This window comes from Serratia sp. NCCP-200, from assembly GCF_059697885.1.
The window spans coordinates 346,029-460,600 of sequence record NZ_BAAKUJ010000005.1 but is presented as its reverse complement, the minus strand read 5'-3'; the positions used below and the strand labels follow the sequence as shown (position 1 = coordinate 460,600).

The 114,572-nt window shown below is 53.4% G+C and carries 110 protein-coding genes and 4 tRNA genes (2 of these 114 cut by a window edge); 63 read left to right on the top strand and 51 right to left on the bottom strand.

What is annotated here, in order from left to right; translation table 11 throughout:
* The 13 genes from cutC to AC6HVW_RS18615 all read right to left on the bottom strand — a co-directional run.
* A protein-coding gene (gene cutC / locus AC6HVW_RS18675) for a choline trimethylamine-lyase (RefSeq protein ID WP_368438778.1) crosses the window boundary here: on the bottom strand, positions 1–1,849 show its 5' portion. The gene continues 1,571 nt to the left of window position 1, outside the view; only the first 1,849 of its 3,420 coding nucleotides appear in the window; it begins with the start codon at positions 1,847–1,849; its stop codon lies off the left edge, out of view.
* A gap of 70 nt (positions 1,850–1,919) precedes the next feature.
* Positions 1,920–3,074: a 1-propanol dehydrogenase PduQ gene (locus AC6HVW_RS18670; protein ID WP_497569590.1), complete on the bottom strand. Its 1,155-nt coding sequence runs from the start codon at positions 3,072–3,074 to the stop codon at positions 1,920–1,922.
* 12 nt (positions 3,075–3,086) lie between these two features.
* Positions 3,087–3,344, bottom strand: coding sequence for a EutN/CcmL family microcompartment protein (locus AC6HVW_RS18665; protein WP_021179125.1), 258 nt, complete (start codon positions 3,342–3,344; stop codon positions 3,087–3,089).
* Positions 3,345–3,366: 22 nt separating this feature from the next.
* Positions 3,367–4,983, bottom strand: coding sequence for an acetaldehyde dehydrogenase (acetylating) (locus AC6HVW_RS18660; protein ID WP_071682427.1), 1,617 nt, complete (start codon positions 4,981–4,983; stop codon positions 3,367–3,369).
* A gap of 88 nt (positions 4,984–5,071) precedes the next feature.
* Complete coding sequence (locus tag AC6HVW_RS18655; protein ID WP_021179127.1) at positions 5,072–5,350, bottom strand: BMC domain-containing protein; 279 nt, start codon at positions 5,348–5,350, stop codon at positions 5,072–5,074.
* Positions 5,351–5,364: 14 nt separating this feature from the next.
* Complete coding sequence (locus AC6HVW_RS18650) at positions 5,365–5,649, bottom strand: BMC domain-containing protein (protein ID WP_021807825.1); 285 nt, start codon at positions 5,647–5,649, stop codon at positions 5,365–5,367.
* Between the two features lie 24 nt (positions 5,650–5,673).
* Positions 5,674–5,952 carry a BMC domain-containing protein gene (locus tag AC6HVW_RS18645; protein ID WP_004249182.1) on the bottom strand — a complete coding sequence of 93 codons (279 nt, stop codon included), beginning with the start codon at positions 5,950–5,952 and terminating at the stop codon, positions 5,674–5,676.
* 577 nt (positions 5,953–6,529) lie between these two features.
* A complete protein-coding gene (locus AC6HVW_RS18640; RefSeq protein ID WP_059199589.1) occupies positions 6,530–7,051 on the bottom strand; it encodes a FidL-like protein in 522 nt (173 codons plus the stop codon).
* A 3-nt stretch (positions 7,052–7,054) separates the two neighbouring features.
* Complete coding sequence (locus tag AC6HVW_RS18635) at positions 7,055–7,849, bottom strand: winged helix-turn-helix domain-containing protein (protein WP_071682428.1); 795 nt, start codon at positions 7,847–7,849, stop codon at positions 7,055–7,057.
* 40 nt (positions 7,850–7,889) lie between these two features.
* Positions 7,890–8,456 carry a TetR/AcrR family transcriptional regulator gene (locus tag AC6HVW_RS18630; protein ID WP_021179131.1) on the bottom strand — a complete coding sequence of 189 codons (567 nt, stop codon included), beginning with the start codon at positions 8,454–8,456 and terminating at the stop codon, positions 7,890–7,892.
* 228 nt (positions 8,457–8,684) lie between these two features.
* Complete coding sequence (locus AC6HVW_RS18625; protein ID WP_497569591.1) at positions 8,685–10,073, bottom strand: GntP family permease; 1,389 nt, start codon at positions 10,071–10,073, stop codon at positions 8,685–8,687.
* The gene (gene denD / locus AC6HVW_RS18620; protein WP_071682430.1) at positions 10,073–11,035 is read right to left on the bottom strand and encodes a D-erythronate dehydrogenase; all 963 of its coding nucleotides are present in this window, start codon (positions 11,033–11,035) and stop codon (positions 10,073–10,075) included. The genes AC6HVW_RS18625 and denD overlap by 1 nt, the downstream gene beginning before the upstream one ends.
* 31 nt (positions 11,036–11,066) lie before the next feature.
* Positions 11,067–11,834, bottom strand: a complete 768-nt coding sequence (locus tag AC6HVW_RS18615) for a DeoR/GlpR family DNA-binding transcription regulator (protein ID WP_071682431.1) — start codon at positions 11,832–11,834, stop codon at positions 11,067–11,069.
* A gap of 554 nt (positions 11,835–12,388) precedes the next feature.
* Between AC6HVW_RS18615 and AC6HVW_RS18610 the strand changes: the two genes are divergently transcribed.
* Positions 12,389–12,473: transfer RNA gene (locus AC6HVW_RS18610), tRNA-Leu, on the top strand.
* A gap of 248 nt (positions 12,474–12,721) precedes the next feature.
* On the opposite strand, the gene AC6HVW_RS18605 is transcribed toward AC6HVW_RS18610, so the two are convergent.
* Both AC6HVW_RS18605 and AC6HVW_RS18600 read right to left on the bottom strand, forming a co-directional pair.
* A complete protein-coding gene (locus tag AC6HVW_RS18605) occupies positions 12,722–13,993 on the bottom strand; it encodes a type II toxin-antitoxin system HipA family toxin (protein ID WP_071682432.1) in 1,272 nt (423 codons plus the stop codon).
* Between the two features lie 2 nt (positions 13,994–13,995).
* Positions 13,996–14,508 (bottom strand): helix-turn-helix domain-containing protein, encoded by a 513-nt coding sequence (locus AC6HVW_RS18600; protein WP_071682433.1) that lies wholly within the window; start codon positions 14,506–14,508, stop codon positions 13,996–13,998.
* 373 nt (positions 14,509–14,881) lie between these two features.
* Between AC6HVW_RS18600 and AC6HVW_RS18595 the strand changes: the two genes are divergently transcribed.
* A complete protein-coding gene (locus tag AC6HVW_RS18595) occupies positions 14,882–15,517 on the top strand; it encodes a carbonic anhydrase (protein ID WP_021179138.1) in 636 nt (211 codons plus the stop codon).
* Between the two features lie 121 nt (positions 15,518–15,638).
* On the top strand, positions 15,639–16,355 hold the full coding sequence (locus AC6HVW_RS18590) for a helix-turn-helix transcriptional regulator (protein WP_021179139.1): 717 nt from the start codon (positions 15,639–15,641) through the stop codon (positions 16,353–16,355).
* Here the strand turns inward: AC6HVW_RS18590 and AC6HVW_RS18585 are convergent, their stop codons facing one another.
* Entirely contained in the window at positions 16,356–17,000 is a 645-nt protein-coding gene (locus AC6HVW_RS18585; protein ID WP_071682435.1) for an acyl-homoserine-lactone synthase, read from the bottom strand.
* Positions 17,001–17,334: 334 nt separating this feature from the next.
* Between AC6HVW_RS18585 and AC6HVW_RS18580 the strand changes: the two genes are divergently transcribed.
* The 3 genes from AC6HVW_RS18580 (at position 17,335) to AC6HVW_RS18570 (ending at position 21,061) form a co-directional block, all read left to right on the top strand.
* On the top strand, positions 17,335–18,666 hold the full coding sequence (locus AC6HVW_RS18580; protein ID WP_065684351.1) for a vWA domain-containing protein: 1,332 nt from the start codon (positions 17,335–17,337) through the stop codon (positions 18,664–18,666).
* 11 nt (positions 18,667–18,677) lie between these two features.
* On the top strand, positions 18,678–20,195 hold the full coding sequence (locus AC6HVW_RS18575) for a sensor histidine kinase (RefSeq protein WP_186486795.1): 1,518 nt from the start codon (positions 18,678–18,680) through the stop codon (positions 20,193–20,195).
* A gap of 182 nt (positions 20,196–20,377) precedes the next feature.
* Positions 20,378–21,061 carry a response regulator transcription factor gene (locus tag AC6HVW_RS18570; protein WP_071682437.1) on the top strand — a complete coding sequence of 228 codons (684 nt, stop codon included), beginning with the start codon at positions 20,378–20,380 and terminating at the stop codon, positions 21,059–21,061.
* 24 nt (positions 21,062–21,085) lie between these two features.
* Here AC6HVW_RS18570 and AC6HVW_RS18565 read toward each other — a convergent pair whose 3' ends face one another.
* Both AC6HVW_RS18565 and AC6HVW_RS18560 read right to left on the bottom strand, forming a co-directional pair.
* Complete coding sequence (locus tag AC6HVW_RS18565) at positions 21,086–21,958, bottom strand: phosphorothioated DNA-binding restriction endonuclease (RefSeq protein ID WP_497569589.1); 873 nt, start codon at positions 21,956–21,958, stop codon at positions 21,086–21,088.
* 111 nt (positions 21,959–22,069) lie between these two features.
* Entirely contained in the window at positions 22,070–22,456 is a 387-nt protein-coding gene (locus AC6HVW_RS18560; protein WP_071682445.1) for an autoinducer binding domain-containing protein, read from the bottom strand.
* A gap of 1,214 nt (positions 22,457–23,670) precedes the next feature.
* On the opposite strand from AC6HVW_RS18560, the gene AC6HVW_RS18555 reads away from it, so the two are divergent.
* From AC6HVW_RS18555 to AC6HVW_RS18530, 6 genes are all read left to right on the top strand, one after another.
* Positions 23,671–24,249, top strand: a complete 579-nt coding sequence (locus AC6HVW_RS18555) for a LuxR C-terminal-related transcriptional regulator (RefSeq protein WP_166734018.1) — start codon at positions 23,671–23,673, stop codon at positions 24,247–24,249.
* A gap of 202 nt (positions 24,250–24,451) precedes the next feature.
* Positions 24,452–25,048, top strand: a complete 597-nt coding sequence (gene ecpA, locus AC6HVW_RS18550) for a common pilus major fimbrillin subunit EcpA (RefSeq protein ID WP_071682447.1) — start codon at positions 24,452–24,454, stop codon at positions 25,046–25,048.
* Between the two features lie 65 nt (positions 25,049–25,113).
* Positions 25,114–25,797: an EcpB family pilus assembly chaperone gene (locus tag AC6HVW_RS18545; RefSeq protein ID WP_071682448.1), complete on the top strand. Its 684-nt coding sequence runs from the start codon at positions 25,114–25,116 to the stop codon at positions 25,795–25,797.
* Between the two features lie 135 nt (positions 25,798–25,932).
* Entirely contained in the window at positions 25,933–28,395 is a 2,463-nt protein-coding gene (locus AC6HVW_RS18540) for a CS1-pili formation C-terminal domain-containing protein (RefSeq protein ID WP_137751111.1), read from the top strand.
* Between the two features lie 14 nt (positions 28,396–28,409).
* Entirely contained in the window at positions 28,410–29,999 is a 1,590-nt protein-coding gene (locus AC6HVW_RS18535) for a fimbrial adhesin EcpD family protein (protein ID WP_071682503.1), read from the top strand.
* An 8-nt stretch (positions 30,000–30,007) separates the two neighbouring features.
* Positions 30,008–30,688 (top strand): fimbrial biogenesis chaperone, encoded by a 681-nt coding sequence (locus tag AC6HVW_RS18530; RefSeq protein WP_071682450.1) that lies wholly within the window; start codon positions 30,008–30,010, stop codon positions 30,686–30,688.
* A gap of 27 nt (positions 30,689–30,715) precedes the next feature.
* On the opposite strand, the gene AC6HVW_RS18525 is transcribed toward AC6HVW_RS18530, so the two are convergent.
* A complete protein-coding gene (locus AC6HVW_RS18525) occupies positions 30,716–32,029 on the bottom strand; it encodes an NAD(P)/FAD-dependent oxidoreductase (RefSeq protein WP_071682451.1) in 1,314 nt (437 codons plus the stop codon).
* Positions 32,030–32,475: 446 nt separating this feature from the next.
* On the opposite strand from AC6HVW_RS18525, the gene AC6HVW_RS18520 reads away from it, so the two are divergent.
* From AC6HVW_RS18520 to AC6HVW_RS18510, 3 genes are read left to right on the top strand one after another with little or no spacing between them, the layout of a single operon-like run.
* Positions 32,476–33,696 carry a hypothetical protein gene (locus AC6HVW_RS18520; protein WP_071682452.1) on the top strand — a complete coding sequence of 407 codons (1,221 nt, stop codon included), beginning with the start codon at positions 32,476–32,478 and terminating at the stop codon, positions 33,694–33,696.
* Positions 33,697–33,699: 3 nt separating this feature from the next.
* Entirely contained in the window at positions 33,700–34,947 is a 1,248-nt protein-coding gene (locus tag AC6HVW_RS18515) for a Zn-dependent hydrolase (protein WP_497569588.1), read from the top strand.
* Complete coding sequence (locus AC6HVW_RS18510) at positions 34,940–36,124, top strand: amidohydrolase (protein WP_497569587.1); 1,185 nt, start codon at positions 34,940–34,942, stop codon at positions 36,122–36,124. The genes AC6HVW_RS18515 and AC6HVW_RS18510 overlap by 8 nt, the downstream gene beginning before the upstream one ends.
* Before the next feature lie 239 nt (positions 36,125–36,363).
* Here AC6HVW_RS18510 and AC6HVW_RS18505 read toward each other — a convergent pair whose 3' ends face one another.
* From AC6HVW_RS18505 to rtcR, 8 genes are all read right to left on the bottom strand, one after another.
* A complete protein-coding gene (locus AC6HVW_RS18505; RefSeq protein ID WP_497569586.1) occupies positions 36,364–37,593 on the bottom strand; it encodes a lysozyme inhibitor LprI family protein in 1,230 nt (409 codons plus the stop codon).
* Between the two features lie 73 nt (positions 37,594–37,666).
* A complete protein-coding gene (locus AC6HVW_RS18500) occupies positions 37,667–37,951 on the bottom strand; it encodes a type II toxin-antitoxin system RelE/ParE family toxin (RefSeq protein WP_071682456.1) in 285 nt (94 codons plus the stop codon).
* Positions 37,951–38,214, bottom strand: coding sequence for a CopG family ribbon-helix-helix protein (locus AC6HVW_RS18495; RefSeq protein WP_021179157.1), 264 nt, complete (start codon positions 38,212–38,214; stop codon positions 37,951–37,953). The genes AC6HVW_RS18500 and AC6HVW_RS18495 overlap by 1 nt, the downstream gene beginning before the upstream one ends.
* A gap of 343 nt (positions 38,215–38,557) precedes the next feature.
* Complete coding sequence (yjiA, locus tag AC6HVW_RS18490) at positions 38,558–39,514, bottom strand: GTPase (RefSeq protein WP_186486790.1); 957 nt, start codon at positions 39,512–39,514, stop codon at positions 38,558–38,560.
* Between the two features lie 23 nt (positions 39,515–39,537).
* Positions 39,538–39,741 (bottom strand): YbdD/YjiX family protein, encoded by a 204-nt coding sequence (locus tag AC6HVW_RS18485; RefSeq protein WP_021179159.1) that lies wholly within the window; start codon positions 39,739–39,741, stop codon positions 39,538–39,540.
* Between the two features lie 69 nt (positions 39,742–39,810).
* Entirely contained in the window at positions 39,811–41,964 is a 2,154-nt protein-coding gene (locus tag AC6HVW_RS18480; RefSeq protein WP_071682458.1) for a carbon starvation CstA family protein, read from the bottom strand.
* Between the two features lie 200 nt (positions 41,965–42,164).
* Positions 42,165–42,719 carry an isopentenyl-diphosphate Delta-isomerase gene (idi, locus tag AC6HVW_RS18475; protein ID WP_186486789.1) on the bottom strand — a complete coding sequence of 185 codons (555 nt, stop codon included), beginning with the start codon at positions 42,717–42,719 and terminating at the stop codon, positions 42,165–42,167.
* Positions 42,720–42,809: 90 nt separating this feature from the next.
* Positions 42,810–44,381 carry an RNA repair transcriptional activator RtcR gene (rtcR, locus tag AC6HVW_RS18470; protein WP_071682460.1) on the bottom strand — a complete coding sequence of 524 codons (1,572 nt, stop codon included), beginning with the start codon at positions 44,379–44,381 and terminating at the stop codon, positions 42,810–42,812.
* Positions 44,382–44,570: 189 nt separating this feature from the next.
* Between rtcR and AC6HVW_RS18465 the strand changes: the two genes are divergently transcribed.
* Both AC6HVW_RS18465 and AC6HVW_RS18460 read left to right on the top strand, forming a co-directional pair.
* Positions 44,571–45,794, top strand: a complete 1,224-nt coding sequence (locus AC6HVW_RS18465) for an RtcB family protein (RefSeq protein WP_071682461.1) — start codon at positions 44,571–44,573, stop codon at positions 45,792–45,794.
* A 4-nt stretch (positions 45,795–45,798) separates the two neighbouring features.
* A complete protein-coding gene (locus tag AC6HVW_RS18460) occupies positions 45,799–46,590 on the top strand; it encodes a nucleotidyltransferase domain-containing protein (RefSeq protein WP_071682462.1) in 792 nt (263 codons plus the stop codon).
* 158 nt (positions 46,591–46,748) lie between these two features.
* Here the strand turns inward: AC6HVW_RS18460 and AC6HVW_RS18455 are convergent, their stop codons facing one another.
* From AC6HVW_RS18455 to AC6HVW_RS18435, 5 genes are all read right to left on the bottom strand, one after another.
* Positions 46,749–47,018 (bottom strand): hypothetical protein, encoded by a 270-nt coding sequence (locus AC6HVW_RS18455; protein ID WP_186486787.1) that lies wholly within the window; start codon positions 47,016–47,018, stop codon positions 46,749–46,751.
* A gap of 291 nt (positions 47,019–47,309) precedes the next feature.
* Positions 47,310–48,386 (bottom strand): 7-bladed beta-propeller protein YncE, encoded by a 1,077-nt coding sequence (gene yncE / locus AC6HVW_RS18450; protein WP_024485474.1) that lies wholly within the window; start codon positions 48,384–48,386, stop codon positions 47,310–47,312.
* 230 nt (positions 48,387–48,616) lie between these two features.
* On the bottom strand, positions 48,617–49,345 hold the full coding sequence (locus AC6HVW_RS18445) for an RES family NAD+ phosphorylase (protein WP_186486786.1): 729 nt from the start codon (positions 49,343–49,345) through the stop codon (positions 48,617–48,619).
* Positions 49,326–50,087, bottom strand: coding sequence for a hypothetical protein (locus AC6HVW_RS18440; RefSeq protein WP_497569585.1), 762 nt, complete (start codon positions 50,085–50,087; stop codon positions 49,326–49,328). The genes AC6HVW_RS18445 and AC6HVW_RS18440 overlap by 20 nt, the downstream gene beginning before the upstream one ends.
* 125 nt (positions 50,088–50,212) lie before the next feature.
* Positions 50,213–51,034: an AraC family transcriptional regulator gene (locus AC6HVW_RS18435; protein ID WP_497569584.1), complete on the bottom strand. Its 822-nt coding sequence runs from the start codon at positions 51,032–51,034 to the stop codon at positions 50,213–50,215.
* A gap of 142 nt (positions 51,035–51,176) precedes the next feature.
* Here AC6HVW_RS18435 and AC6HVW_RS18430 point away from each other — a divergent pair, with 142 nt between their 5' ends.
* Both AC6HVW_RS18430 and AC6HVW_RS18425 read left to right on the top strand, forming a co-directional pair.
* A complete protein-coding gene (locus tag AC6HVW_RS18430) occupies positions 51,177–52,055 on the top strand; it encodes a helix-turn-helix domain-containing protein (protein WP_497569583.1) in 879 nt (292 codons plus the stop codon).
* A gap of 178 nt (positions 52,056–52,233) precedes the next feature.
* Positions 52,234–53,154 (top strand): L,D-transpeptidase family protein, encoded by a 921-nt coding sequence (locus AC6HVW_RS18425; RefSeq protein ID WP_071682468.1) that lies wholly within the window; start codon positions 52,234–52,236, stop codon positions 53,152–53,154.
* A 52-nt stretch (positions 53,155–53,206) separates the two neighbouring features.
* Here the strand turns inward: AC6HVW_RS18425 and nadS are convergent, their stop codons facing one another.
* From nadS to AC6HVW_RS18410, 3 genes are all read right to left on the bottom strand, one after another.
* Positions 53,207–53,497: a NadS family protein gene (gene nadS / locus AC6HVW_RS18420; RefSeq protein ID WP_071682469.1), complete on the bottom strand. Its 291-nt coding sequence runs from the start codon at positions 53,495–53,497 to the stop codon at positions 53,207–53,209.
* A gap of 42 nt (positions 53,498–53,539) precedes the next feature.
* Positions 53,540–53,863: a type II toxin-antitoxin system RelE/ParE family toxin gene (locus tag AC6HVW_RS18415; RefSeq protein WP_071682470.1), complete on the bottom strand. Its 324-nt coding sequence runs from the start codon at positions 53,861–53,863 to the stop codon at positions 53,540–53,542.
* A gap of 218 nt (positions 53,864–54,081) precedes the next feature.
* Positions 54,082–54,798, bottom strand: a complete 717-nt coding sequence (locus AC6HVW_RS18410) for a GntR family transcriptional regulator (RefSeq protein ID WP_071682471.1) — start codon at positions 54,796–54,798, stop codon at positions 54,082–54,084.
* Positions 54,799–55,032: 234 nt separating this feature from the next.
* On the opposite strand from AC6HVW_RS18410, the gene mngA reads away from it, so the two are divergent.
* Positions 55,033–56,958 carry a PTS 2-O-a-mannosyl-D-glycerate transporter subunit IIABC gene (gene mngA, locus AC6HVW_RS18405; RefSeq protein WP_497569582.1) on the top strand — a complete coding sequence of 642 codons (1,926 nt, stop codon included), beginning with the start codon at positions 55,033–55,035 and terminating at the stop codon, positions 56,956–56,958.
* Between the two features lie 210 nt (positions 56,959–57,168).
* Positions 57,169–59,805: a mannosylglycerate hydrolase gene (gene mngB, locus AC6HVW_RS18400; RefSeq protein ID WP_071682473.1), complete on the top strand. Its 2,637-nt coding sequence runs from the start codon at positions 57,169–57,171 to the stop codon at positions 59,803–59,805.
* Positions 59,806–59,846: 41 nt separating this feature from the next.
* Here mngB and AC6HVW_RS18395 read toward each other — a convergent pair whose 3' ends face one another.
* From AC6HVW_RS18395 to AC6HVW_RS18385, 3 genes are all read right to left on the bottom strand, one after another.
* Positions 59,847–60,959: a class II histone deacetylase gene (locus AC6HVW_RS18395; RefSeq protein WP_497569581.1), complete on the bottom strand. Its 1,113-nt coding sequence runs from the start codon at positions 60,957–60,959 to the stop codon at positions 59,847–59,849.
* Positions 60,956–62,146, bottom strand: coding sequence for an MFS transporter (locus AC6HVW_RS18390; RefSeq protein ID WP_071682475.1), 1,191 nt, complete (start codon positions 62,144–62,146; stop codon positions 60,956–60,958). The genes AC6HVW_RS18395 and AC6HVW_RS18390 overlap by 4 nt, the downstream gene beginning before the upstream one ends.
* A gap of 106 nt (positions 62,147–62,252) precedes the next feature.
* A complete protein-coding gene (locus AC6HVW_RS18385; protein ID WP_021179178.1) occupies positions 62,253–62,912 on the bottom strand; it encodes a helix-turn-helix transcriptional regulator in 660 nt (219 codons plus the stop codon).
* 428 nt (positions 62,913–63,340) lie between these two features.
* On the opposite strand from AC6HVW_RS18385, the gene AC6HVW_RS18380 reads away from it, so the two are divergent.
* Genes AC6HVW_RS18380 through AC6HVW_RS18360 form a run of 5 tightly spaced genes read left to right on the top strand, consistent with a single transcriptional unit; the run spans position 63,341 to position 67,769 of the window.
* Positions 63,341–64,834, top strand: coding sequence for an APC family permease (locus tag AC6HVW_RS18380; protein WP_021179181.1), 1,494 nt, complete (start codon positions 63,341–63,343; stop codon positions 64,832–64,834).
* Entirely contained in the window at positions 64,809–65,396 is a 588-nt protein-coding gene (locus tag AC6HVW_RS18375; RefSeq protein ID WP_186486784.1) for a DUF3156 family protein, read from the top strand. Before AC6HVW_RS18380 ends, AC6HVW_RS18375 begins: the two co-directional genes overlap by 26 nt.
* Positions 65,389–66,171: an SDR family NAD(P)-dependent oxidoreductase gene (locus AC6HVW_RS18370; RefSeq protein WP_186486783.1), complete on the top strand. Its 783-nt coding sequence runs from the start codon at positions 65,389–65,391 to the stop codon at positions 66,169–66,171. Before AC6HVW_RS18375 ends, AC6HVW_RS18370 begins: the two co-directional genes overlap by 8 nt.
* Before the next feature lie 10 nt (positions 66,172–66,181).
* Positions 66,182–66,973 (top strand): MoaF C-terminal domain-containing protein, encoded by a 792-nt coding sequence (locus AC6HVW_RS18365; RefSeq protein ID WP_186486782.1) that lies wholly within the window; start codon positions 66,182–66,184, stop codon positions 66,971–66,973.
* A gap of 4 nt (positions 66,974–66,977) precedes the next feature.
* On the top strand, positions 66,978–67,769 hold the full coding sequence (locus AC6HVW_RS18360; protein WP_186486781.1) for an SDR family oxidoreductase: 792 nt from the start codon (positions 66,978–66,980) through the stop codon (positions 67,767–67,769).
* Positions 67,770–67,947: 178 nt separating this feature from the next.
* Here AC6HVW_RS18360 and hpaR read toward each other — a convergent pair whose 3' ends face one another.
* Positions 67,948–68,391 (bottom strand): homoprotocatechuate degradation operon regulator HpaR, encoded by a 444-nt coding sequence (gene hpaR / locus AC6HVW_RS18355; protein WP_021179186.1) that lies wholly within the window; start codon positions 68,389–68,391, stop codon positions 67,948–67,950.
* A 260-nt stretch (positions 68,392–68,651) separates the two neighbouring features.
* On the opposite strand from hpaR, the gene AC6HVW_RS18350 reads away from it, so the two are divergent.
* The 9 genes from AC6HVW_RS18350 to hpaA all read left to right on the top strand — a co-directional run bounded on the left by AC6HVW_RS18350 (position 68,652) and on the right by hpaA (position 76,885).
* Positions 68,652–69,278: a fumarylacetoacetate hydrolase family protein gene (locus AC6HVW_RS18350; protein ID WP_059199635.1), complete on the top strand. Its 627-nt coding sequence runs from the start codon at positions 68,652–68,654 to the stop codon at positions 69,276–69,278.
* Between the two features lie 2 nt (positions 69,279–69,280).
* Positions 69,281–70,045, top strand: coding sequence for a fumarylacetoacetate hydrolase family protein (locus AC6HVW_RS18345; RefSeq protein WP_186486780.1), 765 nt, complete (start codon positions 69,281–69,283; stop codon positions 70,043–70,045).
* A complete protein-coding gene (gene hpaE / locus AC6HVW_RS18340; RefSeq protein WP_497569580.1) occupies positions 70,042–71,496 on the top strand; it encodes a 5-carboxymethyl-2-hydroxymuconate semialdehyde dehydrogenase in 1,455 nt (484 codons plus the stop codon). Before AC6HVW_RS18345 ends, hpaE begins: the two co-directional genes overlap by 4 nt.
* 106 nt (positions 71,497–71,602) lie before the next feature.
* Positions 71,603–72,460, top strand: a complete 858-nt coding sequence (hpaD, locus tag AC6HVW_RS18335; protein ID WP_021808004.1) for a 3,4-dihydroxyphenylacetate 2,3-dioxygenase — start codon at positions 71,603–71,605, stop codon at positions 72,458–72,460.
* Between the two features lie 9 nt (positions 72,461–72,469).
* Positions 72,470–72,856, top strand: a complete 387-nt coding sequence (locus AC6HVW_RS18330) for a 5-carboxymethyl-2-hydroxymuconate Delta-isomerase (RefSeq protein WP_021179191.1) — start codon at positions 72,470–72,472, stop codon at positions 72,854–72,856.
* Between the two features lie 14 nt (positions 72,857–72,870).
* On the top strand, positions 72,871–73,674 hold the full coding sequence (gene hpaH, locus AC6HVW_RS18325; protein WP_021179192.1) for a 2-oxo-hept-4-ene-1,7-dioate hydratase: 804 nt from the start codon (positions 72,871–72,873) through the stop codon (positions 73,672–73,674).
* Between the two features lie 11 nt (positions 73,675–73,685).
* Positions 73,686–74,483, top strand: a complete 798-nt coding sequence (gene hpaI, locus AC6HVW_RS18320; RefSeq protein ID WP_021808006.1) for a 4-hydroxy-2-oxoheptanedioate aldolase — start codon at positions 73,686–73,688, stop codon at positions 74,481–74,483.
* An 11-nt stretch (positions 74,484–74,494) separates the two neighbouring features.
* Positions 74,495–75,865 (top strand): 4-hydroxyphenylacetate permease, encoded by a 1,371-nt coding sequence (hpaX, locus tag AC6HVW_RS18315; protein WP_059199638.1) that lies wholly within the window; start codon positions 74,495–74,497, stop codon positions 75,863–75,865.
* Positions 75,866–75,988: 123 nt separating this feature from the next.
* Entirely contained in the window at positions 75,989–76,885 is an 897-nt protein-coding gene (gene hpaA, locus AC6HVW_RS18310) for a 4-hydroxyphenylacetate catabolism regulatory protein HpaA (protein WP_021179195.1), read from the top strand.
* A 155-nt stretch (positions 76,886–77,040) separates the two neighbouring features.
* Here hpaA and AC6HVW_RS18305 read toward each other — a convergent pair whose 3' ends face one another.
* Positions 77,041–77,517 carry a YqeJ family protein gene (locus AC6HVW_RS18305; protein ID WP_039995469.1) on the bottom strand — a complete coding sequence of 159 codons (477 nt, stop codon included), beginning with the start codon at positions 77,515–77,517 and terminating at the stop codon, positions 77,041–77,043.
* 10 nt (positions 77,518–77,527) lie between these two features.
* Positions 77,528–78,400, bottom strand: coding sequence for a winged helix-turn-helix domain-containing protein (locus AC6HVW_RS18300; RefSeq protein WP_071682481.1), 873 nt, complete (start codon positions 78,398–78,400; stop codon positions 77,528–77,530).
* A 422-nt stretch (positions 78,401–78,822) separates the two neighbouring features.
* Between AC6HVW_RS18300 and AC6HVW_RS18295 the strand changes: the two genes are divergently transcribed.
* The 8 genes from AC6HVW_RS18295 to AC6HVW_RS18260 all read left to right on the top strand — a co-directional run bounded on the left by AC6HVW_RS18295 (position 78,823) and on the right by AC6HVW_RS18260 (position 85,670).
* The gene (locus AC6HVW_RS18295; RefSeq protein ID WP_021179197.1) at positions 78,823–79,350 is read left to right on the top strand and encodes a fimbrial protein; all 528 of its coding nucleotides are present in this window, start codon (positions 78,823–78,825) and stop codon (positions 79,348–79,350) included.
* A gap of 234 nt (positions 79,351–79,584) precedes the next feature.
* Positions 79,585–80,121 carry a fimbrial protein gene (locus AC6HVW_RS18290; RefSeq protein ID WP_071682482.1) on the top strand — a complete coding sequence of 179 codons (537 nt, stop codon included), beginning with the start codon at positions 79,585–79,587 and terminating at the stop codon, positions 80,119–80,121.
* A 17-nt stretch (positions 80,122–80,138) separates the two neighbouring features.
* Entirely contained in the window at positions 80,139–82,652 is a 2,514-nt protein-coding gene (locus AC6HVW_RS18285; RefSeq protein WP_497569579.1) for an outer membrane usher protein, read from the top strand.
* Positions 82,653–82,715: 63 nt separating this feature from the next.
* Positions 82,716–83,465, top strand: coding sequence for a fimbria/pilus periplasmic chaperone (locus AC6HVW_RS18280; RefSeq protein WP_497569578.1), 750 nt, complete (start codon positions 82,716–82,718; stop codon positions 83,463–83,465).
* A 28-nt stretch (positions 83,466–83,493) separates the two neighbouring features.
* A complete protein-coding gene (locus AC6HVW_RS18275; protein WP_497569577.1) occupies positions 83,494–84,084 on the top strand; it encodes a fimbrial protein in 591 nt (196 codons plus the stop codon).
* A 1-nt stretch (position 84,085) separates the two neighbouring features.
* Positions 84,086–84,622 (top strand): fimbrial protein, encoded by a 537-nt coding sequence (locus AC6HVW_RS18270; protein ID WP_071682505.1) that lies wholly within the window; start codon positions 84,086–84,088, stop codon positions 84,620–84,622.
* An 18-nt stretch (positions 84,623–84,640) separates the two neighbouring features.
* On the top strand, positions 84,641–85,108 hold the full coding sequence (locus AC6HVW_RS18265) for a fimbrial protein (RefSeq protein WP_497569576.1): 468 nt from the start codon (positions 84,641–84,643) through the stop codon (positions 85,106–85,108).
* A gap of 16 nt (positions 85,109–85,124) precedes the next feature.
* Positions 85,125–85,670 carry a fimbrial protein gene (locus AC6HVW_RS18260; protein WP_071682486.1) on the top strand — a complete coding sequence of 182 codons (546 nt, stop codon included), beginning with the start codon at positions 85,125–85,127 and terminating at the stop codon, positions 85,668–85,670.
* 84 nt (positions 85,671–85,754) lie between these two features.
* Here the strand turns inward: AC6HVW_RS18260 and AC6HVW_RS18255 are convergent, their stop codons facing one another.
* A complete protein-coding gene (locus tag AC6HVW_RS18255) occupies positions 85,755–86,330 on the bottom strand; it encodes a helix-turn-helix transcriptional regulator (protein ID WP_497569575.1) in 576 nt (191 codons plus the stop codon).
* A 266-nt stretch (positions 86,331–86,596) separates the two neighbouring features.
* On the opposite strand from AC6HVW_RS18255, the gene AC6HVW_RS18250 reads away from it, so the two are divergent.
* Positions 86,597–87,499, top strand: coding sequence for an MrpH family fimbial adhesin (locus AC6HVW_RS18250; protein ID WP_071682488.1), 903 nt, complete (start codon positions 86,597–86,599; stop codon positions 87,497–87,499).
* A gap of 119 nt (positions 87,500–87,618) precedes the next feature.
* On the opposite strand, the gene ampH is transcribed toward AC6HVW_RS18250, so the two are convergent.
* Together ampH and AC6HVW_RS18240 are read right to left on the bottom strand one after the other, a co-directional pair.
* A complete protein-coding gene (gene ampH, locus AC6HVW_RS18245; protein WP_071682489.1) occupies positions 87,619–88,761 on the bottom strand; it encodes a D-alanyl-D-alanine-carboxypeptidase/endopeptidase AmpH in 1,143 nt (380 codons plus the stop codon).
* A 141-nt stretch (positions 88,762–88,902) separates the two neighbouring features.
* A complete protein-coding gene (locus AC6HVW_RS18240) occupies positions 88,903–89,973 on the bottom strand; it encodes a GGDEF domain-containing protein (protein ID WP_447888116.1) in 1,071 nt (356 codons plus the stop codon).
* Between the two features lie 238 nt (positions 89,974–90,211).
* Between AC6HVW_RS18240 and AC6HVW_RS18235 the strand changes: the two genes are divergently transcribed.
* Complete coding sequence (locus AC6HVW_RS18235) at positions 90,212–90,496, top strand: DUF1435 domain-containing protein (protein WP_021808011.1); 285 nt, start codon at positions 90,212–90,214, stop codon at positions 90,494–90,496.
* A gap of 79 nt (positions 90,497–90,575) precedes the next feature.
* Here AC6HVW_RS18235 and AC6HVW_RS18230 read toward each other — a convergent pair.
* From AC6HVW_RS18230 to AC6HVW_RS18215, 4 genes are all read right to left on the bottom strand, one after another.
* Positions 90,576–90,662: transfer RNA gene (locus tag AC6HVW_RS18230), tRNA-Leu, on the bottom strand.
* A 43-nt stretch (positions 90,663–90,705) separates the two neighbouring features.
* Positions 90,706–90,792: transfer RNA gene (locus tag AC6HVW_RS18225), tRNA-Leu, on the bottom strand.
* A gap of 35 nt (positions 90,793–90,827) precedes the next feature.
* Positions 90,828–90,914, bottom strand: a tRNA-Leu gene (locus tag AC6HVW_RS18220).
* Positions 90,915–90,979: 65 nt separating this feature from the next.
* The gene (locus AC6HVW_RS18215) at positions 90,980–91,930 is read right to left on the bottom strand and encodes a LysR family transcriptional regulator (RefSeq protein WP_071682491.1); all 951 of its coding nucleotides are present in this window, start codon (positions 91,928–91,930) and stop codon (positions 90,980–90,982) included.
* Between the two features lie 117 nt (positions 91,931–92,047).
* On the opposite strand from AC6HVW_RS18215, the gene AC6HVW_RS18210 reads away from it, so the two are divergent.
* Positions 92,048–93,040, top strand: coding sequence for an aldo/keto reductase (locus tag AC6HVW_RS18210; protein ID WP_186486779.1), 993 nt, complete (start codon positions 92,048–92,050; stop codon positions 93,038–93,040).
* Between the two features lie 64 nt (positions 93,041–93,104).
* Here the strand turns inward: AC6HVW_RS18210 and rsmC are convergent, their stop codons facing one another.
* A complete protein-coding gene (gene rsmC / locus AC6HVW_RS18205; RefSeq protein WP_024527242.1) occupies positions 93,105–94,148 on the bottom strand; it encodes a 16S rRNA (guanine(1207)-N(2))-methyltransferase RsmC in 1,044 nt (347 codons plus the stop codon).
* Positions 94,149–94,291: 143 nt separating this feature from the next.
* Here rsmC and AC6HVW_RS18200 point away from each other — a divergent pair, with 143 nt between their 5' ends.
* The 14 genes from AC6HVW_RS18200 to yjjJ all read left to right on the top strand — a co-directional run bounded on the left by AC6HVW_RS18200 (position 94,292) and on the right by yjjJ (position 108,340).
* The gene (locus AC6HVW_RS18200; RefSeq protein WP_071682493.1) at positions 94,292–94,729 is read left to right on the top strand and encodes a DNA polymerase III subunit psi; all 438 of its coding nucleotides are present in this window, start codon (positions 94,292–94,294) and stop codon (positions 94,727–94,729) included.
* The gene (gene rimI, locus AC6HVW_RS18195; RefSeq protein WP_071682494.1) at positions 94,674–95,117 is read left to right on the top strand and encodes a ribosomal protein S18-alanine N-acetyltransferase; all 444 of its coding nucleotides are present in this window, start codon (positions 94,674–94,676) and stop codon (positions 95,115–95,117) included. Before AC6HVW_RS18200 ends, rimI begins: the two co-directional genes overlap by 56 nt.
* Positions 95,118–95,308: 191 nt before the next feature.
* On the top strand, positions 95,309–96,898 hold the full coding sequence (prfC, locus tag AC6HVW_RS18190) for a peptide chain release factor 3 (protein WP_021808015.1): 1,590 nt from the start codon (positions 95,309–95,311) through the stop codon (positions 96,896–96,898).
* Between the two features lie 537 nt (positions 96,899–97,435).
* The gene (gene osmY, locus AC6HVW_RS18185; RefSeq protein ID WP_021808016.1) at positions 97,436–98,050 is read left to right on the top strand and encodes a molecular chaperone OsmY; all 615 of its coding nucleotides are present in this window, start codon (positions 97,436–97,438) and stop codon (positions 98,048–98,050) included.
* Positions 98,051–98,190: 140 nt separating this feature from the next.
* On the top strand, positions 98,191–98,352 hold the full coding sequence (locus AC6HVW_RS18180) for a DUF1328 domain-containing protein (RefSeq protein ID WP_004933089.1): 162 nt from the start codon (positions 98,191–98,193) through the stop codon (positions 98,350–98,352).
* 57 nt (positions 98,353–98,409) lie between these two features.
* Complete coding sequence (locus AC6HVW_RS18175) at positions 98,410–98,604, top strand: CsbD family protein (RefSeq protein WP_071682495.1); 195 nt, start codon at positions 98,410–98,412, stop codon at positions 98,602–98,604.
* Between the two features lie 10 nt (positions 98,605–98,614).
* Positions 98,615–99,712, top strand: coding sequence for a patatin-like phospholipase family protein (locus AC6HVW_RS18170; protein ID WP_071682496.1), 1,098 nt, complete (start codon positions 98,615–98,617; stop codon positions 99,710–99,712).
* On the top strand, positions 99,709–100,503 hold the full coding sequence (locus AC6HVW_RS18165) for a TatD family hydrolase (RefSeq protein ID WP_059199643.1): 795 nt from the start codon (positions 99,709–99,711) through the stop codon (positions 100,501–100,503). The genes AC6HVW_RS18170 and AC6HVW_RS18165 overlap by 4 nt, the downstream gene beginning before the upstream one ends.
* 189 nt (positions 100,504–100,692) lie before the next feature.
* Positions 100,693–101,958, top strand: a complete 1,266-nt coding sequence (locus tag AC6HVW_RS18160) for a NupC/NupG family nucleoside CNT transporter (RefSeq protein ID WP_024485506.1) — start codon at positions 100,693–100,695, stop codon at positions 101,956–101,958.
* A 353-nt stretch (positions 101,959–102,311) separates the two neighbouring features.
* Complete coding sequence (deoC, locus tag AC6HVW_RS18155) at positions 102,312–103,091, top strand: deoxyribose-phosphate aldolase (RefSeq protein WP_037376682.1); 780 nt, start codon at positions 102,312–102,314, stop codon at positions 103,089–103,091.
* 229 nt (positions 103,092–103,320) lie between these two features.
* Positions 103,321–104,643 carry a thymidine phosphorylase gene (gene deoA, locus AC6HVW_RS18150; protein WP_071682499.1) on the top strand — a complete coding sequence of 441 codons (1,323 nt, stop codon included), beginning with the start codon at positions 103,321–103,323 and terminating at the stop codon, positions 104,641–104,643.
* 195 nt (positions 104,644–104,838) lie between these two features.
* Positions 104,839–106,062 carry a phosphopentomutase gene (gene deoB / locus AC6HVW_RS18145; RefSeq protein WP_071682500.1) on the top strand — a complete coding sequence of 408 codons (1,224 nt, stop codon included), beginning with the start codon at positions 104,839–104,841 and terminating at the stop codon, positions 106,060–106,062.
* A 66-nt stretch (positions 106,063–106,128) separates the two neighbouring features.
* The gene (deoD, locus tag AC6HVW_RS18140; RefSeq protein ID WP_021179222.1) at positions 106,129–106,860 is read left to right on the top strand and encodes a purine-nucleoside phosphorylase; all 732 of its coding nucleotides are present in this window, start codon (positions 106,129–106,131) and stop codon (positions 106,858–106,860) included.
* 136 nt (positions 106,861–106,996) lie between these two features.
* Complete coding sequence (yjjJ, locus tag AC6HVW_RS18135) at positions 106,997–108,340, top strand: type II toxin-antitoxin system HipA family toxin YjjJ (protein ID WP_059199645.1); 1,344 nt, start codon at positions 106,997–106,999, stop codon at positions 108,338–108,340.
* Here the strand turns inward: yjjJ and AC6HVW_RS18130 are convergent.
* On the bottom strand, positions 108,337–109,023 hold the full coding sequence (locus tag AC6HVW_RS18130) for a YtjB family periplasmic protein (RefSeq protein WP_021179224.1): 687 nt from the start codon (positions 109,021–109,023) through the stop codon (positions 108,337–108,339). The two genes, yjjJ and AC6HVW_RS18130, sit on opposite strands and share 4 nt — an antisense overlap.
* 200 nt (positions 109,024–109,223) lie before the next feature.
* On the opposite strand from AC6HVW_RS18130, the gene serB reads away from it, so the two are divergent.
* The 3 genes from serB to nadR are packed head-to-tail and all read left to right on the top strand — an operon-like array spanning position 109,224 to position 112,901.
* Positions 109,224–110,201, top strand: coding sequence for a phosphoserine phosphatase (serB, locus tag AC6HVW_RS18125; protein ID WP_021808022.1), 978 nt, complete (start codon positions 109,224–109,226; stop codon positions 110,199–110,201).
* A 3-nt stretch (positions 110,202–110,204) separates the two neighbouring features.
* On the top strand, positions 110,205–111,593 hold the full coding sequence (gene radA, locus AC6HVW_RS18120) for a DNA repair protein RadA (protein ID WP_021808023.1): 1,389 nt from the start codon (positions 110,205–110,207) through the stop codon (positions 111,591–111,593).
* Between the two features lie 57 nt (positions 111,594–111,650).
* Positions 111,651–112,901, top strand: coding sequence for a multifunctional transcriptional regulator/nicotinamide-nucleotide adenylyltransferase/ribosylnicotinamide kinase NadR (gene nadR / locus AC6HVW_RS18115; protein ID WP_037376678.1), 1,251 nt, complete (start codon positions 111,651–111,653; stop codon positions 112,899–112,901).
* A 704-nt stretch (positions 112,902–113,605) separates the two neighbouring features.
* On the opposite strand, the gene AC6HVW_RS18110 is transcribed toward nadR, so the two are convergent.
* Positions 113,606–114,572: the 3' portion of a zinc-binding alcohol dehydrogenase family protein gene (locus AC6HVW_RS18110; protein ID WP_071682133.1), read on the bottom strand. 35 nt of this gene lie beyond the right edge of the window; only the last 967 of its 1,002 coding nucleotides appear in the window; its start codon lies beyond the right edge, outside the window; its stop codon occupies positions 113,606–113,608.

The following is a 114,572-nucleotide window of genomic DNA, read 5'->3' as shown; positions in this document are numbered from 1 at the left end:
CCACCGTCCAGATGCTTTGCAGCGCTTCTTGCAGGGTCTTCGGTGGGTTGGCAGGGACGTTCTCGTTGGTTTCTGCGATGGTCAGCAGCTCGGCACGGCGTGCCGGGTCTTGCTCTACTGCTGCCAGTTCACGGGCCTTGTCCGCGATGCGCTTGGCATAGGCCACCACGCCGTCACAGGTTTCAATGGCCGCTTTGTAGAAGTAGATCTTGTCGATATCCGCCGGGTTTTCCATGCTCAGCGCCGCGAGGTGCTGCTGGGCATCGGCCTTGATGCCGTTCATCCCTTTGGTAAACAGCAGGATGTCGTAGCCTGGGCAGGTGTCGCCGCCGCCGTTAATCTGGTGGTAGGAAAGGTCGCTGACAAAGGTTTCGCCGCTGAAGGCCCAAACGCCCGCTTCGCGGTACTGTGCTTCACAGATCTCATCGAGCGAACGGCCTTCCCAGAACGGTACGATCTCTTCACGGATCGTCTTCTTGTCGGCCTCGGAGATAACAAATGGATCCTGCGGGCGGGTGCCCATGGTGTCCAGTTCGTCACGCACCCAGCGCCAGGCGATATCCGGTGAGAACGCCCCGGCACGCGGTTTGCCGCACGGATGGCCGACGATCAGCTCATCTTGCTGGATCAGGATTGGCGCGGTTTCACAGGCGGCGCGGAAAGACTTGGCGCGCAGCAGAATGGTTGGCAGACCCGGGTTGTTTTTCGCCATCTCGGTAAAGGTGATGGCGCGATAGATAGAGACGCTAGGGCGAGCATCGAGGTAGTTGTCACGCAGGCGTTGCAGGCGCGGCGTCAGCCCTTCCATCAGTTTGTGCGTTGCCACGTCTTGCGCGGAGGCCGCCACGAACGGGGCCGATGGCGCAGTGTACTGCGGGCGAGCACCTGCCTGGCCAGCAAACAGTTTTACCTGCAGGTTGCTGTTGAGCGTCATCAGATTGCTGCGGGCTGCCAGCAACATAGCGGACAGATCGTTGATCACCAATGCCGGGTCGTCGAGGCGCACGCCGTGCAGCATGGCGTCAAACATCGGATAGCCATCCAGCTCACGTGGTGCGCGCACTTCGGAAAGCTCGCACAGTTTCAGCCACAGGCACTCAACGATTTCATAAGCCTGCTCCGGCGTTAGTACGCCACGGGTGATGTCTTGTTGATAGAAGCTGTACAGCAGCTTGTCGAAGCCGCCTGGATAAACCGCGTAGCTGCCGTTTTCCAGATGCAGCGCCAACTGGAAGAAGTAGAACGACTGGCAAGCCTCTTTAAAGCTGCTGGCCCCGTAAGCCGGGACTTTCTTCAGCATGGCGGCTGCTTCTTGTAGCTCCGCCTTGCGGTACGGATGGTTTTCTACCGCCGCCATGTTTTCGGCCTTGCTGGCCAGTTTCTGCGCCAGATGCATCGCCGCATTGCAGGCGTAGATCATGGCGCGGCATTGGTTGACCTCGTCCAGCCCGGAACGGCTGACGGCGCTGCCGATGCTTCTGGCGCGGTCTTCCATTTCGGCCTCGATGGCGAACAGCCCTTTGGTTATCACCGCCAGATAGTCTGGTGAGGTCTGGCCAAAGGCGGTGAAGGCCGAAGGACTGCGCAGTTCGCTTTCGCTGTGGAACACGGCGGCGCGCGGTGTGGAGGATTGGCTGCCGATGATCAGCTCATCGGGGCCGATGTAGCCGGGCAGTTGCTTGACCAGCTCATTGAACAGCTTGGCATTCTTGACCAACTGCGGCATGCCGGCCACATCGCCACCCAGCGTTTCCAGAATGGCGGCACGTTCGGTGCTGATGGTGCTGTTTTGGGATAAGAGTCTTTCTGCCAGCAGTTTTACGCGTGGCGTCAGTGAATAATGGGCCATGTTCAAATCTCTCCTGATGTCCTGCGGCTTTCACACAAATTGGCAAAATCCGTTGACTGTAATGAGTGCGTTATTGAAGCTGTACCGGGCCGCCGCTGTAGGCGAGGCGGTACAGTTTCTCCAAATCTGCCGCGTTAACGTCGCGCGGGTTGGTTGGCGTGCAACTGTCGTGCAACGCCTGCGTGGCCAGTTCGCCAAGGCAAACCTGGAAGCGGTGTTCCTCCACCCCTGCCGCTTGCAGGTTGGCCGGTAGCTGCATTTCCTGTTTCAGCGTTTCGATCGCCACCAGCAGGCTATTGACGCCATCGCGTACCGAGGTGCTTGGCAGCCCCAGTAGGCGCGCCAGGGCGGCATATTTGTGCGCGGCCGGGGTGTCGCAGTTGCCGTCAACGTCGGCATTGAAGGCGACCACCGAGGTCATCAGCAGCGCATTGGCTCGGCCATGTGGGATACCAAACATGCCGCCGAGGGCGTGCGCCAGGCTGTGGGTGATACCCAACGATGCGTTGGTGAACGCCATCCCGGCCATGCATGAAGCGTTATGCATTTTCTCCCGCGCAGGCAGATTGCTGCCCTGTTGGTAGCAGGTCAGCAGGTGGCCGAATACCATCTGCACCACTTTTTCGGCCATCGCATCGCTGAAGTCACTGGCCTTGCGGGAGACGTAGGCCTCCAGGGCATGACACAGCACATCCATCCCGGTATCGGCGGTAATGCTGGCTGGCACCGACTTCACTAACTGAGGATCGAGGATGGCGATATCGGGCAGCATGAACTCGTCCACCAACACCAGCTTTTGGCTGCGGGACTTGATCACCGAGAAGCTGGTGACTTCGGAACCGGTGCCGCTGGTGGTGGGGATGGCGACAAAACAAGGCTTGCTACGGCCGCTGTCTTTACGGCAATGCCACAGCGCAAACATCACCGCCTTGGCGGCATCGATGACCGAGCCGCCGCCCAAAGCAATCATCAGGTCCGGGTAGTCGTCATCCATCAGCTTCATGCCGCTGACGATGGCGGAAATATCCGGGTCTGAGGCCACCTCGTCATACTGACGGCAGCGGATCTGTTGCTGTTGGAGCAGGCTGGTTACCCGCTCGGCCAAGCCAAACTTCACCATCGCCTGATCGGTGACCAAAAACGCCGAGCGTCCAGGCAAGCTGCTCAGCGCGAGCAGCGCATCCTCACCGAAATGGATTTTTGGCTTAATCAGAAACTCATTCATGCCTACTTCCTCTTAACGCTCCCGGTGAACCTTCTCGACAATGGCAACGATCGACATGGCCTTGTAGCGGTCTTTACTCAGTGCGAAATACTCTTCCACCAACACCAGATCGTTTTCACCGGCCCCGACGCTGTCGACGGCGACGTAGGTACGATCTTTGATGGCTTCCAGGTCGTCACCCAGCGCAGTGACCAGCAGCAGGTTACTGCCGCGTAGTTCGTCACTTTTCTGTGTGGCCACCACATGGCCGGTTACCTTTGCGAGGATCATGTTTTCACCCTTGTTTGATGTGTTACCGGGACAGGCGTCCAAGCACTTCAGTAATGATCCGTTCGACGTTTTCTTCGGTGATGTCATTGGCTGCGGCGTTAACCACTGCGCGGGTGACCGCCCCGAAACGATCGTCGCCCTGGGCATACAGCGGTGCCGGTGCGGCCTGCGGGATTACCGCCGCCGTTGGAGCTGCAAAGCGGTTATCGTCGAAGATGCTGGTGCTATGGTTGGTTGGCGCGCTGCACGGCTGAGCTGCGGGTTGTGGTTGGCGCAGATCCTCGATGCTACGAACGCCATAGCCGACTTTACGTACGTTCAGCAGGTTCATCGGGCCGACGTTGTCCGAGCTGGAGCCGCCACCAACGGCACCGCAACCGAGCGTTAACGCAGGTATAAGATTCGTGGTTGCGCCAATGCCTCCAAGCGCGGCGGGCGTATTGATCAGGATGCGGTGCACCGGTTTCTGTAGCGCAAACTCGCGGATCACCTGCTGGTTCTGGGTGTGGATGACCAGCGTATGCCCCAGGCCTTCGTTGGTGAGTAACTCCACCACGCGGTCACAGGCGCTCATCCAGTCTTCTTCGATGTACAGCCCCAGCACCGGGCAGAGTTTTTCACGGGCGTAAGGGTTTTTACGCGAGACGCTGTTTTGCAATGAAATCAGCACTCTGGTGGTTGCAGGTACGCAGAATCCGGCGCGTTCACTGAGGTAGATGGCGGTTTTGCCCACCACTTCAGGATTAATCATGCCGTTCGGGCGTAACAGGATATTGGCCAGGCGGGCAGATTCATCGTCGTTCATGAAGTAGCAGCCCTGAGCCAGCAACTCGCGGTGTACATCCTGATAGATGCACTTTTCCACGATGATCGACTGCTCAGAGGCGCAGATCACGCCATTATCGAAGGTCTTGCTGGTGATGATGTCTTTCACCGCCTGCTGGATATTGGCGCTGCGTTCGATAAATGCCGGGCCGTTGCCTGGGCCACCGCTGATGGTTGGCGTGCCGGAGCTATAGGCCGCACGAACCATGCCTTCGCCGCCAGTAGCCAGGATCAGCGCGACGTCTTTGCTGTGCATCAGAGCTTTGGTGGCTTCCAGCGTCAGCTGGGTCAGGCCGTCAACGATACCCGCAGGGGCACCGGCCTGGAGCGCGGCCTGCTTGACGATCTCAATCGCCCGCTGGCTGCACTGGCGCGCATTAGGGTGCGGGGAGAAAATAATGGCGTTCCCGGCCTTCAGCGCGATCAGCGTTTTATAGAAAATGGTTGAGGTTGGGTTGGTGGACGGTACCAGGGCGGTAATAACCCCTAACGGGACGCCCACGTCCATCACTTTATTCTGCTGGTCGTCACGAATAATACCGACGGTTTTTAAATCCTTAATATGCTCAAAAACTTTTTCAGAGGCGAAAATGTTTTTTAACACCTTGTCCTGCCAATTGCCGAAGCCGGTTTCTTCATGGGCCATCTTCGCCAATTCTTCGGCATGCCTGGCCGCCTCGCTAGCAATATGTTTAATAATGCCGTCGATCTTTTCCTGTGAATATTTGGCAAACAGCAACTGTGCCTGTTTGGCATTTTTAATCAGCGTGCGAGCTTGCTGAATGGATTGTAAATCCGGATCTAATGTGGTCATTAGTCTATTCCCCTGAATAGGAGTTTAATTTTTTACTTGCTGCAATCGGGTAGAGTACTTATCTGCCACCGCCGGTAATCAGGCTGAATTACGCCTTATGCTGTGAGGCGATTTTCTCAATATCATTATGTGGGCGTGCAATAACCCGGGATGAAATCACTTCGCCAATTCGGCTGGCGGCTTCAATACCGGATTCCACCGCAGCGTTAACGGCACCCACATCGCCTTTCACCATCACGGTGACCAGGCCGGAGCCGACGTTTTCATAGCCAATCAGTTCAATATTGGCGGCCTTACACATGGCATCGGCGGCTTCGATGGCGGGCACCAACCCTTTGGTTTCGATCAATCCGAGTGCATCTTTCATCAGTGAATTCCTTGTTATTCGGTGATTTTGTACTGCGAGATGATTTTCTGGATATCGTTATGCGGGCGGGCAATGACCAGTGAGGTAACCACTTCACCCACGCGTTTGGCCGATTCGATACCGGAATCCACCGCCGCCTTGACCGCGCCCACGTCGCCTTTCACCATCGCGGTAACCAGGCCGGAACCGACGTTCTCATAGCCGATCAGCTCCACGTTGGCCGCTTTGCACATCGCATCGGCGGCTTCAATACAGGCCACCAGCCCTTTGGTTTCAATCAATCCTAATGCGTCACCCATGATCCGTTCTCCTTGATGCGTTGTTTACGCTTTATGCTTAATCACGATTTTGTTGATGTCGTTGTGTGGGCGGGCGATAACCAGTGAAGTCACTACTTCACCCACGCGTTGTGCGGATTCCACGCCGGAATCGACGGCGGCTTTTACCGCACCGACGTCACCTTTCACCATGGCGGTGACCAGGCCGGAACCGACGTTTTCATAGCCGATCAGTTCGACGTTGGCCGCCTTGCACATGGCATCCGCCGCTTCAATACAGGCCACCAACCCTTTGGTTTCGATTAAGCCTAATGCATCACCCATTGTTGTTTCCTCCACAAAGCCGGTTTATGAGTTGTCATCTGCTGTGCCGTTCGGCCATGAGGGGATCAAGGTTTCCGACGGCTAAGGGCACTATACCCCTCCGGTGGTTATTCAAAATATAAATTCATTAATCGATATCTATTTAGTTTTTTGTTCTGATGATAAGCCTCTATTTATCCTCTGTTTATCTGTTTGCTCTGATAATCAGCCCGAGAATAGTTCTGCTCCCTGGCAAGAAATGGCGGGTTTTGGCATTCACTTAAGAGCGGAAAATAATGTTAAATCTATGGTGTCCAAATGGGTTTTTTAGGTAGCGGAGGGGCTTGTAGACTGTGGAGTAGCGCAGGTTTTTGCCGTGGCTATTTGAGTAGCTTCACGTGCTACATATTGACCGCCGTTGTTACTGATATCACCGTACTAGCTCCCTCTCCTTTTTGGGGAGAGGGTTGGGGTGAGGGGGAAATAGCGATCGCCGAATAACCGGTAGGCATTATGACTATCAGGGGGGTTTTAGGGGTAATGAGAGGCAGGCCAGAGGCTTATGACAAGGCGGAACAGCTTTGCTGGGAAACGGGCGCTACTCTAACTGGCTGCCGGGTTTCAACGCGCAGATAAACAGTGGGGAGTTGATCGAACTGAGCAGCACGGTGTCGGCATTGATTTTCCCCATTGCCAATTGCAGGCCGTCGTGGCTGTCTGACATTTCCCGCATAAAGTAATCGAAGATCACATCGGGTGATTGATCGATAGAGGACTTGCTGGAAACCCAGCGGTTGATCTGATAATAGCGGGCGCCGGGGGAAACGCGCTTGCTGGTATAATCAAACTGTACGTAGCGTTGCAAATAAAGCCAGCCTGCCTCCGAGTCTGAATATCCTTCCACCACGATGGAACCTTTACCTTTGGCATTAAAGTTAAAGTGAATATTGACGTTAACGGATTCAGTGATGGTGTCTTCAAAATGCATAATGGCTTTGGTTGAGCAGTTTAAAACATCATCGCGCCGGATAACATTCTGCTTAACGGTGATAAATAGCGAGACCAGTAACAATATGATAGAGACGGCAAACAGCCTTCTCCCCCAGCCCATTGTTTTCATAATTTATTTCCATGAATAATAAAAATAGTTATCGCAGTAGCTGAATGTATTATCTTGATGTTTGGCACAGTGTGCGAGAAACGTCCGTCCTAAACCGTTGGATTGCAGCTTATCACCATAAAAGAACAGAAAACGTTCGTCTTTATCATACTTGATGTTCTTTTTTTCTTTGACGGCAATAAAGTTTTTCAGGTAATTCTCGCGCATTCTTGGATTTATCATGGTGTCGGTGGATAACACCTCAATGGGGTCCTGCGCGACGGGGGTGAAGGTGAGAGGGGTCAGGCTACCGTTGTTACTCCACGACCAGCCGATCAGCGCGATGGCCAACAGCGATATCATCGCCCCGGCATAACCCCAGTAGCGATCGTTGCTGGTGATGACCGCCGCTACCGGCGTTGGTTCTGGAGCCATCTCGGCAGAGGATTCATGTTCGCTGGCATGTATCACCGGATGCACCAAGGAATCATCGATCACCTCGATCGTCAACTCTGGGTTGATTTCCAGCCGGCCCCGGGCCACGGTGACGATCACGTTCTCAATGCCATAACGGCGGAAGGCTTTGCGCAGGATGCTCAGGTACTGGTTCAGGTTGCTGTTGGAGGACATCAGCCCGTTGTCGTCCCAGACCCGCTGCATCACCGTATCGCGGCTGATCACGCCAGGATGCTGGATCATGAAGAACAGCAGGGCGTTGGCAGTGATGGTGAGCTGGCTATCTGACTTGCCGCCGTCGTCCAGCTTTAGCGAGCCTTCGGTGGCGTCATAAATAAGAAAGGCATTAATTTTGTATTTCATTATCGCCCCTGGGTGATTGGCTGCCCGCGAACCGCGGAGGTTAAAGCTCCTCGAAGGTCATTGCCGCCAGCCTCGTCACCAGTGCAAGTCGCTCTTCCGGCGTCATAGTGACTCCTTCCGTGAGTTCAGATAGCCATAGGCCGTCTGCACCATAGCGCACCAGGTTACCTACGTAGCTGCGATCCAGTTCATCGGCGTTGGCCAGATGTTGCAGCACCCAGTCCCGCCAGCATTTACGCAACACCATTTCATGCGGCATGGCCAGCGACAGCAGGGCCAATTGACGGCTGGTGTCGCTTTCACTGATACCTGCCAGGTACATCAGATAGGCCCGGGAGAAGCGCCCGCGTGGGTTATCGTCCTCGGCCATTAGCGCCATAATGCCACGATCCATCACGGCCAGCAGGCGAATAAACAGCGCGTGGATTAGCTCCTGCCTGCCGGGAAAGTGGTGCAGCAGCCCGCCTTTGCTGACCCCTGCCTGTTTGGCGACGGCGTTTAACGACAGCGCGGCAATCCCATCTTTGGCTGCGATGATACTAGCGGCTTCCAGCAGCTGCTCTTGCAGCCGTTCCGGGTCTTTTTTGCGATGCACGTGGGTATTCATGCGGCGATCATACCGACCAGTCGGTATGTCATTTTTGATCGAGGTCAATCCGCTTCCCCTAAAGGTCAGACCAATCTTGAATAATGATAGGTAGGTCAAACTATTTTATTTATCAAGTAATTAGGAAAGTTTTTGCTAGCTTAATTGAAACGTGGGATAGGCGTGGAAGTTAATTTATGGCACGTGCGGTTCCCTCTCCTTGTGGGAGAGGGCCAGGGAGAGGGGCGTTTACAACAACCAATCCAGTATCAGGACACCGACCAGACTGATCGCCCAGGCTAGGGTGGTGGGTACTGACCAGACCATCATCTGCTGCTTCACGTCCTTAATCCCCATCATCCGGTTGACGACCCAAAACATGCTGTCGTTAAAGTAGCTGAAGAACAGTGCGCCCATGGTGGCGGCCTGCGCGGCAGCGAGCATATTGACGCCGGGCAACTGGCTAACAATGGGAGCTGAGATGGACGCTGCGGTGATCATGGCAACGGTGCCCGACCCCTGTATCAAGCGCACCAGCGTAGCGATAAAGAATGGGATCAATACCGGGGACAGCGGCAGATTGGCGACGTGCTGCGCCAGCAAGGTGCCGGTGCCACTTTCACGTAATACCGCCCCTAGCGCGCCACCGGCACCGGTCACCAGCAAGATAATCCCGGCGGCCTGCAAGCCTTCCTCCAGCCGCTCCAGCGTCTCGTGCTTGTCGACCTTGGGCATCAGGGTGTAAACCGCCAGCAGGACGCTGATGGCCAACGCAATCACCGGTGCACCGAGGAAGGCAAAGGCTTGTCCCCACAGGCTTTCCCCCAGCCAGGACATTCCTTCAGCCTTGGCCAGCATAGTGTTCACCGCATTGATAAAGATCAGCACGATGGGGGTGATGATTGGCAGCAGCGATAGCGTTAAGCTCGGCAGCACCTTGGCTTCTTTCTCAGCCAGATAGCGCTGGTGGGCGGCCCGTAGGTCTTCCGGCTCATCTTCCTGGTCTTCTGGTGTAAAATCCGGGTAATAGGTGCCGAGCCAGCGCGCATAGATCACAATGCCGATCACGCAGGGAATGGCTAACACCAGCCCGGCCAGCATCATAGCGCCGATATCCACGCCGAAAATCCCCGCCACCCCTAATGGACCCGGTGTTGGGGGCACTGCGTGATGGGTAATGATCAGGCCACCTGCCAAGGCTACGCCGAGTGTCAGAAGATTGCGTTTACCCTTCTTGGCCAGTGCCTTGACCAACGGATAAAGGATGACGAAGGCCGAATCGACAAAAATCGGGATGCTGACGATATAGCCGGTGATCGCCAACGCCCACTCCTCGCGCTTTTTACCCAGCCACTTGATAAAGCTGAAGGCGATCTGCTCCGCCGCGCCGGAAACCTCCAGCACGCGGCCCATCATCACCCCCAGGCCAATAACAATCCCGATACTGTCGAGCGTGCTGCCAAACCCTTTGGAGATGGTATCCACCGTCTGCATGGCGCTCAGCCCGCCGCTGATCCCGGCGATGGAGGCCGCTGCCAGCATGGCGATCAGCGCATGAACCCGCGTGCGTAACACCAGCCACACCAGCACGAACACGGCCACTGCCAAACCAATGATGGGAGTATAAAGTGCCATAATCATTTCCCGGCCTGTGGCATCTCATCACGCATAAAGGCGCGGATGATCTGCTGGAAGTTCTCATCGGCATAGAACCCCAATGCCAATGCACGTTGTACATCGAAGTTGCCCGGCCAACTGGCGACAATGCGATTGATGGCTTCGTCCGGCACAAAGCTCACCTTGGCACGAGCCTGCTCACCGGCTACCTCCTCCAGTGCGGCTAGCATCTGCTCTACTGTGACGCTGATGCCGGGAAGATTGACGATGCGTGAGGTGCCGAACCGCGCAGCGGGCAGCGTGGCGGCATGGATAAAGTTGCGTACCACGGTGCCAGGGCTGGACAACCACAGTGCTAACTCTGGGGAGACCGGGCATACCGAAGGCTCCCCGTGCAGTGGTTCACGGATGATGCCGCTGGCAAAGGAGGATGCTGCCTTATTTGGTTTGCCGGGACGTACGCAGATGGTGGGGAGGCGCAACACCCGCGCATCAACAAATCCTTTGCGGGCGTAATCATTGATCAACAGTTCACACAGAGCCTTTTGCGCACCGTAGGAGGATTGTGGCTGCACGGCGCACTCATCGGTGACGGTGGCCGGAAGCTGGCCGCCAAACACCGCCAGCGAGCTGGTGAAGATAAACGTCATTGCCGGGGCATTGCGGCGGGCGGCTTCCAACAGTTGGCGAGTGGCGTCAAAGTTCACCTGCATCCCGAGATCGAAGTCGCTTTCCGCATGGCTGCTGACGATGGCGGCCAGGTGATAGAGCACGCTGCAATCGCTGTCGATCAGCCGATCGGCGGCATCGGGTTGAGTGAGATCGAGCGCCAGGCAGCGAACTCGCGGATCGGCTAGCGGGGCGTTAGGTTGTTGGATATCTGCCAGCACCAGTTCGTCAAAAGGTAGCGTATTGTCTTGCAGCAGCGCGGCAGCCAAGCGTTGACCCAAAAAACCTGCTCCGCCAGTAATGATGACCTTCATGGTTATATTCCTTTTTTTGTAGGGGTTGTTATCAGAGGTTGATGCTGTGCAGCCGCACGCCACGCTCTTGGAGTTGTTGCTGCGTTTCTGGCGGCAGGGCGGTATCGCAGATGATGTCGTCGAGCGCCGTCAGTGGGCAGACGCGAAACATGCCGTACTTGCCGTATTTACTGCTGTCGGAGACCAGCACCTTGCGCCGGGCCACGTCTAGCAGCGCCTGTTTCACCAGCACTTTCTCCTCGTGAGGGGTAGATAGGCCATGTTCTAAATCCCAGGAGCTGGTGCTGATAAAGGCCACGTCAATATTCAAGGTGCGCAATAGCATGGCGGCGCAGCTGCCGACGCAGGAATAGTTGCGCTGATCGACCCGCCCACCGGTGTGAAACAGGTTGAGCTGGGGGCGATTCATCAGGTGCTGGATAATGGAAAAATCGTTGGTGACTACGGTCAGGTTGAAGCGCTCGGCCAGTTGGCGGGCGATCTCGAAGCTGGTTGTGCCCGCGTCCAGATAGACCACCTGGCCATCTTCGACCAACCCGGCGGCATATTTGCCGATTGCTCGCTTCTGCCGGTGATGCAGTTGGGCCTTCTCTTTGTAGGCCAGTTCCTGGCGTAGCGCGTCACTCAGGCGCACGCCGCCACTGACGCTGATCACCTTGCCTTCTTCTTCCAGTTGATGGATGTCGCGCCTGACGGTCATATGTGAAACGCTCATCAACTCGGCCAGGGCCACGATGGTGACCAACTGATACTCATGTACATAGCGATAGATAAAATCGCGGCGTTCCGATGGGATCATCCTCAACTCCTGGTCGGTAGCGATGGTGCCGCTGGGTGGCTGTTATTTTTTGTTATGTTATTAATATTCAATCATTGGATTTAACAAATAAACGAGGGTTGTCACAGAAGGGTGGGTGGGGAGTTGTCGCGTTTATTGGTGTAAAATTATTTATATTCAATGTTTTGTGATTTTATTTCTCGCAAATGGGAGTCACAGAAGGTTGTGATGAAAAGTGTGAGGTGTAACAAAAAAGTGCAGGATGGTGGTGGGGCAGCAGAGTAGATTGGTTGATGACAGCCTACCTGCCCACAGCATAAAGTCTGCTTCTTGAAAAATTATCCAGCCACTCACAAATCGGCTCGGACGGCTCCCTCTCCCTGTGGGAGAGGGTTGGGGTGAGGGGCGTTCGCGTTCGCTGATGAACTCAATTTAGAGTAAGAAATGAGCAAGGTAAGCCGAAAAAATCGACGGGTGACGTTTTTTTCAACATTCAACTCGTTGAATGCTTGATAAGTGTTGCGCGAGGCAAGTGGGAAGGTATAATGCCCACGTTTTCCGCATACTACTTCAGTGCCGAAGTGGCGAAATCGGTAGACGCAGTTGATTCAAAATCAACCGTAGAGATACGTGCCGGTTCGAGTCCGGCCTTCGGCACCATTAGTCAGTACGCAAATCAAGTCGCCTTCGAGCGGCTTTTTTTGTGCCTGAAATTCAGTATTCGCAAGGCTTCTTGAGGTTTTTCAGACAACCTGATTCAATCAACATCAACTTAGGGTTTACGTACGAACGTCTGCAATTTGCTTTGCCACCGGATTGATTGAACGGAAAAACTCAGTGATTTCATTGCTAACCAGTGCTCAGTACTCTAGTAGAACAGTAGGCTAGGTGTCGTATGTTTGCTAGGGTTATCCATTCGCAACTCTAAATGCTTCAGACATTCGTTCCTGCTCCCGAAGAGATAGTCCCAAACCATCAGCAATTGTCCTCCATTGAGCCACGATCCCCATAAAGTTTTCAATAATTTCATCGGCCTGCGTCAAGCTCAAACGGAAATATTCAGCGACTTCACGTGCCAGTTCGAGATCTAGTGCATTATCTGCTTCGGTGATATTAAGCTTTAGGCCGTCAGACCAGGGAACGGGGTTCATATCGTAGGCTTCAGAAAGCCGCCAGCCTTTACCAGGGACCAAAATGAAGCCATGATTGCGTAGGTGATCATCGGTGTTAGAGACAAGAATATTGAAAACAATCCTTGACCAGAGTTCTTGCAGGTCGGTTTTTGTTTGTGCGCCATGTCTTATCAGGACGTCTGCAAGTTCAAGATAACTGACACCTGTAGAGGCATCATCACCATCTTGATGTCTGGTCATTGTCATGGCAGAAGCAAAATGAAGGCGCTGGCCGGATCCTGTACGGTCGAACCGACGGACCATAAAGCAGTGGTAATCGCTGGCATATTTATGCGCTTGAGCTGTTGCGACGTTCAGCCCACAACCCACGGCGAGAGCATTGGCCACCATCTCCCAGCCGCCAACATCGTAATCATCTTTGGTGCTGGGAAATTTTGCGATATAGAGATGGCCATGCTTGTCCACGACACTTGCTTTGGGCCTTGCGCCACCTAGAGAACCACCCGGAGCAATGAGCATCCGCAGCCATTCCTGACCCTGTAGGGATGTATTGTCTGGATCATCTTCTAGTGCGCGGCTTGCCCTTTCTAAAGCGTGAATTTCGGTAAAGGGAGGAGCCGCTTCGTCAGCTCGGTTATCAAGAAATTCACCTTCATCATTAAGCTTGTAGCGTAGGGCCCCTACTCGATAAAGATCATGTACACCCAAGAGATAATTTGATTCGTATAGCCTGGTTCCTTCAGTTTGGATACCGGCACGAATATCCCGTTCAAGGCGACGCTTCATCAGTATTCGGCCCCAGCGATCGGGACTGGAGTCGCCAAATATGCCGAATTTATCCCGTGGGTGAGTGGGGTACTGGGCACCTTCGAATAAAAGAATTTCTGGATCAAGTTGCAAACGATTGAGGTCGGGATCGGCCAATGCTAGAGGGTCATACTGAAATTCAAATAACTCTCGCGTACGAGTTTGTCGGCTATGCAGGAAGCCAACTCGCTTTGGCCCGTGCATTCCATCCCAGTCTGCATATACCCCAATCATCGCCATCGTTAGCTCCCTTTGATTGACTTCTTCAATGGTTTTAGCAGAGCAACCAGATCGGCCGACGTTGTGCCTGTCGTTTTGCGGGCCGTATTGTTTGCTACGGAGCCAGCTTTTGTTGTTGCAGCTGCCTGTTTGTCTGATCTTTCGTACCTGTAGGCAACCTCAGGGCGCGGTTTTTTGTCTGCCGGTGATTTACTTGGTTTTGCCTTGGAAGTGAAAACGATCCCGCTCTTTATCAGCCGGGAATCCTGAAGTTGGCGACCTAGTTGATCTTCGGCGGCCAACTGATTCAGATCGTTTTCAAGCCCTAACACCTGCATGACAGATAAATATGCACCTATAGTAACGCCTGCTCCTCCTGCCTCAAGCGAACGCAGTGTCATTGGCGACATACCTGCCCGTTCTGCCACCTGTTTGGCCGTTAGTTTGCGCCGAAGACGCGCAAGTTTCAGCCGCTCACCAAAATCAGTCAGCAATTGGTTAGTTGTAGGAAGTAATGGTGCTGTTTTTTTCGCCATGATGTCAATATTTTATCTTTTTAGTACAGATTGCGCCATAATATTAGCATAATTTCGACATGAAGCAGCAAGGGGATGACGTGTGATACTAATATTTTTACTAAAAATGGTTTAAAACGCCAGAATATTAGCACTTTTGAAACTGCTTCGAAGGAGGGAAGGGGATTTGTACGTATTCACTGCCCCGTATCTGCATCGTCTATTTATGCAACGTCTGTGTTACCTGGGCTCTTATGTTCCTTGCAGATAGTCAACTCGTACTAAACGCACCCCGCTGAACCTCTGGGATGTCTAGCTTAAGGTTTGGCCCGCTTTCCAGCTTAGCCAGCAAGGATTATCATACTATCGAGACTACAGATCTAGAGAGTGTGCTATGCAACATATTATTGAAGGTTTCCTCAGTTTCCAGAAAGAGATTTTCCCGCAGCGTAAGGAGCTCTTTCGCAGCCTTGCCTCCAGCCAGAATCCTAAAGCGCTTTTTATTTCGTGTTCTGACAGCCGCCTGGTACCCGAGCTGGTAACCCAGCAAGATCCAGGGCAGCTTTTCGTTATCCGTAACGCAGGCAACATCGTCCCTTCCTTTGGCCCGGAGCCGGGTGGGGTGTCGGCGACCATCGAATACGCGGTTGTGGCGCTAGGCGTTACAGATATCGTGATTTGCGGCCACTCGAACTGTGGTGCTATGAAGGCTATCGCTTCTTGCCAGTGCCTTGACCCAATGCCTGCTGTTGCCCACTGGCTGCACTATGCGGACGCGGCCAAAGCGGTGGTAGAGAAGAAAACCTGGAATAGCGAAATCGACAAAGTTAACGCTATGGTTGAAGAGAACGTGATAGCCCAGCTAAATAATATTAAGACTCACCCGTCCGTTGCCGTTGGGCTGCGCGACAATGCACTACGCCTGCACGGCTGGGTGTACGACATCGAAAGTGGTGAGATCCGCACGCTGGATAAAAATACCAAGAATTTCATTTCGCTGGCAGATAACCCCGAGGTGTACTTCGAATAACAGATGCTTGGCTATGAGTGGGACCGCTCCTGGGCAGAAAACCAGGAGCCTTCTGCCTGGCGTCCTTATCTGCTATATTCGCCAGGTGGAAATTATTTAAGCAATCGGGGGTAGGTCGTTAATGGAAAACGAAGAACATATCAGTAACATTATAAAAACGCACCTCGAAGCGACATTAAACGATCTCGGGGAATTTATCTGGGCATATGTGGTGTTATCGAAAAAAGATATGTCCTGCATCTTTGGGGTAACCAACTATCCTGGTGAGTGGGTAGAGCATTATAAAGCCAACGGTTTACAGTATACCGATCCGGTGGTGATCACTGCGCTCAACCGCCTAACGCCTTTTTCCTGGGATGAAAATCTGATGACGGGGGGAGGGTTTCATTTTTCCGAACTCTTCGAGCGGGCCAGGAAATTTGGGCTGAATAACGGTTATACGTTTGTATTGCATGATTATAATAATAACCTGGTCACGTTATCTTTTATTCTTGCCCCTGAAACCAGAGCGGAATTAACCCAAACGCTGATCAAGAATAAAGGTGACATCTCTGTTTTACTGGCGTCAGTGCATGAGATCTATCTAACCCTGAATTCGCTGTCAGAAAAAAACGCCTCTCGCTCGGAAAAAAGCGCCCAATTTACCGAACGGGAAAACGAAATCCTCTACTGGGCCAGCGTGGGCAAAACCTATCAGGAGACGGGGATGATCCTGGGGATCACTACGCGTACGGTCAAGTTTCATATGTCCAACATCGTCAAAAAGCTGGGAGTCGCAAATGCCCGGCATGCAATACGTCTAGGTGTGGAACTTCAACTGATTAAACCGGTTAGTTGATTACAAAGAAGGCTCAGCCGCCAGCGGCCAGTCGTTCAGCCTGGTTTCGTCCGCCGTGCTGTACTTGCTGAATATCTTGGCTTTTAGCTTCCTCTGGCTCTCAGAGTCGACATGGCCGAGCAACAGATAGACCGGCTCATCTTTCTCGGAAACACCGGTTTCCAACACGGTGACATTCCAGCCGGAGGTTCTGATGATGTGCATCATCGGATGGCTGGCGACGGCAAGAATGCCATCATAGTGATGTTGCCGCGCGTAGTTAATCAGTGAGAGAAACAAAGCCATAGTGACAGGAAACTTACGGCCTAACAGCGAGTGGGTTCTTTCTTTATCCACGAAGAAACGCGTGGATTCAATGTAGTTGCCTTCTGGAATGTTGACATTGTTAAAGAATGAGGAGAATGTACTGTTCAACATATTTTGGTATTTCATATCTATCATCCTGGTTCCGCATATAATCATGCCGTTCTCCACGCCGAAAATATAATTGGTCTTGTCATTATCAAACTGATCGACCTCCTTGCCGTCAGAGCAGTCAACAGCCCATTGCAGTCTGTCTTTAAAGGTATTTTTTCTTAACATAAAGAGATCTTCAGATTTCTCATTGCTCATTGAAGCATAGTTAACGCTGTAAATATTAAACATAATGTCACCTGTGAATGAATATATAGAGATAAGTTCATCCGGTAACATCAGTGAAGTTTCATTAAGAGCATGCCGGTACAAAGGAATGATAATGCTTTTTAATAGATTTACGCTAACCTTATTATAGGAATAAACGGGGTTTTAGCCGGTGTTGGGTGGGGCGTTTTAGGCGACACTCTGGGCTTAAAAGTGATATGTTTCTTACCACGTGCGGACCCGAGGGAGCGGCAACGGTAACTTTTACCCATTTTTTACAACTTTATACAGATAACAGACAACTCGCCGGCCGAGACGGGCAAGAATGGATGCGATACTTTTGACAAGGAGCTTCACCATGGATCTGAAATGTATTTTTGCGCTATTCACCCTGTCTGTACTGCCATGGAGTGCCAGTGCCGCTCCGGCTGCCCCCAAGGTCGTCGTAAAGTCTGAAGTTGCCTCGCCAGTGGTGTTGGAAAATACCCAAGATAAAAACTACCTGAAAATCTCGTTGGTGGGCTATCCGCTGCCGCAGGAAAAACGCAGCCCGATTAATCTGGCGTTGGTCATCGATCGCTCCACCTCAATGAGTGGCGATCGTATCGAAAACGCCAGAAAGGCGGCGATCGCCGCTGTTAACATGCTCAACGGTAATGACACGCTTTCGGTCGTTGCCTATGACTCGGGGGTTGAGGTGGTGATCCCGGCTACCAAGGTCAAAGATACCAAAGAACTGATTAATAAAATTAACAAAAGTATTGAACCTCGTGGGATGACGGCGCTGTTTGCCGGGGTGAGCAAGGGCATCGATCAGGTGAGCAAGCATCTGGATAAAGAGCAGGTTAACCGCATTGTTCTGCTTTCCGACGGGCAGGCCAACGTTGGGCCAACCTCCAACAGCGAACTGGCCGAGCTGGCCAAACTGGCGGCCAAGAAAGGTATCGCCATTACCACCATTGGCATTGGTGATGGTTACAACGAAGATCTGATGACCACCATTGCGGGCTATAGCGATGGCAACCATGCCTTTGTTGAGCAATCCAGCGATCTGGAAAAGACCTTCGCCCACGAGTTTAACGACGCCATGTCCGTGGTGGCGCAGGACGTGGTGGTAGTGATCAAAACCGCCGATAAGGTTACGCCGGTTCGTCTGTTGGGGCGTGATGGCAGCATCAGCGGCAATACGGTCACCGTAAAACTGAACCAGCTGTATTCCAATCAGGAAAAATATGTTCTGCTGGAAGTGATCCCGGCCAAGGGCAGCAACGCCCAGAGCAAACCGCTGGCCGATGTGAACGTGCGTTATGCCAACCTGAGCACCAAACAGGTCGATACCTTCAATGAGAAGGTGGCGGTGCGTTATAGCCAATCCGCTAAGGACGTGAGTGCCGCTCAGGTTGATGAGGTGCTGGTGGACTCGGCCATTCAGAAGGCGGCAATTGAAAATGAGCGCGCGGTAGAGCTGATGGATGCAGGCAAAATGGAAGAAGCCAAACAGGTATTTAGCGCTAACGCGGCAGCCTTGGAAAGTTTGCCTGTCAGCGCCGCGCCAGCCAGACAAAAAGCCGAAGCCAGCGCGCAGAAGAACAAAGACCTGATGGGTAAAATGGAGAGCGACAGCAAGGAATCGACCCGTAAGGCCGTGAAAGAACAGAACTACAACATCAAAACCCAGAAGAACCAGTAGCAGGGAGCCTAATGAGCCAGCGTACTTCCAGAAGTTTGACGGTATTTATCATCATCACCGTGGCGGTCTTCAGCCTGATCGCCTATCTGGGAGTGCGCACCCTTGAGCACGAAGTGTTGCTACGCCATTACCAATCCCAAACCATGGCGCAGACGCGCGTCACGCAAGCCAGCGACAGCGTTATGGATATTCTGCGGCAGAAAGCGACGCGGCTGGACGCGATCACCGACTACATTCAACCCAACGAACAGGCGCTCAAGGAGCTGGTCGAGAAGGATCACGACATTGATGGCGTGTTTGTCCTGCAGAAAAATCGGTTGTTGTACCCCAACGAAAACGGCCCGCTGAGCCAAAAAGAACTCGCCTGGGTTCAGGCCATTACACCGCTGGTGAACGATCCTTCCTTGCTGTATGGCCACAACGTAAAAAGCGAAATGGCTATCCCACAATCCGGCTGGTATATCACCGGCGAGGTGCAGGAGCCGCTGTTGATCTACTGGCGCACTATCGGCAGCGAGACCATCGGATTTCGGGTCCCTTATATCAAACTGCTATCGGACGTGATTAATGCGGTCAACTTCGAATTTGGCAGCGATACGTTGGTGCTGGTAGAGAACGGACGCCTGCTGTACCAAAGCAATCCTTATATCGAGCTGGGAAACCTGCAGCCGTTGGCCGAACAGAGCCTGCCTTATCCGCTTACTGGCTGGCAGGTGAGCTATTACGGTAAAGCGGCCAGTACTACGGTGGTCTACCTGTGGGGCGGGGCATTTATTCTGTTAATGCTGGCCATCATGGGCTTGATCATTTTCCGCCTTTACCGGGAATATACCCAGACAGCACGGCTGGCGCGCCAGCAGGTGAGTTTTGTCAGCCAGGTGTCCCACGAGCTGAAAACGCCGCTGACCAATATCACGCTGTATGCCGAGTTGCTGAAAGAGGAGCTGGACGAACAGCACGATGAAGGGTTGCGCTATCTAGATGTGATTATCGGCGAGAGCCAGCGCTTATCGCGCCTGATCCAGAACATTTTGAGTTTTACCCGTGAGCCGAAGCTGCACATTCAGCCCATCGATCTCAACCCGTTGCTGACTAATATCGCGCAGACTTTCATGCCGTCATATCAGGCAAAGGGGATGACGATTTCCCTCTCGTTAGGCGAAAATGTGGTGGTGCAGAGTGATATCGATCGCCTGACGCAGATCATCAATAACCTGCTGAGCAATGCGGATAAGTATGCCACGGCCGGGAAACAGGTCGATGTGCAGGTGGAGTGCAGTGCGGACAATGTGGATATCCACGTGCGGGATTATGGTGCCGGTATCGCCGAGAAAGAGCTCAGGATGATTTTCCTGCCCTTTTACCGGGTCAAGTCAGGTATTACCGAGGGTGTTTCGGGCACCGGCATTGGCCTGACGATTGCCCAGCAGCTGGCGCACAGCCTGGGCGGGGAGATCCTGGTGGCTCCGCAGTCGCCTGGGGTACGCTTCACCTTACGGCTGGCGCGTAACCTGATTACAGCACCGTAGCCGTTGTTTTTGGATAAGTGCCGCAGAGTGACTTCTATACCTGACAACAACCGCGCTCTAGCTCCCTCTCCTTTTTGGGGAGAGGGTTGGGGTGAGGGGAAAACACAGCGCTGTAGCCGATGATATCGCCCACATCAGGCGGTAATCGCCACCGCTAATCGTATTAACTACAGGAAGTCGTAATGAAAATACTGGTCGTTGAAGACGATACGAACATTCGCCAGGGATTGGTAGAAGCGCTCTACCGTGAGGGTTACAGCCTGATCGCCGCAGAGAATGGCAAAGTAGCGCTGGAGATGTATCAGCAGGAAAAACCGGATTTTATCATCCTCGATATCATGATGCCGGAGCTGGATGGCTATGCGGTATGCCGGGAGATCCGCAAACAGGATGAACAGATCCCGATTATCTTTTTGTCTGCCAAGGATGAAGAGATCGACCGGGTGGTCGGGTTGGAGCTGGGAGCAGATGATTACATCAGCAAGCCGTTTGGCATTCACGAGATCCGCGCCAGGATCAAAACTATCGCCAGGCGTTGCCTGCGTAGCAAAACCGCGCAGCCAGATGTCAGCTTTGGTTTTGGTGATTTAACCGTGTACCCCAATGAGTTGTGTGCTCAGCGCCAGACGGTGAGGTTGGAGCTTTCACTGCGCGAGGTGAAAATCCTGGAATGTCTCTATCAGCATAAGAATAAGGTCGTCACGCGCGAGATGCTGTTCGATGCTGCCTGGGGCTATGATTTCCTGCCTAACAGCCGCACGTTGGATCAGCATATCTCCAAGCTGCGCAAGACCATTGAGCTCGATGCGAATAGTCCGTTGCTGATCCGCACCGTGCATGGGATGGGGTATCGGTATTTGGGGTGAGTGCTGGGTGATTAAATATGTGTCTCACCCCTTAAACACCTGCCCCCGATGCCACTCCACAAACGTATCCAAAGGATAATGTTCGGCGATCTTTGGCAACCGAATCGTCTTCCCAGCAAAGTCCCAGAACAATTGGTCGATCATATGGGTACCGTTCACACCTGCTGAAACCAGCAGTTTCATGCCGTCGTCGAGCCCGATGGCTCCCATATCGAATGCCGAGTGGTGCAATGAGCACAGCGCTAATCCGTTGGTTACGGTGCAGGGGCCGCCGTGTTGCTTCCATTTGATATGCGCCGCCTCTAAGCCAACGGGCGTAGTGTCGTGCTGCAGGTTATAGCCGCACACCGCGCATTGATAGTTATAGGCGCGTAAGATCGTTTGCCGGAATGCCGGGTCGCGTGCTTTACGTATTCCATCAAGCTGAAAGTCCAGGCGGTTGGCTATCAACTCTTGAACGCTGTCGGGGAAATGCTCACACAGAATTTGCTGTGCAAGTTTGTCGATCAGGGCGGGCTGGCTCCGTAGCAACTGATAGCTTTCTTCGTCGAAGCCGCCGCTGACGCCATGTTCAATTATTTCCCGCTTCGGTGGCTCTTTGCTGCCTTTCTGCGGGCTGCAAAGCTCTGCATTCTGTAACTCCCAGAACCCGTCGCCGCGTAAACGCCAGAACGGCATGGTGGGGTAATGGTCGCGCCGTTGCGGGCCAAAGCTATTGAGTAATTTCAGCAAGGGGGCGTGGATTTCTTCGCCGTAATTGAACAGCCGCTCGTGTCCTTGCTGATATTGGGATAGCACATACAGCAGCAGTAACGGCTTATGTGGTGCGCGCTGATCGCCTTTGCGCCACACGGTCAGATGAGAGATGGCAGTTTGCAGTTCCTGGCTGGTTTTCATCTGTGCATCCTGCGGGCATAGGTAAAGGTTGCGATCATGCTCTCAAAATGAAAGGGATTCAATAGCCTCTAGGCAAGCATCAGCGACTCACTCCTCACCTTACTGACTTTCTTACAGCGTCAGTGTCAGCATCGCCAGGTTATGATCGTGGTCATGCAATACAAAGGTATAGCCAGTGGTAATATTATAGCTCTTTGCATGGCTGAATATATCTGAGGGCTTTAGCCTTGGGTTTATTGGTGTGCTTTCATCCCAAGGAAATGGAGAGACTCTCTGCAGGGCGGAGAGTACCACGGGATCGATGCATTGGTAGTTCCTTTCTTTATAGATATCAATCCATTGGCTTGGGTAGCTGGAGGTTATCAATGTCTCCATAAAGTCTTTCTTGTTAAGTATTAAATAGGCGTATTTGAAATCGCCAAATTCCGCTATTTGTTTATCCAGATGGTTTTTAAATGCATTTTTTTCATCTTGGCTAGCAGAGAAAAATGTAGACATCAAATTACCTCAATGTGAAATAATAACGCTACTAACATAACTTGTGGGATAATAGTTTAATCTGGCCGTTATTGAACGCCTGGTAATATACTGGCTTGCCTGCTATTTTCGATAAAATAGCAAAAAAAACCTGACCTCGTTGGGTCAGGTTGCCACATTGGCCAACACCAGGGAAATTTTTACTGCCATTATCTTAAAGCCATCTTCTTGGTTGAGGCAAGTGCTCTGTGCCGGATTTTGGCTGTCTATCACCATTATTCGGTCTAGGGATTAGTATTGCCTTACGTTGATCATTGCAGCGGCCCGGTATCTGCATTGATATTCTTGCTCCTAACTCTTGGCATTATCTGAGGTAGTTACTCAGGGCTGAGTTGGTCACTCACTATTAATTGATCATTATTTGATCAGTTATGGGCCTGTTTTTCTAACGAAAAACTCTTGTAGGACCTCAATATAACCATATTGAGTCCGCGTTATTGCTGTTTGCAGCCTGCTATAAGACGCTAATCGGGCTGTTGAATTCATTCCGTTGATCAATAGATAGTTGCCACGGGGAACCAAGCTTGATCTTCACCGATAGCTAAAAAGTGAGGTCTCAGCATTGGGTTGGCGGCCTTAAAACCGCTCTCAGACGGGCTCTCATGAGATAAAACGGATTTTTTTCAATGAAAAAAGTGATTTTAATCACAAATAAAGACCCTTAAATCGCTCATTAAATGCTCATTTCGTTGCCATTATGTTGCACTGTCGTGTCTGTTAAACGGGAAGGGGTGAGACTATTCTGATTCACGAGCTAAGCAACACGTTATAGTGTTACTTTTATGGAAATGTTCTTGATCATCCTTGTGTGTTATTCGTCCGCTAATACCCTTTATCTACTGCTGTATCAGCATTTTTTAAGAAAAAGCTTATTTGTAAAGTGTGGGTGTATAAAGAATATTCTTAGTTGACTGTGAGCTTCCTAATTAACTTTTTAAACTAAAATATATACTCTTAATCCTAGGAGTTTTCATAATGAATAATAACAACTTGATAGGTATTGTCGATGAATAAAGCTGTTCGCGATCGTTTTAACCGATTTTGAATAATTGTTTTTAGCCATTAATATTGTTTTGGAAATTAAGAAAAAACTTAGCCTTGCTAAATGATATTCTGCTCATCCAACGGCGTAATGGAGTTGGTAATATAGTAAAGAAAGAAAGGAAGGGATCCTTATGCTAAATATATTGGATTTTGGGTGCCTGCCGCAGGCCGGTTCTCCATCAAAAAGACCTTTAACCTGGCCTGATACTAATAAGTATTTCCGTGAAGGCATCGTAGGCTACTGTGACTCAGTTAATACTTCCCCAGAGCAACTCAAAGTCGTATTTATTGACTTTCAATTAGCTAACCTGCGCCTTTTTCTGGAGCCGGACTGGCTAATGTATTCTGCTTGTAATCGCATTGTGCTGGTCACCGATAGTTACCTGTTACCCTTGGCCAATTACTATAAGAGCATGTTTCGGCAGGTTGATTCTGTGATCCAGAGAACGGGGGGGGCCAGTGACATTTTTGCTGAAATCGATCATGTTATTGCCGGGGAGCGGGTTTCTTCAACATCGCAAGTCAGGCTGTCTTCGCGTGAGATATGTTTATTACGCACTCTGATCCATGGTGTCACCGTGGGTGATCTCGCCAATAGGTTGCGGCTTAGTCCTAAAACAGTTTATGCCCTGCGCCATAATATTTTGGGCAAGATGGGTTTGACTAAAATGACTGATATTTTTACTCGAGCCTATTTTTCTGTCAGATAAACTATAACTACCTATTCTTATAGGGTTATCAAAACTTAATAAAATATGCGATGATTTTATATCGTAGGGTTTTTATTATTTAATTGTCGTAGGACATTTTCGAAAATTTTAGTTTTCGAATGCGCCCTTGTGTCGCATTTATTGTGCCACGCCAGTAAATATTGGCGGGAAATTAATTGATATAAATAAAGGAAGAAATTTTATGAAGAAGTTAGCTCTGGCTTTGATTGCAGCTTCAGCGTTGGGAACAATTAATCTGGCTAATGCGGACACTCGTACTGCGAACGCGACAGCGTCTTGGGATGCAAAAGCCATTAAAGATACCAGCAGCATGCTGGTTGTTACCCCGATAAAGTCACTGACCTTTAATTACGCAGAAGGTCTGGAGCGTTTCAATACTCAAGACGGCGCATTCGATATCACCATCGCTGGCCAGTCTGGCGCGAGTGATTTCAAACTGACCTCTAAAATCATCTCCAACACCCTGAGCCGCACCAGCGATGACTCTGCGCTGACCGTTGGCATTAAGTGGAATGGTAAAGCACTGTCTGAAAGCAGCGATATGGTGATGATCGATACTTCAGCAGGCATCAGCGCTGGCCTGTCTGCTCTGGCTATGGAAAGTGCTTATGCTGGTGCTAACCGTACCAGCACTCAGGGCGTGTTCGCCTTTGATATCGCGAAAGCGACCGTTGCGGGTACTGATACTGCGTTCAAAGACCTGACCGATGGTTACTGGGATGGCAACGTAAACGTTGAATTCACAGCAACTTGGGACGGTACTTTCACCACCCTGTAAGTGATTTTGTTGTCTTAACGTAGTCAGGATTGGGGTGAATAGCCCCGATCCTTATGGAATACATGATGAACCGATGGTTTCCTACGCTGATGTGCTCAGCACTATTTTATTGTACTCACGCCGGTGCAATTAACGTTGGCGCGATTACATCAATCATTTCCCCTGACCAGAGCGTTATCGCCAAGGAAGTGATTAATACCGTGGATGATGCCCGTCTGGTTAGCCTGAGGGTCGAGCGTATTTCCTCCCCCATGGAAGGGGGCGAAGTGATCCCAATGGAGAGCAAGCAGGAAATAATGGCCACGCCATCCAACCTGATTTTGCCCGGCAAGGGTAAAGATGTTTTCCGCGTTTTCTATTCTGGGCCGAAGGACGATAAGGAGCGTTATTACCGTTTAATCTGGAATGATAATCCGGTTACCGAAGAGGGGCTGTCAAAGACCAAAAAATCCGCTTCGGCAACCACCTCGGCAACCATAAGCACCATTATGGTCGTCACACCACGGAAGGATAAGTTCGATTATCAATACCGAGATGGTGTTGCTTATAACACCGGAAACAGTTCTTTCCGCGTGGTGGCATTTGGTCCCTGTAAGCAGCCACAGACCAGTGAAGAGAAAACTAAAGGGTGCCGTGAGCGTTATTACGTTATGCCGGGATTAGGCGTGCATTTGAAATTTGTTGATATCAATAATCAAAAACTCAGCGTTGGCATTTGGCACAACGAAGATTATATCAACGTGAAATAGCCTCTTTACTCATTACCTGCATCGTAAATGTTTTCCAGGTGTGGATTAGGAGGCTATTTGGGGAAGCAAATGGGTAATAATTTCATCTTAAGGACAAGAACCAAGGCTGTAGCGTTATGTATTGCTGCGGCTCTGATGTCTATGCAGGCTAACGCCAGAAACCTACAGGATGTTCGTTTAGGAAATTATCTTATCCCGGGGGTATTTGGTCAGGCGCTGACCGAAGGTATGACCATTCCTGTATTGCTACGTTACAAAGGTGGCAACCAACAAGAAAAACAAAAGGTAGCGGATGCGCTGGTGGTGCTGGAAAAAGACCGCCTGATGATAAGAGATATTACGCTGGCGGAAGAGTCTGAAGGGGCAACGTTGGCCGAGACGACCCAGACATTGATCCGTGGTCTGAAAGATCGTTTCTTTGATCAAAATACCCATATTGCCGTTTCGTCCGATGCCGATTTGAACCTGAATATCCGTTCATTTGTACTGACGCTGGACGTGAGTGAAAAAAGCTTGGGGACCGCAATTATCCCACGAACGAGTCTTCTGGGACTCTCTTCGGTGCCGCATTTCAGTTCGGTGCTAAATTACGATCTCGGTGTTTACCGCTCGCAGTTAAAAAAGGGCGAGAACACCTCGAATAACTATCTGACCCTGGATAACACCTTCGGCTTTGCGGAACATCATTTCAATGTGAACGGCTCGTTTTACGGTATTGGGGAGTCTCAGCAGGATTCTCAGCTTTACCGTGCCATGTATGAACGGGACATGAGCGGACGCCGTCTGGCATTTGGCTTGGTTGACACCTGGAACCTGCAATCGTTGGGGAACCTGTCGGCACTTAACTCCAGTAAGGTGTATGGCGTCACCTATGGCAATAAGTCCGCTACCCAGATCCAGAATACCCAATATTCGCTAACGCCAATTACCGTATTCTTACCTAGCGCGGGTGAAGTCCATATCTACCGCCAGGGGCGTCTGTTGAGCATCCAGAATTTCCCGATGGGCAGCTTTGAAGTCGATACCAGCCGTCTGCCGTATGGGATTTATGACGTTGATGTCGATGTGGTGATCGACGGCAAAACCCATTCGCGTATGCGCCAGACGATCAACAAAGCCTTCTCTGGCAATAATGGCGTAGCGCAAGAACTGAACTGGCAGCTCTATGGCGGATATGTAAATTACGACAACCGCAATAACCGCACCAACGGCAGTTCCACCAACGAAACCTATCTGGCAGGGGCGTCGGCGGCCATGTCGATCCCGGAAATTCTCAAGATCGCCTCGGTTCCGGCGATATTTGGCCTGGCGGTGCAAACCTCGACCTATACCTTCGACAAGAAGGTGGTGAATGAAACTTCGATCAACCTCAACGTGAACCAGTTCGCGAGCTTGGGCTGGCAGGGGTTGCTGTCACAGGGAGGGCGTTACCGCAATATTTTAAGCGCCAGCCTTATGCTACCGAAAGGCTTCGGCAGCGTGTGGGCCAACCGGGAGAAGAGCCATATCGGTAAGGGGTTGCCGGTCTATGAGTCTGACAGTTATTCCTATGGCGGTACCCTTAGCCTGAGCCGGTTCTTTGAACGTGGTGGGCAGCTTACGCTTAGCCGTACGGTAGATAAGCGCGAACGTAGTACCTCTAACAACCTGGAATACTCCACGTCACTATTCTCCGGGCGTTATGGCACGGTCAATCTACGCGCCGGTATCCAGCGTTATCGCTATGATTTCCAGTCCAATAGCACCAACCAGCGCTATATCTCGTTGGACTTCTCTTTGCCGCTGGCCGCCTGGTTAAGCACCGGTGTGTCTTCCAACAATGGCAACGTGCGGGCCAACCTGGCCGGCAACAAGAGCTTCGATGACTCGGCGTTTACCTCTGCCGGTTTCAACCTGGCCAAGCTGGTCAAGGATAAGCACAACGGTGACAGCGCTTATTCGGCCTCTGGCTATGCTGCCTTCGATACCAAATACAGCGCGGGCACCTTGTCGCTCTCACGGCCTGACAACAATCGCCTCAATGGTAACCTGACTGCGCGCGGCGCGGTGGCCTACAGCGATAAGAACTTCGCCGCCAGCGGTATTCAGGAGAAGTCCGGGGTGTTGGTAAAAACCGGCTTCATCGACGATGCGGTGCTGTCGGCTCAGATCGATGGCCGCAGCTATCCGCTGAGCGGTAAGAATAACTTTATCCCGTTGCCGCCGTACTCGAGCTACAAGGTTGAACTGATGAACGATAAAAACTCGATGGACAGCTTTGACATCGTCAAGGGGCGCACTCGCAATGTCACGCTGTATCCGGGCAACGTCGCCGTTTATGAGCCGGAAGTGAAACAGTTAGTGACGGTGTTCGGCCGTATGACCATGGAAAATGGCCGGGCGATCGCCAATGCCGCTGTGCGTAACCACATCGGTAAAACCATTACGGATGCGACGGGCGCCTTCCAGATGGACGTCGATAAACGCTACCCGAGCGTGTCATTGACCATGCCAGATAATGGCATTTGCGAAGTCGATCTGGATTTGGCCAAGGCCAAGGGCGTGAAGTGGGTCGGCGATGTGGTGTGCAACGTGCAGACCATTCTGGCACAACGATGAGCAAAGGGCATGACATGAAACTGCGTAATATTTGCCAGTTGGCTGGGGTACTGATGCTGGCTTCTTTCTCTAGCCAGGCGGCCAACGTGAGCAACAGTTATTTCTTTATCGAAAATCAGGTGGATGGAGAGTACTTCATCACGCCACAGAGCACCGATCCCCGTTTCAGCGGGGCCAACGCGTTTACCAAATATGCGTCAGGCGACCAACGCAGTTTGGGCTATATGGGCTATACCGGGCTGATCCAGACCAATTCGTTCGCCGATATCTGGCTGGAGGATTCTCCCATCGCTCGGCCATTTATCGGTAACCGCTGTATGAATAATGGTAGCGGTTGCCCCTCTAACGGGTATCTGCCGGGCTATATTGGCGATAATGGCGTTTATCACGTGGCGGTTAACACCAGCAGCGGTGAAGCGCGTTATGGGCGTGGTATTTTCTCTGATTCGGCTTATGAGTATTTTAAAAATGTGTCGGTAGGCTCGACGGAAATTTATAAATACCGTTTCTGCTCTACCCGCACGGACTACAACCCTGCAGCAGGGCAAAGCTGCGTCAGCGTCGGTGGTTCGCAGACCAGCCATGAGTTCACCATCACCAAAGCGGGTAATTTGCGGTTGGAATCTACCAACGCACTGCAGGAAATTTTTATCGACAGCAATGGCAATCCGGTGATGGGAACGGGTTCTCAGTTCTGCTCTGTAGGCTACATTGGCTCACTGAGTGGCGCGATCTGTAAGCTGGTGTCTTATCAGATGCAGGGGAGCACCCTTTCGCCGATGCGCATGAACATGAAGCTCAACACTGCTGCGCTTGGGTTTACGCCTGCGGCAAATACCATTCGCCTGAGTGCCGATGGTGCCAGTGGTTGGGTGAACTACAGCGCCACGACCAATGCGGCGAATTTGATTAAAGCCGGTAACGGCGGTATTTATGTCTTTTTATCGCAGACTTTCCTGAAGAACCTGATCGATCGGGGTGTGGATCTGAGCCACAGCCAGGATTTCTTCACTTTCCTGTTTACCAGTACGGTGGCACCGCAGTCCGGATATTACGAATTCTCGCCTTCGAACACTATCTTGCTGATCCCGCGCGATTATGGGATTAGCATTATCTCCAAAGACCTGGTGCTTAATCCCAAGCGTGAAGGCAAAGTCGGCAGCACAGAACCGCCGATCGTGTTCGACTATATTGTGACTACCTCTGGCCCAAGACAGGCTGATAGCATTACCGCGCAGGTTTACGGTCCGGCAGGGCAGGTCAATGGGCGCCCGTACTGCGTCTTTTCCTCTACCGACGGTAAGCTTAGGGTGCCGTTCTCGGCCTATCTGGCTTATACCGATAACGTCGGGCAAGTTGTCCGCACGCGTGCCAGCTGTGATGATGCACCTATCAGCCTGAATGCGGCGCGATGGGTAAGAACCGCCTGGCCGGTTCCCTCACAAAACGATGGCAGCTTTTATCGCACCGAGTTGTCTCTCAGCTTCCCGATGAATGAGGGCAATTCGATGTGGACCATAGATGGGCGGGATTGGATGGGGATTGTCAGCGCCACCGGTGAGGTAAGGGTCAGGGCGGTCTGGACCGGCCCTGATATCCATTAGGATTGAAAATGACGATAAGACTAGGGTGGTGGCTAGCGGGGCTGATGCTGGTGTTTCCGGCGCAGGCGGTTTATCTCTCGTCCGGAGTATTTACTCTGGAGAGCGATCGCACCTTCTTCTCGCGCCAGTTTGTTAACAACACCAAAGAGACCAATCTGTATGTGATCGCTGCCTATCGGATTGCCAAACCAGGGGTTGATGAACAACCTCAGCCCCTAGAACAGGGCGAACTGCTCTATACCCCACTGCGCAAAATACTGGAGCCGGGAGCGTGGGAATATTTCAAGATCTTCTATCGCGGCCCGGCGGACGAGCGCGAGCGCTATTATCGCATAGTGATCCAAGAGATCCCGGCCAACTTAATGGAGATGCAGGGGGGAGATAAGACACCGCTGGTATCCCCGACCATGGCGCTAGATACCATCATGGTAGTTCGCCCGCGCAAGATGCGTTTCACTTATCACTATGATCCGCTGGCCGGGGTGTTGAAAAACACCGGCAATACCTATTTCCGCGTGATGATCCATCAGGGCTGCGACGGGCAGGATGACACCGCCAAGGTGTTCAATCTGTTGCCGGGGGAAAGCTATCGTGGTGCCGATCTGCGTGGGCAGAATCGCAAGTTTATTATCGGGTTCAACAAGTATCAGCGTCTTGGGGAGCAGTGTTTCGAGCAGGGGCAGGGATAGGATCCCCACCCCAGTTCACCACCAAAGCTAGACTTCCTTGCGCCCCAGGTAGCGCTCTTTCATCAAAGAAACGCCAATCGCAATATCCAGCACTGGCGAAGGCGGCAGGTAGTTTGCTTTACCGAGTTCCTGCATCGCGCCAATCAGCGGATGGTCGATCCCTAGCGCATAGTCCGCCAATAACGTCCCGGCAATGGTTTGCTTGGACACGCCTGCGCCGTTACAGCCCCCGGCGGTATAAATGCCTTTCTTCAACTCGCCCCAAACTGGCGCACCATTGCGGGTGACGCTGATGGTGCCAGACCAGGTACTTGTCAGCGGCACATCCCTCAGCTGCGGGTATATCTTGTTGAAAATCTGCTGATGCAACAGGGTCGCCTGATAGGTCTGTGCAGCGGTGATCCGGCCGTTCAAGGCTGGCGTCACATGTTGGCGGATCAGGAAACGGTGATCCTGGGTATAGCGCACCGTTGCTCCAGCGATCGCGTTGACCGGTGTTAGCCCCCAACTGTTCATGGTTGGCAGCTTTTGGCGTTGCTCTACGGTTAATGGCGCGGTGATGCTGGCGAAAGTAGCCATTGCCGCCTGCTGGCTGGTAACCGGAGCCAGCTCCCTGGAGAGGGCGTTGGTGGCTAACATCACGTTGGCTGTTTTAATCGTGCCAAAGGGGGTAACCACCTGCGTCACGCTACCGTGCCGGATCGCCATCACCGGGGTATGGTTATACATCGTCACGTTGTCCGGCAGATTATTTGCCAGGCCGACGATCAGGCTGGCAGGATTAACCAGGATCGAGCTTGGGGTATAGATGCCCTTATTGTAAAAACGAGTACCCAATTTTCGATACAGCGCCTCCTTATCCATTATTTGATAGGGTTCGTTCATGGTATTGAGATTATCGGTATATTCTTTGAGCACCCGCTGATTAGTGGCGTCAACCTGGCAGTGATATTTTCCGGCATTCTCCCATTCGCATTCGATCCCCTGTTGCTCAATTTGCTGGGTTAATTGATTGATCCCTTCTTGTAATAAAGAGCGATACGACTGGGCTTTTTTCAACTCCGCCGTAGAACTGCCGATATTATGGGGTAACCCGATAATAAACCCTGAATTTCTGGCCGAAGAACTCTCAGCCGCGCAGGCCGAATCAACGATGAGGATCTTCAATTTAGGATCTTGATTGGCCAGCCGTCTGGCGAAGGAAATCCCGGCAAAGCCGCAGCCCACGACCACCCAGTCGGCCTCGGTATCGCCGATCAGCGTTGGGTAAACGCTCGGGCGCAGGTCAGGTTTTAACCAGCCATTTTGGTTTTGATTTAACGGCACTGATGCATATTTCAAACTCAAGGTCCTTTTCAAAATGTTTGCCACTCAAGGTCACTAAATAGGGTTATAAAACATTTAGCCAGGCTGAACCAGCAGATTCAGCCGTTGCTGATTAACCCAAATTTATTGACGGTCAGTTATTTATAAGCAACCGTTAAGCATTGAGGTACCTCATTGGATTACCGCATTTTGCCAATTGGCCGGGGAGTGCAATCTGGGCGAGCCTCTATGACAGAAATTAAGGTCACTCAGCAGATTTATTTCTGATTTTTTCCTTTATTCCCCCGCCATAGCTGTTTAGTATCGGAATTGGTGAGAATGACCCATTTTCTGAGGTTTTGTTCTGAAAATCGGCTATCCCTTCCCAAAATGGCAGAGTTGTTAACTATATTATCATTGTAACTTAGTGGATTTAACTATCCTAAACGGATTTCTAAAAAATATAAGAACGGAAATATTCTATGTCACAGATGTTAGCGCTTTTGATTGTAATGGTGATTTTATACCTGGGAGATGCGGTATCCGTGCGTACTAAAGCCTGGATCCCTTCTGTATTTGTCTGTGCGGTGTTGTTCCTGTTCGGCTACTGGACGTTTTTCCCGAAGGATATCGTCAGCCTGGCCGGTATCACACCGGCGGTAGCGGTGATGCTGATGTATCTGCTGATCACCAACATGGGGACGCTGCTCTCGGTGCCTGAGCTGATGCGGCAATGGAAAACCATTGTGATCTCGCTGTCGGGGATCGCTGGCATTATCGCCGCCGTGTTTGCTGCCTGTATGCTGATGTTTGATATGAACACCGCCATCGTGACCATTCCTCCATTGGTTGGTGGCATCGTTTCGGCGTTGATTATGTCTAAGGGGGCTGCCAGCGCGGGCCTGGTCGATCTCTCGGTATTCGCTATCCTGATCTACGTAATGCAGGGATTTGCCGGTTATCCGTTAACCGCCATCATGCTGCAGCGGGAAGGCAAACGCGTGCTGCAAAAATATCGCAATGGCGAATGGCACGAATCTGCCGCACTACTGCCAGCCGATAAAATGCCAACCACGGTCAGCGCGGAAGAAAAAATGCCGCGTATGTTTGGCCTGATCCCGGCTCATTACAATACCAGCTACTTCAAGTTTCTGCGTCTGGCGCTGGTAGGCTACCTGGCTTATCTGGTATCAGACCTGCTGGCCCCGGTGGTCACCATCAGCCCGTTCGTGCTGTGTTTGCTGTTTGGCGTAGTGGCGGCCACGATCGGTTTCCTGGAAAAACAACCGTTGCAGAAGGCCAACGGCTTCGGGTTTGCGGTGATGGGGCTGATGCTGTTTATCTTTGACACCCTGAACAGAGCAACCCCGGAAATGTTGCTGCGACTGGTATTCCCGATGCTGGTGCTGATCGCCGTGGCGGTGGTAGGCATGTTTGTCGTCTCGTGGATCGTGGGTAAATTCCTTGGCGTCAGCATGGAGATGGCCTTCGCGATCTCCCTGACGGCGATGTATGGCTTCCCGGCGGATTACATCATCACCAACGAAGCGATAACGGCGCTAACCAAAGACGAAAAAGAGCGTGAGATCCTGACGCACCACATGTTGGCACCGATGCTGGTCGGCGGATTTATTTCCGTGACGATGGTTTCCGTGGTGCTGGCAGGCGTTATGGTCGGTTACATCACCCCAATCGCAGGATAAGTCATGAGCTATGCAAATCAGCTGCGTATTCAGCAGCATCTGGAACAACTGGCCGAGTTTACGGCTACGCCGGGCGAAGGCACGACGCGTATGAGTTACAGCCCACAAGGCCAACAGGCGCGGGCTTATATCAAGGCGCAGATGGAGGCGGCGGGCCTCAGCGTACGTGAGGACGCCATCGGCAATATCTTTGGTAAGAGCCAGGCGCAGGACCCGGCATTACCGAGCGTGATGATCGGCTCCCACTTTGATTCTGTGCCCAACGGTGGCGCTTTCGACGGCCCTGCCGGAGTGGTGATGGGGTTGGAAGTGGCCAAGCTGTTCCAAGAACATCGGTTATTGCCGCGTTACCCGCTAGAAGTGGTGGCGCTGGTGGAAGAGGAAGGGGCCAGCTTTGGCCGTGGCCTGCTGGCTTCCTGTGCGATTGCAGGTAAGGTGGATGCTGAAGAGCTGCATCGTCTGCGCGATAGCCAGGGGCAATCGGCGGCACAGTGCATGGCGCAAGTCGGTTTTGATGCGGATCGGGTGGCCAGCGTGGTGCGGGAGCCGCAAACCCTCAAGGCGTTTATCGAACTGCATATTGAGCAAGGGCCGGTGCTGGAACAGGAAGGGTTAGACGTTGGTCTGGTAGACGTGATCGTCGGTATCACTCAGTTGGTTGTCACCATCACCGGTAAGGCCGGGCATGCGGGCACCACGCCGATGGATCGCCGCCATGATGCGCTGGTGGCTGCCAGCCAGGTGATCTCTCGCGTTGGCGATTTTGCCCGCGAGGCCGGTGATGAAACGGTCGCCACCACGGGGAAAATTCAGGTGTTCCCTAACGGGGCGAACGTGATACCGAGCAAGGTGATTTTCACCGTCGATATCCGTTCCAAGCGGTTGGATAAGCTGCAACAGGTGGTTGAGCAAACCAAAGCCTGTATCCAACAGCAGGCCGGGGCGGGGATCGCCTGCCAGATTGAACAACCGTTGCTGGTAGAGCCGACGCGTCTGCACAGCGGTATCCACAGGCAGCTGCAAAAACACAGCGAAGCGCTGGGCCTGAGCCACCGGACCATGGTCAGCGGAGCCGGGCATGATGCGATGATTTTTGCCGGTATCACCGACGTGGGGCTGGTGTTTGTTCCCAGCAAGGACGGCCTGAGCCACCACCCCGACGAGTGGACCGACTATGAGCAAATTCAGAAAGGCATCGACGTTATTTTTCAAACGGTAAAAGAGATCACAGAGGCAAGCAGTTATGACTAATCAAGCTATCGCGCAATCCATTAAAGCCCACGTGGAGGCGATGATTGCGTTCCGTCGCGATCTGCATGCTCATCCGGAACTGCCTTGGGAAGAGGTGCGTACCACCCAGAAGGTGGCGCAAGCGCTGGAGGAGATTGGTATTCCTTATAGTCTGACGACGCCAACGGGCGTGATTGCCGAGATTACCGGTGGGCAGCCTGGCAAGACCGTGGCCCTACGCGCCGATATGGATGCGTTGCCGGTGCAGGAACTCAACGACTCATTAAGTTATAAATCACAAACCGACGGGAAAATGCACGCCTGTGGGCACGATGCCCACACCGCCATGCTGCTGACGGCGGCGAAAGCCTTGTATGAAAACCGTGAAAGCCTGCGTGGCAACGTGCGGCTGATTTTCCAACCTGCCGAAGAGATTGCCCAGGGCGCACGTGAGATGGTGAAGCAGGGCGCGATCGAGGGCGTGAATAACGCATTTGGCATGCATATCTGGACCACCAGCCCATCGGGCAAGGTGTCTTGTAATGTCGGCTCCACTTTTGCTTCTGCCGATTTGCTGAAGGTGAAGTTCAAAGGGCGCGGCGGCCACGGCTCAATGCCAGAGGCCTGTGTGGATGCAGCGGTCGTTGCTTCGGCCTTCGTGATGAACGTGCAGGCGATCGTTTCCCGTGAAACTTCGCCGTTAGAGTCGGCAGTCGTGACCATCGGCAAAATGGAAGTCGGTACCCGGTTTAACGTGATTGCTGAAAATGCGGTGCTGGACGGCACGGTGCGCTGCTTTAACGTCGAGGCACGTGAGCGTATCAAGGCGGCGATTGAACGTTACGCAGAGCATACGGCGGCCATTTATGGCGCGACGGCACAGGTGGAATACACTTACGGCACCTTGCCAGTGATCAACGAGGAGCGCAGCGCGTTGCTGGCACAATCTGTAGTGCGTTCGGCCTTCGGCGACGAGGTGTTGTTTGCCGAGAAACCGACGACCGGCGGTGAGGATTTCAGCTTCTTTATTGAAAATATCCCCGGTTGCTTTGCCCTGTTGGGCTGCGGCAACCCGGAGAAAGGCACCGACTGGGCTCACCACCACGGCTGCTTCAATATCGACGAAGACGTGATGGCGACCGGCGCGGAGCTGTATGCGCAGTATGCCTGGAGTTACTTGCAGCAGGATGCGTTTTAAGCCCGATAGCGTTATTGGGCAACATTGAGTGCGGCGTTCGACCCCTCACCCCAACCCTCTCCCACAGGGAGAGGGAGCTGTCCGGAGCTGTAGTCAGTTGCAGAAGTTAACCTGTGGCACAGCATGCTTCGCTGTTTAGCATTCTCGGTATTGAGGTCAGATGTGGGAGTTAATCCGTGGCACATTCGGTCCCCTCTCCTTTTGGGAGAGGGTTAGGGTGAGGGGCATCACTGTACTTATCAGTCCTCCGGCCCGCTCATCTCGCCGATAAAGTCCATTCTGTCATTGAGCCAGGTGTTCACTATCGCATCGGCAGCTTTAGCCGCATCGCTGGCCGAGAAATGTTTCTCGGTTTGCAACCAGCCCATGGTCGCCAGACGCGCCGGTTCAATGGCGACAAGCAACTGCTCGCGTTGTTCTTTCGGCCAAACCTTATCGTCAGACCAACTGCGGATTAGCTGCGTAGGATCGTCCGTTGCTGGCGTGTTCTGGCTTGGTTTAAGGAAATCCTCGGGAGAGACGGTGGCGCGCAGGCGGAACATGGCCCAATCGGCATAGCTGGCAAAGCGGATGGTACCGGAATTCTCACTGGCCTTGCCAATCATCGGTTCTATTAACTTGGTAAGTTGCTGCCAGGCCGGTCGTTCAAACAGATCGCCCTGCGGTGAGCAAATGGGAGCCTGTGAATCACGAGATGATCCATATAACGCCCCAAAGGCTGCATAAGCTGCTGCGCCCTGCTGCTTGAAGATAAAACAGTGCACATAGGGGCGGCCATCGGCGTTTTCGTAGCCGGCTCGCTCAATGGTCATGCGTAAGAGCGTTAAAACAGCGACATCATGGCCGGTCTTGGGATCGTTCTCGATATCACGTAACACTGACTGGGAGAATGTGTCGTCGTTCATCGCCTTGATCACGCTTTGATGCCTGGTTTGTACCTCGGCATCCGTGACCTTGCTGGTGGGCGCAAACTGATGCAGGTAAATCAGCCAGGCGGAGGCCAGCGGGCCGCGATACTGCTGCAACTGCTGTGCCGCTGTAACCGGATCTGCCGGAATGCTGGCGATGATGTTATCTAGCGCCGAGGCAGCCTGCTTGGCAGTGTTCTGCAACTGGGCGGCGCGTTGGCTAAATAATTCGCTCAGGCAACTTTCCTGGCCGTTGCAGGCATCCCGTTGCTTCAACCAGCTACGCTGCTCGGTGCGTAACGCGTCGGCCTGATCCCCTGGCAGGCTTGCCATTGCTAACCGGTAATTTTCGGTCAGTTGGCTGTCGAGGCTGCTCAGGTCTGGGCTATTGCAGATGCTATGTTCGACATCGCTGGTGGCTTTGGCACAGTCGAAAGAGGCGGCTTGCACCGTCGTATTGGCCCCGAACGCCAGGCATAGGCAGAGCAATAAGCGCGATAAAGGATGGCTGGCCAATGTTGTATCACGGAGAGAGTTAGCGCGTTGAAGCCTGGCGATCATGCTGAGTTCCTTTTGGTTGTTGATTTGTGCGCCCAGTCACTATTTTTAGCTTATCGCCTATGTTTTCTAACACCTATGGAGTTGCTCTAGGCCAAAGCAGAGATGTATGAACCAAAGCGACTATCCAAACTGTATTTGACTGAATTTCGTACACTAAGCGATAATTTTGATGTGGAAAAACTTCACGTGTTCCAACAACTTCCCCTTCATGCCCCATGAAAGGAAATGCTGCGAGGCGTTCGGCTGTGGCTTCAAACAGTTCGTCCATCTTGATGGCTGCATCAGGATTTTTTTCGACAAGGTAATCCCATATCTGTTGGCTGTCATCAAGCGCCTGTTTCGTCCAATGAACTCTCACTAGTTACCCTTAACTTTTGCCCTTCGCGCTGCAAAAATAGCCTTGGCATCTTCATGTTCAACACTCTCCCCGTTCGCTATAGATTGACGGGCTGCATTGACTTTTTCTTCCAGAAAATGGCGATACTCATGGCGTTCAATATATTGTCGCATAAGCTCACGAACAACTTGTGATGCTGGGCGATGCTCCGCCTCGGCGGCAGCCATAAAAGTATCGCGTAGTTCGGCTTCAAGCTTCATGGTAAAAACGGCCTGTTTACTCATAGATAAATCCTCATCAAGGTACTAACTAAGTATATACCTTTTTATTGCCTTGAAGAAAATGACAGGGCGCTTTCATTGGGGGAGACAATACCGCAATAGATCCGCGCAAAAAACAGACTGGATGGATTTACAAGAAGTTGTTCCATAGGTTGGAATTGTGATCGCAAAATGCGCTAGAGATTTGCAGATTATGAGGGCTAGCGTAAAGTCTTTGTTCTTATCCTTACTCGATTTTATTACTTATATACAATAGATTGGCAGCGATTTCATTGTAACTATGTAATAACTCCATGGAAGGAAGGCGACTTGGCAGCTTTAACAACCAACATCGCCCCCCAACTCATCAACCCAGCGCAGCAAACCCGGCGCGGATTTCATCTTCTGGCAAATCGATGCCGATAAACACCATCGTGCTTTTGCACTCTTCTTCCGGTAACCATTCACGGTCCCAGTCGGCGTTATACAGACGCTGTACGCCCTGGAACAACAGGCGGCGCGGTTCGTCTTTAATCGACAAAATTCCTTTGTAGCGCAGCAGGTTATCGGCGAACTTCAATAATAAGCCTTCCATCACTTCGGAAATCTGCATCAGCTCCAGCGGCTGGTCGTGATACACCACGATTGACTGGATATTATTTTGCGCTTGCGGAATGCGGCGGAAAACGGGGGTTGCCAGGTTGAGCTTATCGTTAAGCACAAAGCCTTCGATATCAAACAGCACGCCGAGATCGACATCACCGTGCGTCACCTTATAGACCGGTGCGCGGGCGTTCATCAGTTGCAAACGCTGGATCAACGCTTCGTTATCCGGTGCCACATCGGTTTTGGTCAGCAGGATGCGATCGGCATAGCCCACCTGGGCCTGCGAGATAGTGAACTGGTTCAACTGTTGATCGGCATGTACCGCATCCACCAGCGTGATAATGCCGTCCAGCAGGAAGCGTTGGCTGATGACTTCGTGCGAGAAGAAGGTCTGGGTGATCGGGCCGGGATCGGCCATGCCGGTGCATTCAATAATCAGCCGGTCGAATTCCAGTTGTCCCTGATCGATGCCGTCCAACAGATCCAGCAGCGCGTCTGCCAACTCGTTGGATTTACTGCAACAGATACAACCGTTGCTGAGGGTAGTGATGCGGCTGGCGCGGTCACCAATCAGCGCGTTATCGATCGGCACCTCACCGAATTCGTTCTCGATGACGGCAATCTTGTAACCGTGGTTTTCATTCAGAATGTGGCGCAGCAGGGTGGTTTTGCCCGCGCCCAAAAAGCCCGTCAGGATGGTGACTGCAATGGGTTTCATGCCTGGTCCTTGTACTTACTTAACTAGCAACAGCGCATACCGCCTTTGCCATCGCCACCGTAGCGGGCATCCTGGCGTTCGCGGAAAAATTCTTTATAGGTCATCACCGGCTTGTCCGGATGGTTGTCTTTCATATGCTGGACGTAGGTATCGTAGTCAGGCACGCCCACTAACATGCGTGCTGCCTGCCCGAGATATTTACCCGCCTGGCCGAGGTTTCCGAACATGGGTTTACTCCAAAGAAAAATACCCTACATAACGTATTATCATTATGCAGGGTATCCATCAAATCACCATCAGTGGTGCGACGAAACTTTGACGCCACCCTCAGGAACCGGCACGTATGGCGTTTCCTGATCGGTACGTTTCGGGTTTTTGTGCGCCGCCATGGCGGTTTTAATACCGAAGAAGATGATGCTGTACACCACCAACAGGAACAGGATGCTCAAACCGGCGTTGGTGTAGTTGTTCACCACGATATGGTTCATGTTGGCAACCTGCTGTGCGGTCAGTTCAGCACCGCCCTCGGCGATTTTGTCTCTGTACAGGCTGGCCTGGTAGAAGAAGCCTTCCAGCTGCGGATTGTCGCTGAACAGCTTCAGGCAAATCGCGTAGGTGGTACAGATCAGCAGCCAAACGGCTGGGATCACGGTTACCCAGATGTACTTGGTGCGCTTCATCTTGATCAATACCACGGTGGCCAGGACCAGCGCTACGGCAGCCAACATCTGGTTGGAGATACCGAACAGCGGCCACAGGCTCTTGACGCCGCCCAATGGATCGACCACGCCTTGATACAGCAGGTAACCCCACAGGCCAACGCAGCCGGCAGTACCGGCAATACCGGCCACCAGTGAATCGGTTTTCTTCAGGAATGGCACGAAGTTACCCAGCAAATCTTGCAGCATAAAGCGACCGGAACGGGTACCTGCATCCAGAGCGGTCAGGATGAACAGCGCTTCGAACAGAATACCGAAGTGATACCAGAAGCCCATGTTCGCGCCAGGGATGACCTGATGGAACACGTGAGCGATACCGACTGCCAGAGTTGGCGCGCCACCGGCACGGTTCAGTACCGAAGGTTCGCCGATGTCTTTGGCCGTTTGCAGGATCTGCTCTGGGGTAATCACAAAGCCCCAGGAGCTGACGGTTGCGGCAGCATGCGCGGAAACATCACGCAGTGAGGCCATGATCATCGGTGCATCTTCGGTGCCCAGGCGGTGCAGGTCTGGCATGGTGATGCCCAGTGCCGCCGGTGGAGTGTTCATGGCGAAGTACAGGCCAGGCTCGATGATAGAAGCCGCAACCAGCGCCATGATGGCAACGAAGGATTCCATCAGCATGGCACCATAACCGATAAAGCGGGAGTCCATTTCATTGGCCAGCAGTTTCGGTGTGGTACCTGAAGCGATCAGCGCGTGGAAGCCAGAAACGGCACCACAGGCAATGGTAATAAACAGGAACGGGAACAGGGTGCCTTTCCAGACCGGACCGGTACCGTCAACAAACTGCGTAACCGCAGGCATTTTCAGCTCTGGGTTGAGGATCACGATACCGATCGCCAGCCCGACGATTACGCCGATTTTCAGGAAGGTAGCCAGATAGTCACGCGGAGCCAGGATCAGCCATACCGGCAGCAGGGCAGAAACGAAGGCATAACCAATCAGCGTATAGGTTATGGTGGTGTCTTTAAAGGTCAGCGCCGGGCCCCAGTATGGGTCGTGGGCAATCACTCCGCCGAACCAGATGGAGGCGATCAACAGCACGATACCGATGATCGATACTTCACCCACCTTGCCAGGACGCAGGAAGCGCATATACACGCCCATAAACAGTGCGATTGGCACGGTGGAGCAGACGGTGAACACGCCCCATGGGCTTTCGGCCAAGGCTTTCACCACGATCAACGCCAGCACCGCCAGGATGATGATCATGATCAGGAAGCAGCCAAACAGCGCAATGGTGCCAGGGATTGGACCCATTTCCTTTTTGATGATCTCGCCCAGGGAGGCGCCGTTACGGCGTGAGGAGATAAACAGCACCATAAAGTCCTGTACCGCCCCTGCCAACACCACGCCGCCTAGCAGCCACAGCGTACCGGGCAGATAACCGACCTGTGCCGCCAGCACTGGGCCAACCAGCGGGCCCGCACCTGCGATCGCCGCAAAGTGGTGGCCGAACAGCACGTTTTTATTAGTCGGGACGTAGTTAAGACCGTCGTTGTTCACCACCGCCGGTGTGGCGCGGGTGGGGTCCAACTTCATCACCTTGGTGGCGATGTAGAGGCTGTAGTAACGATAAGCCACCAGGTAGACCGCTACCGAAGCAACGATGATCCACAGTGCACTAATGCTTTCGCCACGGCGCAATGCGATGACACCCAGGCAGGAAGCCCCGAGTATCCCCAGCAGCATCCATGGGAGGTGTTTTAAAATCCCCTCGCGTTTCATGAGGTATCCTTATCCTATCTGCAAAAATTGAGTGATAAATCCGATTCTTAGATGTCGGACATTTAGCTGTAGCGTCTTCCCCTGGTAAGGGTCAGGTTTAGGAACAGCTCATCATTGCCAGGCTGGATAGGGAAAGACATCTGAATTTCAGCCAGCGGTTTTATACGCTGGTGAACGGTTGGAATGGCGGGGTGAGTGGTTTAGTCGGAAGTGCGAGTGGCGAAGGCGATCAGGTTTTGCTCCGTCTGGGTACTCGCCAACTGCTGCCCCATCCAAGGGCTGAAGACCCAGGGGGTTGCCGTTACCGCAGAGATCAAAGCGGATAAATCAACCCAGTGGAAGTCCATCACTTCATCTGCTCTGGCTGCAACGGCACCTGTAGTCAATGCCGCATAAACCGGGCAGATTTCGTTTTCCATAATGCCGGAGGCGTCTGTCTCGCAGTAGCGAAAATCGGGATCGACGGCGGTGATCTGTTCCACGTTCAGGCCCACTTCATACAGACAACGTTGTTCGATGGCGTGTTCGGTGCTCTCTTGCCACTGCGGATGGCCACACACCGAGTTAGTCCAAACGCCGGGCCAGGCTTTTTTGCTCAGCGCTCGGCGGGTGATCAGCAACTCGCCTTGCGGGTTGAAGATCCAGGAAGAGAAAGCCAGATGCAGGGGCGTTTGTTGCTGGTGGGCCGCATATTTTTCCATCACGCCGGTGGGTTGACCTTGTTCATCAAGTAAAACGACATGCTGCTGGGTCATGTAGATTCCAATCTATTCGCGATGTATGACTATTACTATAACACCCGTCTCTCAATGTAAGGGGCACTTCATGCTGCGCCCATTTAGCCTCTATTTTCGGACCTCGTCCCAATTCAGACCAAAGCGCGCCAGGTATTTACGCAGCCGGTCGGCATCGTTGGGCTGCTTTTTCTGCTGTCGAGAGACGGCAAACAGCTGTCTACCCGCTTCGGAAAGTGACGTGGAGGTTCGGCATACTTTAAGCACCGTCTCCAACTGGCTTTGCTCAAACAAATCGATATCGACCAGCTCGGCGGGTAATTGCGCAATGGTATTCCCCTGCCAATGGGATTTCAGCCGGTCTATCTCTTCATCGACCAGCGGCAGGTTGATGCGCCCTTGCTCTGCCAACGTTGCCATGCGGGCGATGGAAGATCCCAGTTCGCGGAAGTTGCCGCGCCAGACCGCCTGCTGGGAACGGGCAAAAGCCAGGTAACGATGCCTGGCGTCTTTATCGAAACGGACCTGCGTCTGGTTGCTGCGGGCAAAGCGTTGTAGTTCGTAATCGATGTTCGGCTCGATATCCTCGCGGCGCTCAGCCAGGCCGGGCAGTGGGAAGGTCCACATATTGATACGGGCGTATAAATCCTCACGGAAGCGGCCTTGGGCTATCCAGTCGCGCATATCGCGGTGGGTACCGGCAATCAGTTGAAAGTCGCTGCTGGCTTCTTTATCGGCACCAAACGGGAAGAAGGTTTTTTCCTCGATGGCTTTCAGCAGCATTGCCTGTTCGTCTAGCCCCAGCTCGGCGATCTCATCAAGGAACAGCACACCGCCGTCGGCTTCACGCAGTAGGCCCGCCCGTGCCTGCAATGCTCCGGTAAATGCCCCTTTCACATGGCCGAACAGGGTCGACATGGCGTTATCGCCGCGCAGGGTGGCACAGTTCACCGCGACAAAACGGCCTTTCACCAGATGGCGCGAGTGCCGCAGTTGGTAGATACGCTCGGCCAAAAAGGACTTGCCGGCTCCGGTGGGGCCGGTGAGCAGCATGGGGGCATTGGAACGCAGGGCCACGCGTTCAATCTGGTCGATCAGCGTGTTAAAGGTGGCGTTGCGCGTTTCAATACCGGCTTTGAGGAACGACACCGAACGCTGTTGCTCATGCAGGAAACGGCTGGTGAGCGCGGTATAGCGGCTGAGATCCAGATCTATTACCGAGTAGATCCCTTGCGGGGATGGGCGATCGCTTTTGTCACCGGGGGCAGTTTGCAGCAGTTGAGCAGGCAGGTATCGTGCCTCGGTCAGCAGGAACCAGCAGATCTGAACCACGTGGGTGCCGGTGGTGATATGCACCAGATAGTCTTCGTTCTCGGTATCAAACGGATAGCGGCTGGCGAAATCCAGAAAGGCGCTGTACACCTCTTCCAAATCCCAGGGATCCTTGAGTGCCACTTCCTGTAATACCACCTGAGTGGTGGGCGAAACTGCCACGATATCTTCCGCCACCTGCTGCGCCATACCTTTATCGCGTGGCTGATGTAGCAGCTCCAGGCGATCGATCGGCAAGTCTGGCTGCTGGCACAGCCCCACCGTTGGCCGCCATTTGCTCCAGCGGTTTTCCCGTTTGCCACGTTTATCCAGCGTGGTGCCCAGCACGCCGATCACGACTCTGCGTTTCATGTTATCCCTTGCGATAAAATACTATCCTGCAAGATAAAATAACGACTTGTTGGCATCATCGCCAGTTATCTTTGATTAATTATTTATTTCTTAGATATCAATATATTGTGATTTTAATGAGTGTTTTTGACCGAGTTGGCACGCCTTTCGCTATATCCACTACGTCAAAAGAAAAAGGATGACTAAAGAATGAAGAATAATTATGAGTTGATGGCACCGGTTAACAGCGCACCGATCAAAATGTGGACACAGGGCGTGCCCGTAGAGCCAGAAGCGCGTGAGCAGTTGCTGAATACGGCCAAAATGCCGTTTATTTTTAAACATCTGGCGGTGATGCCGGATGTGCATTTGGGTAAAGGCTCCACCATTGGTAGCGTGATCCCTACCCGTGGCGCGATTATTCCGGCGGCCGTTGGCGTGGATATTGGTTGCGGCATGATTGCGGTGCGTACTTCGCTGGTGGCGTCCGACCTGCCGGATAGCCTGGCCGGGCTGCGTAGCGCCATCGAACAGGCGGTACCGCATGGCCGCACCTCGACCCGTTCCAGAAGAGATAAAGGGGCCTGGGAAACTCCACCGCAAACGGTCAATCAGCATTGGGCCACGTTGCTGCCGCGCTTTAAGCGTTTGACCGACAAATATCCGCAGTTGCTGAAAACCAACAACTATCAGCATTTGGGAACGTTGGGAACGGGTAACCACTTTATCGAGGTTTGCCTGGATGAAACGCAGCAGGTGTGGGTGATGCTGCATAGCGGTTCCCGTGGCGTGGGGAATGCCATCGGCTCATTGTTTATTGCGTTGGCGCAGCAGGATATGCAACAGCATATCGCTAACCTACCGGATCGTAATCTGGCCTATTTCGAGGAAGGCAGCCAGCATTTTGATGACTATATGGAAGCCGTGGGTTGGGCGCAGGATTTTGCTCGTCATAACCGGGAAGTGATGATGGAACACGTGCTGGCAGCGCTGTCGCGTATCGTGACTAAACCGTTCACCACCCAGCAAGAGGCCGTGAACTGCCACCATAACTATGTGCAACGTGAGACGCACTTTGGTGAGCCGGTGTTGGTGACGCGTAAAGGTGCCGTGTCTGCGCAGAAAGGGCAGATGGGGATCATCCCCGGTTCAATGGGGGCGAAAAGCTTCATCGTGCGCGGATTGGGGAACGAAGAGAGCTTCTGCTCTTGCAGCCATGGCGCTGGCCGCACCATGAGCCGTACGGCGGCGAAAAAACGCTTCACCGTGGCCGATCAGATCCGGGCCACCGAACATGTGGAATGCCGTAAGGACAGCGAGGTGATCGATGAGATCCCAATGGCTTATAAAGATATCGATGCGGTGATGGCGGCACAGTCTTCACTGGTGGAAATCGTCCATACCCTGCGGCAGGTGGTATGTGTAAAAGGATAACGTGATGGAACAGCAATTAAACGGCGTGGACAGCGCCATGCGGGAAAGAGTCCGGCAAGCGTTGGGTGAGGTAGAAAAACGTTACGACGTGCGGGTGCTTTATGCCTGCGAGTCTGGGAGTCGCGGCTGGGGCTTTGCCTCGCCGGACAGCGATTACGACGTGCGCTTTTTGTATGTCCACCCGCCGGAATGGTATTTACGGGTAGAAGCGCAGAGGGATGTGATAGAGCTGCCAATCGATCATGAGCTGGATGTCTGTGGCTGGGAATGGCGCAAGGCGCTTGGCTTGCTGAAACGGGCCAACCCAACGCTGATCGAGTGGCTGGATTCACCGGTGGTGTATCAGGAAGCCCCTGAGAGCGTCGCGGCGTTACGTGATGTGGTGCCGGAGTGGTTCTCCGCGCAGCGGGCGCGTTGGCACTACCTGTCGATGGCCAGGAAAAACTTCCGTGGCTATTTGCAGGGGGAGCAGGTACGGCTGAAGAAATACTTCTACGTGCTGCGCCCGTTGCTGGCGGTGCGCTGGATAGAAGCGGGCAAGGGCGTGCCACCGATGCGTTTTGACCAACTGTTGGCTGGCACGGTGGCGGATCCGCTGTTGTTGGAGGAAATCCATGAATTACTGGCGGCGAAACGGCGCGCAGGTGAGGCAGAGTACGGCCCGCGTAGAGAAAGGATCCACGCGTTTATCGCGCAGGAACTGACGGCGGATGCCCGGCAGGAAGCCTTGCCCGACAGCCAAGCCCGCAGCGACAAATCGCTGGATGAACTGCTTTATCGCACGGTGATGGTGTAATCAACCGGGGAGAAGGAAGGCTCCCCGGTCATGATAAGATTAGTAGTGACCGCTCATGTTCGACCGTAGGGGTGCTATGCTACGCCCGCTTAACAGTATGCTGGCGAGCCAGCGAATACATGTTTGCCGCCTCAGGAATCCGTGGATTTTGTCAGAGATTAACGGCGTCCGGGATGACCTTTCCCATGATCCTTGCCATACCCATGTTTACCACCGCCCTTGTGGTCACCTCTATCGCCATGCTCCTTACGAGGTGGCACTTTACGACCCTTATCGTCGTCACCATCGCTTAGCAGTGCCAATGCAACCAGTGCACCTAGCCCTACCACCACACCGGCGATCGCGACATCATCGCCCGTCATATTGGCACAGCCAACCGTCGACAAACACAGCAAACCAATCAGCGGATTTCTCAAAGACTTAACCATGATCATTGATCCTTTTTACGGTCAGTTAGGCTATCCATTCAAACTACCGATACCGTAGGACATCGCGATCGCTGGCTCAAGATAAGCTCAGGTAAATTAAGTGATAAGCTTCGTCAAGGAGCTTGACGTGGATTGACATTAGCGGGAGAGAAGCGGGAGCCAAAGGGTAAAAAGCCAGGTTGAGACTATTCTTCCCACCCCAGCGCTGTGGCTTTCAAACGCTGGCGTAAACCGTTGCACGTTCGATTCCCTCTCCTGGGGAGAGGGTTAGGATGGGGGAGAATAACGCTGTTATTTCAACGCAATGCGGATCACATCATCCGGATCGGTCGCTTCTTTTTCACGGCTTGAAGCCTGTTTCACGCTCACATACAGCGTCTTACCATCTGGTGACAGTGCCAGGCTGTTTGGATGCGTTGGCGTCTTGATGGTTTCCAACAGCTTGTAGCTCTTGGCATCAATCACGCTCACGGTGCCTTCTTTGCGATGAGTGACGTACACTTCATTGCGCGCTGGGTTAAACAGCACGGCCAGGGATTCCGGCACGTCGATCTTCTGCAGAATGTTGCCGTTGTTGGTATCAACAACCAGCACCTGTGGCTGTTTGGAGTCGGTAATAAACGCACGATGGTTTGCCGGATCCAGGCTGATATTCAGGAAGAAGTGTTCCTTAGACTCATCCAGCTTCTTACGTGACAGCACCTTGTTGGTTTTGGTATCGATAGTCACCAACTCGCCATCGGCATTGGTGACATACAGGCGGCTTGCCGCTGCATCCAGCGCCAGGCCGGTGCCGTATTTACCGGTTTCGGTGATGGTGGTGCGCAGGGTCAGATCCTTGCCATCCACAACCCAAACCACGCTAGACTCGCCCAGGCCGGTGATATAGACGGTGTCGGTGGTCGCGTCTGCCACCAGCTCACGCGGGGCCAATGGTTTCACGGTATCAGAGCGTTTACGCGCATCCAGCACCAGGCGGCCTTTCACTTCGCCGGTTTTGCCGTCGATCGCAGTCAGCGAGTTACTGGTGGTGTTACCAAAATAGAGAGTGTCGGTCTTGGTATTGATGGCGGCACCGAACGGTTTGATATCGTTATGAATGATCTGCGTGATATCCAGCGTTTGTGGATCGAGGCGATAGACGATGCCGCCCTTATCCAGCTTGCGGCTCTGTGAAGTTGCCAGATACAGCGCATTCTCGCCCTGGCTGTACACCATCTCGTAAGCGCCTTTACCTACCGGCTTACGCAGCAGTTCCGTTTCTGTCTGTGCCAGCACAGAGGTGGAAAACATCAGGCTGCTGAGAAGCAACAGAGGGTAAACCGCACGTCCGCCAAACTTACGGCTGGTGGTCATCATAGCGTTCATAAAAGCTCCATTTCATCAAAATACAGGTCACCACCGGGCTGCTGCTCGGCGGCTAAATCGGGCTCAACATTGAATCGAAAGCAAAATCTGGCCAGTCATGTCATCGCATGCGGCTCACTATATTTGTGAATGATAATCATTATTCTTACGGAAGGGGAGCACTTTTGTTGCTTGGGGCGATAACTGTCACGTTTAGGGCAATCAGCGGGAGGAGAATATCCGGCCAGTGTCTACTCTTCGGTCAGGATCAGGCCCAGACGCTCGGCGGTCTTTTGGATAATTTGGCCAAGGGTTTTATGGCTGAGGAGACGGCTTGAGGTTTCGGCTATCGAGAGTTCACTAGCCATGACCCGTTGGCCGCCAAACAGGACCAAGGCAAAATGGTCGTCATCTCTTTTTGAGTACCACTTCAATCCGTCAACGTTATGATGCTGTTGATAAATAGCCTGCGACCAGGCTCGGGTTTGTGAGTATTCGAGCTGGGTACTGCCGATCAATTCGTCACGGTCGATGCCCATATAGATGCAGTCCTGTGCTCGGCAACTGACGACGTTAAGATCCCGCTCTAGTTTCAACTGGATGTAGTGCATATTGGTAAATGGGCGTAAGTCGAAAAATTCTGTTTTGCCGGTGGCAACCACATCGTGAAAAACCGATTCCGCGATTGCGGCTTCGCAACTGCTGGCCAGATACATGGTGGGGATCAGATCCAAAGCCGTATCCCTGATAGGACTGAAGCGGGCTCCATACTCATGGGGAAGCAATATTCTGCCGGGATTAAAACTGTCACCGGGGTACTGCGCATCATGGCAGCGATGCAACACCGTGCCTTTGGGGATGACTTCGATTCTTACCCGCAGAGTCTTGCCAGGGGCAGCAATCTTGCGGCCAAGAAAAACGGGTGAACCAAAATCTTCCTTTTTGGGTTCACCCTTCTGCTTAACTTTGTTCTGCTCCATCAACGATCCTTTTCGCTTCATATTCCGCCGCCGCAATCACATTTGCCGGATATGACTGCAACATCTCCATGGGACGGCGGCCAGCCAACAGGGTGTTTGAAGTCGCGAACCACTGGGCAAGCCCCCAGTCGTGTTTCAGGTTTTTAAAGCTGGCGAGTAACGCTGCCATAACGGGAAGAGGGCGATAGTTATCATCCAGCGCATAGCGGGGAAAGAGTTGTGTTGCCCCTTTCTTCAATGAAAATATGCGGTTATGGCTTTTCCATTTGCTTGGCTGAGCAGAAGGGTTCTCGGTAGCAAAGCCTGCCAGATGGGAAATCTGCTCCGCCGTGAGCCATTCACTGGCCGCCAGGATATGCTCACGCCCGCGCTCCACCTTGGAAATATCAACCAGCCCGCTGTGGTTGACGGGCTCTTGCGTATCCCGCGGAAGAACTATCCGGGCAGTGTCATCCGGATTGATTTGTTGCTCCAGGCTATGAAACATGGCTTCAAAACGTGTTTCATCGATGTGGCAAACGTCGCCATGATCGTTTTCAGCTTCTCTAACCTGGCGGAGAGTTTGCAACATGATTTTCAGGTGCTCTTCGACCACGCCGAGAGACGTTGAGTTGTCTATATCAACTTTCAGCTGAAAGAAAGGCTTCTGCGCCTTCATTTTCCTTTTACTGATGACCATCTGCAGCCCATCTTCCCTGATCCTGAGGCCATCTCTGTTGATGTCGATTTCTCGGGCTAGCATTCTCTTCTCCCGTTAGCTAAAGCTAACCGTTTTAACCATTCTAACCAAACTATCCTCAGTTATAGCAGGTTGTATGAGAATTAACCAGAACAGATGCAGGTAACATGTTCAGCCGAAGAACGAACTCACAGCCTTATCGCACCAGCAACAGCCTGATCTGCAGCAGCTTTTTCGGCCAGATAACGGGCAGGGGGCTTACCCACTACTTTACGGAACATGGTGACAAAGCCACTGGCGCTCTCGTAGCCGAGATCTAACGCCACGGTCTGGACGCTTTCACCTTGGGTTAAGCGTTGCAGAGCCAGCATCACATGTAACTGCCGCCGCCAGTGGCCAAAGCTCATGCCCATCTGCTGTTGCAGCGTACGACTGAGTGAACGCTCGCTCATGCCAATGCGTTGCGCCCACTGGCCCAGAGTGGATTTATCGGCCGGGTTGGCCAGCAGTTGTTCGGTTAGTTGGCGGATGCGTGCATCATTAGATACCGGCAGGTGCAGGTTCTCCAGCGGCGCGGCGGCCAGTTGATCCAACAAAACCTGCGCAATGCGGCCTTCCGGGCCCTCTTCCGGGTAGAGAATATCGAACTGGCTGGCCTGCAACAGCAACTCTCGCAGTAAAGGAGATACCGTCAAGGTGCAGCAGTTTTGCGGCAAACCAGGGATGGCGTCCTGCTCAACGAATAGGCAATAGCATTCACTTTGGCTGGTGGCCCGCGCGTTGTGGCTGACGTTACTGGGCATCCATAGCGCGCACTGTGGTGGCACCAGCCACAGGCCATTTTCAACTTCGCAGCGGATCATGCCGCGCACCGTGTAAATCAATTGCGCCTTACGGTGGCGATGATGGGTGCATTCCCAGTCTTTTTGCACGCTTGATGCCTGAACCGCGAAGATGGCGCGTGGCACGTTATCGATATCCGGTCTGGGATCCTGGCAAGTGGCTTTCATGAGAATAATTATCATATTGGCGTGTTTGAGCAATATTATGTCTTGATTGTGCAATGTGGTCTAGGGCCAACGTCGATAGAGTAAGCGCCACTGGCGTGTTTTGTGGTAACACGCTCATGACCGACAACGCAGAGGAGAGGCCATGCACCAGGAAAATGTCATCAGTCAACTTCTGGCCTGGATTGAGCAAAGCCTGGATCAGCCCTTGACGCTGGACAGTATTGCGGCCAAATCCGGCTATTCCAAATGGCACCTGCAACGGATGTTCAAGCAGCACACCGGCGAAGTGTTGGGGACCTATGCTCGGCGCAGAAGGTTGACGGCGGCGGCGCGTGAGTTGCGCCTGACCAGCGCCACGGTGGCCTGTATCGCAGATAAATACCAGTTTGATTCCCAGCAGACTTTCACCCGTGGGTTTAAAAAACAGTTTGGTTTGCCGCCGGCGGCTTATCGCCGGAGCCTGGATTGGCCTAGCTATGGCTTGCAACCGCCGTTGAATATGACCAATGAGCCAATGCCAAAGGCGGAGATTATTGCGCTGCCCTCGATGAAACTAGTCGGCCATACGCAGCAGGGTAGCTGCACGTTGGGGCAGTTGGGGCCTTCGAAAAAGCTGTTGCGCCAACATGCCTGGCGGCATTTGCTGCATCCGGAACAGGGTTTACCCGCCGTCGCGTATGGCCTGATGAGCCTGAAGGCGGACACCCGGCAGCGGGATCGTCAACAGATGGTGTATACGGCGGCACTGCCAGAGGAAAATGCGGCAGGTGAAACGGTGACGATCGAACCTGGGGAGTATGCCCGCTTTGCCTATCAGGGGCAGGTTGCAGGGCTCCAGAGCTTTATCGCCCGGCTGTATGACACAGCCATTCCGCAGATGAATGCGGTACGGCGGCCAGGGCAGGATATTGAGCGTTTTTACCCGGCATTGGGCGTTTGTTACGGTGACGATCAGGCGGCGATCAACTGTGAATATCTGATCCCGATCCGCCGTGGCGAAGAGGGCAGTGGGCTACGCTAGGGCAGGAATTTACCAAAAGAACACTATTCCCCATATCCGGCTACAAAAAAGTGAGGTATTTGCGTTAGTAATGTTTCCATCTTGGCGGCAAGTGCACATATAATGCGCATCCGGTCAAACCAGGCCGGGCAGAACACATACCATTTTTAGCCAGTGCGGCCACCACTCTACTACGAAGATGAAAATGAGCATTCGCGCGTTATTAACCCTGTTTACTGCTCTGGTTGCATTCAGCCAGGCTGCCTTCGCCGTTGTATACCCTTTGCCCGCCAAAGACAGCCGTCTGGTTGGGGAAAATATTCAGATCACCGTGCCTGCAGACAGCAAACTGCCGCTGGAGAGCTTTGCGGCTCAATACCAGATGGGCTTGAGCAACATGCTGGAGGCTAACCCTGGTGTTGACCCGTTCCTGCCGCTGCCAGGCAGCACGCTGACCATTCCACAGCAGTTGATCCTGCCTGACGCCCCGCGTGAAGGCATCATCATCAACAGTGCAGAAATGCGTCTGTACTACTACCCGAAAGGCACCAAGACCGTCGTGGTGCTGCCGATTGGTATCGGCCAACTGGGTAAAGATACGCCGCTGGACTGGGTCACTACAGTACAGCGTAAGAAGGCTGGCCCAACCTGGACGCCAACCGCTAAAATGCGCGAAGAGTACGCCGCCGATGGTGAAATCCTGCCAGCGGTATTCCCGGCAGGCCCGGATAACCCGATGGGTCTGTACGCGCTCTATGTTGGCCGTCTGTATGCGGTCCATGGCACCAACGCCAACTTCGGTATCGGCCTGCGCGTGAGCCACGGCTGTGTGCGTCTGCGTGCTGACGACATCAAATACCTGTTCGACAGCGTACCGGTAGGTACTCGCGTGCAGTTCATCAACGAGCCGGTGAAGGTTTCCGTAGAGCCGGACGGTTCTCGTTACCTGGAAGTGCACAACCCGCTGTCTGCCAACGAAGAAGAGCTGAAGTCGAAAGAGCCAGTGCCAATCACCATTACCGCGCCGGTTGGCAAAGTGCTGATGGATCCAGCCGTTGACCAGAGCGTCGTGGACGCGGCCATCAAGGCTCGTTCCGGTATGCCGGTTAAAGTGAACTGATTTAGGCTGTTGCTGTGAAAAAGACGCCTGCGGGCGTCTTTTTTTATGGAATTTAGATGGTGAGTAGATCGTTAACAATTGTGGGGTGGCGCTCAATCATCAGCAAGATTTTGAGTGAAGAGCCGGAGGGTATTCGGCGATTTTGTTCCCAACTTTGCACTAGGGAAGGACTAACTCCAACCGCCTGCGCAAACTCTTCCTGCTTCATGCCGCTGGCTTCGCGTAGTGATTTCACGTTGGGGATATGATGGCGATGGACACGAGCAGGCTGCATTTCGCCTTTTTCAATCGCGACCATCTGTTCCATGCTTTCGACCAGATCGTTAAAAAGTTCTTTGTCCACTGTGCAACCTCTAAGCAAGTGCTATACCTTGTGCGGCACCGTTTAATTCAGTTTATCCGTTAACGCTTTAAGTATCGCTTTCTCGGATTCGGTTAAGTCGTCTTTGGCGTTTTTAGGATAAGCAATCAGCAGGTAAAGCTTGCCGCTGCGGGTGATAACGTAATAGATAACCCTTACACCACCTTGTTTCCCCATGCCTGGACGGTTCCATCGGATTTTTTTACAACCGCCTGTTTTACTTATAGTATCGCCGTCTGAGTGATATTTTAACAGGTGGGTTTGTAGTTCACGAAAGCTATCATCGTCTAATAGGGTTTCGCGTTGCCTGCTAAAAACTGGGGTTTCGATGAACTCAAAGTATTCCATTACGACGCCTCCATATCATTCACAATACTCGTACATAGTACGACAATCAAGTTCTGATGGTTTATTGTACAGAAAAATTGCACAGACGCCTGCGGCAATCTCAGTTTGACAATATTGTGGAGTTTGTAGGGGGGCCGTACGGGCCCCCTTGTGAGTTTGGTGGGGAATGTCTGCAGTTTCAGAAGACGCCTGCGGGCGTCTTTTTTTATGGGAAAAACTCAGCGTGTTCGCTTGGCTACCAGGGTGAACTTGTAATCTTCGCTTTTAAAGAAGTTGCGGCTGAACTCAAACACCGTGCCGTCGTTGAGAAAACCGGTGGAGACCTTCTCCAGGATCGGTTTCTGCGGATCGATCCCTAACGCCTTCACCACATCTTCGCTTGGCATTACCGGGATGATCTCCTGTTCGCTGCGGTCAATCACTCGCTTTTTAACCTGTTCGATGTAGTGATATTTGGATTTCTGCATCACTTCGTAACTGAGGTCGGGGAACAGCGCCAACGGCATCCAGGTCTCTTCCAGCGTGACCGGTTTTTGCTTGATATAGCGCACCCGTTTGACGTAATACACTTTGTCTTCAGTGGTCAGGTGCAATGCTTCGGCAATGGTTGGGCTGGCCTTGGCGACTTCAAAGATCAGCACGTCGCTGTGGGTTTCCACGTTGCGGTCCGCCAACTTTTCATAAAAGCTGGTGAGCTGATAGATATCGTAATTGACCTTCTCTTCTTTGACGTACCAGCCACTGCCCTGAATGCTCTCAATCACCTGCTCTTCGGTCAGCAATTTCAACGCCTGGCGCACCGTTACCCGGCTGACGTTGTACTCTTCGCGCAGTAAAGCCTCGGTCGGTAACGCGTCGCCGGGTTTAAGTTCACCATCCGCAACCTGTTGGCGCAGGGTATCCGCAATCTGGCGATAAATAGGCTTTTTGCTCACGCTTTAGTGTCCCCGGCTGGTTGTTGGATCTGCTGCCCGCATTCTAGCCTTAGGCCAGGGATAAACAAACCAATAACGCCATATCTCGTTAAGTTGTCCTTAAATTGAATTAATACAAATTTAATACAAAAATGATGGTGATTTGAAATTGATCACAAATTGGTGTGGATTGTGTTGGTATGATCGCCGCCTGTTTATTGACGGAGCCGCCCTGGCTTCAGCGTGAGGATTAAGATGGACCTGAGCAGCCTGACCCACCCCAGCCTGATAAACCTGCAAGTAGCCTTTGCGGGGCGCGATCAGGCCATTCATCAGCTTGCCGACCAACTAGATGCGCAAGGTAAATTACGCGACAAAGCGGCTTTTCTACGCGAGGTTTTTGCCCGGGAAGCGCAAGGCCCTACCGCGCTGGGTGAAGGGCTGGCGGTGCCCCATGGTAAAAGCGATGCGGTAAAGGAAGCCGCATTTGCCGTTGCCACGCTGAACACGCCGTTGGAGTGGGAAGGGATTGATGGGCCAGAAAGCGTCAACCTGATCTTCCTGCTGGCGATCCCGCAGGCGCAGGCCGGTACCACGCATATGCAATTACTGACCAGCCTGACAACGGCGCTGGTGGATGACGATATCCGCGCGGCAGTGTTACAGGCCAGCACTCCGGAACAGTTGTTGGCCCTGTTGGCAGGAGGGACGCCGGAATCTGCCCCCAAACCGCAGGATGATTCGCGGCCTACGGTGGTGTGCGTCACCGCTTGCCCGGCCGGTATCGCCCATACCTATATGGCGGCGGAATATCTTGAGAAGGCGGGGCGCAAGCTCGGCATCAACGTGTATGTGGAGAAACAAGGGGCCAACGGGATCGAGGGCCGCCTGACGGCGGAACAGTTAAATAGTGCGACGGCCTGCGTGTTCGCCGCCGAAGTCGCGATTAAAGAAGTGGAGCGCTTCAACGGTATCCCCCGTATCGAAACGCCGGTCGCCGAGCCAATCAAACACGCCGAATGCATTTTGCAGCAGGCATTGGCTGTGGGCCAATCCGCTAACGGTGCTGAACGGGTGCAGCAAAGCGAAGCGCCGGTGCAGAAAAATAGCGTGAAGACCGAACTCAAACAGGCATTACTCAGCGGGATCTCTTTTGCAGTGCCGCTGATTGTGGCGGGTGGCACGGTGTTGGCCGTTTCGGTACTGCTGGCGCAAATCTTTGGTCTGCAGCATCTGTTCGATCAAGAGAACTCCTGGCTGTGGATGTACCGCAAGCTGGGTGGTGGCATGCTGGGTATCTTGATGGTGCCGGTATTGGCGGCCTACACGGCATATTCGCTGGCGGATAAACCGGCCCTTGGCCCAGGTTTTGCGGCCGGGCTGGCGGCAAACATGATTGGTTCCGGCTTCCTTGGCGGTATTGTGGGCGGCCTGATCGCCGGCTATCTGATGCGCTGGGTGAAAAACCATGTGCGCCTCAGCCCCAACTTCAACGGTTTCCTGACGTTTTATCTTTACCCGGTGATTGGCACGCTGGTAGCGGGCAGCTTGATGCTGTTTGTGATCGGCGAGCCTGTAGCCTGGTTGAACAACAGCCTGACCGCCTGGCTTAACGGCCTGTCTGGTACCAACGCGTTGGTGCTGGGAGCGATCCTCGGTTTTATGTGTTCGTTCGACCTCGGCGGCCCGGTGAACAAGGCGGCCTATGCGTTCTGCCTGGGGGCGATGGCCAACGGTGTGTTCGGCCCTTATGCGATCTTCGGCGCGGTAAAAATGGTCTCGGCCTTTACGGTCACCGCTTCTACCTTGCTGGCTCCACGGCTGTTCCAACAGTTCGAGATTGAGACCGGTAAATCCACCTGGCTGCTTGGATTGGCAGGCATTACCGAAGGGGCGATCCCGATGGCGATTGAAGATCCCGTACGGGTGATCGGCTCCTTCCTGGTGGGATCGCTGGTGACCGGTGCGATCGTCGGTGGGATGGGGATTGGCCTGTCTACGCCGGGCGCGGGGATCTTCTCGCTGTTCCTGCTACACGATAACGGCCTCGGTGGCTTGTTGTCGGCAGCCTTTTGGCTGGGGGCGGCGCTGCTTGGCACGGCGATCTCTACATTTGTGCTGATCCTTTGGCGCCGTCAGGCGATGAAGCAGGGCAAATACACCCTCGTTCAGCCGCAGTAAGTTGATTTCCCCTCACCCTAACCCTCTCCCACAGGGAGAGGGGACTGATCGAGTGGGTCTGAAAATTCGGTGACGCACCTTGGATGGGGGCGATCGGGTTTGCTGAAATTACCGCTTTACTGCCAAAAGAGCAGGAACCATCAGCTCCCTCTCCTTTTTGGGGAGAGGGTTGGGGTGAGGGGCTTGGTTACGTCATCTTAGGAATTGATTATGAAAGCTGTATCACGTGTTCACATTACGCCGCATATGCATTGGGATCGTGAGTGGTATTTCACCACCGAGGAGTCACGCATCCTGCTGATCAACAACATGGAAGAGATCCTGACCCGGCTGGAAACCGATCCCGAGTATCGCTTCTATGTACTGGATGGGCAAACGGCGGTGCTGGAAGACTACTTCGCCATCAAACCAGAAAACCACGAGCGGGTGAAAGCGTTGGTGCAGGCTGGCAAGCTGATCGTTGGCCCGTGGTATACCCAAACCGATACCATGGTGGTGTCAGGGGAATCGATCGTGCGTAACCTGATGTATGGCATGCGCGACTGCCTGTCCTTTGGCGAACCGATGAAGATCGGCTATCTGCCGGACTCTTTCAGCATGTCTTCGCAGTTACCGCATATTTTCAACGGGTTTGGGATCACGCGCGCCATGTTCTGGCGCGGCTGCTCCGAGCGCCACGGCACCGACAAGACCGAGTTCCTGTGGCAAAGCAACGACGGCAGTGAAGTTGTGGCACAGGTGCTGCCGCTGGGTTACGCCATTGGTAAATACCTACCTGAAGATGAAGCCGGGCTGCGCAAACGGTTGGACAGCTATTTCACCGTGCTGGAAAACGCCTCGGTTACCAAGGACATCCTGTTGCCGAACGGCCACGATCAGATGCCGCTACAACAGAATATCTTCCAGGTGATGGCCAAACTGCGCGAGATTTACCCGCAGCGCGAGTTTGTCATGAGCCGTTTTGAGGAAGTCTTCGAACGGATTGAGGCCAGTCGTGAACGTTTGGCGACGCTGAAGGGCGAATTTAACGACGGCAAATACATGCGCGTGCACCGCACCATCTCGTCTACCCGCATGGACATCAAGATCGCCCACGCCGAGATCGAGAACAAGATCGTTAATATCCTCGAGCCGCTCGCCGCGATCGCCTGGTCGCTGGGCTTTGAATACCATCACGGCCTGCTGGAGAAAATGTGGAAAGAGATCCTCAAGAACCACGCCCACGACAGCATCGGCTGTTGCTGTAGCGACAAGGTACATCAGGAGATCATGACGCGCTTTATTCTGGCGGACGACATGGCGGAAAACCTGGTGCGCTTCTATATGCGCAAGATTGTCGACAATATGCCGGTACAGCACGCAGATGCCGACAAACTGACGTTCTTCAACCTGCTGCCTTACCCGCGTGAAGAGGTGATCAACACCACCATTCGTATTCGTGCCCAGCAGTTCTCGCTGGTGGACGAACAGGGCCAGCCGGTGGAGTATTTTATCCGCGCCGCGCGGGAGATCGATCCTGGGCTGGTAGATCGCCAGATTGTGCATTACGGCAACTACGATCCCTTTATGGAATACGACATTCAACTCTGTCAGTCATTGCCCGCGATGGGATATTGCACCCTGCATATTCATGCCAACCAGGCAGGCCAGCAACGCCAAGCTGCGTCGCAACCGGCAGAACTGTTGGAAAACGAGTATTACCGCATTGCCCTGAATGCCAACGGTACGTTGGATATTAGCGATAAACAAAGCGGCTATCTCTATCAGCAGGTGCTGCAACTGGAGGATGGCTCCGACGATGGCGATGAGTATGACTATTCGCCTTCCCGTGAAGAGTGGTTGATCTATCCCACGCAAAGCGCAGTGGCTACCTCCATCAAACATGAGGCTTGGCAGAGTATCGCCACACTGGAACTGCGTATGGCATTGCCAGCCAACCTGCAACAGCGGGCGGAGCGCCGTAGTGACGGTTATCTGGATGTGCTGTGCCAAGTGACGTTAGCCCACAACAGCCGCCGGATCGATATTGAGATGTGGCTGGATAACCAGGCCGACGATCACCGCGTACGGGTGTTGATCCCAACGCCGTTCGCCAGTGAAAGCGTGCTGGCGGATAACCAGTTTGGCTGCATTACTCGTCCGGTGGACGATCCGGCGATGGCCGTTTGGCAGCAAGAGGGCTGGAAAGAAGCGCCGATCCCAGTGTGGCAACTGATGAATTTTGCCGCCCTGCATGACGATCTGCATGGGTTGGCGTTGTTTACCGAGGGGCTGCGCGAGTTCGAGATTGTTGGTGAGCGCCGCGATACCTTTGCCCTGACGCTGTTCCGTTCGGTAGGCGTGCTGGGTAAAGAAGAATTGCTGTTGCGGCCAGGTCGCCCTTCTGGCATCAAGCTACCAACGCCTGATTCCCAGATGCGTGGCAAATTGCATTGCCGGTTCAGCCTGTTCGGTTTTGCAGGAGATCCACACCAGGCGGGCGTGATGCAGCAGGCTCGGGCCTACGTCACACCGGTACGCTGTTATAACAAAATCCCGTTTGATGCGATGAAGCTCAATCTGGCAAACTTCCGCACGCCGCTGCACTTTAGCCTGCTTTCGATGCCTGAGTCAGGCCCGGTGTTGAGCGTATTGAAGAAAGCCGAGGATGCCGATGCTTTGATTATCCGCGTGTATAACCCTTCGGAACAGGTGTCGATCGGCGGACAGTTAACATTGGCAGAGCCAGTCAAGGAATGGTTGGAAACTGGGATGGACGAGCATCCGCTGCCACAGCAGGATGTGGCTAAAGGGGATTTCACTACCTTGGCCCCTTGCCAGTCGAAAACCTTCCGCTTTATTCGCTAGCTAACAGCCAGAGGCGTGGATTGCCACGCCTCTGAATGCAGCTATAAACCGAATTGGCGTGCCAGTTGGTCGATAGCGGCACGTTGGAACTGGTTAAACCCTTCGCGGGGCTGCTGTTGCTGAATAAATGCCAGCATGGGGTCCTGCACCTCGGTGCGTATGCCGCTCAACTCTTCCATTACCGCCAGGCCGCAGAATGGCACATAGGCTTCGGCATAACCCCCTTCATGCACCATCACCAACTTGCCACCACAAAGCCTGTCCGCAGCGCTTTGCACCTGCGCGGTCATAGCGCGGAAACTGTTGCTGTGTAACTGCATCCGTGCCAGTGGATCGATGGCGTTGGCATCGTAACCGCAGGCGATGATGATCATCTCTGGCTTGAACTGCTCCAGTGCTGGGATGATTATTTGCTGCATGGCGTATTGATAGCCGTCGTCACCGGCCCCGGCCATCAGCGGAATATTGATGTTGTAACCCGTCCCGGCCCCTTCACCGCGATCTTGTTCACCGGCGTAGCCCGCCGGGAAACAGCCGTCTTGGTGCAATGAGATGGTCAGCACGTCATTACGTTGCCAGTAGATATGCTGGGTGCCGTTGCCGTGGTGCACGTCCCAGTCGATCACCGCCACCTTGCCTAGCCCGAAACGGTCTTTGGCGCGTTCGATGGCAATGGGAATATTAGCCAGGAAGCAGAACCCCATCGATTGATCCGGCAGGCAGTGATGGCCCGGTGGGCGCGACAGGGAATAGGCATTGTCCAGTTCACCTTTCAGCACCGCCTCGACCGCAGCGCAGGCTAGCCCGGCGGAGAGTTTGGCAATCTCATAGCTGCCTGGACCCAAAGGTGCCTCTTCTCCCAACATACCGCCGCCGTTATCACTCAGTTGTTTGAACCGTTGCAGATAATGTGCCGGATGGATGCGCAGTAAATCTTCCTCATCGGCCAGCTCGGCACTCAGCAGCTTGAGCTGGCGCGACAGGCCGGAAACGTCCATCAGGTTTTTCATCCGCCGCTTGGTTTCCGGCGATTCGGCATGCCCAGCCCCCGAAGGCGGCTGCACCCAGCCGCCCACCGGCAGCGTGGTGGCATGTAGGCCGGTGCTATGCCAGAAACAGCGTTCATCGAAGAAAAAACCGGTTGTTCTTTTCACCTTATGACTCCTGTTAAACGGCGCGGCGCGCGCGGTGAAGCCAGCGAGATCAGCAGCAGTGACAGTAGCGCACAGCTCAATGCGCCGGTCAGCAATGCGTTGATCCCGCCGGAAGATTCGATCAGGTAACCTGCCAGCGTGGGGCCAATGGCCATGCCGCCGCCAATCACCAGATTGATGCTGTTCATCAGCTTGCCGTTGTTATCCAGCACCGAGACGCGCGCCAGAATAAATGGCAGCACAAAGGTCCAGGTAAACTTGAACATCACAGCGGCGAGGGTGAAGCGAATGAGTAGCGGGTTGCGGCTCAGCAGCAGGACGCTAGCAATCAGCAGGCCGTAGCCGATCCACAGCAGCGGTTTGTGGCTGCGTCTTGCGCCAACCAATGCCGCCCCGCCAGCCCCGATGATGCCAAACAGGGTGGCGGCGGCCAGCACCTGCCCGCTGTGCACCGGTGAAAGGCCTGCGGCCTCGGCGATAGTGCCGATAAAGGTCCAGACCGCGCTCAGGCTGATGTAAAAGGCCAATACCGCCAGCACGGCAAACAGCTTGTAGATGGGGGGGCTTGGAGGCATTTGGCTGGCCGCGCTGTGGCTATGGCGAAAGCCGCTAGGGAATGCGCCCAGTAACGGCAGGCAGCACAGCATGATCGCCGCCAGGATCAGATAAACGGCCATCAGGCCGAAATGAGCAAACAGCGGGGGTAATGCCAGCAAGCCGAACACGCCTAGCAGCAGTTGGCCCAGCACCCAAAAGGCATAGACCCGGCTGGGGTTGGCGGTGCCCGCCGCGCAGGAAATGCAGAGGATCATCAGCGTGCCACCGGCTAGTGAAACGATAAATCGCAAGATCAATAGCAGGCTGAAATCGGTGGCCATCGCCGAGGCCAGATTGCCGATCAGGAAGACGACAGCCGCCAGCGTGGCGATTTTGCGCCAGTTGATCCGGCTGATCCACCACCAGGCAGGCAGCGTGGCGATGCTCATGGCTCCCAGTTCGGTGGAAAACAGATGGCCGATCTGGCCTGGCGTGAGGTGCCACTGGCTAGCTAACTGGGCTGCGACGGCGGGGGCGGTCATCAGGATCCCCGGTGCGATGGCGGCAAATACGATAATCGCCGTTAACAGCCTGGGTGGGCAGGGGAGCAAGGCCCCGGCAGAAGGCACAGAAACTGCATCACTGGACATCGTCGTTATCCTTGAGTTTCGTCAATCATTACCCTCCACGCTTTTTAAGCATGGGGAGGCCGCGCCAGCATTGGCGTATGGTTGATTGTTACTGCTTGAGTCAGGATCAGCCGTAGGCAATAAAACCGCTGGAGACCAGTTCGGTACGATTAACCACGGCGGTTTTGGCAAAGATGTTGCGCATATGAGTTTTCACCGTCGATAGAGAGATACCGAGCTGCAAGGCAATGCGCTTATTGCTGGCCCCTTCACGCACCATATTGACGATCTCCTGCTCTTTGGCGGTGAGCAACTGGGCTTCACTATCTGGCAGTAGATCGCGGGTGGCCAACTCGATCAACGGCAGCACCGCACGTAAGCGGCTGCGCTCCAATTCGGTGAACGGCGTATCGCGGATCAGAGAAACCCCGGCAATGATCCGCTTACGCTGGCGGATAAAAATCTCCGTCATGTCACGCATGCGATTGGGTAGCATAAAGTCGTGATAATAGTGGCGGTTATTGGCGATCGCCGCTGGCGTCATGTTCACCATCTGGATGTCTTGCTGGTGGAAGTTGGCTGGTTTTAACGGGTCCAACTGTTGAAAATGGTCGAGATATTGCTGATGAGTATCAGCGCTAATACCATGAAGAATATAGTGATCTGGCCGCAGGTCCGGGTCCACCAGATAAAAAACCCCGGCAGAAACTGGGATCAGATGCGCAATGGTATTCAGACAGCTCGAGATAAAAGCGTCGTTACGCATGAAGGATGATGTGGTTGTCATAATGCATTTTCCTCCGTTGATCGCTCAGTACCCTGAAGGACACCTGCAAAGGTATCTGGACAATATGTGAACGATACAAGCATAGGTGTAGCAAATATGCAACACAATGAAAACATATTAACAACGTGAGCCGGATTGCAATAAAATACATTAATAACAACATCCCCATTCTGAGTGGCGGGGTATCCAACTGGTGGTGAGTAGCAGTTTCATTAACACATTAATGAAGGGGGCCGAGCGGTTACTACTGAATTTAAAGTAATTTCTCGTTGATAGCGTTTTTGCCCAGTAACTCAACTCTCCCATTAACTCCTCTGCCTCCCTCGTCCTTAAGGACGATAGCCAGCCTTTTGCTTTCCTTCCTATAGTGAGATTACCGCCCTTGGCGGCTACAACACCGGGTAAAACCACTATAAGAGGAAGTAACCATGAACCTGTCGTCGCGGCTCAGTGCCCAGCTAGAACGGGGCAAGGTCGGGTTCCCCACCACGTTAGCCAGTTCGGTTGGGGTGATCATGGCCAGCCCGGTGATCCTCACCGTTACCAGCGGTTTTGGTATCGGTGGCGACACCTTCGCGCTGGCGATGCTGATCGCCTTTATCATGATGCAAGCCCAGCTCACCACCTTCTCCGAAGCGGCGGCGATCCTGCCCACCACCGGCTCGGTGTATGACTATATCTCCTGCGGCATGGGGCGATTTTTTGCCATTACCGGCACCCTGTCTGCCTATCTGATCGTGCATATCTTTGCTGGCACCGCCGAAACCATTCTTTCAGGCATCATGGCGCTGGTGAACTTTGAGCACCTCAATACCCTGATGGAAAGCAACAACAGCTCGTGGATGATCGGCGTGGGTTTGGTGATCATTTTCGGTATTCTGAATGCGTTTGGCATTGAAGCCTTCGGTAAGGCTGAGGTCGTGCTGACGTTCTGCATGTGGAGCACCTTGATGATCTTTTCGATCGCCGGGTTGCTGCTACCGCATGCCGTACCGCTAGAAGGTTGGTTTGGCACCACGCTGGATGTCGGCGATCCCCTGGCGGTGTTCAGCCTGGTGGGTATGGCGATGTTTATGTTCGTCGGCTGCGAGTTGGTGACGCCGATGGCACCGGAGATCAAACGTTCTCACCGCGTGATCCCGCGCGCCATGTCTCTGGGACTATGCGGTGTGGCACTGTGCATGGCGTTATACGGTGCAGCATTGAGCCACCAGGTGGAAAACGTGGTGGTGGATGCGGCCAATAACGTGCATCTGTTGGATACGCCAATGGCTATCCCGGCATTTGCTGGCCAGATCATGGGTAACTTCGGTAAATACTGGTTGGGCGTCGGGCTGCTGTTAGCCGGGGCTGCCACCATTAACACCCTGATGGCGGCGGTGCCTCGCATTATCTACGGCATGGTGCTGGATGGCGCTATGCCACGTATCTTCGCTTATCTGCACCCGCGCTTTAAAACCCCTGTGGTGGCGATTGCCGCTGCGGTGTTAATCCCCTGCGTTCACGCTTTCGCCATTCAGGGCAATCTGGACCGCATCATGCCGATGGTGCTGGCAGCGGTCTGTGCCTGGGGCGTGGCTTACCTGCTGGTGACCTGCTCGGTGGTGATCCTGCGTATCCGTCGTCCGGATCTGCCACGCGCCTATAAATCGCCTTGGTTCCCGCTGCCGCAGATTGTCTCCAGCATCGGTATCGTGCTGGCGATTTTTTACATCACGCCGCCGGGCATGAACCCACGCGATGTCTACATCCCGTTTGGCATCATGATCGGCCTGACCTCCGCCTATGCGCTGTTCTGGACCCTGTGCGTACAGAAGGTGAATCCGTTTAAACCGGTGCCGGTGGAAGAGGTGCTGGAGAGCGCCTTCAACAAGGCAGAAGCTGCGGAGGTGGAATTTGATCGGCTTACTTCCCTCACTTAATCGTTATTGGCGGCGTGACCCTCCTGGTTATCAGGCAGGGACCACGCTCACCCGGTTGACGGCGAACCTGCAGCCTTACGCCTGTGAGCGCGTTGCCGTTAATCAGTTACGGCTCACGCTGCCACAGGGGCCGGTAATAGAGGTGGCAGAGCAGGTGCAGTCGCTGTTTTTGGCGCACATCGTCACCCACCGTTTCCGCTTGCAGGGCAACGCACGTTTTACCGAGCCGCTGGTGCTCAACATCATCACCGGTGGCTGGCTGCGCCGTAATGGCGTGATTTATCGCACCAAGGCTAAACATGATGGTGCCCAGCAGTTGATTGCCGCGTTGCGGCAATACCCACAAATCGGCGACACGTTAGCCAAGCTCGATTTCCGCCGCGCCACGCTCACGATAACAGAGGGCAACTGGCAGTTGGATATTGAGCATTTTGCCGCTTCCGAAGTGGTCAGCCGCCTTCCCGCCAGCCGTCGCTATCTGCGGTTGGAAGCCGAGCAGCGGCGCTTGCTGCTGAGCAGTTTCCTGATGATCGGCCAGTTGATGGAGAAATGTAATGAGTAGAGTGGTGGTCATTACCGGCGGCGGGACTGGCATTGGTGCCGCCTGTGCCCGGTTGCTTACGAAGGAAGGCGACCAGGTATTTATTGTTGGCCGCCGCCAAGAACCGCTGAACGCCTTGGCTGCGGAGATTGGGGCGTATGCCGTAGTTGGAGACGCCGCCAGCGGAGCCAGTTGGCAAACCGATATCCTGCCAGCCATTTTACAGCGGGCCGGACGTATCGACTGCCTGATTGCCAGCGCTGGCGGGATGGGGTTGGGTCGTATCACCGACGTCACCGATGCCCAATGGCAACAGGCGCTGGACAGCAATCTCAATAGTGCGTTTGCCAGCGCCCGGGCCTGTTTGCCGGAGCTGGTGAAGCACGGCGGCAATCTGCTGTTTGTCGCTTCTATCGCCTCGTTGGCCGCCGGGCCGGAGGTGTGTGGGTATGTCACCGCCAAACACGCGCTAATCGGCCTGATGCGTTCCATCGCCCGTGACTATGGCCCACAGGGCGTGCGTGCCAACGCGGTTTGCCCCGGCTGGGTGACCACGCCGATGGCCGATGAAGAGATGCAGCCGTTGATGGCGGCACATAACTTAACGCTCGAGCAGGCCTATCAACATGTCTGTCGCGATGTGCCGCTGCGCCGCCCGGCCAGTGCGCAAGAGATCGCCCAGGTGTGTCGTTTTCTCTGCTCAACGCAGGCGTCAATTATTACCGGCTCAACGCTGGTGGCCGATGGCGGCTCCACCATTGTCGATGTGCCGACCTTAGCTTTCACTTCCCTGTAAGGAGATTGTCATGAGTTCAGAAGCGGTATTTATTCAGGTTGGCGCACTGGCGGAAGGTTTCGCCCCTCACAGCCATACGCTGGAGCAGCAGGATTTGGCCGGTACTTCGTTGGCGTTCCATTTTGCCGAAGGGGAAACGGTGCAGTGCAGCTTTAACGACGATCAAACCCTGCAGTGGGGAGAGCAACGGGTTGATTACCGGGCAACCGGCATTCGCCCGGGGATCCTGTTTATCGATTTCCTCGATCGGCAGCGGCCCAACAGCAGCGTTACGCTGGTGTGCGATCGTCAGCAGGGTAACTTTACCGCCGTCTATGGTCAGTTGCCGGAGGAATCACAGGCGCGGCTGGATGCTTTTAGCCGGGTAGAGCAGGGGTTGCCGCTCACGGCGGTGAATGCCGAATTCCGCTTTGGCCGTCTGGACAAGAACGATGCAGCGTTGCCGCAGTTTACCGACGAACTGATTGGGATGCGTAATCTATATACCTACAGCCCGACGGAGCGCTATGAGCATATTTATCTGAACAATAATTTCTACGCTTGGCAGTGCTTGGATGGGGTCGAGAAAGGGCTGGCGGATGTCGATCGCTGCCATTACGTCAAAGTGGCGGAGAAGCTGTATCTGTTCGTCTGGCGCGAGAAGATCATTCCGACGCTTGGCGTAGTGATGATCGACCTGCAAGAGATGCGCACCGATGGCAAGATCCTCGGTTATCAGGGCAGCGATTTCAGCAGCCTGAGCAACTTTGCCGTAGGCGCTCACGCGCAGATCCTGAACACAACGCATTACCCTAAGGCCTGAGCCGATGACGGCGATTTATGCCAGTGATGCGTTTGCCGGGCAGGTGGTGCTGGTGACCGGCGGTGCACAGGGCATTGGGCTGGCGATCGTCAGCGCCTTTGCACGTTTGGGGGCCAAGGTGGTGATGGCGGACTTACAACTGCAAAAGGCACTGGAGGCGGCTGAAAGCCTGTGCCAACGGGGTTGTAACGTGGAGGCTACAGCCTGTGATATGGCTGATGCAGGGCAGATTACCGAGCTGGTCACACAGACAGCGAAGCGGCATCAACGGCTGGACGTGGTGATCCACAACGCCGCTTATTTTCCGCTGAGGCCGTTTAACCAGATTGATGCCGAACTGTTGCAACGCACCTTGAGCGTCAATTTGATGGCCCCGTTCTTTCTGGCGCAGGCGGCGTTGCCGTGGATGAAGCGCCAGGGGGGCGGACGTATTCTGGTGACCTCGTCGGTCACTGGGCCAAGGGTAGCCTACCCAGGGCTGGCGCACTATGCGGCTTCCAAGGCGGGGGTAAATGGTTTTATTCGCGCTGCCGCGTTGGAACTGGCATGTGAAGGGATCACGGTAAATGGCGTGGAGCCGGGGATGATCCGCACGCCCGCGATGGCAAATCTGGGCGGGGAAGCGCTGAATCAGGCGATAGCTGCTGCGGTGCCGCTGGGCAGGTTGGGGGAGCCGGAGGATATTGCGGCAGCGATGGTCTTTTTGGCCTCGCCGGCTGCGAGTTATATCACCGGCCAGACGCTGGTGGTGGATGGCGGTGCGCTATTGCCGGAAGCCCAACCTGTCATTAACTGAGGAAGCCCCTCACCCCAACCCTCTCCCACAGGGAGAGGGAGCTGATAGCCCCCGCTCTGTTGGGAGAATGAAGGTAATCTCAGCAAACTCGATCGCCCCCTCATCCAAGGTACGTCACCGAATTTTCAAACCCACTCGATCGGTCCCCTCGCCCCTTGGGAGAGGGTTGGGGTGAGGGCTATTTATGAGCAACCACGTTGTTAGCCTGTTGATCCCCTAAGCGGATCAACTCGTCGAGCAGCTCCATCAACTGATCCATCTTCTGCTTTGAAAATGCCGCTTCAATCTCCCCATATCCCTGTTCCACCTGGTGGCGTGCCAGTTCATACAGCTCCTGGCCCTGCTGGGTCAAGGACACGTACAACTTGCGCTGATCGTTAACCGGCTTGAGGCGAAAGATCAGCTTATCCCGCTCCATGCGCGACAGGATGCCGGTCAGGCTGGGGCGCAGGATGCAGGTCTCTGCGGCCAATTCGTGAAACTCAATGGAACGGTTATCGGCCAATACGCGAATGATGCGCCATTGCTGCTCTGTCAGGTTGTGGCTTTTCAGGATCGGGCGGAAGAACCCCATGGCGGTTTCACGCGCCTGCAACAGGGCGATGGTTAACGATTCATGCATGTCGATGGCCTTGGCTTAATTTTATTAACAACTTAATAGTAGCCAATTTTTGACCGGCGGAGAACGGTAAAACGCGATCCGTCACGTAAAAATCCTGCAAAAAAGGTTAATTTGCTGATTAATAACGCTAATGTGCATAATTTGTGAATATTTCGTTATCACGATCACAAATTAAATTAACAACGTTGCGTAAATGCTGAACAGCGTATAAAAGTATTCATTAACATATTAATGATTGGCGTTCCGTAGAAGGAGTCTGCATGAAAGGCACCGTATTTTCCGTAGCACTTAACCACCGCAGCCAGCTTGATGCCTGGGATCAGGCGTTTCGCGCCGCCCCTTACCAAACGCCGCCCAAGACGCCGGTGTGGTTCATCAAACCGCGCAATACCCATCTTGCCAACGGTGGCAGCATCCCGTTCCCGGCCGGTGAAACCGTACAAAGTGGCGCAACGCTGGCAGTAGTGATTGGTCGCACCGCCCGCAAGGTGCCAGCGGATAAGGTGGCCGATTATGTGGCCGGTTACGCCTTGGCAAACGACGTCAGCCTGCCGGAAACCAGCTTCTATCGCCCGGCAATCAAAGCCAAATGCCGCGACGGTTTCTGCCCGCTGGGAGAGGTTGCTCCACTGGCTAGCACCAGCGGCCTGGAAATCATCACCGAAATCAATGGCGTGGAACAGGATCGCTGGTCAACGGCCGATCTGGTGCGTTCGGTGCCGGAACTGATCGCCGCCATAAGCGATTTTATTACCCTGCAACCGGGGGATGCGGTGCTGATTGGCACGCCACACCAGCGGGTTGAGATCAAACCGGGTGACCAAGTGACGGTGCGGGCCGCAGGTTTGCCAACCCTTACCAACCCAGTGACGCAGGCAGGAGAATAACCATGAGACATGCTCGTATCCGCCATCATGGCCAGATTGTTAACGTCACCGTAGACGACCAGCTAAACGTTACCCTACCCGATGGCAGCAAGCTCGATGAGTACGATGTGGAATGGCTGCCACCGGCGCAGGGCACGATATTTGCCCTCGGCCTGAACTATGCCGATCACGCCAGTGAGCTGGAGTTTAAAGCGCCGGAAGAGCCTTTGGTGTTCCTCAAAGGGCCAAACAGCCTGACCGGCCACCGCCAGGTTTCCGTGCGACCGGCGCAGGTGGAATACATGCACTACGAAGCGGAGCTGGTGGCGGTGATCGGTAAAACCGCGCGCAACGTCAGCCGCGAGCAGGCGATGGATTACGTGGCCGGTTACACCCTGTGTAACGACTACGCCATCCGCGACTACCTGGAAAACTACTATCGCCCCAACCTGCGGGTGAAAAGCCGCGACACCTTGACGCCTATCGGCCCCTACATTGTCGATCGTGACGATGTCGCGGATCCGCATAACCTGACGCTCAGCACCTATGTTAACGGTGAACTGCGCCAGCGCGGCACCACTGCCGACATGATTTTCGACATCCCCTTCCTGATCGAATACCTGAGTGAATTTATGACGTTGCAGCCTGGCGACATGATCGCCACCGGCACGCCGAAAGGGCTGGCCGACGTGCAGCCTGGGGATGAAATTGTGGTGGAGATCGAAGGCATTGGCCGCTTGGTTAACCACATCATCAGTGAAAAAGATTACGAGGAGAGCAAGGGATGAAAACCATCAACCATTGGATCAACGGCAAGAACGTCGCCAGCAAAGAGTATTTCACCACCACCAACCCGGCTAACGGCGAGGTGCTGGCGGAGGTGGCGTCCGGTGGACAGCTCGAAATCGACCAGGCAGTAGCCGCAGCCAAAGAGGCCTTCCCGAAATGGGCCAATACGCCGATGAAAGAGCGTGCGCGCCTGATGCGTCGCCTGGGTGAGCTGATCGACCAGAACGTGCCGCAGATTGCCGAGATGGAAACCGCAGACACCGGGTTGCCGATCCACCAGACCAAAAACGTGCTGATCCCACGCGCCTCGCACAACTTTGAGTTCTTTGCCGAGATCTGCCAGCAGATGAATGGCCGCACCTACCCGGTGGACGACAAGATGCTCAACTACACGCTGATCCAGCCGGTGGGCGTGTGTGCGCTGGTATCGCCGTGGAACGTGCCGTTCATGACTGCCACCTGGAAGACCGCGCCTTGCCTGGCGCTGGGTAACACGGCGGTGCTGAAAATGTCCGAGCTTTCGCCACTGACGGCGGATCGCCTGGGTGAACTGGCGCTGGAAGCCGGTATTCCTGCCGGGGTGCTGAACGTGGTGCAAGGTTATGGCGCAACGGCGGGGGATGCTTTGGTACGCCATAAAGACGTGCGTGCGGTGTCCTTCACCGGTGGTACCTCAACCGGCCGTCGCATTATTGAAAGCGCCGGGCTGAAGAAGTTCTCGATGGAGCTGGGCGGCAAGTCGCCGGTGCTGATCTTTGAGGATGCCGATATCGAACGGGCGCTGGATGCTGCGCTGTTCACCATCTTCTCGATCAACGGTGAACGTTGCACCGCAGGTTCACGCATTTTCATTCAAGAAAGTATTTATCCGGAATTCGTCAAACGCTTTGCCGAGCGTGCCAACCGCCTGCGCGTAGGCGATCCGATGGATCCCAATACCCAGGTTGGTGCGCTAATCAGCCCGCAGCACTGGGAAAAAGTCTCCGGCTATATCCGCATGGGTATCGAAGAAGGGGCCACTTTGCTGGCTGGCGGTCCGGATAAACCGGCCGGATTGAGCCATGGCAACTTCCTACGCCCAACTGTGCTGGCTGATGTTAACAACAATATGCGTGTCGCGCAGGAAGAGATCTTCGGGCCGGTGGCCTGCCTTCTGCCGTTCAAATCAGAAGAAGATGGCCTGCGCATGGCCAACGATGTGGAGTATGGCCTGGCGTCGTACATCTGGACGCAGGATGTGAGCAAAGTACTGCGTCTGGCCCGCAATATTGAAGCGGGTATGGTTTTCGTCAACACCCAGAACGTACGCGATCTGCGCCAGCCGTTTGGCGGGGTGAAATCTTCTGGCACCGGCCGTGAAGGCGGTGAGTACAGCTTCGAAGTGTTTGCCGAGATGAAAAACGTTTGTATCTCCATGGGGGATCACCCGATCCCACGTTGGGGAGTGTGAGATAGCTCCGTGCCCTTTAAAACAACAACCAAGGACTAGACCCGATAGATATCAGCCTGCGGCAAGCCGTGCCGCAGGCTGAAAGATAAAGGGAATAGGAGGACATATGGGTAAATTAGCATTAGCCGCAAAGATTACACACGTTCCTTCGATGTACCTGTCTGAATTGCCAGGAGAACACCATGGCTGCCGTCAAGCCGCCATTGATGGTCACAAAGAAATCAGTGCCCGCTGTCGCGAAATGGGCGTCGACACCATTATCGTGTTTGATACCCACTGGCTGGTGAATAGCGCCTACCACATCAACTGCAACTCGCATTTCAAAGGGCTTTACACCAGCAACGAGCTGCCGCACTTCATTCGTGACATGACTTATGAATATGACGGTAACCCGGAGTTGGGCCAGATGATTGCCGAGGAAGCCCGCAAGCTTGGTGTACGTGCCAAGGCTCACGAGATCCCAAGCCTGGAGCTGGAATACGGCACGCTGGTGCCAATGCGCTACATGAACAGCGACCGCCACTTCAAGGTGATCTCCATTTCTGCCTTCTGCACCGTGCATGATTTTGCCGATAGCCGCCGCCTGGGTGAAGCGATTAAAACCGCGATTGAGAAATACGACGGCACCGTGGCGGTATTGGCCAGCGGCTCGCTGTCGCATCGCTTTATCGACGATCAGCGTGCCGAACAGGGCATGAACAGCTACACCCGCCAGTTCGACCAGCAGATGGACGAACGGGTAGTGAAACTGTGGGAAGAAGGGCGCTTCCGCGAGTTCTGCGAAATGCTGCCTGAGTACGCTGACTACTGCTATGGCGAAGGCAATATGCACGACACCGTGATGTTGCTGGGCCTGTTGGGCTGGGACAAGTATCAGGGCAAGGTGGAGTTCGTTACCCCACTGTTTGCCAGTTCCGGAACCGGCCAGGTCAACGGCATATTCCCTCTTCCTGCTGAAGCCTGAGGATAACCAATGCCCCATTTTTACGCTGAATGTACCGACAACATCCGCCGGGAGGCGGATTTGCCCGCGCTGTTCGACAAGGTTAATCACGCGCTGGCGGAAACCGGCATCTTCCCGCTGGCGGGTATCCGTAGCCGCGCCATCTGGCTGGATACCTGGCAGATGGCCGACGGCAAGCAGAACTATGCCTTTGTGCATATGACGCTGAAGATTGGCCACGGCCGCAGCCTGGAGAGCCGCCAGCAGGTGGGCGAAATGCTGTTCATCCTGATCAAGGATCACTTCGCCGCGCTGATGGCTAACCGTTATCTGGCGCTCTCCTTCACCATCGAAGAGCTGGATCCGGTGCTCAACTATAAGCAGAACAACGTCCATGCGCTGTTTAGCAAGGACTGAACAAGGAGTGGTAAATGCTGGATAAAGACGTACTGAGCCGAGCCGTGCAGCGCCTGCATCAGGCCGAGCAGAGCCGGGAGCAGATCCGCGCGCTATCGCTGGATCACCCGGAGATCACTATTGAAGATGCCTATGCTATCCAGCGCCAGTGGGTTGAGCTGAAGATCGCCGAAGGGCGCACTCTGAAGGGGCATAAGATTGGGCTGACCTCGCGCGCCATGCAGGTCAGCTCACAGATCACCGAGCCGGACTACGGCGCGCTGCTGGACGACATGTTCTTTAATGATGGCAGCGACATTCCGATCGATCGCTTTATCGTGCCACGCGTCGAAGTGGAGCTGGCGTTTGTGCTGTCGAAGCCGCTGCGTGGGCCGAACTGCACGCTGTTTGATGTCTATAACGCTACCGATTATGTGATCCCGGCGTTGGAGATCATCGATGCTCGCAGTCATAACGTCGATCCGCAAACCCAGCGTCCACGTAAGGTGTTCGACACCATTTCCGACAATGCTGCCAACGCCGGTGTGGTGATGGGGGGCAGGCCGATCAAGCCGGACGCGCTGGATCTGCGCTGGATCAGTGCCTTGCTGTATCGCAATGGCGTGATCGAAGAGTCTGGCGTGGCGGCGGCGGTGCTCAATCACCCAGCCAACGGCGTGGCCTGGTTGGCTAATAAGCTGTCCCCGTATGACGTGGAACTGGAAGCCGGGCAGATCATTCTTGGCGGTTCTTTCACCCGCCCGGTGGCGGCGCGGCGCGGCGATACCTTCCATGCCGACTATGGCCCGATGGGCTGCATCAGTTGCCGGTTTGTCTAAGGAGAAACACCATGCTAACTAACCATTTCAAACAGGCCTTGCAGGAAAAACGCCCGCAGATCGGCCTGTGGCTGGGGCTGTGCAGCAGCTACAGCGCTGAACTGCTGGCCGGAGCCGGGTTCGACTGGCTACTGATCGACGGCGAGCATGCGCCCAACAATGTGCAAACGATATTGGGCCAGTTGCAGGCGATTGCGCCTTATGCCAGCCATCCGGTGGTGCGCCCGGCCTGGAACGATCCGGTGCTGATCAAACAGCTGCTGGATGTCGGTGCGCAAACCCTGTTGATCCCGATGATCCAAAACGCCGAGCAGGCGCAGGAAGCGGTGCGGGCTACCCGTTATCCTCCAAACGGTATTCGCGGGGTTGGCAGTGCGCTGGCTCGGGCCTCGCGCTGGAATCGGGTGCCGAATTATCTGCACTTAGCCGACAGCCAGATGTGCGTGTTGGTGCAGATAGAAACCCGTGAGGCGGTGAAAAATCTGGACGCCATTCTGGAAGTGGAAGGCGTGGACGGCGTCTTTATCGGCCCGGCGGATCTGAGTGCCGACATGGGCTTTGCCGGTAATCCACAGCATCCCGAAGTACAGCGCACTATCGACGATGCCATTGCCCGTATCCGTGCCGCAGGGAAGGCACCGGGCATCCTGATGGCACAGCAGGAACTGGCGCAGCACTATCTGGCATCCGGCGCGTTGTTTGTTGCCGTTGGCGTGGATACCACCCTGCTGGTGCGGGCGGCAGACTCCCTGCTCAGCAGTTTCAAACAGGATAAACCGGCGGGGACACCATCCCAGGGCGTTTACTAATCGGAGTCATCATGAGCAACGTCGATTCGCTCAAGCCGCTGAACCCGGCAGAGCAACATAAAGCGTTAACCGCCACCGAGCAGTCGGTGATTAAAAAGTTATTTCGGCGCCTGATTATTTTCTTATTTGTGTTGTTTGTTTTCTCTTTCCTTGATCGCATCAACATCGGGTTTGCCGGTTTGACCATGAAGCAGGACCTTGGTCTTAGTTCCACCATGTTCGGCCTGGCCGCAACGCTGTTTTACGTCACCTACGTGATCTTCGGTATCCCCAGCAACATGATGCTGAGCAGGGTGGGGGCACGGCGTTGGATCGCTACCATCATGGTGCTGTGGGGCATTGCTTCTACTTGCACCATGTTCGCCACTGGGCCAACCAGCCTGTACGTGCTGCGGATGATCGTCGGCATTACCGAGGCGGGCTTCCTGCCAGGGATCCTGGTGTATCTCACCTACTGGTTCCCGGCGTTTTACCGTGCCCGGGCTAACGCGCTGTTTATGATTGCCATGCCGGTCACGATGGCATTGGGGTCGCTGGTGTCCGGTTATATTCTGGCATTGGACGGCATGATGAACCTGAAAGGTTGGCAATGGCTGTTCCTGCTGGAAGGGATCCCTTCGGTGATCCTCGGCGTGGTGGTGTGGTTCTACCTGGACGACACACCGGCTAAAGCAAAGTGGCTGACCAGCGAAGAAAAGGCCAGCCTGAAGGCGATGATGGAAGCCGACAAACTGCAACTGGTCCAGCCGGAAGGGCCAAGCAGCCACCGGGCGTTGCAACAGCGCAGCCTGTGGCGTGAGGTGCTGACGCCGGTGGTGCTGATGTATACGTTGGCCTATTTCTGCCTCACCAATACCCTGAGCGCCATTAATATCTGGACGCCGCAGATCTTGCAGAGCTTCAACCAGAGCAGCAGTAACATCATGATCGGTTTTCTGGCGGCAATCCCGCAAATCTGTACCATCGCCGGTATGATCTGGTGGAGTAAACGTTCGGATCGCCTGCAGGAGCGTAAATTCCATACCGCGTTACCTTATCTGTTTGCCGCGGCGGGTTGGTTGTTGGCTTCGGCGACCAACCACAGCATGGTTCAACTGTTAGGGATCGTGATGGCGTCGGTCGGCTCGTTTACCGCGATGGCGATCTTCTGGACCACGCCGGATCAGTCAATCAGCTTTGAAGCCCGAGCGGTGGGGATCGCGGTGATCAACGCCACCGGTAACATCGGCTCGGCGGTCAGCCCGCTGCTGATCGGCTGGTTCAAGGATGTGACCGGCAGCTTTAACTCCGGGCTCTATTTTGTCTCGGCGTTGCTGATTATCGGGGCTGTGCTGGTATGGCGTATCCCGATGAAGGACTCGCGCCCGCGGGCCACACCATAAACTTTGAAAGTGCTTGAGGATACGCCCCCTCTCCCTTTGGGAGAGGGTCGGGGTGAGGGGAAATTGAATCGGTAATATTTTCCTTTTCACCCATTCCTTCTCTTATTTTCACCGGAGGACAACGTGCAGAAAAGTACCGGCTTTATCGCCAATATCGATATTGGCAAAGAGTATGACGCGCGTTACGCCGCTGATGAGGTGCACTACGAAACTTTTGCCGGGCTGGCGGCATTTTTTGGCCGGGATATGCAGGTGCACTGGCACGACCGCTTCTTCCAGTTGCATTATCTGGCCACTGGCAGGATAGAGCTACAGCTGGACGATCAGCACTATTCGGTGCAGGCTCCGCTGTTTATCCTCACCCCACCCTCAGTACCACACGCCTTTTTCACCGAACCAGACAGCGACGGCCACGTGTTAACGGTGCGCCAGGAACTGATCTGGCCGTTGCTGGAACGCCTGTATCCGGGCAGTAATCTGGCGCTGGATATGCCGGGAATTTGCCTTTCGCTTGCCGCAGTACCGCAAGAATTGGCGGCGCTTGGGCATTATTGGGAACTGATCGCCCGTGAGTTCAGCCAAAAGATGGCCGGGCGCGAGCAGACGCTGGCATTGCTGGCCCAGGCGGTCTTCACGCTGATGCTGCGTAATACCTCATTGGATGACAAGGCCGCCAGCGGCGTGCGCGGCGAACTGAAGCTGTTCCAGCGTTTTAACAAGATGGTGGACGAGCGTTTTCGCGATCACCTGTCGGTGCCGGAATATGCCCAGTCGCTGGGGGTGACGGAATCACGCCTCAACGATCTATGTCGCCGTTTTGCCAATCGGCCACCCAAGCGGTTAATCTTCGATCGCCTGCTGCGTGAAGCCAAACGGCTGCTGCTGTTCAGCGCCTGCACGGTGCATGAAACGGCTTACAGCCTGGGGTTCAAAGATCCCGCCTACTTCGCACGCTTCTTCAATCGGCTAGAAGGCTGTTCGCCTTCCGCCTATCGCGCTACCCAAAATTCCCTTTCATAACCTGTTGGCTACTTTGCCTTTCTTATATTAATTGCATAAACAACCTATGCGCTGTCAAATGGCCGATAACCGTAACATTCACTTATCGGATGGTTTCCCATTGCGGCTTTTATGATGATGCTTTTGGTGGGGCAATAAAAGTAAAGGCCTAGCCCCTAAGATAGGGTATTCATACAAAGGAAATAAACATGGGTTCCATTGGAAAATAAAAAGTCATTATTTTCTTGTGGATAAATGTAGATATTGGCACTCTCATCTTTCCGCAGGTAGTACGGAGGGAAAAGTAACGTAAGGTATTCATCAGCAGTGTTGTCGACTGATGAAATATTTATTTTTTTTGTGATCAGGTGTAAGTAGCAGCATTCATCCTGCACGGTAAATAATATGCTTCTGCTAATGTTTGTTTCAATGCCATTGCGGTGTAAAGTCCCTGATAATTGGGTCAGAATGTTATCTTTTGTTCTTGATATTTTTAGAATGATGTTGGCCGTTAAATCATGTTCATTTTCGTTGCTGAGCACCATATTGGCAGTGCATGCCATCGGATCCAGCTTGTTATTTTGGCTGAAGTAATAGTAAATCGTTAAGGCCATGACACAGGCGATCGAAGCTAAAACAAGGTTTCTTTTCATTTCTTTCCGCTTATTTAATAACTTTGTAATACGATATGCACTCATTTCTTTTGGTCCCTTTGTTTTCCTCTTTTGTACAGTTAATCAACGATATGCGCTTGACGAACTCCATCTTGGTAAAGTAAACATAAGGTTTTTTGCTACAGTTCATCTGGGTGTTTACAATATAGCTTTTATACTTAGCCAAGAGTTTATGACCAGCATCGGTAAAGATAGAGCAACCTTCTAGTTCTGCAACCTTGGTATAGTTTGCAAAGTAATCTGCTGTATTTTCGGAAGCTTGCCAAAATTTAGCCAACACCAGCATCAATACGATCAACAATGGCAGCAAGTAAAAGGCATAATGAGCTCTTTTCTTTATTGAGTTGACTTCGGTATCTGACGGGGTCTTGTCAATATCCCCCGTGGTTGTCGCCACCCTCTCAACAACGGGATGAGCCTGGGATAAATCAGCCCGTTCATCATCGTGCGGATGGAGGGGCGGCTTATCAAGGATAGGCTTAACGACCGGGGCCGCAGGGCTTTCAATGGGTGCCCCCTGATGCTGAACAATTTTTTCTACTTGTACCGTACTGGGGACCAGAACACCTTTCCTGGGAACGGTTTTGACGACCTCCGCGAGTAGCCCCGCTTCTTTTAAGTTCTTTCTCAGATAGAGCACCGTTTGATAGAACGCATTATCGGTTGCTGTTAACCCATAGCGTTCCCAGACAAACTCATAAATTTGTTTTTTTGAAACAATATTACCTTTATTTTCTAATAGGATAAGCAGACACTGTCCTGAGGGGGTCAGCATATTCACTGTTTTATTATTTATTTTAGAGTGTATCACGTTTGATTCGGGATCGAATGTAACATCATTGTTAATTATATAAAGCTGCATAGTCCTTTACCATCGATATTTGTTAAGAATCAACTTATTTTAAATCTTGGAAAAATCCTATCATATATAAAATGTTAAAATAAAGGTATTTTTTCTTTGCTTTTTTAATGTTCATGGCTTTTGTTTTTTTTGTATGTCATTGATATATATTGTTTTTAAATTGCAAAAGAAAACTAATGTTTATCTGATTAACGCTGTTTAGCCGGTTGTGTAAGGATATGCGTCGCCAAGCAACGATGTGTAAAGAGTTTGTTTTTACATGTTCTTGATAAATTGTGTAAGTCCTTTCTTATAAGGAAACTAAGGAGGTAATCACAATGCTGACTTGCTTGCCTCAGCTGGGAATTCTATCTTTTTAAGGGATGGAGTGCTCCTCTAATATGGTTTTTTAGTTTTTTGAATGTCCAATAAAGGAATATGAAATGAAATTGAATAAGTTCTTGGTTGCTGCTGCTACACTGGGTCTGGCTGCTAACGCATTCGCTGCTAACGTTGTAAATCAGGGTGAAGGCGTAATCGATTTCAAGGGTTCCATCATTGTGGCTCCTTGCTCTATCGATGAAAAAGAAACCACCAAAGAAGTTACCTTTGACCAGGTTTCTGATTCACTCTTAGCCGATGGCGGTCAGTCTGCACCAAAAGATATCAAAATCGTCTTAACCGGCTGTAACAATGCAGTGAAAAGCAAGGTGCAGACCACCTTTAGTGGCGCAGCTTCTCAATACAATCCAGACCTGTTGGGCATTTCAGGTACTGCCGAAGGTGCCAGCATTGTGCTAGTTGATGGTTCAGGCGCTCGTCTTAAATTGGGTGCTGCAAGCCCGCTGGTAGGCATTGACAACGGTACAAACGTTCTGAAATTCTCCACCTATCTGCTGGGTGATACTGCCGCTAACATCAAGGCAGGTGATTTCACCTCAACGGCTACCTGGTCTCTGAACTACCAGTAAGTAATAATATTGGGCATGTGTCATTGCGCACATGCCTAATTAATCGTTGTCGATGCAGTGACATATTTATCACACTGCAGGTAGCAGCTCGCAAGATCCAGCCTGTTGAATTTGTGTCATTCATACTTCAAGATGGTGTCAATCTCTTAGAGTATATGGCTAGTCACTGGATGAATGTTAGTGCTGCCTGCAGCTTAAGATATAAAGGATATATCTTTGAAAGGGATCTAATGGATGAGCAGGACTGCAAATTTATTCTTACTCCTTTTGCTTGGTGGAATATTACCCTCTAAGGTTTTGGCCAGAATTGGCCTGGAGCGTGGAAATGTAGATCTGCAAGGAAGCATTCTTAATGCCCCCTGTACGATAGATACCGATAGCCGCGATCAATCCATTGATATGGGCGTTATTCCTGTCGGGGAAATAAACAGAAATGGCCGCAGCGCAGCTAGACCTTTTTCAATTCGGTTAATTAATTGTATTTTGCAGCATACCGACCCCATGAATCACAAGTGGCAATATTTTAACGTCACCTTCGATGGCAAGCGTGATGGTAATTTTATTGGCATCGAAGGTGAGGCTGAAGGTATCGCCCTGCAAGTGAGTGATGAGTTAGGTAATATTGCACAACCGGGCGTTCCTTTACCTTCCGTTATGCTTGCTTCTGGTGAAAAAACTCTTAATTACTCTCTGTATCTGGTGCCTAATTACCAGAAGCTCAAGGGGGGTAAGTATCGAACCACGGTTCGGTTTAAAATGGACTATTACTAATTAGGCGGAATGTATTGATGGCCAAGGAAAATTCAGTTCCATGTTTTCGCATTCGCGAGCTGTGGCTTTTTATTGCCTTGTCACTGGGCAATTCCGTCGGTTCTGCTCTTGCTGCTGATGAGATCCAATTCAACACCGATGTGCTAGATGTTAACGATCGCCAAAATTACGATCTCAGCCTTTTCTCGCACGCCGGGTATATTATGCCTGGTACCTATACGCTGGCCGTTAAACTTAATCAGCAAAGTCTGCCAGAAGAACTGCCGATCCTGTTTTCCCCTCCTGTTGATGACCCTAAAGGCAGTGAACCTTGTCTGACTCCTAGGCTTGTCAAGATGCTAGGGCTTAGGGAAAGCTATCTGGATAAATTGAACTGGAATAGCGCTGGTACAGAACAACAATGTCTGAACCTGGGCTTGTTAGTGGGGTGGACGGTCAAACCGGATCTATCAACCGCGACGTTGAATCTGAGTGTGCCCCAGGCCTATCTTGAGTACAATTTTGACAACTGGGATCCCCCATCGCGTTGGGATAACGGTATACCGGGTATTCTGTTTGACTATAACGCCAATGCCGTGCTTTCTCGCCAAAAATCACAGGGGCAGGAACAGCGCATCAGTGGTAATGGGACCACAGGTGCCAACCTGGGTGCCTGGCGTTTGCGTGCCGACTGGCAATTACAAATAAATCACCAGACCGGTAACCCTGGTGTGAGTAAGAATCAGTTGGATTGGAGCCGTTATTATGCCTACCGCACCATTCCTAAGCTGTTGGCGCGGCTGACGATCGGGGAAAGTTACCTTAACTCCGATATTTTCGATAGCTTCCGCTTTACCGGCGTTGCATTGAATACCGAAGATCAGATGCTGCCGCCTAACTTGCGTGGCTATGCACCAGAAATTACCGGCATTGCCAATACTAACGCCATGGTAACGGTGCGCCAACAGGGCCGCGTGTTGTACCAGACTCAGGTCGCACCTGGGCCGTTCCGTATTCAGGATCTTAGCGATACCATTAATGGGCAGTTGGATGTTGAAGTCGCGGAACAAGACGGTACGACGCAAAACTTTAGTATAAATACGTCCAGCATTCCTTATCTGACCCGGCCTGGATTACTACGCTATAAATTGGCTACCGGGCGCCCGACCAACTGGTTGCACCATGTTAATGGGCCGCTGTTTGCTACCGGTGAATTTTCATGGGGGATCAGTAACGGTTGGTCATTGTATGGCGGCGGCGTCGGTGGCAGTGACTATAATGCACTGGCGCTGGGGATTGGTCGCGACCTGATGGCATTTGGTGCACTGTCCTTTGACGTAACGCAGTCCCATGCTCAATTACCTCATAGCGATACGCTGACCGGTGGTTCTTATCGTCTAAGCTATTCCAAACGCTTTGATGATTACAATAGCCAGGTGACCTTTGCCGGTTATCGTTTCTCCGAACGTAACTTTATGAGTATGTCCGACTATCTGGATACGCGTGAATATGGTAACCGTGCCAAATCCAGCAAAGAGATGTACACGATAAGCTTTAATCAGCAATTTATGGATTGGGGCATCGGCCTGTTTTTAAACTATAGCCATCAGGGCTATTGGGATGCCTCGACCAACGATCGCTACAGTTTATCAATGTCGCAGACTTTTGATCTCGGCAGATTTAAAAATCTGAATTTAGCGCTGACCGGTTACCGCAGCCAATATAACAATACCAATGATGATGGTGTTTATTTATCACTGTCTATGTCATGGGGATCGGCCAGCACCGTCAGCTATAGCGGCACCTCGAATAACGGTAGCCAGTCTAATCAAGTCAGTTATAGCACGCGACCCAATAATGCCGACAACTATCAGATCAGTGCTGGCAATACCCGCGATGGCGCGGCTTTCAATGGCTACTATAGCCATATGGGTACCCTGGCGCAGGTCAATGCTAACGCCTCTTATCAGGCAGGGCGCTATACCTCGGCAGGCCTCTCGCTGCAAGGGGGGCTCACGGCCACCGCGCAAGGTGCGGCGTTGCATCGCGCCAGCGTGATGGGGGGGACGCGCCTTATGGCGGATACTGCAGGGGTGGCTGGGGTACCGATCCGCAGTTACGGTGCCAATGGTTACACCAATGCCTTTGGTAAGGTTGTGCTCCCTGATGTTAACAACTACTACCGTAATAGCATCAGCATCGACCTGCAAAAGATGGGGGATAATATGGAGGCGATATCAGGTTCGGTCAAACAGGCCACCTTAACCGAAGGGGCTATTGGCTATCGGCGTTTTGACGTTATCGTGGGTGAAAAAGCCATGGCTATGATTCGCCTTGCCGATGGTTCATCTCCGCCATTTGGGGCCTCGGTCGTTAACGGTAATAAAATGGAAGTCGGTATTGTTGGTGAGGGAGGTAGTGTTTACCTGAGCGGTATTCAGGCCAACGGCCAAATGTCCGTCAACTGGGGCGGTAAAGAGCAGTGTCGCCTGACATTCCCGGCGGTGTTGTCGCCACAAACGTTGCAGAACTTGCTGTTGCCTTGCCGGTAATAGGCTCATCGAAAGTAGCCCAGAGCAGCATCAACACGGATTTGAATTGAGGATATTAGTACTATGAAACAAGCCATTACCACCACCTGCGTTTTGGGCTCATTATTGATGACGTTTGGCCCTTCGGTGGCACAAGCAGCCATTGCCCTTGATCGCACTCGCGCTATTCTGAATGCGGGTGAAAAATCGATGAGTATGAATGTGACTAACCAAAACAAGCAGGTGCCTTATTTGGTGCAGGGCTGGCTTGAGGATGAAAAGGGCAATAAGGTCAACAGCCCGTTGACGGTGCTGCCCCCGGTGCAACGCCTGGAACCTGGAGCCAAAACCCAGATAAAAGTTCAGGGGTTGCCGGCGGTGGCACAGTTGCCTCAGGATAGAGAGAGCCTGTTCTTCTTTAACCTGCGTGAAATCCCGCCGCGTAGTGACAAGCCCAATACGTTGCAGATTGCTCTGCAGACGCGTATCAAACTGTTTTATCGGCCCCAGGCCATTGCCATTACTCAGCATGATATCGATAACCCTTGGCAGGAGAAATTAACCCTGCAACGTCAAGGGGATCGCTACCAGGTAAATAACCCGACGCCTTACTACGTCACCGTCTCTGACGGTGGAAGTAGCAAAGGAGCCAACATATCAGGCTTTGAAGCGGTGATGGTAGCCCCTAAATCAACGGCCATGTTGAACGTGGCCGCCAGTAAGCTTGGCAACGCGCCGGTGCTGACTTATATCAATGACTGGGGTGGGCGTGCTCAATTGCAGTTCAGTTGTCAGGGAAGCTCTTGTCAGGTAGCGCCTGCCAAGCGTAGTTGATGCCATTGATACCTAAGGGAGAAGGGTGATGAACCGGATAAGGTATGCGGGCGGGGGCTGTCTGTTACTGATAGCCACAAGTGGGCTGGCACAGGAAAAAGTGGCCAGCAACTGGGATATTGATGAAACCTATGGGCAGTTGCATGTCTATGGTGTGCTAGTGGAAAATGCCTGCCGCCTGGAAATGGAGTCTGAGCGGCAGGACGTCAACCTGGGGGACCAAACCCTTGACCGCTTGCTGCACACGGGCGATCAGGGGAAGCCGGTAGCGGTGGATATCAAGTTGCAAGATTGTCTGCGTGCTGCCGCAGACAGTCGCAGTATACCGCGGGGGAATAAGGTTTGGAGTCGCTATCAGCCCTCGGTGTCCGTTTCATTTAATGCGACAGCCGATGAACATTCACCTTCGCTGGTGAAGGTACAGGGGGTGACCGGGCTGGCATTGCGTATCACCGACAAACAGAATCAGGATGTACCATTGGGGGGGCCTGGGAAGCCGCTGTTATTAAACCCGGGGAAAAACACCTTGACCTATTATATTACCCCACAGCGAACGGCAGCCCCGATTGTATCCGGAGCGTATCAGGCTAATGTCGATTTTAATTTAAGCTATGACTGATATGATAAAAAATAAAGGTATTTACTATAGCATTACGCTCGGGCTGCTGGGCAGCCTGTTTGCCGTTTATAGCACGAGCACGGCAGCAGGATTCGCTCCTATTTATACCCAAATGACCATTCGTGGGTTTATCCAGGTTCCTTTGCCTTGCACCATTAGTGGAGATGGGGGGAAAGATGCGATCGTGGTGAAATTTGGTGATGCAGTCAGTACATCGCAGCTCGATGGGGTGAACTACCGGCAACCGATCAACTACTCCATTGACTGTGAGCCAGGCGTTAATAATGCCTTGCAGCTCAGTATTTCAGGGGGGAGCGCGGGGTTTGGTGGTGGCGTTCTGAAAACCAATGTCACCGATCTTGGTATTAAAATAAGTTATGGAGAGAGTGGTTCGGCAGCATTAGCGCTAGGAACTTATCTGCCATTCAATTATCCAACATTACCTAAATTGTATGCTACGCCGGTAAAGCGACCGGGATCAACCTTGACGGCGAAGCCATTTTCCGCATCAGCCACGCTACATATCTCTATTCAATAAATAAACCGGGAAAATGTGATGAAACTATTTCTGCTATTTCTTAGCGTATTGGTCATGCTCCCAGTCTATGGCAAAGACAATATGACCTTTTCAGGCACGCTGATCGATCCCCCTCCGTGCTCTATCAATGACAAGAAGGACATGAGTGTCCACTTTGACAAGGTTGGGGTTAATAAAGTTGATGGGATAAATTATCAGCAACCGATTGACTATATTGTTACCTGTACCGACCTCCCTGGATGGACGTTGGCGCTGAGGCTGACCGGTGATGCGGCCACTTTCCTGCCCGGAACCATTCAAACCAATGTTACCGGCCTGGGGATCAAGATAACCATCAATGACCAACCTATGGAGTTGACTAAAAATTATGTCATCGACCCATCCAACCTTCCTAAATTGAAGGCCGTTCCAGTGAAAGACCCTGGCACTGTATTGACTGAAGGAACATTTACGGCTTCAGCAACTTTGCTGGCGCTGTATCAATAATCAATAGGAGGTTGCGTTGTTTAATCGAATACTCTTCAACTCTTTTCTGGTCGCCAGTTATATTGTCTTGACACCAGGTTTGGCTCACGCGGCCGATAAAAATCTTTTTATGGATGGTACTCTGGTTGCCGATCCTTGCGTCATTGCGCCAGGCAAGGAAACAATAGAAGTCAATATCGGGGTTGTTCCTGATAAAAATCTGTATAACTATCCCAGAGCCAAGACGACGCCTTTCGCTATTGAACTCAGTGATTGTGATTTGAGTCTCGGTAAAACGGTCAGGGTTTCCTTGACGGGGTCGGAAAGCCTGGAACTACCGGGTTTTTTGAATATCTCTATTGCAGGAAAGACGTCGGGGGCAGTCATCGGCCTGGAAACGCCGCAGGGAGAGTTTTTGCCGATTAATAAGGAACTTGGTAAATTATATGATTTAACTGCAGGAACTAGCGTAATTAGAATGCAGGCCTATGTCCGAGGTGAACCTGAAACCGTTAAAAACAGGAATGTTGGAATAGGTGAGTTTGAAAATACCATCGCCACGTTTTATTTGAAGTATGAGTAATAAGCCAGTTTCTGTGCTCAATATTTTCTCTCACTATCAACCAGATGCCATAGTCAATGGCATCTGGTTGATAAAAAAACCACTCTAGGCAACCTGTAATTCAGGTGTCGGTTCACTTCTTAACGCTTGCTGATGTATCCTATATTTTACCAGCATAATCTGGGTGGTTCTGGCATTCATTTTCCTCATAGCGCTCCTCTTATGCGTGCTGATGGTTTTTACGCTGATTTTTTTCATTTTGGCAATCAGCGGAATCGGCAATCCTTTAGCAATATCTTTAACCACAGAAAGTTCTTTTTCTGTGAGCGTGAAGGCTGGCCTAAAGTCAGAGGTTTGGCGTGAGAGGATATGCAGGAAGCGTTTTAGCTCTATTTTTATCGCCTCTGCCTTCATCAGGATATCGATAAATAGATGATTAATGTTTTCATTATTACTGTAGAAGCAGTTTAAAACATGACGGTGACTAATAATAATATAGCGAGAGCTTGGCGTGATATTGATGTTGATAATATCGCTGTTGATAATATTTCGATTGCTGAAACAGTAGATGTCTATGGGCATGTCATGATGAGGGATGAAGTCCATTTCCTCGGTCATCGTCTGCAAGGCTATTTTGGCAAAGGCGCTGTCACTGTGGATCCTGATAAGGTTATTATCCATAATATATCCTATTTAATAGATGGTGGAAATATATTATTATGATAGCATTCATGCTCCAGGATATTTACTTTAATTCATTTTTGTGGTTTTAATTTTGATTTTTTTTTGTGATTTCTCCTAAGGATTTTCATTGGCGGGTTATGGTTGATAAAGATATACGGGTTTAAATGATTAAATAAAAAATAAGAAAACCAAAGGTGAGATGCTGAGGGGAGTATGATATAACGCTGGGATATGGGTTTTTCAAATTATTAAGGATGTCTACCTTGCTTAGTTTCATTTTTTTTAGGGCCAGAGGCAGGACAGCACTCTGGTTAGCTGTCCTATATTCCCTGTTTCATTTCCCCCATGCGATGGCGCTTGACCCATTAATTCCCGGTGGCGGGGTAATACCCAATATCAAACTGTACTACAGCTACAATAAAAAACCTGATGGAGTCTTTATCTTAAGGGGCGTTGAACTAAAAGGTGGATTTCAAGACATGCCTGTGGCGCCTTGCGGTTACAATACCGATCCGGATAAAAACATCTGCGTTATCTCATTTGCTTGCGGGGTACTTTCAAATGCAGACCCAGCCACGGCTATTCTTGATGGTTACCGGTTAACCGATCGTCAGATTTATAATAAACTGCTGACTAAGGTTGGTCAGCAGGTAACGGTTCATGCTGGCGGGAAGTGTATGGGGGGCAATAAAATGGGGGTTTCTGCAACCGCGACACGATCGGATGGCGGTGGGCAGACGGCGTACCTTTGGGGAGATGGCTCTACTGAAGAGGTCCCAGATCCACCAGAGATCGATCCGGGATGTACCATTAGCACTAGTAGTTCGAATAACATGGTGGAAATAGATTACGGTTCAGTCGCATCCAATGTGGCGAATAATTTTGAGAAAAGTGAGCAGTTAAGATTCAGCTGCCAAAGAAACACTTTTATTAAGGTAAGCGTACCGCAGGATGAAGTCTCGCTGATGCCTGATGGCTCACTGATGGCTCTGATTCGATTTAACAAGCCTGTCTCCGATACACAAAAAGTGTTGGGATCGATGGGAATATTTGTTAACACCGGGAGTGGTGAACCTGTTAATGTGTTCTCAATGTTAAAAGTGAAAGGCACCCTGAAGGGGGGAGCATTCCTTGGCTCCACCGTGATCAAGGTTGAATATATATAGGCAACTGCTCCATGGCGCTGAGGCCTGAAAGTTAGCATCAAGACTGATCGAAACGACTTTTCAAATTGGCTATGGTGGCCCACCTATCGGTGGGCCTTGTTGTTGCTACTGCTGAGTCGTTAGCCCTTATTGGCTACCAGATCCCCGACCAGGCGGTTGACCGGATCGCTCATATTGGTGAATTTGGTCAATTCCGATCGGGTCACTACCACGAACACACCGATATTTTGCTGCGGTACCATCGCCATATAGGTGATAAAACCGCCGCCACCACCGGTTTTCTGGATGATCCCTGGCAGGCCATCTTTCGGCGCCATATAAACCCAGCCCAGCCCTAAAGCAGAGGCTTCACCCGGTACGTCCATGCCTTTCAGTGACGTCAGATCTTTGCGCTGGAAATACATGGTTTGTTCGGTTAAAGCCGTTGGCTTGCGCGAGCCGCTTACGTTGGAGGAGAGGAACTGCTGCATCCAGCGCTGCATATCGCGCGGCGTCGAGTAAACGCCACCGCTGCCACTGGCGGCTGTGGTATCGCGGCAGGCGCTTGGCCCAGAGGCAGCCACCATCAGGCGTGAGCACTGCTCTGCGCTTGGCGTCAGCGTGGTATCAACCATTCCCAGTGGACCAGTGATTTTCTCGCGCAACAAGACGTTATAAGGCTTGCCAGCGGCACGTGACAACGCATCGGCCAATAGGTCGTAGGCCAGATTGGAGTAGGCCGCCCGCACGCCCGGTGGCACGGTAATGGTGGCATGAGACAACCACTGCCAGCGCTGCGACTTGGTGGGCCAGGTAAACACCGGCGTTTTTGGCGGTTTCTTGCCGGGTTGCTCACGCGGCAGGGCGCTGGTGTGCGTTGCCAGGTTCAGCAAGGTAATCGGCTGGCGAGAATTGTAGGCAGGAACGACGGCCCCTTTGGGAGCATATTTGCGCAGTGGATCGGTGAGTTTGACCTTACCTTCTGCCGCCATTTTGACCATCACTTCGCTGGTCATCAGTTTGGTGATGGAGGCGATGCGGATCAGGGAATCTGGCCGTGGACGCAGATCGTTGCCCGGTTTAGTATCGCCAAAACTGCGGTTAACCACCTGATTGTTATCGATCACCACCAGCGCCATACCGGTTGCGCCGCTGTTATAGAAGATATGTTCAGCATACCGATCGACAATCTGTGAGGTGAGCTGCGCGTCGGTCGCCTGACTGGCCAAGGGGGTGGCACACAGGCCAAGCGCCAGCAATAACGTGGAGAGTGAGGTCTTCAACGGTCGTGTTCCATATAAAAATGTGGCAGGGAAGGCGTAAGTTGTCCGCTAGTGTAATGCGCTACGGCGCGATTGGCATGTGGTAAAAGTGGCGACAGGTAAAAGTTTTTCACCTTTCCCCTTCCGGCGAAGGGGAAAAGATCAGGCGACTGGCTGTGGGTGGGGGGCTAGCTGAATATTGTTGCGGCCACTGTTTTTGGCCCGGTACAGGGCGGCGTCGGCGGCACAGATCGCAGAATCGATATCCAGCTTATCCAGCGCAGAAATCCCGGCGCTTAACGTCACCCTGGTTGTCTCCTGCGCGTGGAAACGATGGGTGATGGTCAATTCCTGCACGCATTGGCGCACCTTTTCTGCCAGATAGGCCGCGTAGTCTTCACCGACGTTGGTCAGCAGAACCAAAAACTCTTCTCCGCCGTAACGCACCACGATATCCCGTGAGCGCACCGCATCGCGGATGGCCGTTGCCACCTGGACTAATGCTTGATCGCCCAGGGTGTGACCGTAGCGATCGTTGTAGACCTTGAAGTGGTCAATATCGAGTAGCAGCACAAAGTGGTTGCCCGAAGTGGGCGAGAGCAACTGATCCAGTTTACTCTCCAGCCCACGGCGGTTATACAGGCCGGTTAGCGGATCGATCATGCTCAGATCGCTGAATTTATCCCGTTCGTGATACAGGTTGGCCACCAGATGTTGGGTAAACATTTCGCTGCGCTTCAACAGCAAATGATGCACCGAGAAGGCGACGATTGGCAGCAGGGTGGTGAACAGAATACGCATGGTGTTATGCATGCCGTCCAGCCACAGGATTATCAGCGCCGAGGGAACGGCGTGAAGACAGAAGGCCAGCAGGTTATCCGTCAGCGAGATCGCGCTGATAAAGAAAATACTGAACAGGCTGATCAGCAAAAAGCTGTGGTTGTCACTGGCGATGAGTTGACTCTTGCTATAGATGTGCGCTGCCCATAGCAACCCAAGGGTGATGGCGAGCAGGTTGAGCCTTTGGACATAGTGGCGCGGTGAATACAGTGTAAATAGCATGGCCGCCAGGCAAATTGCTGGAATGCACAATAGCGGCAGCGTGAATGCCGGGATTTCTTTAAAGGGCACGAATAAAGTAAAAATGGCAGAGGCTGCATTCATCAACAAAAAAAGAAACAGGGATAAGCGCTGTTTGCTGGTTTGCAGTTGCTGATAAGAACGCGAGTTCATACGGGGATCACTCTTTACCAATGGGGCCGGTCGAAGGAAAAATGTTGGACAATGCCTGCTGAATAATTCCAATTGGTTATTATTAACAGGCTATAAATGTTAAGAATTTTCTTATATGAAATTAACATTTTTCGCGCAGGCTGTCATCCGCGTTCAGCCGGATCTTGAAAAGAGTGCGGGCCCAAAAAAAGTGTTATATGATATTGGTTATCATTATCACTTAAAGGGTAGGGTTATCATGTTAGCTGCCATGGTTACCGCTTGTGGATTATGGGGCATCAGTTGGTGCCTGGGGAATCGGCTTGCCAGCGCCTGGGGCGTGTTGCTGCCCTGTGCTCTGATGCCGTTTCTGGCGTTGATCGACCTGGATATGATGCAACTACGTACTCTGATCGTGGTTGCTATGCTGGCCACGCTGGTGATGCTGTTTAACAGCCGCTGGCGTCATTACCTGCTGCTCCCTTCCTGCATGGCTCTAGCCGGAGGACTGGCCGCAATCAGCCTGCATTTCAGCTTTAACTGAAACGACAAAACCACGCCTGAGCGTGTTGGTTTTTTCAGTGAGTTTTAATGCTGGAACAGCTAGAAGAGAACTCATCAAGTGGTGCGAAGAGAGGGACTTGAACCCTCACGTCCGTAAGAACACTAACACCTGAAGCTAGCGCGTCTACCAATTCCGCCACCTTCGCACAGTTTGATGTGTTGCTTTGATGTCGATTTATATCACCAGCTTGGTGCGAAGAGAGGGACTTGAACCCTCACGTCCGTAAGAACACTAACACCTGAAGCTAGCGCGTCTACCAATTCCGCCACCTTCGCATACGATGCTGTGCAATATAAATCATGTGGTTATTTGGTGCGAAGAGAGGGACTTGAACCCTCACGTCCGTAAGGACACTAACACCTGAAGCTAGCGCGTCTACCAATTCCGCCACCTTCGCATACCAGATACGTTACCGGAGTAACGCTACCACGGAGGCGAATTCTAGAGATTTTGGCGGGTACGTCAATAGTTATTTCCTGGATTAGCGGCGTTTGCTGTAAAAAACGGCATATCAGCGCTTTTATGGCCCTCGAACAACGTAATCAGCCAATCAATCAATACCCTGACACGAGGGGCGAGGAAACGGCCAGGCGGATACATGATGTAGATCGGCATCGGAGGTGGTGGCGTATCGGCCAGCACTTCCACCATTTCACCACTTTGCAACCAGGGAGAGAGAGTATAACGCGCCCCTTGGATGAGGCCCAATCCGGCACGGCAGGCACTGGTGTAGGCATCGGCCCCGCTAACGCTCAATCTGCTTGGCAATTCGCGAAGCTCAAGACGACCATCACGGCAAAATTCCAGCGGGTAGTTGCGGTTATTCACCAAAGAGAAATAGCCCACTGCCCGATGATGTTGCAGCTCGTCGATCGATTGTGGGGTACCAAACGCTTTTAGATAATCGGGGGAGGCGCAGGTGAGCTGCGGCAGTTGGGCAATCCGCCGGGCAACCAGCGTATCGTCTGCGGTTTCCCAAGCCCGCAGCACGCAGTCCACACCTTCGCGCAGCAGATCAACGTGGGTGTCGTTGGCCCCCAGCGCAATTTCTATTTCTGGATAGCGTTGATAGAACTCATCGAGCGCCGGGATGACGATTTCCCGCGCCAGCGAATGGGGCATATCGATCCGCACCTTGCCGGTAGGTTGCAGCTTGTGGTGGCTGAACAGGGTATCTGCTTCTTCCAGGGCGTCCAGCAGGTGCAGACAACGTTGGTAGTACAGCGTCCCCTCGGCGGTGACCTGAACTTGGCGCGTGGTGCGCACCAATAATCTGACGCCAAGCCGTTGCTCCAGGCGTTTGAGCACGTTGCTTACCGTGGCTCGCGGCAGTTGCAACCGTTCGGCCGCGCGGCTGAAGCTGCCTAGTTCCACGATCCGGGTAAAGATGCGCATAGCCTGAACCTGATCCATTTTTCCGCCCGCATTGTTGGTGATTTATGAACAGTGATGTGCAATCTGCATTATTTATCTTTGTGGCATAAACAACCAGACTTTGTTTCGACATCCATGTTCAACAAGGACCACACAATGCAACAGCGCAAATTAGGTACTAATGGCCCCCTCGTCTCTGCCCTGGGTTTAGGTTGCATGGGGATGAGCGATTTCTACTCCACCGGTTATGACGAGCAGGAAGCGATCGCCACGCTACATCGGGCTCTGGAACTGGGGGTGACGCTGCTGGACACCGCAGATATGTACGGCCCGCACACCAATGAACAACTGATCGGCAAGGCGATCAAAGGCAAACGCGACCAGGTATTTCTGGCCACCAAGTTCGGTATTGTGCGCGATCCGGCAAATCCCACTGCGCGGGGCGTGAGCAGTAAACCGGACTATATCCGTCGCTCGGTAGAAGGCAGCTTGCAGCGGCTGGGGGTAGAAACCATCGATCTTTACTACCAGCATAGGGTCGACCCTACGGTACCGATCGAAGAGGTGGTTGGCACCCTGGCGGATCTGATCAAAGAAGGCAAGATCCGTCATATTGGCCTGAGTGAAGCCTCGGTTGCCACGTTGGAACGCGCTCACCAGGTGCATCCGATCACCGCGTTGCAGACTGAATATTCCTTGTGGAGCAGGGATGCCGAGCAGGGGCAACTGGCCGCTTGCCAACGTTTGGGCATTGGCTTTGTCGCCTATAGCCCGCTTGGGCGTGGCTTCCTGACCGGGGCGATCCAGAGTATCGAGGACTTGGCTGCAGACGATTTCCGCCGCGACAATCCACGTTTTCAAGGGGAAAACTTTGCTCGCAATCTCGAACTTGTAACCAAGGTCAGTGAACTGGCCAGGCAGAAAGGCGTGACCCCTTCGCAACTGGCGTTGGCCTGGGTGATGGCGCAGGGGGATAACATTGTTCCAATCCCTGGCACCAAACGTCGGCGCTATCTGGAAGAGAACGTAGCGGCTGCGGAGATCTCGTTAAGTGAGCAGGAATTGGCAGCGATTGAGGCGGTATTCCCACAGGCAGGCGTGGCAGGTGCACGCTATACAACGGTAGGTATGGAGTTGGTTAACGGTTGATGGCAGGGGGCTACAGTGAGGATATTTCCCCCTAACCAGAGTGGTAAGGGGGAATCCTGACCTACTACCTTTTCTTCTTCGCATCGCGTGGCTGGCGGGCCACGGTGGCTTTGTACACCTTGAAGCGGCCATTCTGCGCCAACACTTCATGGCTGCCGAAGGTGGCATCCAGAATATCCGGGTAAGGCAGGAAGGCGTTGGCGACGATACGCAGTTGGCCACCGATTGGCAGGTGTTTTAACGCCCCGCGGATCAACGTTTCTGCGGCGGTCAGGCTGGTGGCCAGGCCGTCATGGAACGGTGGGTTGGAGATGATCAGGTCAAAGCGGCCGGTAATGTCGGAGTAGACGTTACTGACGATCACTTCCCCTTCAATACCGTTGGCAGCCAGTGTCGCCCGGCTGGATTCTACGGCTGCGGCGTTGACGTCGCTGAGGGTCAGCTTCATTTTCGGTGACAGTTTAGACAGCACCGAAGCCATTACGCCAGCGCCACAACCCACGTCCAGCACTTTGCCTTTCATGTGTTTTTCCAGCGTGGAGAGCAGCAGTGAACTGCCAACGTCCAGGCCGTCACGGCTGAACACGCCAGGCAGCGTCTTCACTTCCAGATCGTGCAGCTGATAGCTTTCCCACCAGTCGGCCAGATCAAACTGGGTCTGCACATCGATGCGGCCATGATACAACCCACAGCGGCGAGCGCTGTCGATCTTGGCAAGCGTGGCATGGCCTTCCAGGGTTTGTTCCGCACTGCGCACGCCGCTGCGGTTTTCACCGACGACAAAAATTTCTGCGCCAACCGGCAGCAGGGCCAGGATATTGCACAGTTGGAACTGCGCTTCCTGCTTGCTCTTTGGCCAGTAATACACCAGCGTATCGCACTCGGCGACGAAGGCAGGATCGATCGTCAGGCCGAACTGTGCATGCTCTCCCATCGTCCGGTTCAGTAACTGCCAGTGATGGTATTGCTGGGTGTGGACACGCACATCCGCGGCCTCGAATTGGGCCGGCAGGGTATCCTGCAGATCGCCGGCAAACAGCACGCGGCGTTCCATAAATTCATCACTGTGGCGCAGCATGACTTCACTGGCGGGGGTTAATGCAGACATCAGTTTTCGGCTCCTCAAGATTTAGCCGGAGATTATAGAGCTTTGTGGCCAGATGTTCGACGGGTTTGTTGGCGCAGGCTGCGTGGGTTTGTTAGCATAGCGCGGCATAGGGCAGGTAGGGTGCGTCACACACGGGGATCGGCATGGCATCAAAACGCGACTGGTTGTTACAACAGCTGGGGATTACGCAGTGGACATTACGCCGCCCTGGAGTGTTGCAGGGGGAGGTGGCGGTAAGCGTGCCCCCGAACGTGCGCCTGCTGGTGGTGGCACAGACATTGCCAGACCAGCACGACCCGCTGTTTTGTGACGTGCTGCGCAGCCTGGGGCTGACAGCAGCACAAACCTATGGTCTGACACCGGATCAGGTAGCGATGCTGCCACAAGATACCGAGTGCAACAGTTGGCGGTTGGGCGTCACGGAGCCGTTAGCGGTGGCCGGCGCGCAGCTACATAGCCCGGCGCTGGCCGAGCTTTCTCAAGATGCGAGTGCGAAACGCGCACTCTGGCAGCAGATTTGTCATCATGAACAGCATTTCTACCCTGACAGCGGCCGATCTGGCCACAGCCTTCAAGATTGAACAAGCCAGCCATGCGTTTCCCTGGACCGAGGCGACGCTAGCCAGCAATCAGGGTGAACGTTACCTTAACCTGAAACTGGAAGCTGAAGGGCAAATGGCGGGTTTTGCCATTACCCAAATCGTGCTGGACGAAGCCACGCTGTTTAATATTGCCATCCATCCAAGCTGGCAGCGCCGAGGCTTTGGCCGCACTTTGCTGACTGCCGTGATCGAGCAATTAGAAGCACGTGGTGTGGTCACTCTGTGGCTGGAGGTTCGAGCCTCCAACCGCGGTGCGATAGCGCTCTACGAAGACCTTGGCTTCAATGAAGTGACGGTGCGCCGCAACTATTACCCCGCAGCCAGTGGCCGCGAAGACGCGATCGTTATGGCGCTGCCGCTGGGGTAGCGACTTATAGTTCCCTTGTGCAGCCGATTTGGCCTGCCATTATCTTATGCCGAAGAAACCATTGATTGTCACCGGTTGGTAAATCAGCGAAAATACTCGGCTACTATCTTTTTATTACCGCTTTGCCTGGCGCCGCGATTGGCGTGTTGTGATGATGAGCAGGGCGGACTAACCATAGAAACGTGAAAAACATGTCTCCTAGTGAATTCGCCCGCGAAGTTGCGAAAAGAAGAACTTTCGCCATTATCTCGCACCCCGATGCGGGTAAAACCACCATCACCGAGAAGGTGCTGTTATTCGGACACGCTATCCAGACCGCCGGTACGGTAAAGGGCCGTGGCTCGAGCCAGCACGCCAAATCCGACTGGATGGAGATGGAAAAACAACGTGGTATCTCGATCACCACCTCTGTGATGCAGTTCCCGTACCGTGACTGCCTGGTTAACCTGCTCGATACCCCGGGGCACGAAGACTTCTCCGAAGATACCTACCGTACCCTGACGGCGGTGGACTGCTGCCTGATGGTCATCGACGCCGCAAAAGGCGTTGAAGATCGTACCCGCAAGCTGATGGAAGTTACCCGCCTGCGTGATACGCCGATCCTGACCTTCATGAACAAACTTGACCGTGACATCCGCGATCCGATGGAAGTGATGGATGAAGTTGAGCGCGAACTGAAAATCGCCTGCTCGCCGATCACTTGGCCGATCGGCTGTGGCAAGCTGTTCAAAGGGGTTTACCATCTCTATAAAGATGAAACCTATCTGTACCAGACCGGTAAAGGCCACACCATTCAGGAAGTGCGCATCGTTAAAGGGTTGAACAACCCTGAGCTCGATGCTGCCGTAGGCGAAGATCTGGCCGCCCAGCTGCGTGATGAGCTGGAACTGGTGCAAGGGGCTTCCCATGAGTTTGAGCAGGAAGCCTTCCTGGCAGGCGAACTGACCCCGGTGTTCTTCGGTACTGCGTTGGGCAACTTCGGTGTCGATCATATGCTTGATGGGCTGGTGGCCTGGGCGCCTGCGCCAATGCCACGTAAAACCGATACCCGTGAAGTGGTCGCCGCGGAAGAGAAATTCACCGGCTTCGTGTTCAAGATCCAGGCAAACATGGATCCTAAACACCGCGACCGTGTGGCGTTTATGCGCGTGGTGTCTGGCCGCTATGAGAAAGGCATGAAGTTGCGCCAGGTTCGTACCGGCAAAGACGTGGTGATCTCCGATGCGCTGACCTTTATGGCCGGTGACCGCTCGCACGTTGAAGAAGCCTACCCAGGCGACATCATTGGCTTGCATAACCACGGCACCATTCAGATCGGCGATACCTTCACCCAGGGTGAGGATATGAAGTTCACCGGTATTCCGAACTTTGCACCAGAACTGTTCCGCCGTATCCGCTTGCGCGATCCGCTCAAGCAGAAACAGTTGTTGAAGGGGCTGGTCCAGCTGTCGGAAGAGGGGGCAGTGCAGGTATTCCGCCCAATCGCCAACAACGATCTGATCGTTGGTGCGGTCGGCGTGCTGCAGTTTGACGTGGTGGTTGCCCGTCTGAAAAGCGAATACAACGTGGAAGCGCTGTATGAATCGGTGAACGTCTCCACAGCCCGTTGGGTCGAGTGCGACGACGTGAAGAAATTCGAAGAGTTCAAGCGTAAGAGCGAGCTGAACCTGGCACTGGACGGCGGCAACAACCTGTCGTATATCGCACCAACCATGGTGAACCTCAACCTGACTCAGGAACGCTACCCAGAAGTGGTGTTCCGCAAAACCCGCGAGCATTAATCTCGTCAACAGGGCGCTTCTAAGCGCCCTGTGTTTTCCTTCTTCAGCCCCCATCCTGCTAATTATTAAACCCTTCTCACTAATCCTTTCTTCTAAACCGAACAAGATTTTTCCGCGATCTGGCGGCAAATTTTCACTTATGGTCTATATTTATCAGGGTGCGTAGCGACATCCGAGCGTAAAATACTACCGTATCCACATATTTTAGAGAGTTATTCGGTAGTGTTGCCGATCGGAGACAGTCCTATCTTAGTAATATCAATAAGATAGTGATGTGGATCCCAAATCAACCGCCATGTGTCTCCAATAGACGACAGTTTTGCGCTTAATTGTTGCTCATTTGTTTTGTTGTTGTTGATTTTTAACGGCATTTTTAACTTGGCACGGGCATTGCAAGTATACTTACCGTAGAGCAATAGTCCGGTCGTGAACGTTTGATTGTATAGAGATCGTGAAGTATTCATTTGAGTTAGCCGCACTCTGGCGGCACCAGAGCCCACAGCAGTTTGGGGTTCTACAACAAGAAGGAAGAGATCGATGAAAAATACCAAGTTTGCACATTCGCTGATGGCAGTCGTTTTGGGTTCGGTACTGGTTAGTGGTTCAGCCCTGGCTGAAGAGACCATGATGAACAAAGCATCAGGCGTAGTTGATAGTACTGGTGCCAAAATCGATAGCTCCATGAAAAAAGTCGACAACTATATGGATGACAGCGGCATAACGGCTAAAGTTAAAACTGCGCTGGTTGACGATAAAGCCATCAAAAGCACCGACATCTCGGTGGAAACCGAAAAAGGTGTGGTGACATTGAGCGGTTTTGTCGCCACTCAGGCTCAGGCTGAGAAAGCGGTAGACGTTGCAGGTCGAGTAGAAGGGGTCAAATCCGTCAGCGATAAGCTGCACGTGAAAGATCAAGCGACCCAGTCGGTGAAATCCTATGCCGGTGACACTGCGACTACCAGCGAACTGAAAGCCAAACTGCTGGCCGACGACATCGTGCCTTCACGCAACGTGAAAGTAGAAACCACCGATGGTGTGGTACAGCTTTCCGGTGAGGTGAAAACCCAGGCGCAGTCTGACCGTGCAGAAAGTATTGCCAAAGCCATTGATGGCGTGAAAAGCGTCAAGAACGATCTGGCGGTAAAACCTTAATCGTCAGTAACAGTAAGCAACAACTCCCAGGCTAACGCCTGGGATGTACTACCAGAAATAGAATAATCCGCAGTTTCAAGCCGCACCCAGCAGGGGCGAGCCAAACGCGAAATTTTTATCACCATGGTAAGGAGAGGCTTATGTTTCGATGGGGCATTATATTTTTAGTTATTGCATTGATCGCCGCAGCACTGGGTTTTGGTTCGTTGGCAGGTACTGCTGCCTGGGCCGCCAAAGTCGTGTTCGTGGTAGGGATCATTCTGTTCCTGGTCAGCCTGTTTACCGGCCGTCGGCGCCCTTAGCGTCTCTCTAAACTGTAACAAAGCTTGATTCTTTTTCTCTGCGCCAGGAGGCAGGTCATGAATAGCGACATCATTGTTGGCCGTTGGAAACAGCTGAAAGGCCAGGTTTGGCAGGCATGGGCGGAGTTTTCCGGCAATGACGGCCTGTGGCTGGCAGGGAGCAATGACTGCCTCTCTGGCGTATTACAAGAAGATTACGGAAGAGAGCAAGAAGAGGTATCCTCGGGAAACTCGGGAAAACGGCCACATTGAGGATACGGGGTTGGGATACAGAATACCCATCACGCTCGGTAATATAGAACCCCTGGCGTATAAACCATTCCGGCCCGGTAAAATGGCGCTGGTGTGTGAGGGCGGCGGACAGCGCGGTATCTTTACCGCCGGCGTACTGGATGAATTCCAGCGCGCCCGCTTTAACCCTTTTGATCTGATGATTGGCACCTCTGCCGGTGCGCAGAATCTCTCGGCATTCGTTTGTGGCCAGATGGGATACGCACGGCGGGTGATCACTCGCTACACCACCTCTGCCAATTTCTTTAACCCGCTGCGCTTTGTGCGTGGTGGGCACCTTATCGATCTCGACTGGTTATTGGATATTACCTCACAACAGCTGCCACTGGCCTTTGACGTGGCGGAGCAACAGTTGGGCGATGGCCGTGAATTTCTGATGTGCGCCTGCCGCAGCGATGACTTTACGCCGGTTTATCTCCCTGCGGCACGGGATAGCTGGTTACCGGCAATCAAGGCCTCCAGCGCCATTCCCGGTTTTTATCGTATGGGCGTAGAGCTGGATGGCATCAGCTATCAGGATGGCGGCATCAGCGATGCCATCCCGGTGGAAGAGGCCTATCGCCGTGGGGCGGATACCATCGTGGTGATCCGCACCGTGCCTTCACAGATGGTTTATACGCCGAAGTGGATGAAACGCATGGAGCAATGGCTGGGTGAAAGCAGCCTGCAGCAAATGGTGCGGGTGTTGCAGCATCATGAGCAGAGCTATTTGCGCATCCAGCAATTTATTGAAAAACCTCCCGGTAAACTGCGCATCTTCGAAATATTCCCGCCTAAGCCTCTGGCGAGCAATGCGCTCGGCAGCCGTTTGCCCGCGCTGAATCGCGATTACCATCTGGGCCGCCGTTGTGGGCGCTATTTCCTGGCTACGGTTGGCCACTGGCTGCTGGAGCAGGAAAAGAACGATGGCATGACGGTAACAACATCACTTTCCCGTCGTCTGATCCAGCCGGAAACCGTGCGGATGCCTTCGCCGATTATTACCGATGTGCTTAACCCGCAGGGCCATGCCGTGCAACCTGAACTGCCACCAAAAATCATCCTGCCAGGTGACGGAGATGTGCTGTGAGTTACGCCTTTACGGATACCCATTGCCACTTTGATTTCCCGCCTTTTAGCGGGGATGAGCAAGCGAGCCTGGCACTGTCCGCGCAAGCTGGGGTGCAGCAAATTATTGTGCCAGCGGTAACGGCCGATCGCTTTGTGCGTATTCTCAAACTGGCGCGCGAACATACTCCGTTGTTTGCCGCGCTGGGGTTACACCCACTGTATATCGCCCAACACCATGATGAGCAGCTCGAACAACTGGCAGGTTTTCTGGCCAGTAAGCCGCAGAAGCTGGTCGCGGTGGGGGAGATAGGGTTGGATCTGTATATGGCCGAGCCGCAGTTTGAACGCCAACAGGCGTTGCTCAAAGCACAGCTGAAGCTGGCAAAGCAGTATGATCTGCCGGTGATCCTGCACTCTCGCCGTAGCCACGATCAGTTAGCTGCCGCATTGCGTCGTACCGAGGTGCCGCGCCGTGGTGTGGTGCATGGCTTTGCTGGCAGTCTGGCTCAGGCGCAGGCCTTTATTCGCCTCGGTTATTACATTGGTGTAGGCGGCACGATCAGCTACGAGCGGGCGCAGAAAACCCGCCAGGTGATGGCGCAGTTGCCGTTGACCTCGCTGTTGCTGGAAACCGATGCGCCGGACATGCCGTTGGCGGGTTATCAAGGGCAGCCGAACCGACCTGAACGGGCTGCGGAGGTATTTCAGGTACTCTGCCAACTGCGGCCTGAATCTGCCGACGACATTGCCGAACAGCTACAACAAAATAGCCAATCCCTGTTTGCATTAGATCCGTACCTCTCACTTTAAATGTGATTTGAATCACGTTGTGTGATTTTCAGTTACTTCCACTTGTATATATTTGTGACATAAAACGAGTCTCATCCCGCCTCGCTCAGTATAATTGCGTCCCATTATCGCCCTTGGGCAACCCGTTTTATCCTGCGGGCCGGGGGCATTTCTTCTTCGCAACAGGGACATATTCGTATGCAACTCTTCATGAGCCTGGTCGGTATGGTGGTCTTGATCGCCATTGCGGTGCTGCTTTCCAGCAACCGGCGCGCTATTAAACTGCGTACCGTACTCGGCGCGTTTATCATCCAGATTGGCATTGGCGCGCTGGTGCTCTATGTCCCGATCGGGCGACGTATTCTTGGTGGCATGTCGGAAGGGGTGGCAAACGTCATCGCTTACGGTAACGAGGGCATCTCTTTCATCTTTGGGGGCCTGGTTTCCGACAAAATGTTTGAAGTGTTCGGCGGTGGCGGCTTCGTGTTCGCCCTGCGCGTGTTACCGGTGATTGTGTTCTTCTCCTCGCTGATTGCGGTGCTCTATTACCTGGGCATCATGCAGGTGGTAATCAAGCTCCTCGGCGGTGGTTTACATAAGCTGTTGGGTACTTCGCGGACGGAATCGCTGTCAGCCACGGCCAACATTTTTGTGGGGCAGACCGAAGCGCCGCTGGTAGTGCGCCCTTATATCGCCACCATGACCCAGTCGGAGCTGTTTGCCGTCATGTGCGGCGGCCTGGCTTCGGTAGCCGGTTCAGTGCTGGCGGGCTATGCCCAGATGGGCGTACCGTTGGAATACCTGATCGCCGCATCCTTTATGGCCGCGCCGGGTGGGCTGCTGTTTGCCAAATTGATGGTGCCGGAAACCGAAAATACCCAAGACCGAGCCGATGCGATGAAGCTGATCGCCGAAGACGAGCGCCCGGCAAACGTCATCGACGCTGCTGCTTCTGGTGCGGCATCTGGCATGCAACTGGCACTGAACGTGGGGGCGATGCTGTTGGCATTTATCGCTCTGATCGCGCTGCTTAACGGTATTCTTGGCGGTATTGGTGGCTGGTTCGATTTCCCACAGTTGTCGCTGGAACTGATCCTGGGCTGGGTGTTCTCGCCAATCGCGTTCCTGATTGGTGTGCCTTGGAGTGAAGCGATGGTGGCCGGTTCGTTTATCGGGCAGAAGGTGATCGTTAACGAATTCGTGGCCTACATGAACTTTGGTGCCTACCTGCGTCCAGATGACGTGGTGGCTGCTGAGGGTCTACAGGTGTTGTCACAGCACACCAAGGCGATCATCTCCTTCGCGCTGTGTGGGTTTGCCAACCTGTCTTCCGTAGCGATCCTGCTGGGTGGTCTAGGCAGCATGGCACCAGGCCGTCGTCACGACATTGCTCGTTTCGGGTTGAAAGCGGTGGCAGCCGGTACCTTATCCAACCTGATGAGTGCCACCATCGCCGGATTCTTCCTGGCGTTGTAAGCTATACTTGGTATCAACAACCAGGCTCCTGAAGGGGCCTGGTTGCCTGCCAACAGGGCATTCGCCTGATGACCGACGTCTCTTTAGTGAATTTGTGAACAATATCGCGTTATTTTGTGATGATCTTCACATATAATTCAGTCCTGTTACAGTGCTATCCTGTGTAGTGTGAATCAGAACACAAATATGCCAGAGTGATCGTGTTCAAATGGCGATTGCTGGCTATGCGAAAATCGAAGGGCTATGTGCGGTGAGAAGGATCTCAGTTGCTGGCGTGGGAAGACTATCCCGCGCGCTATCTTCAAGGAACCAAGTCCGCTCGCCAACATCAGAATGCTCAGTTGGAGAGTTTTATGACCGAATTAACCGCAGCAGCGCAACGCGCGCTGAACCTGATGGATTTAACCACACTGAACGAAGATGACACCGACGAGAAAGTGATCGCGTTGTGTCGTCAGGCGAACAGCCCGGCAGGCCATACTGCCGCCATCTGCATCTATCCGCGTTTTATCCCGATTGCCCGCAAAACGCTGCGTGAGCAGGGGACGCCAGATATCCGTATCGCCACCGTCACCAACTTCCCCCATGGCAATGATGATATCGACATCGCCGTGGCAGAAACCCGTGCGGCCATCGCCTACGGTGCCGATGAAGTTGACGTGGTATTCCCTTACCGTGCCCTGATGGCCGGTAACGAGGAAGTCGGGTTTGAGCTGGTCAAACAGTGCAAGCAGGCCTGCGCCGCTGCCAACGTGCTGCTGAAAGTGATCATCGAAACCGGTGAGCTGAAGCAGGCGGAACTGATCCGTAAAGCCTCCGAGATCTCTATCAAGGCTGGGGCTGATTTTATCAAGACCTCTACCGGTAAGGTGCCGGTCAACGCCACGCTGGAAAGCGCTGAGCTGATGATGACCGTGATCCGTGATATGGGCGTAGGCAAAACCGTTGGCTTCAAGCCAGCCGGTGGCGTGCGTACCGCTGAAGATGCTCAACAGTATCTGCAACTTGCCGGGCGTCTGCTGGGAGAAGACTGGGCCGATGCGCGCCACTTCCGCTTTGGTGCTTCGAGCCTGTTAGCCAGCCTGCTGACCACGCTGGGGCATAGCACCCAAGCCGCTGGTAACGGTTACTGATTTTCATACCCTTCGTCTTTCAAGCCGTAGCGTTGTTGGCTGCGAACGTAAACCCCAGTCACTTATGATGTATAAGCTCCTGGGGATTTACGTTCTTGCCGCCTAGCTACAACTTGAAATCCATTGGGTATCTCGCGGCATACTGTTTTCTTGCGGATACTACAGCGTGGATAACGCTTCCCTATGGTATGTCGAGTCTTCCTAATATCAGCTAAAACAGGGGGCTACTTTGTTCTTGGCACAAGAAATAATCCGTAAAAAACGTGACGGGCAACCGTTGAGCGAAGCTGAGATCCGCTTCTTCATTAACGGCATTCGCGATAACGTGGTGTCAGAAGGGCAGATTGCTGCGCTGGCGATGACCATCTATTTCCACGACATGACCATGCCAGAGCGTGTGGCGCTGACCATGGCAATGCGTGATTCCGGCACGGTGCTGGACTGGAAAAGCCTGTCGCTGAACGGCCCTATTGTGGATAAACACTCTACCGGCGGCGTGGGCGACGTGACTTCGCTGATGCTTGGCCCGATGGTGGCAGCCTGTGGCGGCTACGTACCGATGATTTCAGGCCGTGGTCTGGGCCACACTGGCGGTACGCTGGACAAACTGGAAGCGATCCCTGGTTTTGATATTTTCCCGGATGACAACGCGTTCCGTAAGATCATCAAAGACGTTGGCGTGGCGATTATCGGCCAGACCAGTTCACTGGCTCCGGCAGACAAGCGTTTCTACGCGACGCGCGATATCACCGCTACCGTCGACTCCATTCCGCTGATCACCGGTTCTATTCTGGCTAAGAAACTGGCCGAAGGGCTGGATGCGTTGGTGATGGACGTGAAGGTTGGCAGCGGTGCCTTTATGCCGACCTACCAGCTTTCTGACGATCTGGCGCAGGCGATCGTGGGCGTTGCGAATGGTGCCGGTTGCAAGACTACCGCGCTGTTGACCGATATGAACCAGGTGCTGGCTTCCAGCGCCGGTAATGCGGTCGAAGTGCGTGAAGCGGTACGCTTCCTGACCGGGGAATATCGCAATCCGCGTCTGCTGGAAGTGACCATGGCGTTGAGCGTGGAAATGCTGCTGTCTGGCGGCCTGGCTACCGACGATGCTGACGCTCGTGCCAAACTGCAGGCGGTGCTGGATAACGGCAAAGCGGCGGAAATCTTTGGCCGCATGGTGGCGGCACAGAAAGGCCCAAGCGATTTTATCGAGCGTTACGACAGCTATCTGCCAGCCGCGACGTTAACCAAGCCGGTTTATGCCGAGAAACCAGGTATCATTACCGCGATGGATACCCGTGCTCTGGGTATGGCGGTGGTGTCACTGGGCGGTGGCCGTCGTCGTGCGACCGACAGCATCGACTACAGCGTGGGCCTGACCGATGTGGCCCGCCTGGGCGACACTGTCGATACGCAGCGTCCATTGGCGGTTATCCATGCCAACGACGAAGAAAGCTGGCAGCAGGCGGCAGATGCGGTACGCAGCGCGATGGTTCTGGGCGACAAAGCGCCAGAAGTCACGCCGGTGGTTTACAAACGCATCTCTCAATAACATTTTTTAAACGTTCAATGGCAGTTTTGAATTTTGTGACTGTTTATACCCAATGGATTTCGAGCTACAGCTAGGCGGCAAGTGCGTGAATCCCCAGGAGCTTACTTAAGTAAGTGACTGGGGTGAGCGCACGCAGCCAACAACGCTGTAGCTTGAAAGACGCAGGGTATCAGCGTGAATACGCAGGAGAGTATGATGAAACGTACGTTTATTATGGTATTAGACTCATTCGGCATTGGCGCGAGTGAAGATGCCAAAAGCTTTGGTGATGAAGGTTCCGATACCCTTGGCCATATCGCTGCTGCCTGTGCGCGCGGCGAAGCCAACGTGGGCCGTAGCGGCCCGCTGACCCTGCCAAACCTGAGCCGTTTGGGCTTGGGCAAAGCGGCGGAAGAATCAACCGGTAAGTTCCCGGAAGGGTTGGATAAAGACGCTGAAATCATTGGTGCTTACGGCCATGCCAGCGAGCTTTCCTCCGGTAAAGATACGCCATCAGGTCACTGGGAAATTGCCGGTGTGCCAGTCTTGTTCGACTGGGGCTATTTCTCGGACGAGCACAACAGCTTCCCGCAGGAACTGCTGGACAAGCTGGTGGCGCGTGCCAACCTGCCAGGCTACCTCGGTAACTGCCATTCATCCGGTACCGTGATCCTGGATCAACTGGGCGAAGAGCATATGAAAACCGGCAAGCCGATTTTCTACACCTCTGCGGACTCGGTGTTCCAGATTGCCTGCCATGAAGAGACTTTCGGCCTGGATCGCCTGTACGAGCTGTGTGAGATCGCTCGTGAAGAGTTGACCGAAGGTGGCTACAACATCGGCCGTGTGATTGCCCGTCCGTTCCTGGGGAATAAGCCAGGTGAGTTCCAGCGTACCGGTAACCGTCACGATCTGGCCGTGGAACCCCCGGCTCCAACCGTGCTGAAAAAGCTGGTAGATGAGAAGGGTGGCGAAGTGGTTTCCATCGGTAAGATTGCCGATATCTATGCCAACGTAGGGATCACCAAGAAGGTGAAAGCTACCGGGATCGACGCCCTGTTCGACGCCACCTTGATCGAGATGGAAAAAGCCGGTGACAACACCATCGTGTTCACCAACTTTGTTGATTTCGACTCCTCTTACGGCCACCGCCGTGACGTGGCTGGCTATGCTGCCGCGCTGGAGCTGTTCGACCGCCGTCTGCCAGAGCTGCTGAAGCTGGTGAAAGGGGATGACATCATCATCTTCACCGCTGACCACGGCTGCGACCCGACCTGGCCAGGCACCGACCACACCCGTGAGCACATCCCGGTTCTGGTCTATGGCCCGAAAGTCAAACCAGGCTCGCTGGGGCATCGCGAAACCTTCGCCGACATCGGCCAGACCGTCGCCAGCTATTTTGGCGTGTCGCCGATGGATTACGGCAAATCCATGCTTTAATACCGCTTTTAATGACGCTGGCCTTGATGCCAGCGTCTTTATTTCAATGAATTGAGGGAAGTGATTATGGCAACGCCACATATTAATGCTGAGATGGGTGATTTCGCTGACGTAGTGCTGATGCCGGGGGATCCGCTGCGGGCAAAATACATCGCAGAAACCTTCCTGGAAGGCGCGGTGGAAGTGAACAACGTGCGCGGCATGTTGGGTTTCACCGGCACCTATAAAGGTCGTAAAATCTCGGTAATGGGCCACGGCATGGGCATCCCATCCTGCTCTATCTATGCGCGTGAACTGATTGCCGAGTTTGGCGTGAAGAAAATCATCCGTGTCGGCTCTTGTGGCGCCGTGCGTGATGACGTCAAACTGCGTGATGTGGTGATTGGCATGGGGGCTTGTACCGATTCCCAGGTTAACCGTATGCGCTTCAAAGGCCACGACTATGCGGCCATTGCGGATTTCGACATGGTGCGTAATGCGGTTGACGCAGCGGCTGCTCAGGGCATCCCTGCACGCGTGGGTAACATCTTCTCCGCCGATCTGTTCTACACGCCAGATCCGGATATGTTCCAGGTGATGAAGAAGTACGGCATCCTGGGCGTAGAGATGGAAGCGGCAGGCATCTACGGCGTGGCCGCAGAGCTGTATGAAGAGTTTGGTAGCACGGCGTTGACCATCTGCACTGTTTCCGACCATATCCTGCGTCACGAGCAGACCACTGCTGCTGAGCGTCAGACCACCTTTAACGAGATGATCGTTATCGCGCTGGAATCTGTCCTGCTGGGCGACAAAGCGTAATGACCTTGCGGGCGCAGCACGCTGCGCCCCATTTTATCTATTCACCCTTATACCAACCTTTCTAGCTAATTCTTTACCTTTCCGCTAATTAGCGCTATTACTCTATTCATCTATCTATTCACTAATCTATTCAGCGATGAGCACAGTCGAAAAAATTCTGCGTAATGGACCCGCTTCTTCCCGGGAACTGACTGCCGCATTGGGGATCAGCCAACCCACGCTGTCGCGCCGTATCCGCGATTTGGCAAGATCGGTTCTGGTCATCGACAAAGGCAGATCCACGCGTTATGCGCTCAGGCGGGAGGTGGCTGGTGAGTCGAATTTCCCACTGTATCAAATCGATAAGCTGGGTAAGGCGCATCTGTTTGCCACGCTCTATTCCCTCTATCCGGCAGACAGCTGCGCGGTGTTCGATGAACAAAGCGGTAAGTGGCAGTTGTATGATGGTTTGCCTTGGTATCTGAACGATCTGCGCCCGGTAGGTTTTCTTGGCCGCGCCTGGGGGAAAGCCGTTGCACGGCAGCTAAAGTTGCCGGAAGACGTTCTGCAATGGAATGAAGAACAGCGCCTGGTAGCGCTTTGTCATTATGGTGAGGATATGAGTGGCGATCTGTTGCCGGGTGCAGAGAGTTATCAGCGTTGGTTAACGCGTGCGGCTGAAATCCCGGTACCGATGGCGGGCAAGGCCAAGTATTACGCTACGCTGTCTGCACGCGCATTAGCGGGGGAACTGATTGGTTCTTCTGCCGGTGGCGAGCAGCCCAAGTTTAGTGCCTATGCCGAACTGTCGGGAGGCCGCCGAAGTCATGTGTTGGTGAAGTTCAGTACGGTACCGGACAACGCCATTGCGCAACGCTGGAGCGATTTGCTAATCGCAGAGTCATTGGCATTACAAGTGGTTGCAGAGGCCGGGTTGTGTTCCGCACCGACAAAGGTGCTGTTTGGCGATAACCAACAGTGTTTTTTGGAGATCGAACGATTTGATCGTATTGGTGAACATGGGAGAGTCGCTCTGGTTTCACTGGAAGCGTTGGATGCCGAGTTTAGCGGCAGCGGCGGGGCTAACTGGGTCACCGCAGCGGAAAAGCTATTGCAGCAGGGGATCATCGATCATCAAACCTGGAAAACAATCGGTCTATATTGGGCATTTGGCAGGCTGATCGCCAATAGCGATATGCACCAGGGGAATCTATCGTTCCTGCGTACGGAGCAGTGGCCGATGGTATTGGCTCCGTTGTATGACATGTTGCCGATGGCGTTTGCCCCTGCCAATAGCGGTAATATGCGAAAAACAGCGGTGGAAATCAGATTGGGCAATGAGGTCAACGGCCCCATTTGGCGGCAGGCCGAGTTGATGGCGGTTGAATTCTGGCAGCGTACGGCACAACATCCGCAGATCAGCGAATCGTTCCGGGCCATTGCTGCTCAAATGCGGGTACAGCTTCAGACGCTGAACGATCGTATTCAGCGCTTGGCTTAATCTTTCTTTGTCTCTTCCTGCTCTGCCGGTTTCTCGTCATCACCATCATCTACCGTGTTACCTTCTGCCAGCGGCGTGTTGGCGGTTAGCAGGTATGGCGACTGCTGCCAGCGGCTGCGGCGGCCTTGCAACAGGGTACGGGCCAAAATAATGCCGATGGCCAGTGCCAACAGGATCATCAGGCGCAGCAGGTTGGTGGTGTTATCCACCTGTTTGGATTCGGTGGCCAGTACGTGGGTATCCAGCGTTACGCGGATAAAGCCCAGCGGGCCATCTTTGCCCTGGATTGACTCGACAAGCTGGTGGTTGAAGTAGCTACCCGCGCGTTTGCCATCCAGCGCCAGGCGATCGCGCACGCTAATCTGCTCGCCGGAATGGGCGATCAGGGTGCCGTCCAATTGATAGACGCTGGCGTCCAGAATACGGCTGTGATCGGTCAACTGCGTGAGAATGCGCTCAACCTGCTGATTGTCTATGTCGCTGTCGCCATCCATCAGCGGAGTCAGGCTAAAAGCCACCTGCTTGGTCAAGGTTTGTGCCAATTCTTCGACCTGTTCCGATCGCGCCATTTGGTGGCTCAGGCTAAAATAGGAGGCACCTTGCATCAACAGCACCAGCAACGCCAGGCAAATCAGGATAATCGCGGTGCGATGCAGGCGGAATTTCAGTTTAGCTTTAGCCATTAGGCTTCCTTTAGGGCGGTCATCCGGGAGTCACGATTGACCACCTGGCTGTGCGGTACCGGGATGTACCAATACCGCGAGCGCATCGATGCGCTAGAGCGGCCAACTAGAGATTCATAGGGTAATATGTTGCCAGAAGCAATGGCGATAGGATAGCTTGATGCGTCGTTTTATCATGCAGTGTTATTCAGGAGTTAAGGATGCCAAATAGTCTGACCTATTGCGATCTCCCCGCTGAGATCTCTCAATGGCCGGGGTTGCCTCTTTCGTTGAGCGGTGACGAAGTCATGCCGCTGGACTATCGGGCGGGCCACACCGGTTGGCTACTATATGGCAGAGAACTGGATAAAGAGCGTATTACTCAGTTCCAGCGCAAGCTGGGTGCCGCGATGGTGATCGTGACGGCCTGGGCGGTGGAAGATTATCAGGTGGTTCGCCTGGCGGGCACGCTAACTGCGCGCGCCAAACTGTTGGCGAACGAAAGCGGGTTAGACGTTGCTCCACTGGGCAAAATCCCTAACCTGCGCAAGCCGGGTCTGTTGGTGATGGATATGGACTCGACGGCGATCCAGATTGAGTGCATCGACGAAATCGCCAAGTTGGCCGGGGTGGGCGAGCAGGTCAGTGAAGTGACCGAACGCGCGATGCGTGGCGAACTCGATTTCACCGCTAGCCTGCGCCAACGCGTGGGTACGTTGAAAGGGGCTGATGCCAATATCCTCAAGCAGGTGCGTGATGAATTGCCGTTGATGCCTGGGTTGACCAGCCTGGTGCGCAAGCTGCAGGCGCTCGACTGGCACGTCGCCATTGCCTCCGGCGGCTTTACCTATTATGCCGAGTACCTGCGTGACAAGCTCAAGTTGGTGGCCGTGGCCGCCAATGAACTGGAGATCCGCGACGGTAAGCTGACCGGCGAGGTGCTGGGGCCGATCGTGGATGCGCAGTTCAAGGCCGATACTTTGGTGGCGCTGGCAGAGAAGCTGGGGATCCCACCGCAGCAAACCGTAGCGATCGGCGACGGTGCCAACGATTTGAAAATGATGCAGGTGGCCGGGCTGGGTATTGCCTATCACGCGAAGCCTAAGGTCTATGAGAAGGCGCAGGTCTCGATCCGCCATGCCGATCTGCTGGGAGTGCTCTGTGTGCTCTGCGGCAGTTTGAAACACGATGTGAGGTAAGCTGTGGCAAAAGCAGTAAAGCGGGCATTTGTCTGTAATGAATGCGGCGCTGATTATCCGCGCTGGCAGGGGCAATGCAGTGCCTGTCAGGCCTGGAACACCATTACAGAAGTGCGCCTGGCTTCAGTCTCCTCTTCCGCTGCTCGTAGCGAGCGTTTAAGCGGCTATGCGGGCGATGCCGGTATCAGCAAGGTGCAGAAGCTTTCGGACATCAGTCTGCAAGAGCTACCGCGTTTCTCTACCGGCTTTCTGGAATTTGACCGCGTACTGGGCGGCGGCGTGGTGCCGGGCAGTGCGATCCTGATCGGCGGTAACCCCGGCGCGGGGAAAAGTACGCTGCTGTTGCAGGTGCTGTGCAAACTCGCCGAGCAGATGAAAACCCTGTACGTCACCGGTGAAGAGTCGCTGCAACAGGTCGCGATGCGTGCCCATCGTCTTGGGTTGCCCACCGGCGGCCTTAACATGCTGTCGGAAACCAGCATCGAGCAGATCTGCCTGATCGCCGAGCAGGAGCAACCACGGCTGATGGTGATCGACTCGATCCAGGTCATGCATATGGCGGATATCCAGTCATCGCCAGGCAGCGTGGCGCAGGTGCGTGAAACGGCGGCCTATCTCACCCGCTTTGCCAAAACTCGTGGCGTGGCGATCGTAATGGTTGGCCACGTGACCAAAGATGGCTCGCTAGCCGGGCCAAAAGTCCTCGAACACTGTATCGACTGTTCGGTGTTGCTGGATGGCGATGCCGATTCCCGTTTCCGTACGCTGCGCAGCCATAAAAACCGTTTTGGTGCGGTCAATGAGCTGGGCGTGTTCGCCATGACCGAGCAGGGGCTGCGTGAGGTGAGTAACCCTTCCGCGATCTTCCTCAGCCGGGGCGATGAAGTGACCTCTGGCAGTTCGGTGATGGTGGTCTGGGAAGGTACCAGGCCACTGCTGGTTGAGATCCAGGCGCTGGTCGATCATTCGATGATGTCAAACCCACGCCGCGTTGCCGTGGGCCTGGAACAGAATCGTTTGGCGATCCTGTTGGCGGTGCTGCATCGCCACGGTGGCTTGCAGATGTCCGACCAAGACGTTTTTGTCAACGTGGTAGGCGGCGTCAAGGTTAGCGAAACCAGTGCCGATCTGGCGTTGCTGCTGGCGCTGGTCTCCAGCCTGCGCGACCGCCCATTGCCTAACGATCTGGTGGTGTTTGGCGAAGTGGGGCTGGCTGGGGAAATCCGCCCGGTGCCAAGCGGCCAGGAGCGTATCTCTGAAGCGGCCAAACACGGTTTCAAGCGGGCGATAGTGCCACATGCCAACGTGCCGAAGAAACCACCGGCCAATATGCAGGTGTTCGGCGTCAAGAAGCTGGCGGATGCGCTGGACGTGCTGGAACAGTTTTATTAATTGCCGCCCGCTGCGCGGAATATGCTATTTTGTTTAGCATAATAAACGGGAGGGTTTATGCGGCAGTTCGATTACCTCAAGGCAGCGATTAAGCAACAGGGATGTACCTTACAGCAGGTAGCTGATGCCAGTAGCATGACTAAAGGCTACCTCAGCCAGCTGTTGAATGACAAAATCAAAAGCCCGAGCGCGCAGAAGCTGGAGGCCCTGCACCGTTTCCTGGGGCTGGAGTTCCCGCGCCGGGAGAAGAAAGTCGGCGTGGTGTTTGGTAAATTTTACCCGCTGCATACTGGCCATATCTATCTAATCCAGCGCGCCTGTAGCCAGGTTGACGAGCTGCATGTGATCCTGTGCCACGATGAACCGCGCGATCTGTTGCTGTTCGAGAACAGCTCCATGTCACAGCAGCCGACGGTTAGCGATCGTCTGCGCTGGCTGTTGCAGACCTTTAAATACCAGAAAAATATCCATATTCATTCTTTCGACGAAAAGGGCATCGAACCTTACCCGCACGGCTGGGACGTGTGGAGCAACGGCGTGAAGAGCTTTATGGAGCAAAAGGGCATCGTCCCGAGCTTTATCTATTCCAGCGAAGAGCTGGATGCCCCTCGTTACCGCGAACATCTGGGGATTGAAACCATCCTGGTGGATCCCGAACGCTCTTTTATGAATATCAGCGGCAGCCAGATCCGTCAGGATCCGTTCCGCTATTGGGACTACATTCCGACCGAAGTGAAGCCGTTCTTTGTGCGCACGGTGGCGATCTTGGGCGGTGAGTCTAGCGGTAAGTCAACGCTGGTCAACAAGCTGGCGAACATCTTCAACACCACCAGCGCCTGGGAATATGGCCGTGACTACGTCTTCTCCCATCTCGGGGGTGACGAGATGGCGTTGCAGTATTCCGACTATGACAAGATCGCGCTTGGGCAGGCCCAGTACGTGGATTTTGCGGTGAAATACGCCAATAAAGTGGCGTTTATCGACACCGACTTTGTCACCACGCAGGCGTTCTGTAAAAAGTATGAAGGGCGGGAGCATCCGTTCGTTCAGGCGTTGATCGACGAATACCGTTTCGATCTGGTGATCCTGCTGGAGAACAATACCCCTTGGGTGGCCGACGGCTTGCGCAGCCTGGGTAGCCCGGTCGATCGCAAGGCGTTTCAATATTTGTTGGAAGAGATGCTGCACGCCAATAACATCGAATATGCTCACGTAGAGTCGAGCGATTACGAGGAGCGCTTCTTGCGCTGTGTCGAGCTGGTGCAGCAACTACTGGCGGCGGACGCGAGCCGCTTGGTAAAGTTTTAGGCGGGTAAATGCCGGTGTAGTAGCGATGTAGTGCCCCTCACCCTAACCCTCTCCCACAGGGAGAGGGGACCGATCGAGTGTGTTTGAAAATGTAGTGACTCACCTTGGATGAGGGCACCGATCGAGTGTGTTTGAAATTGTCGTGACTCACCTTGGATGAGGGAACCGATCGAGTGTGTTTGAAATTGTAGTGACTCACCTTGGATGAGGGTACCGATCGAGTGTGTTTGAAATTGTCGTGACTCACCTTGGATGAGGGCACCGATCGAATGTGTTTGAAATTGTAGTGACTCACCTTGGATGAGGGTACCGATCGAGTGTGTTTGAAATTGTAGTGACTCACCTTGGATGAGGGTACCGATCGAGTGTGTTTGAAATTGTAGTGACTCACCTTGGATGAGGGCACCGATCGAGTGTGTTTGAAATTGTCGTGACTCACCTTGGATGAGGGTACCGATCGAGTGTGTTTGAAATTGTAGTGACTCACCTAGGGTGAGGGCACCGATCGAGTGTGTTTGAAATTGTCGTGGCTCACCTTTGATGGGGAGGCGATCGAGTTTGCCAAGATGTTCTCTTCACTTCCAAACGAGCAGAGGCTATCAGCTCCCTCTCCCTGTGGGAGAGGGTTGGGGTGAGGGGTACATCGCTAAATATCATGTATATAGCAATTTATTAATACCTGATAAATCGACTTTTTCACTAACTTAGTAAGTTATCACCAGCTTACCCTGCATATGCCCATCCAACAGCTTGGCGTGTGCGGCGGTCAACGTATCCACCGTCAGCCCCTGCAGCGTTTCGCTCAGCGTGGTGGTCAATTTACCCTCATCGAGCAATTGCGCCACCTGCTTGAGGATCTCTCCCTGCTGGGCAATATCCGGCGTGGTGAACATGCTGCGTGTGAACATGAATTCCCAATGCAGCGCCGCGCTTTTCAGCTTCAACGCATTTTGATCCAGCGGTTGGCTGTTCTCAACGATGGTGCAGATATGGCCGAGTGGGGCGATCAAATCGCTGATGGCTTGCCAGTGGCCGTCGGTATCGTTCAGGCACAGGATATAATCCACGCTCTCAATCCCTTCCTTAGCCAGGTTGCCTTTCAGATCGCGGTAATCCACCACCAGTTCAGCACCCCGTTCGCGGCACCAGGCGGCCGATTCCGGGCGAGAGGCCGTAGCGATGACTTTCACCTTGCTACGCAGTGCCGCCAGGGGGATCGCCAGCGAGCCGACGCCACCGGCTCCGCCGATGATCAACAGCGTTTTACCGGCACCCGCATGCTGAATATTCAGGTGTTCAAACAGGGCTTCCCACGCGGTGAGCGCGGTCAACGGCATCGCTGCGGCTTGCGCCCAGTCCAGGCTGGCCGGTTTATGTGCCACGATACGTGAGTCAATCAGCTGATGGGTGCTGTTGCTGCCTGGACGGGTAATATCCCCGGCATACCACACCTCATCGCCGGGTTTGAACCCGCTGACGCTGCTGCCCACTTCGAGCACCACGCCGCTGGCATCCCAGCCGAGAATGCGTGGCTGCTGCAAACCATTTTTTTGCAAGCCAGCATGAACCTTGGTATCGACTGGGTTGACGGAAACGGCTTTCACTTCCACTAGCAGATCGTATTGACCCGGTGCGGGTTTTTCTGGGGCGATCTCGATAAAACCGGCTGGA

What these genes read in the sequence shown, in the direction of transcription:
- AC6HVW_RS18670 (WP_497569590.1), bottom strand. Translation starts at nt 3,074, where the DNA reads ATGAATGAGTTTCTGATTAAGCCAAAAATCCATTTCGGTGAGGATGCG.
- AC6HVW_RS18665 (WP_021179125.1), bottom strand. Translation starts at nt 3,344, where the DNA reads ATGATCCTCGCAAAGGTAACCGGCCATGTGGTGGCCACACAGAAAAGT.
- AC6HVW_RS18660 (WP_071682427.1), bottom strand. Translation starts at nt 4,983, where the DNA reads ATGACCACATTAGATCCGGATTTACAATCCATTCAGCAAGCTCGCACG.
- AC6HVW_RS18655 (WP_021179127.1), bottom strand. Translation starts at nt 5,350, where the DNA reads ATGAAAGATGCACTCGGATTGATCGAAACCAAAGGGTTGGTGCCCGCC.
- AC6HVW_RS18650 (WP_021807825.1), bottom strand. Translation starts at nt 5,649, where the DNA reads ATGGGTGACGCATTAGGATTGATTGAAACCAAAGGGCTGGTGGCCTGT.
- AC6HVW_RS18645 (WP_004249182.1), bottom strand. Translation starts at nt 5,952, where the DNA reads ATGGGTGATGCATTAGGCTTAATCGAAACCAAAGGGTTGGTGGCCTGT.
- AC6HVW_RS18640 (WP_059199589.1), bottom strand. Translation starts at nt 7,051, where the DNA reads ATGAAAACAATGGGCTGGGGGAGAAGGCTGTTTGCCGTCTCTATCATA.
- AC6HVW_RS18635 (WP_071682428.1), bottom strand. Translation starts at nt 7,849, where the DNA reads ATGAAATACAAAATTAATGCCTTTCTTATTTATGACGCCACCGAAGGC.
- AC6HVW_RS18630 (WP_021179131.1), bottom strand. Translation starts at nt 8,456, where the DNA reads ATGAATACCCACGTGCATCGCAAAAAAGACCCGGAACGGCTGCAAGAG.
- denD (WP_071682430.1), bottom strand. Translation starts at nt 11,035, where the DNA reads ATGAAGGTCATCATTACTGGCGGAGCAGGTTTTTTGGGTCAACGCTTG.
- AC6HVW_RS18615 (WP_071682431.1), bottom strand. Translation starts at nt 11,834, where the DNA reads ATGATCCCATCGGAACGCCGCGATTTTATCTATCGCTATGTACATGAG.
- AC6HVW_RS18605 (WP_071682432.1), bottom strand. Translation starts at nt 13,993, where the DNA reads ATGGCGATGATTGGGGTATATGCAGACTGGGATGGAATGCACGGGCCA.
- AC6HVW_RS18600 (WP_071682433.1), bottom strand. Translation starts at nt 14,508, where the DNA reads ATGGCGAAAAAAACAGCACCATTACTTCCTACAACTAACCAATTGCTG.
- AC6HVW_RS18595 (WP_021179138.1), top strand. Translation starts at nt 14,882, where the DNA reads ATGCAACATATTATTGAAGGTTTCCTCAGTTTCCAGAAAGAGATTTTC.
- AC6HVW_RS18590 (WP_021179139.1), top strand. Translation starts at nt 15,639, where the DNA reads ATGGAAAACGAAGAACATATCAGTAACATTATAAAAACGCACCTCGAA.
- AC6HVW_RS18585 (WP_071682435.1), bottom strand. Translation starts at nt 17,000, where the DNA reads ATGTTTAATATTTACAGCGTTAACTATGCTTCAATGAGCAATGAGAAA.
- AC6HVW_RS18580 (WP_065684351.1), top strand. Translation starts at nt 17,335, where the DNA reads ATGGATCTGAAATGTATTTTTGCGCTATTCACCCTGTCTGTACTGCCA.
- AC6HVW_RS18575 (WP_186486795.1), top strand. Translation starts at nt 18,678, where the DNA reads ATGAGCCAGCGTACTTCCAGAAGTTTGACGGTATTTATCATCATCACC.
- AC6HVW_RS18570 (WP_071682437.1), top strand. Translation starts at nt 20,378, where the DNA reads ATGAAAATACTGGTCGTTGAAGACGATACGAACATTCGCCAGGGATTG.
- AC6HVW_RS18565 (WP_497569589.1), bottom strand. Translation starts at nt 21,958, where the DNA reads ATGAAAACCAGCCAGGAACTGCAAACTGCCATCTCTCATCTGACCGTG.
- AC6HVW_RS18560 (WP_071682445.1), bottom strand. Translation starts at nt 22,456, where the DNA reads ATGTCTACATTTTTCTCTGCTAGCCAAGATGAAAAAAATGCATTTAAA.
- AC6HVW_RS18555 (WP_166734018.1), top strand. Translation starts at nt 23,671, where the DNA reads ATGCTAAATATATTGGATTTTGGGTGCCTGCCGCAGGCCGGTTCTCCA.
- ecpA (WP_071682447.1), top strand. Translation starts at nt 24,452, where the DNA reads ATGAAGAAGTTAGCTCTGGCTTTGATTGCAGCTTCAGCGTTGGGAACA.
- AC6HVW_RS18545 (WP_071682448.1), top strand. Translation starts at nt 25,114, where the DNA reads ATGAACCGATGGTTTCCTACGCTGATGTGCTCAGCACTATTTTATTGT.
- AC6HVW_RS18540 (WP_137751111.1), top strand. Translation starts at nt 25,933, where the DNA reads ATGTCTATGCAGGCTAACGCCAGAAACCTACAGGATGTTCGTTTAGGA.
- AC6HVW_RS18535 (WP_071682503.1), top strand. Translation starts at nt 28,410, where the DNA reads ATGAAACTGCGTAATATTTGCCAGTTGGCTGGGGTACTGATGCTGGCT.
- AC6HVW_RS18530 (WP_071682450.1), top strand. Translation starts at nt 30,008, where the DNA reads ATGACGATAAGACTAGGGTGGTGGCTAGCGGGGCTGATGCTGGTGTTT.
- AC6HVW_RS18520 (WP_071682452.1), top strand. Translation starts at nt 32,476, where the DNA reads ATGTCACAGATGTTAGCGCTTTTGATTGTAATGGTGATTTTATACCTG.
- AC6HVW_RS18515 (WP_497569588.1), top strand. Translation starts at nt 33,700, where the DNA reads ATGAGCTATGCAAATCAGCTGCGTATTCAGCAGCATCTGGAACAACTG.
- AC6HVW_RS18510 (WP_497569587.1), top strand. Translation starts at nt 34,940, where the DNA reads ATGACTAATCAAGCTATCGCGCAATCCATTAAAGCCCACGTGGAGGCG.
- AC6HVW_RS18505 (WP_497569586.1), bottom strand. Translation starts at nt 37,593, where the DNA reads ATGATCGCCAGGCTTCAACGCGCTAACTCTCTCCGTGATACAACATTG.
- AC6HVW_RS18495 (WP_021179157.1), bottom strand. Translation starts at nt 38,214, where the DNA reads ATGAGTAAACAGGCCGTTTTTACCATGAAGCTTGAAGCCGAACTACGC.
- yjiA (WP_186486790.1), bottom strand. Translation starts at nt 39,514, where the DNA reads ATGAAACCCATTGCAGTCACCATCCTGACGGGCTTTTTGGGCGCGGGC.
- AC6HVW_RS18485 (WP_021179159.1), bottom strand. Translation starts at nt 39,741, where the DNA reads ATGTTCGGAAACCTCGGCCAGGCGGGTAAATATCTCGGGCAGGCAGCA.
- AC6HVW_RS18480 (WP_071682458.1), bottom strand. Translation starts at nt 41,964, where the DNA reads ATGAAACGCGAGGGGATTTTAAAACACCTCCCATGGATGCTGCTGGGG.
- idi (WP_186486789.1), bottom strand. Translation starts at nt 42,719, where the DNA reads ATGACCCAGCAGCATGTCGTTTTACTTGATGAACAAGGTCAACCCACC.
- rtcR (WP_071682460.1), bottom strand. Translation starts at nt 44,381, where the DNA reads ATGAAACGCAGAGTCGTGATCGGCGTGCTGGGCACCACGCTGGATAAA.
- AC6HVW_RS18465 (WP_071682461.1), top strand. Translation starts at nt 44,571, where the DNA reads ATGAAGAATAATTATGAGTTGATGGCACCGGTTAACAGCGCACCGATC.
- AC6HVW_RS18460 (WP_071682462.1), top strand. Translation starts at nt 45,799, where the DNA reads ATGGAACAGCAATTAAACGGCGTGGACAGCGCCATGCGGGAAAGAGTC.
- AC6HVW_RS18455 (WP_186486787.1), bottom strand. Translation starts at nt 47,018, where the DNA reads ATGGTTAAGTCTTTGAGAAATCCGCTGATTGGTTTGCTGTGTTTGTCG.
- yncE (WP_024485474.1), bottom strand. Translation starts at nt 48,386, where the DNA reads ATGAACGCTATGATGACCACCAGCCGTAAGTTTGGCGGACGTGCGGTT.
- AC6HVW_RS18445 (WP_186486786.1), bottom strand. Translation starts at nt 49,345, where the DNA reads ATGGAGCAGAACAAAGTTAAGCAGAAGGGTGAACCCAAAAAGGAAGAT.
- AC6HVW_RS18440 (WP_497569585.1), bottom strand. Translation starts at nt 50,087, where the DNA reads ATGCTAGCCCGAGAAATCGACATCAACAGAGATGGCCTCAGGATCAGG.
- AC6HVW_RS18435 (WP_497569584.1), bottom strand. Translation starts at nt 51,034, where the DNA reads ATGAAAGCCACTTGCCAGGATCCCAGACCGGATATCGATAACGTGCCA.
- AC6HVW_RS18430 (WP_497569583.1), top strand. Translation starts at nt 51,177, where the DNA reads ATGCACCAGGAAAATGTCATCAGTCAACTTCTGGCCTGGATTGAGCAA.
- AC6HVW_RS18425 (WP_071682468.1), top strand. Translation starts at nt 52,234, where the DNA reads ATGAAAATGAGCATTCGCGCGTTATTAACCCTGTTTACTGCTCTGGTT.
- AC6HVW_RS18415 (WP_071682470.1), bottom strand. Translation starts at nt 53,863, where the DNA reads ATGGAATACTTTGAGTTCATCGAAACCCCAGTTTTTAGCAGGCAACGC.
- mngA (WP_497569582.1), top strand. Translation starts at nt 55,033, where the DNA reads ATGGACCTGAGCAGCCTGACCCACCCCAGCCTGATAAACCTGCAAGTA.
- mngB (WP_071682473.1), top strand. Translation starts at nt 57,169, where the DNA reads ATGAAAGCTGTATCACGTGTTCACATTACGCCGCATATGCATTGGGAT.
- AC6HVW_RS18390 (WP_071682475.1), bottom strand. Translation starts at nt 62,146, where the DNA reads ATGTCCAGTGATGCAGTTTCTGTGCCTTCTGCCGGGGCCTTGCTCCCC.
- AC6HVW_RS18385 (WP_021179178.1), bottom strand. Translation starts at nt 62,912, where the DNA reads ATGACAACCACATCATCCTTCATGCGTAACGACGCTTTTATCTCGAGC.
- AC6HVW_RS18380 (WP_021179181.1), top strand. Translation starts at nt 63,341, where the DNA reads ATGAACCTGTCGTCGCGGCTCAGTGCCCAGCTAGAACGGGGCAAGGTC.
- AC6HVW_RS18370 (WP_186486783.1), top strand. Translation starts at nt 65,389, where the DNA reads ATGAGTAGAGTGGTGGTCATTACCGGCGGCGGGACTGGCATTGGTGCC.
- AC6HVW_RS18365 (WP_186486782.1), top strand. Translation starts at nt 66,182, where the DNA reads ATGAGTTCAGAAGCGGTATTTATTCAGGTTGGCGCACTGGCGGAAGGT.
- AC6HVW_RS18360 (WP_186486781.1), top strand. Translation starts at nt 66,978, where the DNA reads ATGACGGCGATTTATGCCAGTGATGCGTTTGCCGGGCAGGTGGTGCTG.
- hpaR (WP_021179186.1), bottom strand. Translation starts at nt 68,391, where the DNA reads ATGCATGAATCGTTAACCATCGCCCTGTTGCAGGCGCGTGAAACCGCC.
- AC6HVW_RS18350 (WP_059199635.1), top strand. Translation starts at nt 68,652, where the DNA reads ATGAAAGGCACCGTATTTTCCGTAGCACTTAACCACCGCAGCCAGCTT.
- AC6HVW_RS18345 (WP_186486780.1), top strand. Translation starts at nt 69,281, where the DNA reads ATGAGACATGCTCGTATCCGCCATCATGGCCAGATTGTTAACGTCACC.
- hpaE (WP_497569580.1), top strand. Translation starts at nt 70,042, where the DNA reads ATGAAAACCATCAACCATTGGATCAACGGCAAGAACGTCGCCAGCAAA.
- hpaD (WP_021808004.1), top strand. Translation starts at nt 71,603, where the DNA reads ATGGGTAAATTAGCATTAGCCGCAAAGATTACACACGTTCCTTCGATG.
- AC6HVW_RS18330 (WP_021179191.1), top strand. Translation starts at nt 72,470, where the DNA reads ATGCCCCATTTTTACGCTGAATGTACCGACAACATCCGCCGGGAGGCG.
- hpaH (WP_021179192.1), top strand. Translation starts at nt 72,871, where the DNA reads ATGCTGGATAAAGACGTACTGAGCCGAGCCGTGCAGCGCCTGCATCAG.
- hpaI (WP_021808006.1), top strand. Translation starts at nt 73,686, where the DNA reads ATGCTAACTAACCATTTCAAACAGGCCTTGCAGGAAAAACGCCCGCAG.
- hpaX (WP_059199638.1), top strand. Translation starts at nt 74,495, where the DNA reads ATGAGCAACGTCGATTCGCTCAAGCCGCTGAACCCGGCAGAGCAACAT.
- AC6HVW_RS18305 (WP_039995469.1), bottom strand. Translation starts at nt 77,517, where the DNA reads ATGAAAAGAAACCTTGTTTTAGCTTCGATCGCCTGTGTCATGGCCTTA.
- AC6HVW_RS18300 (WP_071682481.1), bottom strand. Translation starts at nt 78,400, where the DNA reads ATGCAGCTTTATATAATTAACAATGATGTTACATTCGATCCCGAATCA.
- AC6HVW_RS18295 (WP_021179197.1), top strand. Translation starts at nt 78,823, where the DNA reads ATGAAATTGAATAAGTTCTTGGTTGCTGCTGCTACACTGGGTCTGGCT.
- AC6HVW_RS18290 (WP_071682482.1), top strand. Translation starts at nt 79,585, where the DNA reads ATGAGCAGGACTGCAAATTTATTCTTACTCCTTTTGCTTGGTGGAATA.
- AC6HVW_RS18285 (WP_497569579.1), top strand. Translation starts at nt 80,139, where the DNA reads ATGGCCAAGGAAAATTCAGTTCCATGTTTTCGCATTCGCGAGCTGTGG.
- AC6HVW_RS18280 (WP_497569578.1), top strand. Translation starts at nt 82,716, where the DNA reads ATGAAACAAGCCATTACCACCACCTGCGTTTTGGGCTCATTATTGATG.
- AC6HVW_RS18275 (WP_497569577.1), top strand. Translation starts at nt 83,494, where the DNA reads ATGAACCGGATAAGGTATGCGGGCGGGGGCTGTCTGTTACTGATAGCC.
- AC6HVW_RS18270 (WP_071682505.1), top strand. Translation starts at nt 84,086, where the DNA reads ATGATAAAAAATAAAGGTATTTACTATAGCATTACGCTCGGGCTGCTG.
- AC6HVW_RS18265 (WP_497569576.1), top strand. Translation starts at nt 84,641, where the DNA reads ATGAAACTATTTCTGCTATTTCTTAGCGTATTGGTCATGCTCCCAGTC.
- AC6HVW_RS18255 (WP_497569575.1), bottom strand. Translation starts at nt 86,330, where the DNA reads ATGGATAATAACCTTATCAGGATCCACAGTGACAGCGCCTTTGCCAAA.
- AC6HVW_RS18240 (WP_447888116.1), bottom strand. Translation starts at nt 89,973, where the DNA reads ATGAACTCGCGTTCTTATCAGCAACTGCAAACCAGCAAACAGCGCTTA.
- AC6HVW_RS18235 (WP_021808011.1), top strand. Translation starts at nt 90,212, where the DNA reads ATGTTAGCTGCCATGGTTACCGCTTGTGGATTATGGGGCATCAGTTGG.
- AC6HVW_RS18215 (WP_071682491.1), bottom strand. Translation starts at nt 91,930, where the DNA reads ATGGATCAGGTTCAGGCTATGCGCATCTTTACCCGGATCGTGGAACTA.
- AC6HVW_RS18210 (WP_186486779.1), top strand. Translation starts at nt 92,048, where the DNA reads ATGCAACAGCGCAAATTAGGTACTAATGGCCCCCTCGTCTCTGCCCTG.
- rsmC (WP_024527242.1), bottom strand. Translation starts at nt 94,148, where the DNA reads ATGTCTGCATTAACCCCCGCCAGTGAAGTCATGCTGCGCCACAGTGAT.
- AC6HVW_RS18200 (WP_071682493.1), top strand. Translation starts at nt 94,292, where the DNA reads ATGGCATCAAAACGCGACTGGTTGTTACAACAGCTGGGGATTACGCAG.
- rimI (WP_071682494.1), top strand. Translation starts at nt 94,674, where the DNA reads ATGAACAGCATTTCTACCCTGACAGCGGCCGATCTGGCCACAGCCTTC.
- prfC (WP_021808015.1), top strand. Translation starts at nt 95,309, where the DNA reads ATGTCTCCTAGTGAATTCGCCCGCGAAGTTGCGAAAAGAAGAACTTTC.
- osmY (WP_021808016.1), top strand. Translation starts at nt 97,436, where the DNA reads ATGAAAAATACCAAGTTTGCACATTCGCTGATGGCAGTCGTTTTGGGT.
- AC6HVW_RS18180 (WP_004933089.1), top strand. Translation starts at nt 98,191, where the DNA reads ATGTTTCGATGGGGCATTATATTTTTAGTTATTGCATTGATCGCCGCA.
- AC6HVW_RS18175 (WP_071682495.1), top strand. Translation starts at nt 98,410, where the DNA reads ATGAATAGCGACATCATTGTTGGCCGTTGGAAACAGCTGAAAGGCCAG.
- AC6HVW_RS18160 (WP_024485506.1), top strand. Translation starts at nt 100,693, where the DNA reads ATGAGCCTGGTCGGTATGGTGGTCTTGATCGCCATTGCGGTGCTGCTT.
- deoC (WP_037376682.1), top strand. Translation starts at nt 102,312, where the DNA reads ATGACCGAATTAACCGCAGCAGCGCAACGCGCGCTGAACCTGATGGAT.
- deoB (WP_071682500.1), top strand. Translation starts at nt 104,839, where the DNA reads ATGAAACGTACGTTTATTATGGTATTAGACTCATTCGGCATTGGCGCG.
- deoD (WP_021179222.1), top strand. Translation starts at nt 106,129, where the DNA reads ATGGCAACGCCACATATTAATGCTGAGATGGGTGATTTCGCTGACGTA.
- yjjJ (WP_059199645.1), top strand. Translation starts at nt 106,997, where the DNA reads ATGAGCACAGTCGAAAAAATTCTGCGTAATGGACCCGCTTCTTCCCGG.
- AC6HVW_RS18130 (WP_021179224.1), bottom strand. Translation starts at nt 109,023, where the DNA reads ATGGCTAAAGCTAAACTGAAATTCCGCCTGCATCGCACCGCGATTATC.
- serB (WP_021808022.1), top strand. Translation starts at nt 109,224, where the DNA reads ATGCCAAATAGTCTGACCTATTGCGATCTCCCCGCTGAGATCTCTCAA.
- nadR (WP_037376678.1), top strand. Translation starts at nt 111,651, where the DNA reads ATGCGGCAGTTCGATTACCTCAAGGCAGCGATTAAGCAACAGGGATGT.